At 65.1% G+C, this 111,515-nt stretch carries 112 protein-coding genes (1 of these 112 running past the window's edge); 56 read left to right on the top strand and 56 right to left on the bottom strand.

Translation table 11 applies throughout. From position 1 onward, the window contains the following. Positions 1-174: 174 nt before the first annotated feature. The 3 genes from VGR99_RS26235 to VGR99_RS26245 form a co-directional block, all read right to left on the bottom strand. Positions 175-1,803, bottom strand: a complete 1,629-nt coding sequence (locus VGR99_RS26235) for a DUF882 domain-containing protein (RefSeq protein ID WP_326902587.1) — start codon at positions 1,801-1,803, stop codon at positions 175-177. Between the two features lie 278 nt (positions 1,804-2,081). Continuing rightward, the gene (locus tag VGR99_RS26240; RefSeq protein ID WP_326902588.1) at positions 2,082-4,307 is read right to left on the bottom strand and encodes a L,D-transpeptidase family protein; all 2,226 of its coding nucleotides are present in this window, start codon (positions 4,305-4,307) and stop codon (positions 2,082-2,084) included. 344 nt (positions 4,308-4,651) lie between these two features. Further along, positions 4,652-6,148 (bottom strand): sigma-54 dependent transcriptional regulator, encoded by a 1,497-nt coding sequence (locus VGR99_RS26245; protein ID WP_326902590.1) that lies wholly within the window; start codon positions 6,146-6,148, stop codon positions 4,652-4,654. Positions 6,149-6,275: 127 nt separating this feature from the next. On the opposite strand from VGR99_RS26245, the gene VGR99_RS26250 reads away from it, so the two are divergent. From VGR99_RS26250 to VGR99_RS26300, 11 genes are all read left to right on the top strand, one after another. Then, on the top strand, positions 6,276-8,216 hold the full coding sequence (locus VGR99_RS26250; protein WP_326902591.1) for a M3 family oligoendopeptidase: 1,941 nt from the start codon (positions 6,276-6,278) through the stop codon (positions 8,214-8,216). Positions 8,217-8,444: 228 nt separating this feature from the next. Further along, positions 8,445-11,417, top strand: coding sequence for a cell division protein (locus VGR99_RS26255; protein WP_326902592.1), 2,973 nt, complete (start codon positions 8,445-8,447; stop codon positions 11,415-11,417). A 143-nt stretch (positions 11,418-11,560) separates the two neighbouring features. After that, a complete protein-coding gene (locus VGR99_RS26260) occupies positions 11,561-11,713 on the top strand; it encodes an aa3-type cytochrome c oxidase subunit IV (RefSeq protein WP_008136857.1) in 153 nt (50 codons plus the stop codon). Between the two features lie 141 nt (positions 11,714-11,854). Next, a complete protein-coding gene (locus VGR99_RS26265) occupies positions 11,855-12,985 on the top strand; it encodes a Re/Si-specific NAD(P)(+) transhydrogenase subunit alpha (protein ID WP_326902607.1) in 1,131 nt (376 codons plus the stop codon). A gap of 21 nt (positions 12,986-13,006) precedes the next feature. Then, positions 13,007-13,324, top strand: a complete 318-nt coding sequence (locus VGR99_RS26270) for a proton-translocating transhydrogenase family protein (RefSeq protein WP_212345079.1) — start codon at positions 13,007-13,009, stop codon at positions 13,322-13,324. Positions 13,325-13,363: 39 nt separating this feature from the next. After that, a complete protein-coding gene (locus tag VGR99_RS26275; RefSeq protein WP_326902608.1) occupies positions 13,364-14,764 on the top strand; it encodes an NAD(P)(+) transhydrogenase (Re/Si-specific) subunit beta in 1,401 nt (466 codons plus the stop codon). Positions 14,765-14,776: 12 nt separating this feature from the next. Then, the gene (locus VGR99_RS26280) at positions 14,777-14,947 is read left to right on the top strand and encodes a hypothetical protein (RefSeq protein WP_326902609.1); all 171 of its coding nucleotides are present in this window, start codon (positions 14,777-14,779) and stop codon (positions 14,945-14,947) included. A 22-nt stretch (positions 14,948-14,969) separates the two neighbouring features. Next, positions 14,970-15,770, top strand: a complete 801-nt coding sequence (locus VGR99_RS26285; RefSeq protein ID WP_326902610.1) for an alpha/beta hydrolase — start codon at positions 14,970-14,972, stop codon at positions 15,768-15,770. 60 nt (positions 15,771-15,830) lie between these two features. Continuing rightward, positions 15,831-16,928, top strand: a complete 1,098-nt coding sequence (locus tag VGR99_RS26290; RefSeq protein ID WP_326902611.1) for an ionic transporter y4hA — start codon at positions 15,831-15,833, stop codon at positions 16,926-16,928. 19 nt (positions 16,929-16,947) lie between these two features. Beyond that, positions 16,948-17,232, top strand: a complete 285-nt coding sequence (locus VGR99_RS26295) for a cupin domain-containing protein (protein WP_271529631.1) — start codon at positions 16,948-16,950, stop codon at positions 17,230-17,232. A gap of 109 nt (positions 17,233-17,341) precedes the next feature. After that, positions 17,342-18,277 carry a hypothetical protein gene (locus VGR99_RS26300; RefSeq protein WP_326902612.1) on the top strand — a complete coding sequence of 312 codons (936 nt, stop codon included), beginning with the start codon at positions 17,342-17,344 and terminating at the stop codon, positions 18,275-18,277. A 27-nt stretch (positions 18,278-18,304) separates the two neighbouring features. Here VGR99_RS26300 and VGR99_RS26305 read toward each other — a convergent pair whose 3' ends face one another. Together VGR99_RS26305 and rpsU are read right to left on the bottom strand one after the other, a co-directional pair. Next, positions 18,305-18,958, bottom strand: coding sequence for a tetratricopeptide repeat protein (locus VGR99_RS26305; RefSeq protein ID WP_326902613.1), 654 nt, complete (start codon positions 18,956-18,958; stop codon positions 18,305-18,307). Positions 18,959-19,099: 141 nt separating this feature from the next. Beyond that, on the bottom strand, positions 19,100-19,402 hold the full coding sequence (gene rpsU / locus VGR99_RS26310) for a 30S ribosomal protein S21 (RefSeq protein WP_092227201.1): 303 nt from the start codon (positions 19,400-19,402) through the stop codon (positions 19,100-19,102). Positions 19,403-19,666: 264 nt separating this feature from the next. On the opposite strand from rpsU, the gene aqpZ reads away from it, so the two are divergent. Beyond that, a complete protein-coding gene (aqpZ, locus tag VGR99_RS26315) occupies positions 19,667-20,389 on the top strand; it encodes an aquaporin Z (protein ID WP_326902614.1) in 723 nt (240 codons plus the stop codon). Between the two features lie 51 nt (positions 20,390-20,440). Here the strand turns inward: aqpZ and VGR99_RS26320 are convergent, their stop codons facing one another. Beyond that, entirely contained in the window at positions 20,441-21,547 is a 1,107-nt protein-coding gene (locus tag VGR99_RS26320) for a 5-(carboxyamino)imidazole ribonucleotide synthase (protein ID WP_326902615.1), read from the bottom strand. Beyond that, positions 21,544-22,032 (bottom strand): 5-(carboxyamino)imidazole ribonucleotide mutase, encoded by a 489-nt coding sequence (gene purE, locus VGR99_RS26325; RefSeq protein ID WP_326902616.1) that lies wholly within the window; start codon positions 22,030-22,032, stop codon positions 21,544-21,546. The genes VGR99_RS26320 and purE overlap by 4 nt, the downstream gene beginning before the upstream one ends. 87 nt (positions 22,033-22,119) lie before the next feature. Between purE and VGR99_RS26330 the strand changes: the two genes are divergently transcribed. Then, the gene (locus VGR99_RS26330) at positions 22,120-22,257 is read left to right on the top strand and encodes a hypothetical protein (RefSeq protein WP_326902617.1); all 138 of its coding nucleotides are present in this window, start codon (positions 22,120-22,122) and stop codon (positions 22,255-22,257) included. 4 nt (positions 22,258-22,261) lie between these two features. Beyond that, on the top strand, positions 22,262-22,888 hold the full coding sequence (locus tag VGR99_RS26335; protein WP_326902618.1) for a GGDEF domain-containing protein: 627 nt from the start codon (positions 22,262-22,264) through the stop codon (positions 22,886-22,888). A gap of 2 nt (positions 22,889-22,890) precedes the next feature. Here VGR99_RS26335 and VGR99_RS26340 read toward each other — a convergent pair whose 3' ends face one another. The 3 genes from VGR99_RS26340 to VGR99_RS26350 form a co-directional block, all read right to left on the bottom strand. Next, complete coding sequence (locus VGR99_RS26340; RefSeq protein ID WP_326902619.1) at positions 22,891-23,142, bottom strand: hypothetical protein; 252 nt, start codon at positions 23,140-23,142, stop codon at positions 22,891-22,893. A 22-nt stretch (positions 23,143-23,164) separates the two neighbouring features. Further along, positions 23,165-23,383, bottom strand: coding sequence for a hypothetical protein (locus VGR99_RS26345; protein ID WP_326902620.1), 219 nt, complete (start codon positions 23,381-23,383; stop codon positions 23,165-23,167). 214 nt (positions 23,384-23,597) lie between these two features. Further along, complete coding sequence (locus tag VGR99_RS26350) at positions 23,598-23,804, bottom strand: YdcH family protein (protein ID WP_008131174.1); 207 nt, start codon at positions 23,802-23,804, stop codon at positions 23,598-23,600. A gap of 330 nt (positions 23,805-24,134) precedes the next feature. Between VGR99_RS26350 and VGR99_RS26355 the strand changes: the two genes are divergently transcribed. After that, on the top strand, positions 24,135-24,314 hold the full coding sequence (locus tag VGR99_RS26355) for a YdcH family protein (protein ID WP_025034152.1): 180 nt from the start codon (positions 24,135-24,137) through the stop codon (positions 24,312-24,314). Positions 24,315-24,427: 113 nt separating this feature from the next. Here the strand turns inward: VGR99_RS26355 and VGR99_RS26360 are convergent, their stop codons facing one another. Beyond that, positions 24,428-25,531 carry an NAD(P)/FAD-dependent oxidoreductase gene (locus tag VGR99_RS26360; protein ID WP_326902621.1) on the bottom strand — a complete coding sequence of 368 codons (1,104 nt, stop codon included), beginning with the start codon at positions 25,529-25,531 and terminating at the stop codon, positions 24,428-24,430. A gap of 202 nt (positions 25,532-25,733) precedes the next feature. Here VGR99_RS26360 and VGR99_RS26365 point away from each other — a divergent pair, with 202 nt between their 5' ends. Both VGR99_RS26365 and VGR99_RS26370 read left to right on the top strand, forming a co-directional pair. Further along, positions 25,734-28,421: a sensor domain-containing protein gene (locus VGR99_RS26365; protein WP_326902622.1), complete on the top strand. Its 2,688-nt coding sequence runs from the start codon at positions 25,734-25,736 to the stop codon at positions 28,419-28,421. A gap of 39 nt (positions 28,422-28,460) precedes the next feature. After that, positions 28,461-29,921: a glycerol-3-phosphate dehydrogenase gene (locus tag VGR99_RS26370; RefSeq protein WP_326902623.1), complete on the top strand. Its 1,461-nt coding sequence runs from the start codon at positions 28,461-28,463 to the stop codon at positions 29,919-29,921. On the opposite strand, the gene VGR99_RS26375 is transcribed toward VGR99_RS26370, so the two are convergent. Together VGR99_RS26375 and VGR99_RS26380 are read right to left on the bottom strand one after the other, a co-directional pair. Further along, on the bottom strand, positions 29,918-30,109 hold the full coding sequence (locus tag VGR99_RS26375; protein ID WP_326902624.1) for a type II toxin-antitoxin system RelE/ParE family toxin: 192 nt from the start codon (positions 30,107-30,109) through the stop codon (positions 29,918-29,920). The two genes, VGR99_RS26370 and VGR99_RS26375, sit on opposite strands and share 4 nt — an antisense overlap. 108 nt (positions 30,110-30,217) lie before the next feature. Further along, positions 30,218-30,460: a hypothetical protein gene (locus VGR99_RS26380; RefSeq protein ID WP_326902625.1), complete on the bottom strand. Its 243-nt coding sequence runs from the start codon at positions 30,458-30,460 to the stop codon at positions 30,218-30,220. Between the two features lie 111 nt (positions 30,461-30,571). On the opposite strand from VGR99_RS26380, the gene VGR99_RS26385 reads away from it, so the two are divergent. From VGR99_RS26385 to VGR99_RS26395, 3 genes are read left to right on the top strand one after another with little or no spacing between them, the layout of a single operon-like run. Next, positions 30,572-31,744: an ABC transporter ATP-binding protein gene (locus VGR99_RS26385; protein WP_326902626.1), complete on the top strand. Its 1,173-nt coding sequence runs from the start codon at positions 30,572-30,574 to the stop codon at positions 31,742-31,744. Further along, the gene (locus VGR99_RS26390; protein WP_326902627.1) at positions 31,741-32,655 is read left to right on the top strand and encodes an ABC transporter permease; all 915 of its coding nucleotides are present in this window, start codon (positions 31,741-31,743) and stop codon (positions 32,653-32,655) included. Before VGR99_RS26385 ends, VGR99_RS26390 begins: the two co-directional genes overlap by 4 nt. Positions 32,656-32,659: 4 nt before the next feature. Further along, positions 32,660-33,472 (top strand): ABC transporter permease, encoded by an 813-nt coding sequence (locus tag VGR99_RS26395; RefSeq protein ID WP_326902628.1) that lies wholly within the window; start codon positions 32,660-32,662, stop codon positions 33,470-33,472. Here VGR99_RS26395 and VGR99_RS26400 read toward each other — a convergent pair. The 5 genes from VGR99_RS26400 to VGR99_RS26420 all read right to left on the bottom strand — a co-directional run bounded on the left by VGR99_RS26400 (position 33,405) and on the right by VGR99_RS26420 (position 39,857). Next, positions 33,405-34,397: a hypothetical protein gene (locus tag VGR99_RS26400; protein WP_326902629.1), complete on the bottom strand. Its 993-nt coding sequence runs from the start codon at positions 34,395-34,397 to the stop codon at positions 33,405-33,407. The genes VGR99_RS26395 and VGR99_RS26400 overlap by 68 nt on opposite strands. Before the next feature lie 115 nt (positions 34,398-34,512). Then, a complete protein-coding gene (locus tag VGR99_RS26405) occupies positions 34,513-35,364 on the bottom strand; it encodes a carbohydrate ABC transporter permease (protein ID WP_212026835.1) in 852 nt (283 codons plus the stop codon). After that, positions 35,361-36,233, bottom strand: a complete 873-nt coding sequence (locus tag VGR99_RS26410) for a sugar ABC transporter permease (protein ID WP_326902630.1) — start codon at positions 36,231-36,233, stop codon at positions 35,361-35,363. Before VGR99_RS26410 ends, VGR99_RS26405 begins: the two co-directional genes overlap by 4 nt. A 98-nt stretch (positions 36,234-36,331) precedes the next feature. Beyond that, entirely contained in the window at positions 36,332-37,717 is a 1,386-nt protein-coding gene (locus tag VGR99_RS26415; protein WP_326902631.1) for an ABC transporter substrate-binding protein, read from the bottom strand. A 208-nt stretch (positions 37,718-37,925) separates the two neighbouring features. Further along, positions 37,926-39,857 (bottom strand): AsmA family protein, encoded by a 1,932-nt coding sequence (locus tag VGR99_RS26420; protein ID WP_326902985.1) that lies wholly within the window; start codon positions 39,855-39,857, stop codon positions 37,926-37,928. A gap of 278 nt (positions 39,858-40,135) precedes the next feature. Between VGR99_RS26420 and VGR99_RS26425 the strand changes: the two genes are divergently transcribed. From VGR99_RS26425 to VGR99_RS26440, 4 genes are all read left to right on the top strand, one after another. Next, on the top strand, positions 40,136-40,843 hold the full coding sequence (locus VGR99_RS26425; RefSeq protein ID WP_232953878.1) for a CoA transferase subunit A: 708 nt from the start codon (positions 40,136-40,138) through the stop codon (positions 40,841-40,843). An 18-nt stretch (positions 40,844-40,861) separates the two neighbouring features. Continuing rightward, positions 40,862-41,512, top strand: coding sequence for a CoA transferase subunit B (locus VGR99_RS26430; RefSeq protein WP_097660102.1), 651 nt, complete (start codon positions 40,862-40,864; stop codon positions 41,510-41,512). 22 nt (positions 41,513-41,534) lie between these two features. Next, a complete protein-coding gene (locus VGR99_RS26435; RefSeq protein WP_326902632.1) occupies positions 41,535-42,170 on the top strand; it encodes a GNAT family N-acetyltransferase in 636 nt (211 codons plus the stop codon). A gap of 129 nt (positions 42,171-42,299) precedes the next feature. Beyond that, positions 42,300-43,946 carry a hypothetical protein gene (locus VGR99_RS26440; RefSeq protein ID WP_326902633.1) on the top strand — a complete coding sequence of 549 codons (1,647 nt, stop codon included), beginning with the start codon at positions 42,300-42,302 and terminating at the stop codon, positions 43,944-43,946. Between the two features lie 5 nt (positions 43,947-43,951). Here VGR99_RS26440 and VGR99_RS26445 read toward each other — a convergent pair whose 3' ends face one another. The 3 genes from VGR99_RS26445 to VGR99_RS26455 form a co-directional block, all read right to left on the bottom strand. Then, the gene (locus tag VGR99_RS26445) at positions 43,952-44,833 is read right to left on the bottom strand and encodes an SUMF1/EgtB/PvdO family nonheme iron enzyme (RefSeq protein WP_326902634.1); all 882 of its coding nucleotides are present in this window, start codon (positions 44,831-44,833) and stop codon (positions 43,952-43,954) included. Positions 44,834-44,885: 52 nt separating this feature from the next. Continuing rightward, the gene (gene nirK / locus VGR99_RS26450) at positions 44,886-45,983 is read right to left on the bottom strand and encodes a copper-containing nitrite reductase (protein ID WP_326902635.1); all 1,098 of its coding nucleotides are present in this window, start codon (positions 45,981-45,983) and stop codon (positions 44,886-44,888) included. A gap of 242 nt (positions 45,984-46,225) precedes the next feature. After that, complete coding sequence (locus VGR99_RS26455) at positions 46,226-46,432, bottom strand: hypothetical protein (protein ID WP_326902636.1); 207 nt, start codon at positions 46,430-46,432, stop codon at positions 46,226-46,228. A 160-nt stretch (positions 46,433-46,592) separates the two neighbouring features. Here VGR99_RS26455 and hemN point away from each other — a divergent pair, with 160 nt between their 5' ends. Further along, entirely contained in the window at positions 46,593-47,945 is a 1,353-nt protein-coding gene (gene hemN / locus VGR99_RS26460; protein WP_326902986.1) for an oxygen-independent coproporphyrinogen III oxidase, read from the top strand. Between the two features lie 109 nt (positions 47,946-48,054). After that, complete coding sequence (locus VGR99_RS26465) at positions 48,055-48,252, top strand: DUF1858 domain-containing protein (RefSeq protein WP_027561005.1); 198 nt, start codon at positions 48,055-48,057, stop codon at positions 48,250-48,252. A gap of 87 nt (positions 48,253-48,339) precedes the next feature. Here VGR99_RS26465 and VGR99_RS26470 read toward each other — a convergent pair whose 3' ends face one another. Then, complete coding sequence (locus tag VGR99_RS26470; RefSeq protein WP_326902637.1) at positions 48,340-49,050, bottom strand: Crp/Fnr family transcriptional regulator; 711 nt, start codon at positions 49,048-49,050, stop codon at positions 48,340-48,342. Between the two features lie 128 nt (positions 49,051-49,178). Between VGR99_RS26470 and VGR99_RS26475 the strand changes: the two genes are divergently transcribed. After that, on the top strand, positions 49,179-50,390 hold the full coding sequence (locus tag VGR99_RS26475; protein WP_326902638.1) for an NnrS family protein: 1,212 nt from the start codon (positions 49,179-49,181) through the stop codon (positions 50,388-50,390). 1 nt (position 50,391) lies between these two features. On the opposite strand, the gene VGR99_RS26480 is transcribed toward VGR99_RS26475, so the two are convergent. Further along, a complete protein-coding gene (locus VGR99_RS26480) occupies positions 50,392-51,408 on the bottom strand; it encodes an AraC family transcriptional regulator (protein WP_326902639.1) in 1,017 nt (338 codons plus the stop codon). 202 nt (positions 51,409-51,610) lie between these two features. Between VGR99_RS26480 and VGR99_RS26485 the strand changes: the two genes are divergently transcribed. Together VGR99_RS26485 and VGR99_RS26490 are read left to right on the top strand one after the other, a co-directional pair. Then, complete coding sequence (locus VGR99_RS26485) at positions 51,611-52,231, top strand: response regulator transcription factor (RefSeq protein WP_326902640.1); 621 nt, start codon at positions 51,611-51,613, stop codon at positions 52,229-52,231. Between the two features lie 169 nt (positions 52,232-52,400). Then, positions 52,401-54,074 (top strand): mucoidy inhibitor MuiA family protein, encoded by a 1,674-nt coding sequence (locus tag VGR99_RS26490; RefSeq protein ID WP_326902641.1) that lies wholly within the window; start codon positions 52,401-52,403, stop codon positions 54,072-54,074. On the opposite strand, the gene VGR99_RS26495 is transcribed toward VGR99_RS26490, so the two are convergent. The 4 genes from VGR99_RS26495 to VGR99_RS26510 are packed head-to-tail and all read right to left on the bottom strand — an operon-like array spanning position 54,071 to position 57,131. Continuing rightward, on the bottom strand, positions 54,071-54,880 hold the full coding sequence (locus VGR99_RS26495; protein ID WP_326902642.1) for a heme ABC transporter ATP-binding protein: 810 nt from the start codon (positions 54,878-54,880) through the stop codon (positions 54,071-54,073). The genes VGR99_RS26490 and VGR99_RS26495 overlap by 4 nt on opposite strands. Beyond that, on the bottom strand, positions 54,877-55,971 hold the full coding sequence (locus VGR99_RS26500) for an iron ABC transporter permease (protein WP_326902643.1): 1,095 nt from the start codon (positions 55,969-55,971) through the stop codon (positions 54,877-54,879). Before VGR99_RS26500 ends, VGR99_RS26495 begins: the two co-directional genes overlap by 4 nt. Then, the gene (locus VGR99_RS26505) at positions 55,968-56,918 is read right to left on the bottom strand and encodes a hemin ABC transporter substrate-binding protein (RefSeq protein ID WP_326902644.1); all 951 of its coding nucleotides are present in this window, start codon (positions 56,916-56,918) and stop codon (positions 55,968-55,970) included. Before VGR99_RS26505 ends, VGR99_RS26500 begins: the two co-directional genes overlap by 4 nt. A 6-nt stretch (positions 56,919-56,924) precedes the next feature. After that, a complete protein-coding gene (locus tag VGR99_RS26510) occupies positions 56,925-57,131 on the bottom strand; it encodes a hemin uptake protein HemP (RefSeq protein ID WP_326902987.1) in 207 nt (68 codons plus the stop codon). A 261-nt stretch (positions 57,132-57,392) separates the two neighbouring features. Between VGR99_RS26510 and VGR99_RS26515 the strand changes: the two genes are divergently transcribed. The 6 genes from VGR99_RS26515 (at position 57,393) to VGR99_RS26540 (ending at position 62,805) form a co-directional block, all read left to right on the top strand. Continuing rightward, complete coding sequence (locus tag VGR99_RS26515) at positions 57,393-59,741, top strand: TonB-dependent hemoglobin/transferrin/lactoferrin family receptor (RefSeq protein WP_326902645.1); 2,349 nt, start codon at positions 57,393-57,395, stop codon at positions 59,739-59,741. Between the two features lie 95 nt (positions 59,742-59,836). Further along, a complete protein-coding gene (locus VGR99_RS26520) occupies positions 59,837-60,172 on the top strand; it encodes an antibiotic biosynthesis monooxygenase (RefSeq protein WP_326902646.1) in 336 nt (111 codons plus the stop codon). Between the two features lie 30 nt (positions 60,173-60,202). Further along, positions 60,203-60,718, top strand: coding sequence for a heme utilization cystosolic carrier protein HutX (gene hutX / locus VGR99_RS26525; protein WP_326902647.1), 516 nt, complete (start codon positions 60,203-60,205; stop codon positions 60,716-60,718). A 27-nt stretch (positions 60,719-60,745) separates the two neighbouring features. Further along, on the top strand, positions 60,746-61,522 hold the full coding sequence (gene exbB, locus VGR99_RS26530; protein WP_326902648.1) for a tonB-system energizer ExbB: 777 nt from the start codon (positions 60,746-60,748) through the stop codon (positions 61,520-61,522). Positions 61,523-61,525: 3 nt separating this feature from the next. Then, complete coding sequence (gene exbD / locus VGR99_RS26535) at positions 61,526-61,975, top strand: TonB system transport protein ExbD (RefSeq protein ID WP_326902649.1); 450 nt, start codon at positions 61,526-61,528, stop codon at positions 61,973-61,975. After that, positions 61,975-62,805 carry an energy transducer TonB gene (locus VGR99_RS26540; RefSeq protein ID WP_326902650.1) on the top strand — a complete coding sequence of 277 codons (831 nt, stop codon included), beginning with the start codon at positions 61,975-61,977 and terminating at the stop codon, positions 62,803-62,805. Before exbD ends, VGR99_RS26540 begins: the two co-directional genes overlap by 1 nt. Positions 62,806-62,983: 178 nt before the next feature. Here the strand turns inward: VGR99_RS26540 and VGR99_RS26545 are convergent, their stop codons facing one another. The 6 genes from VGR99_RS26545 to VGR99_RS26570 form a co-directional block, all read right to left on the bottom strand. Further along, positions 62,984-64,339: an esterase-like activity of phytase family protein gene (locus VGR99_RS26545; protein ID WP_326902651.1), complete on the bottom strand. Its 1,356-nt coding sequence runs from the start codon at positions 64,337-64,339 to the stop codon at positions 62,984-62,986. A 139-nt stretch (positions 64,340-64,478) separates the two neighbouring features. Further along, positions 64,479-65,447, bottom strand: coding sequence for an MBL fold metallo-hydrolase (locus VGR99_RS26550; protein ID WP_326902652.1), 969 nt, complete (start codon positions 65,445-65,447; stop codon positions 64,479-64,481). A gap of 131 nt (positions 65,448-65,578) precedes the next feature. After that, positions 65,579-66,478, bottom strand: a complete 900-nt coding sequence (locus VGR99_RS26555; RefSeq protein WP_414645177.1) for a carbohydrate ABC transporter permease — start codon at positions 66,476-66,478, stop codon at positions 65,579-65,581. Then, the gene (locus VGR99_RS26560) at positions 66,471-67,427 is read right to left on the bottom strand and encodes a sugar ABC transporter permease (protein ID WP_326902653.1); all 957 of its coding nucleotides are present in this window, start codon (positions 67,425-67,427) and stop codon (positions 66,471-66,473) included. The genes VGR99_RS26555 and VGR99_RS26560 overlap by 8 nt, the downstream gene beginning before the upstream one ends. A 136-nt stretch (positions 67,428-67,563) precedes the next feature. Then, positions 67,564-68,910: an ABC transporter substrate-binding protein gene (locus VGR99_RS26565; RefSeq protein ID WP_326902654.1), complete on the bottom strand. Its 1,347-nt coding sequence runs from the start codon at positions 68,908-68,910 to the stop codon at positions 67,564-67,566. A 99-nt stretch (positions 68,911-69,009) separates the two neighbouring features. Next, positions 69,010-70,053, bottom strand: coding sequence for a C-terminal binding protein (locus VGR99_RS26570; RefSeq protein WP_326902655.1), 1,044 nt, complete (start codon positions 70,051-70,053; stop codon positions 69,010-69,012). 261 nt (positions 70,054-70,314) lie between these two features. Here VGR99_RS26570 and VGR99_RS26575 point away from each other — a divergent pair, with 261 nt between their 5' ends. Beyond that, positions 70,315-72,000 carry a methyl-accepting chemotaxis protein gene (locus VGR99_RS26575; RefSeq protein WP_326902656.1) on the top strand — a complete coding sequence of 562 codons (1,686 nt, stop codon included), beginning with the start codon at positions 70,315-70,317 and terminating at the stop codon, positions 71,998-72,000. A 244-nt stretch (positions 72,001-72,244) separates the two neighbouring features. On the opposite strand, the gene VGR99_RS26580 is transcribed toward VGR99_RS26575, so the two are convergent. Together VGR99_RS26580 and VGR99_RS26585 are read right to left on the bottom strand one after the other, a co-directional pair. Further along, positions 72,245-73,222 (bottom strand): tripartite tricarboxylate transporter substrate binding protein, encoded by a 978-nt coding sequence (locus tag VGR99_RS26580; protein ID WP_326902657.1) that lies wholly within the window; start codon positions 73,220-73,222, stop codon positions 72,245-72,247. A 232-nt stretch (positions 73,223-73,454) separates the two neighbouring features. Next, complete coding sequence (locus VGR99_RS26585; protein WP_326902658.1) at positions 73,455-74,390, bottom strand: DMT family transporter; 936 nt, start codon at positions 74,388-74,390, stop codon at positions 73,455-73,457. Between the two features lie 105 nt (positions 74,391-74,495). Between VGR99_RS26585 and VGR99_RS26590 the strand changes: the two genes are divergently transcribed. Next, complete coding sequence (locus VGR99_RS26590) at positions 74,496-74,885, top strand: DUF1330 domain-containing protein (RefSeq protein ID WP_414645187.1); 390 nt, start codon at positions 74,496-74,498, stop codon at positions 74,883-74,885. 30 nt (positions 74,886-74,915) lie between these two features. On the opposite strand, the gene VGR99_RS26595 is transcribed toward VGR99_RS26590, so the two are convergent. The 3 genes from VGR99_RS26595 to mgtA all read right to left on the bottom strand — a co-directional run bounded on the left by VGR99_RS26595 (position 74,916) and on the right by mgtA (position 80,223). Continuing rightward, positions 74,916-75,848: a DMT family transporter gene (locus VGR99_RS26595; protein WP_326902660.1), complete on the bottom strand. Its 933-nt coding sequence runs from the start codon at positions 75,846-75,848 to the stop codon at positions 74,916-74,918. A 154-nt stretch (positions 75,849-76,002) separates the two neighbouring features. Next, positions 76,003-77,547 carry an NAD(P)/FAD-dependent oxidoreductase gene (locus VGR99_RS26600; protein ID WP_326902661.1) on the bottom strand — a complete coding sequence of 515 codons (1,545 nt, stop codon included), beginning with the start codon at positions 77,545-77,547 and terminating at the stop codon, positions 76,003-76,005. A gap of 177 nt (positions 77,548-77,724) precedes the next feature. Beyond that, positions 77,725-80,223, bottom strand: a complete 2,499-nt coding sequence (gene mgtA, locus VGR99_RS26605) for a magnesium-translocating P-type ATPase (RefSeq protein ID WP_326902662.1) — start codon at positions 80,221-80,223, stop codon at positions 77,725-77,727. A gap of 361 nt (positions 80,224-80,584) precedes the next feature. Here mgtA and VGR99_RS26610 point away from each other — a divergent pair, with 361 nt between their 5' ends. Both VGR99_RS26610 and VGR99_RS26615 read left to right on the top strand, forming a co-directional pair. Further along, a complete protein-coding gene (locus tag VGR99_RS26610; protein WP_326902663.1) occupies positions 80,585-81,877 on the top strand; it encodes an adenylosuccinate synthase in 1,293 nt (430 codons plus the stop codon). Between the two features lie 37 nt (positions 81,878-81,914). Beyond that, positions 81,915-83,585 carry a hypothetical protein gene (locus tag VGR99_RS26615; RefSeq protein ID WP_326902664.1) on the top strand — a complete coding sequence of 557 codons (1,671 nt, stop codon included), beginning with the start codon at positions 81,915-81,917 and terminating at the stop codon, positions 83,583-83,585. A 113-nt stretch (positions 83,586-83,698) separates the two neighbouring features. Here VGR99_RS26615 and VGR99_RS26620 read toward each other — a convergent pair whose 3' ends face one another. Both VGR99_RS26620 and VGR99_RS26625 read right to left on the bottom strand, forming a co-directional pair. Further along, positions 83,699-84,064: a hypothetical protein gene (locus tag VGR99_RS26620; protein WP_414645178.1), complete on the bottom strand. Its 366-nt coding sequence runs from the start codon at positions 84,062-84,064 to the stop codon at positions 83,699-83,701. Positions 84,065-84,216: 152 nt separating this feature from the next. Further along, the gene (locus tag VGR99_RS26625; protein WP_326902666.1) at positions 84,217-84,459 is read right to left on the bottom strand and encodes a hypothetical protein; all 243 of its coding nucleotides are present in this window, start codon (positions 84,457-84,459) and stop codon (positions 84,217-84,219) included. Between the two features lie 143 nt (positions 84,460-84,602). Between VGR99_RS26625 and VGR99_RS26630 the strand changes: the two genes are divergently transcribed. Further along, positions 84,603-85,028 (top strand): DUF5413 family protein, encoded by a 426-nt coding sequence (locus VGR99_RS26630; RefSeq protein ID WP_326902667.1) that lies wholly within the window; start codon positions 84,603-84,605, stop codon positions 85,026-85,028. A gap of 61 nt (positions 85,029-85,089) precedes the next feature. Beyond that, the gene (locus tag VGR99_RS26635; protein ID WP_326902668.1) at positions 85,090-85,647 is read left to right on the top strand and encodes a DUF4112 domain-containing protein; all 558 of its coding nucleotides are present in this window, start codon (positions 85,090-85,092) and stop codon (positions 85,645-85,647) included. A gap of 121 nt (positions 85,648-85,768) precedes the next feature. Here VGR99_RS26635 and VGR99_RS26640 read toward each other — a convergent pair whose 3' ends face one another. The 4 genes from VGR99_RS26640 to msrA all read right to left on the bottom strand — a co-directional run bounded on the left by VGR99_RS26640 (position 85,769) and on the right by msrA (position 87,726). Next, positions 85,769-86,062, bottom strand: coding sequence for a hypothetical protein (locus VGR99_RS26640; RefSeq protein ID WP_027532521.1), 294 nt, complete (start codon positions 86,060-86,062; stop codon positions 85,769-85,771). Between the two features lie 212 nt (positions 86,063-86,274). Further along, the gene (locus tag VGR99_RS26645) at positions 86,275-86,439 is read right to left on the bottom strand and encodes a DUF3309 family protein (protein WP_326902669.1); all 165 of its coding nucleotides are present in this window, start codon (positions 86,437-86,439) and stop codon (positions 86,275-86,277) included. Between the two features lie 132 nt (positions 86,440-86,571). Further along, positions 86,572-86,991, bottom strand: coding sequence for a peptide-methionine (R)-S-oxide reductase MsrB (msrB, locus tag VGR99_RS26650; RefSeq protein ID WP_254136529.1), 420 nt, complete (start codon positions 86,989-86,991; stop codon positions 86,572-86,574). A 30-nt stretch (positions 86,992-87,021) separates the two neighbouring features. After that, entirely contained in the window at positions 87,022-87,726 is a 705-nt protein-coding gene (msrA, locus tag VGR99_RS26655; protein WP_326902670.1) for a peptide-methionine (S)-S-oxide reductase MsrA, read from the bottom strand. Positions 87,727-87,975: 249 nt separating this feature from the next. Between msrA and VGR99_RS26660 the strand changes: the two genes are divergently transcribed. Continuing rightward, complete coding sequence (locus VGR99_RS26660; protein WP_326902671.1) at positions 87,976-89,664, top strand: tetratricopeptide repeat protein; 1,689 nt, start codon at positions 87,976-87,978, stop codon at positions 89,662-89,664. A gap of 117 nt (positions 89,665-89,781) precedes the next feature. Here VGR99_RS26660 and VGR99_RS26665 read toward each other — a convergent pair whose 3' ends face one another. From VGR99_RS26665 to napE, 6 genes are all read right to left on the bottom strand, one after another. After that, the gene (locus VGR99_RS26665) at positions 89,782-90,897 is read right to left on the bottom strand and encodes an ATP-dependent RecD-like DNA helicase (protein ID WP_326902672.1); all 1,116 of its coding nucleotides are present in this window, start codon (positions 90,895-90,897) and stop codon (positions 89,782-89,784) included. 270 nt (positions 90,898-91,167) lie between these two features. Continuing rightward, positions 91,168-91,809: a NapC/NirT family cytochrome c gene (locus tag VGR99_RS26670; RefSeq protein ID WP_326902673.1), complete on the bottom strand. Its 642-nt coding sequence runs from the start codon at positions 91,807-91,809 to the stop codon at positions 91,168-91,170. Then, positions 91,806-92,276 carry a nitrate reductase cytochrome c-type subunit gene (locus VGR99_RS26675; protein WP_326902674.1) on the bottom strand — a complete coding sequence of 157 codons (471 nt, stop codon included), beginning with the start codon at positions 92,274-92,276 and terminating at the stop codon, positions 91,806-91,808. Before VGR99_RS26675 ends, VGR99_RS26670 begins: the two co-directional genes overlap by 4 nt. Then, the gene (gene napA / locus VGR99_RS26680; RefSeq protein WP_326902675.1) at positions 92,273-94,786 is read right to left on the bottom strand and encodes a nitrate reductase catalytic subunit NapA; all 2,514 of its coding nucleotides are present in this window, start codon (positions 94,784-94,786) and stop codon (positions 92,273-92,275) included. The genes VGR99_RS26675 and napA overlap by 4 nt, the downstream gene beginning before the upstream one ends. 16 nt (positions 94,787-94,802) lie before the next feature. Continuing rightward, positions 94,803-95,117, bottom strand: a complete 315-nt coding sequence (locus VGR99_RS26685; RefSeq protein ID WP_326902676.1) for a chaperone NapD — start codon at positions 95,115-95,117, stop codon at positions 94,803-94,805. A gap of 25 nt (positions 95,118-95,142) precedes the next feature. After that, on the bottom strand, positions 95,143-95,328 hold the full coding sequence (napE, locus tag VGR99_RS26690) for a periplasmic nitrate reductase, NapE protein (RefSeq protein WP_326902677.1): 186 nt from the start codon (positions 95,326-95,328) through the stop codon (positions 95,143-95,145). Positions 95,329-95,594: 266 nt separating this feature from the next. Here napE and VGR99_RS26695 point away from each other — a divergent pair, with 266 nt between their 5' ends. From VGR99_RS26695 to VGR99_RS26720, 6 genes are all read left to right on the top strand, one after another. After that, positions 95,595-96,800, top strand: a complete 1,206-nt coding sequence (locus VGR99_RS26695; protein WP_326902678.1) for an LLM class flavin-dependent oxidoreductase — start codon at positions 95,595-95,597, stop codon at positions 96,798-96,800. 245 nt (positions 96,801-97,045) lie between these two features. Further along, entirely contained in the window at positions 97,046-97,828 is a 783-nt protein-coding gene (locus VGR99_RS26700; protein WP_326902679.1) for a helix-turn-helix transcriptional regulator, read from the top strand. A gap of 199 nt (positions 97,829-98,027) precedes the next feature. Continuing rightward, positions 98,028-98,261 (top strand): DUF3551 domain-containing protein, encoded by a 234-nt coding sequence (locus tag VGR99_RS26705; protein WP_326902680.1) that lies wholly within the window; start codon positions 98,028-98,030, stop codon positions 98,259-98,261. A gap of 175 nt (positions 98,262-98,436) precedes the next feature. After that, complete coding sequence (locus tag VGR99_RS26710) at positions 98,437-98,964, top strand: hypothetical protein (RefSeq protein ID WP_326902681.1); 528 nt, start codon at positions 98,437-98,439, stop codon at positions 98,962-98,964. A 181-nt stretch (positions 98,965-99,145) separates the two neighbouring features. Next, positions 99,146-99,433 (top strand): hypothetical protein, encoded by a 288-nt coding sequence (locus VGR99_RS26715; protein WP_326902682.1) that lies wholly within the window; start codon positions 99,146-99,148, stop codon positions 99,431-99,433. Positions 99,434-99,681: 248 nt separating this feature from the next. After that, positions 99,682-100,554, top strand: a complete 873-nt coding sequence (locus tag VGR99_RS26720) for a L,D-transpeptidase (protein WP_326902683.1) — start codon at positions 99,682-99,684, stop codon at positions 100,552-100,554. Positions 100,555-101,069: 515 nt separating this feature from the next. Here VGR99_RS26720 and VGR99_RS26725 read toward each other — a convergent pair. The 3 genes from VGR99_RS26725 to VGR99_RS26735 all read right to left on the bottom strand — a co-directional run bounded on the left by VGR99_RS26725 (position 101,070) and on the right by VGR99_RS26735 (position 103,482). Then, a complete protein-coding gene (locus VGR99_RS26725; protein WP_326902684.1) occupies positions 101,070-102,068 on the bottom strand; it encodes a tetratricopeptide repeat protein in 999 nt (332 codons plus the stop codon). 33 nt (positions 102,069-102,101) lie between these two features. Then, complete coding sequence (locus tag VGR99_RS26730) at positions 102,102-102,419, bottom strand: hypothetical protein (RefSeq protein ID WP_326902685.1); 318 nt, start codon at positions 102,417-102,419, stop codon at positions 102,102-102,104. 289 nt (positions 102,420-102,708) lie between these two features. Then, complete coding sequence (locus VGR99_RS26735; RefSeq protein WP_326902686.1) at positions 102,709-103,482, bottom strand: NAD-dependent dehydratase; 774 nt, start codon at positions 103,480-103,482, stop codon at positions 102,709-102,711. A gap of 101 nt (positions 103,483-103,583) precedes the next feature. Here VGR99_RS26735 and VGR99_RS26740 point away from each other — a divergent pair, with 101 nt between their 5' ends. Beyond that, on the top strand, positions 103,584-104,747 hold the full coding sequence (locus VGR99_RS26740; protein WP_326902687.1) for a cytochrome P450: 1,164 nt from the start codon (positions 103,584-103,586) through the stop codon (positions 104,745-104,747). Positions 104,748-105,037: 290 nt separating this feature from the next. Here the strand turns inward: VGR99_RS26740 and VGR99_RS26745 are convergent, their stop codons facing one another. Then, positions 105,038-105,298 carry a hypothetical protein gene (locus VGR99_RS26745; protein WP_326902688.1) on the bottom strand — a complete coding sequence of 87 codons (261 nt, stop codon included), beginning with the start codon at positions 105,296-105,298 and terminating at the stop codon, positions 105,038-105,040. A 19-nt stretch (positions 105,299-105,317) separates the two neighbouring features. Between VGR99_RS26745 and VGR99_RS26750 the strand changes: the two genes are divergently transcribed. The 7 genes from VGR99_RS26750 (at position 105,318) to VGR99_RS26780 (ending at position 110,100) form a co-directional block, all read left to right on the top strand. Then, complete coding sequence (locus tag VGR99_RS26750) at positions 105,318-106,268, top strand: sulfonate ABC transporter substrate-binding protein (protein ID WP_326902689.1); 951 nt, start codon at positions 105,318-105,320, stop codon at positions 106,266-106,268. A gap of 2 nt (positions 106,269-106,270) precedes the next feature. Continuing rightward, on the top strand, positions 106,271-106,393 hold the full coding sequence (locus VGR99_RS26755) for a hypothetical protein (protein WP_326902690.1): 123 nt from the start codon (positions 106,271-106,273) through the stop codon (positions 106,391-106,393). A 10-nt stretch (positions 106,394-106,403) separates the two neighbouring features. Further along, on the top strand, positions 106,404-107,561 hold the full coding sequence (gene ssuD, locus VGR99_RS26760; RefSeq protein ID WP_326902691.1) for an FMNH2-dependent alkanesulfonate monooxygenase: 1,158 nt from the start codon (positions 106,404-106,406) through the stop codon (positions 107,559-107,561). After that, complete coding sequence (locus VGR99_RS26765; RefSeq protein WP_326902692.1) at positions 107,558-108,364, top strand: ABC transporter permease subunit; 807 nt, start codon at positions 107,558-107,560, stop codon at positions 108,362-108,364. The genes ssuD and VGR99_RS26765 overlap by 4 nt, the downstream gene beginning before the upstream one ends. 20 nt (positions 108,365-108,384) lie before the next feature. Next, a complete protein-coding gene (locus VGR99_RS26770) occupies positions 108,385-109,245 on the top strand; it encodes an ATP-binding cassette domain-containing protein (RefSeq protein ID WP_326902693.1) in 861 nt (286 codons plus the stop codon). 32 nt (positions 109,246-109,277) lie between these two features. Continuing rightward, entirely contained in the window at positions 109,278-109,859 is a 582-nt protein-coding gene (locus VGR99_RS26775) for a flavin reductase family protein (protein ID WP_326902694.1), read from the top strand. 85 nt (positions 109,860-109,944) lie between these two features. Beyond that, on the top strand, positions 109,945-110,100 hold the full coding sequence (locus VGR99_RS26780) for a hypothetical protein (RefSeq protein ID WP_326902695.1): 156 nt from the start codon (positions 109,945-109,947) through the stop codon (positions 110,098-110,100). Between the two features lie 60 nt (positions 110,101-110,160). Here the strand turns inward: VGR99_RS26780 and VGR99_RS26785 are convergent, their stop codons facing one another. Further along, positions 110,161-111,309, bottom strand: a complete 1,149-nt coding sequence (locus VGR99_RS26785) for a M20 family metallopeptidase (RefSeq protein ID WP_326902696.1) — start codon at positions 111,307-111,309, stop codon at positions 110,161-110,163. 203 nt (positions 111,310-111,512) lie between these two features. Beyond that, on the bottom strand, positions 111,513-111,515 hold the end of the coding sequence (locus tag VGR99_RS26790; protein WP_326902697.1) for a vanadium-dependent haloperoxidase. 1,296 nt of this gene lie beyond the right edge of the window; 3 of the gene's 1,299 nt are visible here — the last part of the coding sequence; its start codon lies off the right edge, out of view; its stop codon occupies positions 111,513-111,515.

Raw genomic sequence — 111,515 nt, forward strand, 5'->3', positions numbered from 1 at the left:
TCGACTCCGTTACACCATCAATGTGAGGGACGACCGCCAACCTTCCAGTCAAGCCGCGCGACGCGCGCCACCAAACAGCGCCGTAGCTAGCGCGGCTTCGCTGGAAGGCCCCGGGGGGGGCCCGTTACCCCATCTACGAGACTGAATGCTTTGAAACGGTAAGGGCCGCCCGCCTCAGCGCAGCGCCGCCGTGCGCACGACGAACGACGTCGTCTCGAGCTTCGCGGTCGCGCTGCCCGAGAAACTGTCGCAGGACAGGCCCTGCATCGGATCGTCGGTGAAGCCCATGGCGACCACGGCCTGCGGCTTGACGAAATAGCCGCGCAGCGCCGCCATATCGAGCTCGCCCATCAGCGTGACCGACATCGAATTGCTGGCGCTCGGCGACAGCATCACGATCTTGAGCCAGATGTTGTCGCCCTTGGCCGCGGACAGCCGGGTCGCGGTCGCGATCATGCCGTCGGCGGTCTTGCCGACCACCGTGTTGATCTCGGTCGCGGGCGCGCCGCCGCGCGCGGCGGGACGGGCGGAGCGCGGGATCGGCGCGGAGGCGGCGACGACGTTGGCGCGGTCGACCGGGGAGGCGGCCGGCGCGTAAGCCAGCGCCTGGAGGGTTGCGTTGGAGACGCTCGCGGTCGGCTGCGGATCGGTGGCGGCGGCGAGCGCCTGGCGTGCCTTCAGCGCGGCGATCTGCGCGGGCGTCGCCTGCTGCGGCGTGGCCGGGGCATCCCAGAAGCCGCGGGCATTGATGATGTCGGCGGGGGTCTCAAGCTTGCCGGCCGCCGGCTTGTCAGCCACGGGCGCGGGCTTTGGCTTGGGCGGCGCCACGAGCTGCGCGTCGGCGGAGGCGAGCTGGATCGCGGCGGCGACGGACGGCTTGGCGCGCGGCGTCGGCACGGGATCGGCGGGTTTGACTTCAGAGGACTTGGCTTCGGCAGGCTTGGCTGCTGCGGCGGCGACCAGGGTCGGCTTGGCGGACGGGGCGGGCGCGCCCTCGTCATCCTCGTCGTTGCTGGCGGCCGGAGCCGACTTGCTCTTGAACAAGGCGGCGAAGAAGCCGGGCTTGCTGGCGCCGTCGTCACTGCCGCGCCGCTCGATCTCGGCCCTGGCGAGCTCATAGCCCTTCAGCGGCACGCCGTCGGTCGGCAGGTGCACTGTCTTGCCGTCCGGGAACACGCGGGCAAGCTGGTCATGCGTCATGCGCGGCCAGTGCCGGATGCTGCCGGTGTCCAGATGCACGAAGGGCGAGCCGGAGGTCGGGTAGAAGCCGACGCCACCGCGCTGCAGGCGCAGGCCCGCGAAGCGGATCTGCTCCAGCGGGATGCCGGGAATGTAGAAGTCCATCGCATGCCCCAGCATGTGCTGGCTGAAGCGCGCCACGCCCGAGGAGCGGCGGCGGAGCATCGCGTTGGTGGCGGGGGAGCGATAGGAGGAGATGATCTGGATCGGCTGCCTGCCGTCGACGTCGCGATAGACTTCCCAGAGGATATCGAACAGGCGGCGGTCCATCACCGTCTCGTCCTGGGTGCGCCAGTCGCGCAGGAAGTGGTTGAGCTGCTTCAGCGCGGCTTCGTCGTAGCGGCCATCGCGCTTGAAGGTGATGGTGAGGTCTTCACCGGAATGAGTGTGGTGGAAGGAGAGGGTCTTGGTCTCGTTCAGGGCGGCGGCGTTATGGACGGAACCTGCGGCAGCAAGCAGCAGTACGGAAGCGAGGCCGATCCGGGATCCGGCCTTCACTCCCGCATGGGACAACGACAGCACAGCAAATTGGCGTGCGATACCAGTCAGCACGTTTGAGCCCACCCAGTCGACGAGCGTTCAAAATGGACTCTCCCGCCAACCCCGTTAGCGCGCGAAAGAGGATGAACGCTTTCTTAAAGCGAGAAGGTTAATTCGAGGTTGACCTTCCCGACCCCAAACCAAGTCAGACTACGATCCTAAACGCTTGAGTGTGGCAAAAAAACGCCCTCTGCCCGGGCCCGGGTGGAGAATGGTTAACTTTAAGCGACCCCATCCAGAGGATGAGGTCGCTGATTTTATTGCAGAATTTCAGGAAATGAGGTGTCGATGCCGGGCTGGGCTCAGCGGGTGAATACCCGCTGCTGCTGCGGCCGGCGGCCGACCGGAGCCGGCGGCGGGGTCGGGGTCGAGGCCCCGAACAGGCGCTCGAAGAAGCTCGGACCCGACGAGCCGAAGCCGCCGCCATTGTTGGCCACCGCCACGCCCGCGGGCAGGGTGGTTGCCGGGCGCGAATAGCTCGGCTGGGAGTGGGCGACGACGTTCTCGAGATCCTTGCCGCGGCCGTTCTTCAGGATGTTGAGCATGGTCGCGTCGCGGCCATAAACGTCCTTGCGGAATTGCAGCTTGCCACCGTCATCCACGAACGCAGTCTGATAGGTGATGTTGACCGGGATCGGCGTCGGGAATTTCAGGTCGATCTCGCTCTTGCCGTACATGCTGCGCACGCGCTCGGGCGTGTACTTCTCGTTCGGCATGGCGATGTTGAGCAGCACGGAGGCGTACTGATCCGGGTTCTGCACGCGCATGCAGCCATGGCTGAAGGCGCGATCTTCCCGGGCGAACAGGTTCTTGTCCGGCGTGTCGTGCTGATAGACCAGGAACTTGTTCGGGAAGTTGAAGCGGATGCGGCCGAGCGCGTTGGCTTCGCCGGGCGGCTGCGAGATGTGCACCGAACCGTCGCGATTTTGCTCGAGCTTGAGGCCCATGCGCTGGAGCACGGTCGGGTCCTGCTGCAGCGCCGGCAGATATTCGTTGTAGACGATCGACGGCGGCACGTTCCAGGTCGGGTTGACCGTGATGTACTTCATCGTCTCGGTCAGCAGCGGGGTGGCGTGCTGGCCGGGCTTGCCGGTGACGACGCGGGTGGTCCAGACCTGCTGGCCGCGCTGCATCACCTTCAGCGTGTAGTCGGGAATGTTGAGGATGACATAGGCATCGCCCAGCGTGGGCGCGCCGAGGTCGCGCGGCAGCCAGCGCCAGCGCTCCATGTTCACCAGCACGGTGTCGATCTGCTTGTCGCGCTTCGGTGTGTTGATCGCCTTGACGGTCTTGTCGTCGAGGATACCGGTGACCTTCATCTCGGCGCCGGCCTGGAATTTGCGCACGGCTTCGGAAACCGTCGCGTCATAGCGGGTGTCGCTGGCGTTCTCGGCGAGGCCGAGCTTGGCGCGGAGCTGCGGCACGCGCGGATCGTCGACGACGACCTCAGCCTGCTTCTTGCCGGCCGGGGTGTATTTCAGCGCCGGACCGTCGGCGATCTCGATGACCGGGCCGCTGCCCAGGCCGCGCAGTTCGGCGAGCTTGGCCTTCAGCTCCTTGTAGAGCTTCTGCGGCGGGTTGTAGCTGTCGAGCGCCGCGGAGGCGTCAGTCGCGGTCGTGACCTTGGTCAGCACCTCGTTCGGGTCGACCGGGTGCTCGGGATAGAGGATGTCGCCACTGACCTGCGACCAGTGCATGCGGCCGCTCTGCGCCTGGCGCGCATAGTCGAACATGCTGGCGGTGAGCTTGAGCTCGGCGTCGGCGAGCGCATCGGGGTTCGTCGCCGCAGCGAAATCCGGCACCGGATAGTCGGCGGGGTTGAGGCCGTCGGAGGCGGCGTCCTTCAGCCGCGCGATCACGCCCTTGGCCGCCGCCGTCAGGCTGCCGGCCAGGGTCCAGACCGGCGCGAAGTCGCGGGCGCCGTAAAACTTCTCGATCGCCGCACGCTCGTTCTTGCGGTCGAAATGACGCGAGGTCTTGGCTCCGATGATGTCCTTGAGCTTGTCGGCGACCGGCTGGTCGGCGGCGGGCACATTGCTCGCGGCCTTCACGGGCTCGGCGGCGGGAGCTGCCGCAGCGGCGGGGGCCGCAGGCGCTGCCGGCGTTGCCGTCGCGGTGTCGGCCTTGGCGGGCTCGGTGTTCGCGGGTTCGGTCTTGGCGGGTTCGGTCTTGGCCGTCTCGCTCTTCGGCGCCTCGGTGGCGGGCGTCGTGGCGACGTCGGACGGCTTGGTCTCGACCTTGTCGGGCGCAGGTGCGGCCTCGGCCTTCACCGGAGCAGCTTCCTTGGCCGGCTCCTTCGCGGAGTCCTGCACCGTGGCGGTGGTGTCGAGCTTGATGTCGGATGCGGTCGGGGGCGGGACGTTTGCGGGCTCGGGGCGCGGGATCGCGGCTTCGATCGCGAGTTCGGCGGCGCTGCTGCGCGCCTGATCCTGCGCCAGCGCCGAGCCGGCCGATACCGTGAGGAAGGTCGCCGCGACCGTCATCAGGACACGGTCAAAGCCTGCACGGCGGTTCAAACAGTCACGCATTGTGTCGCACCCCTCGGGTGAACTGTCCCTCGTGGAACAGGTTCGTTATCGTCTAATGAGTTCGGCTAAACCGCCGCGGCCTCTCGAAAGTTGCACGCCTGCACGCAACGATTCTTACGCAGACGATATACAGGCCCCGATTCTGCAGCCAGCGCTACCCGGGACAACTCACGACAAACTGACTTCAAGGGAGCCTCTTGGCAACGGATTGTGCGCCTGCAACACGCGCTTTTCCGTCTGTCTGTCACTTCCAAGTCACGGTTCAAGTCACCGCCGAATTTTGCCGCAATTCAACGGGTTGCGACCGCATCGTCAGACCACGCGAACCTCCGTTCGCATGAGGCTCAATGCGTCTCCTCACCGCTTTTGCCGCCATGGCCGGGAACCCCGGCTTCGTCGAGTTTTCGGTAGAGCGTGGACCGGCCGATTTTGAGACGGCGGGCGACCTCGGACATCTGTCCGCGATAATGCGAGATGGCGAAGCGGATGATCTCGTTCTCCATGTCCTCGAGCGGACGGACGTCGCCGGTCGGGGTCAGCATGGAGAGGCTTCCTGCCAGGGGAAGCGGTGCAATGGGTATTTCATTACCCGATACCAGCGAAGGCGCCGCGATCGGCTCCAGCATCAGCGGCGCGGTCGGAATCTCCGTCGCGGCATGCGGCTGCGAGGTGAGCTGGGGGAAGTCGCCGAGCCCGAGCTGGTCACCCTCGCTCATCACCACGGCGCGATAGACCGCGTTTTCGAGCTGGCGGATGTTGCCGGGCCAGTCGAGCTGGGCGAGGTACGCTACAGCCTCGCCGCTGATGCCGGTGATGGAGCGGTTCTCCTCGGCGGCGAAGCGCGCCAGGAAATGCCGCAGCAGATGCGGGATGTCCTCGCGGCGGGCACGCAGCGAGGGGACAGTCAGCGGCAGCACGTGCAGGCGGTAGAACAGGTCTTCGCGGAAATGGCCCTGCTTCACCCGCTCCAGCAGCTTGCGGTTGGTCGCCGAGACGATGCGGACGTCGACCTTCAACGGCTTGCGGCCGCCGACCGCCTCGACCGCGCCTTCCTGCAGTGCACGGAGCAGCTTGACCTGCGCGGCCAGCGGCAGCTCGCTGACCTCGTCCAGGAACAGCGTGCCGCCATGGGCCTCGACGAACTTGCCGGTGTGCCGTTCGGTGGCGCCGGTGAAGGCGCCCTTCTCGTGGCCGAACAGGATGGACTCGACGAGATTGTCGGGGATCGCACCGCAATTGACCGCGACGAACGGCTTTGCCTTGCGCTCGCCGCTGCCGTGGATGGCGCGCGCGAACATTTCCTTGCCGACGCCGGACTCGCCCTCGATCAGCACGGGAATCGACGAGTTCGCCGCCTTCTGCGCGGCGCGCATGACCGGCGCCATCGCCTCGGCGCGCGTGATGATGTCGGAGAAGGTCAGCCGGCCCTCGCGGCTGTGACGGATGCGCTGCAATTCGCCCTTGAGTGCGGACGCGTTGAGCGCGTTGCGAAGCGAGACCTGGAGCCGCTCCACGCCGACCGGCTTGACGACGAAGTCGGCTGCGCCCGCGCGCATCGCCGAGATGACGTTGTCGATGCCGCCATGGGCGGTCTGCACGATGACGGGAATGCTGAGGCCGGCGTCGCGGATCCGCTCCAGCACGCCCATGCCGTCGAGGCCGGGCATCACGAGATCGAGGATGACGGCGTCGATCGAAGGTGCATCGGAGGCGGTGAGGGCGGCGATCGCGGCGTCGCCGGACTCCACGACGACCGTCTCATAGCCGCATTTCTGCACCATGTTCTCGACCAGCCGGCGGGCTACAGCGTCGTCATCGGCGATCAAAATACAGGCAGCCATGGTGTTCCCCGCACGCTACTACTATCTGTCTCGAATCGGGGCACTCTGGCCGAAGCCGATTAACGCACTCTTAAACCTTGATGCCCCCGCCCGCCGTCGCGCTTGTTGAACACAGGTTTCCCACACAATGAATTCGCGCTCCAAGCCTGCCCTGAAGAAGTCCGCTCTCCGCAAGTCGACCACCGCCAAGAAATCCAGCGCCAAGAAATCCACCGCCAAGGCAAAGCCCTCCAAGCCTTCACTGGCCAAGCCTTCACTGGCCAAGTCGTCGTCGACAAAGCCTGTGAGCAAGACGGGCAAGCTTCCGGAATGGAACCTTGCCGATCTCTATTCCGGGATCGATGCGCCGGAAGTGGCGCGCGACCTCGAAAAGATGGATGCCGATTGCGTCGCGTTCGAGACGGACTACAAGGGCAAGCTCGCCACAGGGACAGCAAACGAAGATGGCGGAAAATGGCTCGCCGAGGCGGTGCGACGCTATGAGGCGATCGACGATCTCGCCGGCCGTCTCGGCTCCTATGCCGGCCTCGTCCACGCCGGCGACAGCGTTGATCCCAAGATTTCAAAGTTTTACGGCGACGTCTCGGAGCGGCTGACGGATGCGTCAACGCATCTGCTGTTCTTCGCGCTCGAGCTCAACCGCGTCGATGACGATATTTTGAACCGCGCGATGCAAGCCGCCGAGCTCGCGCATTATCGTCCGTGGATCGAGGATCTGCGCAAGGAGAAGCCGTATCAGCTCGACGACAAGCTCGAGCAGCTTTTCCTGGAGAAGGCGCAGACCGGCTATTCCGCCTTCAACCGGCTGTTCGACCAGACCATCTCCGGCCTGCGCTTCAGGGTCGGTGCGAAAGAGCTCGCGATCGAGCCGACGCTCAATCTGCTGCAGGACCGCGACGGCGCCAAGCGCAAGAGTGCGGCCGAAGCGCTGGCGAAGACCTTCAAGGCCAATGAGCGCACCTTTGCGCTGATCACCAACACGCTCGCCAAGGACAAGGATATTTCCGACCGCTGGCGCGGCTTCCAGGACGTCGCGGATTCCCGCCATCTCAACAACCGCGTCGAGCGCGAGGTGGTGGATGCGCTGGTCGCCTCCGTGCGCGCGGCCTATCCAAAGCTGTCGCATCGCTATTACGCGCTGAAGGCGAAGTGGTTCGGCAGGAAGCGGCTGGCCTATTGGGACCGCAACGCGCCGCTGCCGTTTGCCGCGACCGACGTGATCGGCTGGCCCGATGCGCGCAACATGGTGCTGACGGCCTATCGCGGCTTCTCGCCCAAGATGGCCGACATCGCCGAGCGCTTCTTCACCGATCGATGGATCGACGCGCCGGTGCGTCCGGGCAAGGCGCCGGGCGCGTTCTCGCATCCGACCACGCCGTCGGCGCATCCCTATGTTCTCATGAACTACCAGGGCAAGCCGCGCGACGTGATGACGCTCGCGCATGAGCTCGGTCATGGCGTGCACCAGGTGCTGGCCGCGAAGAACGGCGCGCTGATGGCGCCGACGCCGCTGACGCTGGCCGAAACGGCAAGCGTGTTCGGCGAGATGCTGACGTTCCGGCGGCTGCTCGCGCAGACCAAGAGCCCGAAGCAGCGCCAGGCGCTGCTCGCCGGCAAGGTCGAGGACATGATCAACACCGTGGTGCGGCAGATCGCGTTCTATTCGTTCGAGCGCGCGGTCCACACCGAGCGCAAGAACGGCGAGCTCACCGCGACGCGGCTCGGCGAGATCTGGCTGTCGGTGCAGGGCGAGAGCCTGGGGCCGGCAATCGAGATCAAGGCGGGTTACGAGAACTACTGGATGTACATCCCGCACTTCATCCACTCGCCGTTCTACGTCTATGCCTACGCGTTCGGCGATTGTCTCGTGAACTCGCTCTACGCCGTTTACGAGCACGCGGCCGAAGGCTTTGCCGAGCGCTATCTCGACATGCTCGCCGCCGGCGGCACCAAGCATTATTCCGAGCTGCTGCGGCCGTTCGGGCTCGATGCCAAGGATCCCAAATTCTGGGACGGCGGCCTCTCGGTCATCGCCGGCATGATCGATGAGCTGGAGGCGATGGGCTGAGGCGGCGCTGCGGGTTCCCGCAGCGCGCCTCGACATATTTTCGCAAGATGCGGCGCCCGGTGCGAGTTCCAGCCGGCGCACTGCCGTGCGCCTCTCGCGACGGTCGCACGCGCCTGCGATGTGGCATTGAACGTTTGCATCCCCGGCGAGACTAATCCTCATAGGGCTATTTTTTATTGATTTTGCAGCCGTTGATTGCCGGTGCTCCGCCGTTGTGGGGAGGCACGCATGCTCGATCAGGTCCAGCTGACGAAGCCCGTGGAGGCGCGAACGCCGCGGTCCACTGAGGACATGCCGTGGTGCGAAAAGCATCACCAGATCGTGCGCGATGAAATCGAGGCGATCAACACACGGCGCGAAGAGACCCGGCAGATCCCCACGGATGGTCTGCAATCCTGTCAGATGCTGGACGTCACGGGGCTCGCTCTGTCCGGTGGCGGCATTCGCTCCTCGGCGCTTTGCCTCGGCGTGCTCCAGGCGCTGAACCACCATAATCTGTTCCGGCGGATCGACTACCTCTCGACCGTCTCCGGCGGCGGCTATATCGGCACCTCCCTCAGTGCAACCATGACGGTGGCGCGGCGTTTCGTGTTCGGCGAGCGGCCGTCGGGCGGCACCGCGACTGCGAACGAGATCAGCGATACCGCCTCCGTCGGGCACATCAGGAACTACTCCAACTATCTGATCCCCGCCGGCGTGCGCGATCTCCTCACCGGAATTGCCATCGTGGTGCGCGGGCTGATCGCCAATATCGGGATCATTCTTCCGATCATCCTGATGCTGGCCGCGGTCACCATCTGGTCGACGCCGACCCGGACCTGCCTGACGGTCGCCAATCTGTTCGGTGTCAGCTTCGTCGATTCCAAGACATGCGAGCTGCACGATTTCAGCTTCGTCAATCTCCACGGATTCTGGTTGGTCGGCGTCATTTGCGCTGCCGTCCTGCTCGCTTTCAGCGTGCTGGCTTATTTCGGGGCGCGCTCCGAAAGGGGAAGCGGTCCCGCCATCGTATGGATCTATGCGGCCGTGGTCGTCCTTGTCGTCGGCGTGGCGTGCGACCTCGCGCGCGTGCTCCAGGTGAAGAATTTCGCGCTGACTTTGGCAACGTCGATCATCGTGCTTGCGCTGTTTTTCGTGTGGGCGATCGTGCGGTCCTTCGCCGGTCCGAGCAAGCGCCAGGAATTCCGCTCGCACCTGCCGACCGTGGGGGCCACCTTCCTGGTCCTGCTGGCGGGCATCGCCTTCTTCGAATTTCAGCCCTTCATGTTGCGTCAGATGTTCGATGTCGCCGACAGCAGCGTGATCGGCGGGCCGGTTGGCGGCGTCGCGGTGACCTGGCTGCAATCGCTCGCCGCCGTCGCGGCGCCCGTCGGGGTCTTCGTGACCGCGTTCCGGCAGCAGTTCCTCGAACTGCTGAAGGGGAACAGCGTGTCCTCGCAATGGGGCTCGGTGCTTCTTGCGATCGCTGCCAAGGCCGCACTCTGGATTGCCGGCCTCGCTTTGCCGCTGATCATCTGGGTCGCTTATCTCAATCTGTCGTATTGGGGGATCTCCAACGATATCTTCAAGAATTGCTCCGCCCAGACCGAGCAGAGGGACTGCATTGCCAAGGCCAAGTTGACTGCAACGCTCCCGGGGGCGCTGGCAGGCAAGGTGCAACTGGACCGGAACGCGGCGATCGAATTCGCCGAGGCAAAGCCTGCGCCGCCGCCGGAGTCGCTTGTCAGCATGGATTCCGATCGGCTCGCGACCTGGCACGCGCCGGCATGGCTTCAGCCCGCTGCACAATGGCTGAAGCCCAAGGTTCAGCCGTACTTTCCGGACCTGTTCACGGGAACGGGATCCGACGCGGCCTATTCCTACACCCTGCCGGTGATCGTCCTGTATGCGCTGACGGGTCTGTTGCTGTTCCTGGTCTCCTGGCTTTTGACACCGAATGCCAACTCGCTGCACCGGCTGTACCGCGACAGGTTGAGCAAGGCCTTCCTGTTCGACCCGACCCGGACGGCGGAGAGCGATCTCGCGCGTGCCGAGGCCAGCCTCGACCAGGGCCGCGACTTCAAGCCACTCGACCGCATGAAGCTCAGCGACCTCTACAGCGTCTCCTATGGTGTCCCGGCCGCTGCGGCCGACGGCCGACAGATCCGGGCGAGGTTGCTGGCGCCTTATCACCTCATCAACACGGCGCTGAACATCCAGGGCTCGGACTTCGCCAACCGGCGCGGCCGCAACGCCGACTTCTTCGTGTTTTCACCGCGCAATGTCGGCAGCGAGGCAACCGGCTACGCGGCGACACTGGCCGTCGAGAAGGCCGAGCAAAGCCTCGACCTCGCCACGGCCATGGCGATATCAGGCGCTGCGGCGTCGGCGAACATGGGCTCGAACTCGATCCGCGCATTGACGCCGACGCTCGCGCTTCTCAACGTCAGGCTCGGCTACTGGCTGAGGAATCCGCGCTACGTGAACGGGCAATGGTTCCGTCGCTTCTCGCCGCGCTATTTCTGGTCGGAAATCTCCGGCCGGCTCTACGAGAACAGCGAGGGCGTCTATCTCACCGACGGCGGCCATATCGAGAATCTCGGCATCTACGAGCTGCTGCGCCGGCGCTGCCGCGTCATCATGGCCGTGGATGCGGAAGCGGATACGCCGATGAACTTCGCCGCGCTAATGACGCTGCAGCGCTATGCCCGCATCGATCTCGGCGTCCGGATCGACCTGCCCTGGGCGCCGATCCGCGAGCGCACCCGGGCCGTGATGGCGTGCAATGCGAACCCGGCCACGGCCAAGAGCCAGCGCGATGACAAGCCGGTCGATCACGTCCATGTCGCCATCGGCACCATCGACTACGGTGCCGGCGACACCGGCTATCTCGTCTATCTCAAATCGTCCCTGACCGGCGACGAGAACGACTACATCCGCGATTACGGGCGGCGGCACGCCACGTTCCCGCACGAGACCACGGGCGACCAGTTCTTCTCGGAAGAGCAGTTCGAGGTCTATCGCGCGCTGGGTTTCCACATGGCCCACGGCTTCCTGTCCGGGACCAATCCGGTGGCCATCGGCTGCGGCGTCGAGCCGCGGACGGCCCGATTCAACGCGGCGGGCGAGCCGGCGATCGACGCGGTTCGCGAGGCGCTCGGTCTTCCGATACCCCAATTGCGGGCCGCGGCCGTCACGGCCACGATGATCGATCAGGGCTGAGCCGCGCTCGCCCCTGATATGTCCCGCCAATCGGAATTCCAAATCGGCCGATTTGCGGGAAAACCGCGCTTTCGTGCCGTTGCCCTGCCCGAAGGATTAAGGTATCCCAGCCCAAGAATTCGACTTTCGACTGGGGACAATCCATGGCTGACCATAGCGAAGTGGCGTACACCACTGCCGACGGCAACGACTACGTTGCTCACGAGCAGACCTATGAGGGCTTCATCAAGCTGGTGAAATACGGCACGGCCTCGGTCGCGCTCATCGTGATCCTGATGGCGATCTTCCTCACCTGATCGATCGATCGACTGCCGCACCGACAGCGTCGTCGGTGCCCATAAAATTTGCATACAAGCCGGTTCCAAAACCGGTATCCAACGTTGCGGGAGTGACGCTAAGTTCGCGTGCGCGTTTTTGTCCGCGTCGCCGGAGGGCCTATGAAGATCGCCGTTGCCAAGGAAATCGATCCGTCGGAGCCGCGTGTTGCCGCTTCGCCTGATACGGTGAAGAAGTTCAAGGCGCTGGGCGCCGAGATCGCCATCGAGCCGGGCGCCGGCCTCAAATCGGGCCTGCCCGATTCCGAGTTCACCGCGGTGGGTGCCACCGTCAGCGCCGATGCGCTGAAAGACGCCGACATCATCATCAAGGTGAAGCGCCCCGAGGCGTCCGAGCTGTCGCAGTACAAGCGCGGCGCGCTCGTCATCGCCATCATGGACCCTTACGGCAACGAGGCCGCGCTGAAGACGATGGCCGATGCCGGCGTTTCCGCCTTCGCGATGGAATTGATGCCGCGCATCACCCGCGCGCAGGTGATGGACGTGCTGTCCTCGCAGGCGAACCTTGCCGGCTACCGCGCCGTGATCGAGGGCGCCGAGGCGTTCGGCCGCGCCTTCCCGATGATGATGACTGCGGCCGGCACCGTGCCCGCCGCAAAGGTGTTCGTGATGGGCGTCGGTGTCGCCGGCCTGCAGGCGATCGCGACCGCGCGCCGTCTCGGCGCCATCGTCACCGCGACCGACGTGCGGCCCGCGACCAAGGAGCAGGTCGAATCGCTCGGTGCGAAGTTCCTCGCCGTCGAGGACGAGGAGTTCAAGAACGCGCAGACCGCCGGCGGCTACGCCAAGGAAATGTCCAAGGAGTACCAGGCCAAGCAGGCCGCGCTCACCGCCGAGCACATCAAGAAGCAGGATATCGTCATCACCACCGCGCTGATTCCGGGCCGGCCCGCGCCGAAGCTGGTCTCGGGCGAGATGGTCAAGTCGATGAAGCCGGGCTCCGTGCTGGTCGATCTCGCCGTCGAGCGCGGAGGCAATGTCGAGGGCGCCAAGCCGGGCGAGGTCGTCGACCTCGATGGCATCAAGATCGTCGGCTACACCAACGTCGCCGGCCGCGTCGCGGCCTCGGCCTCCAGCCTCTATGCCCGCAATCTGTTCTCCTTCATCGAGACCATGGTCGACAAGAAGGAGAAGAAGCTCGCCGTGAACTGGGACGACGAGCTCGTCAAGGCCACCGCCCTGACCAAGGACGGCGCCGTGATCCACCCGAACTTCCAGCCCAAGTCAGCTTAATCGGGCGTAAGGAGATCCGTCATGGAGCATGCTGCACAGGTCGTCGACCCCTTCATCTTCCGGCTGTCGATCTTCGTCCTCGCCGTCTTCGTCGGCTATTTCGTGGTGTGGTCGGTGACGCCCGCGCTGCATACGCCGCTGATGAGCGTGACCAACGCGATCTCCTCGGTGATCGTGGTTGGCGCGCTGCTGGCCGGCGGTGTCGCGAATGTCTCGAGCGGTTCGGGCTGGGCCCGTGCGTTCGGCTTCATCGCGCTGATCTTCGCCTGCATCAACATCTTCGGCGGCTTCCTTGTCACCCAGCGCATGCTGGCGATGTACAAGAAGAAGTCGAAGTAAGCGGCCACCTCGGGCTGATGGGATCAATGGGGACCTGAGATGAGCGCCAATCTCTCTGCATTCTTGTATCTCGTGGCGGGGGTGCTGTTCATCCTGTCGCTGCGCGGGCTGTCGAGCCCCGCTTCGTCGCGCCAGGGCAATCTGTTCGGCATGATCGGCATGGCGATCGCGGTCGCCACCACGCTTGCCAACCATCCGCCGGCCGACGGTCTCGCCTGGGTGCTCGTCATCGTCGGCATCGCGATCGGCGCCGCGATCGGTGCGGTGATCGCCCGCCGCGTTCCGATGACCTCGATGCCGGAGCTGGTCGCCGCCTTCCACTCGCTGGTCGGCATGGCCGCGGTGCTGGTCGCCGCGGGTGCGTTCTACGCGCCTGAAGCCTTCGACATCGGCACCCCCGGCAACATCCATCCGCAGAGCCTGGTCGAAATGTCGCTCGGCGTCGCCATCGGCGCGCTGACCTTCACCGGCTCGGTGATCGCGTTCCTGAAACTGTCCGCGCGCATGAGCGGCGCGCCGATCATCCTGCCGTTCCGCCACGTCATCAACATCGTCCTCGCCGTCCTGCTCGTCGTCTTCATCGTCGGGCTGGTGATGTCCGGCAGTGCGTTCGACTTCTGGATGATCGTCATCCTGGCGCTGGCGCTCGGCGTGCTCATGATCATCCCGATCGGCGGCGCCGACATGCCGGTCGTGATCTCGATGCTGAACTCCTACTCGGGCTGGGCCGCGGCGGGCATCGGCTTCACGCTCGGCAATTCCGCGCTGATCATCACCGGCGCGCTGGTCGGCTCGTCGGGCGCGATCCTGTCCTACATCATGTGCCACGCGATGAACCGGTCCTTCATCTCGGTCATCCTCGGCGGCTTCGGCGGTGAGACGGCCGCTGCCGGCGGCGGAGCAGGCGGCGAGCAGAAGCCCGCCAAGCTCGGCTCGGCCGACGATGCGGCCTTCATCATGAAGAACGCCTCCAAGGTCATCATCGTGCCCGGCTACGGCATGGCGGTGGCGCAGGCCCAGCACGCGCTGCGCGAAATGGCGGACATCCTGAAGAAGGAAGGCGTCGAGGTGAAATACGCCATTCACCCGGTCGCGGGCCGCATGCCCGGTCACATGAACGTGCTGCTCGCCGAAGCCAACGTGCCCTACGACGAGGTGTTCGAGCTCGAGGACATCAACTCCGAATTCGCGCAGGCCGACATCGCCTTCGTGATCGGCGCCAACGACGTCACCAACCCGGCGGCCGAAGAGGACAAGACCTCGCCGATCTACGGCATGCCCGTGCTCCAGGTCTGGAAGGCCGGCACCGTGATGTTCATCAAGCGCTCGCTGGCGTCCGGTTATGCCGGCATCGACAACCCGCTGTTCTACCGCGACAACACCATGATGCTGCTCGGCGACGCCAAGAAGGTCACCGAGAACATCGTCAAGGCAATGTAATACGAGGGGACCGTGGCCCTGAACAAGGAGTGGCACCGGTCCCATCGCATGCCGACGAAAGCGACGCGCGAGCAGCGCGTCGCATGGCACGCCGCCCATGCCACGGCGTGCGGCTGCCGCGAGATCCCCTTGAGTATCCGGCCCGACGTCCTCAAATTGCTCAAGGGCCGCCGCAAGCCCTGAACTTTGCAATGACAGGGCCGCGATGACATTCCTGAAATGGGCCGCCATCATCATTGTGGCCGGCTATGCCGCCGGTCTCGTCCTGCTCTTCGTAAAGCAGCGGGAGATGCTGTTTCCGATCCCGACCAAGGAGCGCACCGCGCCTGCCGCCGCAGGATTTCCGCAAGCCGAGGAGCACATCCTCACCACGTCGGATGGCGAGAAGGTGATCGTCTGGCACGTGCCGCCGAAACCCGGCCGTCCCGTGGTGCTGTTCTTCCACGGCAATGGCGATTTTCTCGCCGGTCTTGCCGGGCGCTTCAAGGCCATCACGGCCGACGGTACCGGCCTCGTGGCGCTGTCCTATCGCGGCTATGCGGGATCGAGCGGCGCGCCGAGCGAACAGGGACTGCTGCATGACGCCGCGGTCGCCTATTCGTTCGCAACGGAGCGTTATGAGGCCCAGCGCATCGTCGCCTGGGGCTTCTCGCTCGGGACCGGCGTTGCCGTCGCCATCGCGTCAGAACACCCGGTTGGAAAGCTGATCCTCGAAGCGCCCTACACGTCGATCGCCGACGTCGCCGCGGCGCATTTCAGCTTCGTTCCGATTCGCCTGCTGGTGCGTGACCCGTTCCACTCGGATCAGCGTATCGCACGCGTCACGGCGCCACTCTTGATCGTGCATGGCGCGCAGGACCCGACCATTCCGGTCGCCTTCGGGGAGAAGCTGTTTGCGCTGGCGCACGAGCCGAAGCAGTTCGTTCGCATTCCCGACGGCGGGCATGACGATCTCGGTAACTTTGGCATGACCGATATCGCGCGAAGCTTCATCAACGGCTCGTGAGGGCTGACGGGCGCGGTCTTCTCGCGCATAATCGGCCGCCCATTGGAAGGAATCGCCTGCATGAGCGCACACGGACCGATGCCGCGGTCGTCCTGGATCTTCCCCGCTCTGGCGGTGCTGCTGTTCCTGATCGTCACCGCGACCGGCTACGGCTTCACGCTGACGGCTGGCGGCGGCCTGTTCGCGATCGTGCTCCTGGTGATCCTGTTCGGGACAGTGTTCGCGGCCGTTCATCACTCCGAGGTGATCGCGGAGCGGATCGGCGAGCCCTACGGCACGCTGCTGCTTACGCTCGCGGTCACCATCATCGAGGTCGCGCTGATCACCACGATCATGCTCGGCGACAAGCCGGCCCCGGAGCTCGCACGCGACACCGTGTTCGCGGTGGTGATGATCGTCTGCAACGGCCTGGTCGGCCTCTGCGTGTTCATCGGCGGCATGCGTTACCGCGAGCAGGGGTTTCAGGTCGCCGGCGCCAACGTCTATCTCAGCGTGCTGACCGCGATGGCGACCCTGACGCTGATCATGCCCAATTACACGCTGACGACGCCGGGCCCGAGCTACTCGACGCTCCAGCTTGGCTTCGTTGATCTCGTCACCATCGTCCTCTATGGCGTCTTCCTCTACACCCAGATGGTGCTCCACAAGGACTATTTCGTCCACGAGCGGGCCGACGGTGAGGGCGGCGAGGCCCATCTGTCGGGCCGGATGCTGGCGCTCAGCATCGCATTGCTGCTGATCTCGCTGCTGGCCGTCGTCCTGCTCGCCAAGAAGTTCTCGCTGGTGGTCGATGCCGTCGCCGTCAGGATCGGCGCCCCGCCGGCCTTTGCGGGCCTGCTGGTCGCGCTCCTGATCCTGATGCCGGAAGGCGTCTCGGCGATCGCGGCCGCTCGCAAGAACGACCTGCAGAAGAGCATCAATCTGGCGCTGGGCTCGTCGCTGGCGACCATCGGGCTGACGATTCCGGCGGTCGGGCTCGCCACCTACGCGATCGACCAGCCGCTGGTGCTGGGCCTCAACCCCCAGAATACGGCGCTGCTGTTCCTGACATTCTTGCTGAGCATGCTGACCTTCGGCACCGGCAGGACCAACGTCCTGTTCGGGCTGGTCCATATGGTGGTATTTGCCGTTTACGTGTTCATGGTTTTCGTGCCCTGATTCCCCAAAAGAGGTTCCGATGCTTGCCGCCAAATCCGAGGTCCAGATCGACAATGAACAGGTCCGGGTGACCGAATGGCGGCTCGCCCCGGGCAGCGCGACCGGGCACCACACCCACGGGATGGACTACGTCATCGTTCCCGTCGTCGCCGGCGAAATGACCATCGTGGCGCCCAGCGGCGAGCGGTCCAAGGCGCAGCTCGCCGCCGGCAAATCCTACTTCCGCAAGGCCGGCGTCCAACACGACGTACTTAACGAAACCTCAACCGAGATCGTGTTCCTTGAAATCGAGCTGAAGCCGTAAGACTTGGCGTTACAGACTTGGCGTTACCGTTTGCCATCGATCCGTCGCAGTTGATCCCTTACAATGCCCCAAAGTTCCCGCATCTGATCGCGCGGGGAGTGGCCGAGAAATGCTGAAATACCTCGCTAAAATCTCGATGGATATTTTCCCCTCGGTGCTCGCGACGATCATCGGGGCGTACATCGTTAACCACTACATCAACGCCAAGCCGGCGGCTGATGCCCCTGCCGCCGTGGTGGCCCCCTCCCAGGCCGGCAGCGACGGCAAGCCGACCGACACCGCCAACCTTCCCGCGCCCGGGGTCAAGGCCAAGGGCGTCTCCGAGAAGAACGTGACCGAGAAGGCGGCGGTCGAGAAGCCTGCCGACAAGTCCGAGACCAAGGCTTCGGAAACCAAGGCTTCCGAGACCAAGTCTGCCGACGTTGCTCCCGCCGAGGCCGCTTCGCACGGCCGCCCGACGGCGCGTGAGAAGGCGGCGGCCAAGTCGGCCCCGGCAACTCCCGCTCCGGTGGTTGAGGCCAATTCGGCGCCGGCTGCTGCATCCCCGGCTGCGACGCCCGACGCCAACGATCTGGCGCGCGCGGCCATCGAGCGTTTGCGCAAGTCGCCTGAGGGCAGGGCTGCTGAGGCCAAATCCGCCGCCGAGGCCAAAGCTGCCGAGACCAAGCCGGTTGAGCGGGCGCCCGAGCCTGCGCGCGAAGCCGCCCGTACCCCTGCCCCGGAGGCTCCCCGCGTCGTGACGACGGAGTCGTCCGCGGTCCGTCCGCTGCCGCCGCCGATCACGGTGTCCACGCCGTCAACCGATGCGTATGGCAATGGCGCTTCGTCGCCGTCCTACACGGCCTCGGTCGGCAATGACGATCCGAATCGAATCACGCCGCCGGCCGACATTCCGGTACCGGTGATCGCGCCGCCGCTCGATCTGCGTGCCGATGCCGGCGCGCCGATGCCGCGGCCGAAGAAGACCAACGTGGCGGACGAAATGTTCTCGGGCATGAAGTCGATGTTCCACTCCGTCCTGCCGAAGAGCTCCACCCCCGATTAAGGCGGCGCCCGCGCTGCTGCAGAAGCCTCAGCCGCCGACGCGGGCGAGACCGCTGCGGGCGGTATCGTCGCGTGGACGAAGCGCGACGGCCCTGTTGTAGGACATCGCCGCCTTGGCCCTGTCGCCCAGCCGCTCATAGACCTGGCCCCGCGCGGTCCAGACCTGGGCATTGTGCGGATCGGCCTCGGAGGCTTCGTCGAGATCGGCCGCCGCCTCCTTGACCTTGCCGAGGGCGAGATAGCTGTTGGCCCGGCCGAGCAGCGGCTCGGCCTTCTGCGGATTGAGCCCGCTGGCGGCGCTGAAATCGGCGACCGCAAAATCGTGCTGGTTATTGCCCTGGTAGATCAGCGCGCGGCCATAGAGCGCCTGCGCATTGTAGGGGTCGAGCGCGACGGCACGATTGAACTCGTCCAGCGCGGCCGCAGCATCGCCCGACTTGGCGAGGGCCTGGGCCTTTGCGGTGTGGGTCTGGGCTTCGGTGACGATGCCGGGGCTGACCGCGCTCTCCGTGGCGGCGGCCGCCTTGGGCGCCTCCTGCGGCTTGTCCTTCTCCGGCATCAACGAGCCCAGGTCGAAGGAGCAGCCGGACAGTGCAATCCCCATCAAGGCCAATGCGAACGGCCGCTGCCAGATCTGACAGCGCCGCGCCAGGCCGCGCGGGGGAAAGGGGGAGGAGGCCATCTACGGTTCGCTCGCGCTGGTGCCGCATCGGTAGTGCCCCGTCCCAGAAAGGCACCGCTCATAAACAATAACGCGGGCCAAGGGCCCGCGTCATCGAAAACTAAAGACTTGGAAAACTGAGGTCTTACAAGTTCGGCAAGATCAGCGCGGTCCGCGCGGGCCTGCACCTGCGCCGGGACCACCACGACCGCCGCGATCACCACCGGGGCCAGCGCCGAACACCGGCTTCGGCTTCATCGGCAGCAGGCCTTCGCGCTGCAGCTTCTTGCGGGCCAGCTTGCGCGCGCGGCGCACGGCTTCGGCCTTTTCGCGGGCCTTCTTCTCGGAGGGCTTCTCGTAGTGACCGCGGAGCTTCATCTCGCGGAAAATACCCTCGCGCTGCATCTTCTTCTTCAGCGCCTTGAGGGCTTGGTCGACATTGTTATCGCGAACGAGAACCTGCACGCGGCATCCTCTTCAGTGGATCGGATTTGAATTCTGGTAAGTCAAAGGGGATGGCAAAACGCACAAGCCCTTAACCTTGAGGGCGCGGATGTATCAGACAAAACCTGGGATGTCCACCTGCCAACCGGGTTTTCGGGCCAAGTTCAGCCATTAAATGCGGCGAAAGTACCTCTCCGCGGTCCTAATTTGGGTGGTTTGGCGCCAAAAGACGGGCCGTTTTCCGGAGATTGGATCCGGAGGTCTTGAAATCAGGGGAGACGCCACATGGACATGAAGAAATATGCTGCCGAGGCCATCGGCACATTCTGGCTCACATTCGCAGGCTGCGGCAGCGCCGTGATCGCGGCCGGCTTTCCCCAGGTCGGGATCGGCCTCGTCGGCGTGTCCCTGGCCTTCGGATTGAGCGTGGTCACCATGGCCTATGCGATCGGCCACATCTCGGGCTGCCATCTCAATCCGGCCGTCACGGTCGGCCTTGCCGTTGGCGGGCGCTTTCCGGCCGGCCAGATCCTGCCCTACGTGATCGCGCAGGTCTGCGGTGCGATCGTGGCCGCCCAACTGCTCTTCATCATCGCCAGTGGCGCCCCCGGCTTCGACGTCACCAAGGGATTTGCGTCGAACGGGTACGACGCGCATTCGCCGGGTCAGTACAGCATGGTCGCCTGCTTCATCACCGAGGTCGTGATGACCATGATGTTCCTGTTCGTCATCATGGGCGCCACCCACGGCCGCGCGCCGGCGGGCTTCGCCCCGCTCGCGATCGGGCTCGCTCTGGTGATGATCCATCTCGTCAGCATCCCCGTGACCAACACGTCGGTGAACCCGGCGCGCAGCACGGGGCCCGCACTGTTCGTCGGCGGCTGGGCGACGGCGCAGCTCTGGATGTTCTGGGTTGCCCCGCTGATCGGCGGTGCGCTCGGTGGGGTGATCTATCGCTGGCTCAGCGAGGAGCCCACGGGCGTGGTCGCAGGCGCGAAGACGGCGTGATCGCCAAGCGGGATCGCAGCCCGTGCTGCGGTCCCCTCACTTGCTCCTGGCTCACGTGCTCTTGGGCGGCCTGACTTCGACGACATGGCCCATCTTGCGGCCGGGGCGCGGCGTGCCCTTGCCGTAGATGTGCACGGTCGCACCCGGCACGCTCAGCCACTTCCCGTAATCGTGGATCTCGTCGCCGATCAGGTTGGTCATGGTGACGACCTCGCCGTGGCGCACCGGCTTGCCGAGCGGCCAGCCGGCGATGGCGCGGATGTGCTGCTCGAACTGCGAGACGGAGGCGCCGTCGAGCGTCCAGTGTCCGGAATTGTGCACGCGCGGAGCGATCTCGTTGACCAGCACCTTCGGACCGGTGCCGTTGGCGAGCACGAACATCTCGACGGCGAGCACGCCGACGTAATCGAGGGCGCTGGCGATCTTCCCGGCGATGCTGCGGGCTTCTTCGGCGAGCGCGTCCGGGATCTGGGCGGGCGCGCGCGAGATCTTCAGGATGTGGTCGCGGTGCTCGTTCTCGGTGACGTCGAAGCATTCGACCTGACCGGTGGCCGAGCGTGCGGCGATCACCGAGATCTCACGCTCGTACGGCACGAAGGCTTCCAGGATCGCCGATTTGGTGGCGAGGCTGGTCCACACCTTGGCGATGTCGTCGCCCTCGCGGATGATGGCCTGACCCTTGCCGTCATAGCCGAAGCGGCGGGTTTTGAGCACCGCCGGAAGGCCGATCCTGAGGATCGCCTCGCGCAGCGAGGAGACGGAGGTGACGTCGGCATAGGCCGCAGTGCCGATGCCGAGCTTCGTCACGAAGTCCTTCTCGGCGAGGCGGTCCTGCGTGGTCTCGAGGATCTTGCGGTTGGGCAGCACCGGGCGGCGCGCATCCAGCACCATCGCGGCCGCCGACGGCACGTTCTCGAATTCGTAGGTGATGACATCGACGTCGTGGGCGAACATCTCCAGCGCTTCGACATCGGCATATTCCGCGCAGGTCGCGTTCAGCACGACGTCGAAGGCCGGCGAGTCCGGATCGGGCGAGAACACCTGGCAGCGCAGCCCGAGCCGCGCCGCCGCCATGGCCAGCATCCGCCCGAGTTGTCCGCCGCCGAGAATTCCGATGGTGTCGCCGGGCTTCAGCGTCACCTGCTTTGCGTCAGTCACGCCTTGTCCTCCGGGCGCTCGGCAACGGCCTCGGTCTGCGCCTTGCGCCAGGCGGCGAGGCGGTCGGCCAGGGCCGGGTCGGACAGCGCCAATACGGCGGCCGCAAGCAGCGCCGAATTGATCGCGCCGGCCTTGCCGATGGCGAGTGTGCCGACCGGGATGCCCGCGGGCATCTGCACGATCGAATAGAGCGAATCGATGCCCTTGAGCGTCCTCGATTCGACCGGAACGCCGAACACCGGCAGTTCCGTCAGCGCCGCGGCCATGCCGGGCAGATGCGCAGCGCCGCCTGCGCCGGCGATGATGACCTTGTAACCTGCCGCCTTGGCCCCCTTGGCGAACGCGAACAGCCGGTCGGGGGTGCGGTGGGCCGAAACGATGCGGGTGTCGGCGGCGACATCGAGCGCGGCAAGCGTCTCGGCGGCATGCCGCATCGTTTCCCAGTCCGACTGGCTTCCCATGATGATGGCGATCGGCGCGGTCATGACGTCAATTGTGCTCGGAAAACAGGAAGATAGGCCAGATTAATGGTTCCGGCCGGCGGCTCGCAAGGCGGTGGCAAGGAGAAGGGAATGCACTATCCTGTCTTGGTGAATCCCCGCAAGCCTTCAATTGAGCAGGATGCCCATGAAGAAACCAAAAAGGGCGCGCGCTGCGAAGGCCAAAAAGGGCCCGAAAATCAGCGCCAGCCGGTCCAAACCTGCCGCTAGCCGGGTGGCGAAGCGTCCGGCCACGCCGTCGCGGCGCGGAGCCTCCGTCGTCGACGCCAGCAAGGCCATCATCCGAGGTCTGCGCAGCAAGCTCAAGGCGGCGGAGCGGCGGGTCGCGGAACTGGAGGCTGCCGCCGACACCGATTTCCTGCTCGAGATCCCGAACCGGCGCGGCTTCGAGCGCGAGCTTGCGCGCGCCATCGCGTATATGAAGCGTTACCGCGCCAGCGGCGCGCTGATCGTGCTCGACGTCGATCGGCTCAAGCCGATCAACGATTCCTTCGGCCATGCTGCCGGCGACGAGGTGCTCAAGGCGATCGCGGCCGCGCTGACGCGGCAGGTCCGCGCCTCCGATGTGGTCGGCCGGCTCGGCGGCGACGAGTTCGCGCTGCTGCTGTGGAATCTCAGCGAGACCGATGCCAAGGCGAAGGCGGCGGCCTTTGAGCAGGCGATCGACGAATTGTCTTTCGTCTTTCGCGGCCAGCACGTGGCCGCGGGCGCGTCCGCCGGCGTCGCGCTGCTCGGCGCGCAGTCTGATTCAAGCCGCGCGCTGGAGGAGGCCGATGCCGCCATGTATGTGCGCAAGGCATGCCGGCGGCATGAGCCACGGATCAGGCTCGTCGGCTGCTAGAGTTAGAGGGTGGCGAGATCTTCCGGCACGTTGCCGAACTTGCGCAGCAGCGTGGCATCACCGAATTCGCCGGTCATGGGATCGCCGCTACGGCTGAACGCGACCGCGCCGATGTGGCCGGCGCCGCGCGACAAGGCCTCGGCGCGTCGCAGCGCGGCCGTCGAGCTCTGGCATTCCTCGGCGGTGCCCGCGACAGGCGATCCGTCGGCATCGATCAGAAAAGGCATTGCAACGTAATAGGTCACATCCGACATGGCGTTGCTCCGGTGATCAAGACTAGGCGGTGTTGCTCTTGCCCCGCGTCCAGCTGCGCGAGGTCTCGGGAATGCAGCCGGCGGAAATCGCCGCCTGCAGCTCTTCCAGTTCGGCCTCCAGATATTCGTTGGCCATGATCAGCGCCTTGATGGTGCTGCGCAGATTGCCGTCGCACATCGCGATCGCCTGATCGCAGGCTTGTTCGTAATAGCTGTTGTCCAAAAGGGCGGTTGCCGGCATCTGCGTTGTCCTTGCGGGTTTTTCTCGGAGTTTTTCTCGGAGTTTTCCTTGGAGTGTTCCTTGGAGTGTTCCTTGGGCTCGTTTCTTGGGGCGCGTTCCCAAAGGGCGTGCCTTGGGCGTTTCCTGGGCCGTTGGGGCGCCTGAATGTTCTTCTTTTGTTCTTTTCGAGTCAAGCAGATTCACGCGCGGCGAGGTGCCGCAAAAAACGGCGTGCTCAGGCGATGATGTCGGGCGTGATCTGGTCTTCGATGAAGGCGATACGGTCGCGCAACAACAGCTTGCGTTTCTTCAACCGCTGTAACCGCAATAGGTCGGGGGCGGGCGATTGATGCAGTGCATCGATCGCCGCATCGAGATCTCGGTGTTCCTGCTGCAACCGGGTGAGCTCGGATTCGAGTTCACGCTCGTCTTCATTGGTCATGTCTGCGGTGGCCGAAAAACCGATAGGCGTGAAACTAAGGCTGTGGATGTTCTGTGGAAATTATCGTCCTTGCGCGGCGTGATCGCAAGCGATCTGCGACCCTCGCGCGCCGATCTCCCGCAACATATTTCTGCGGGCCGCCGCGGGCGGTTAGCAAGCGCCTTGATATCATGGATTTTTCAGTCGCGGTTCCCTAGTCACGCTTAATTACATATGAATTTTCAAAAATGACGCTGCGACGACGGTTACGTATCGACAGAACGAATCGGTGATGTAGACTTCGTCGTCCGGATCGAATCCTAAGGCTCAATCCTACCGAGGAGGTTTCGAATGACAATTCAGGCACATCTGGTTGAATTGGAGCGGAAGCACAAACTTCTCGAAAACGAATTGCACGAAGCTCTCGTGCACCTTTCAACAGACGACCTGCAAATTGTTGAGTTGAAGCGCCGGAAGTTGATGGTCAAGGACCAGATCGAGCGTTTGAAGCAAGGCGACACGCTCCACTAACAACCCCCATGACAGCGTAGAGTTTGGCCGCACCCTTTCACGCAGGGATGAGAGCTATTGCGCTCATTCCTGCTGGAAGGTGCGAACGCCGCACGACTATAGCTCTGCGGCGTTCAGATCTCTGCGAGCTCGGCGACGTGATCGGCGATCGCGAGCGACGACGTCAGTCCCGGCGATTCGATGCCGAACAGGTTGATCAGGCCTTCGACGCCGTGATCGCGCGGGCCCTGCATCAGGAAGTCCTGCGTGGCCACTGCCGGCGGCACGATCTTCGGGCGGATGCCTGAATAGCTCGGCATCAGCGCGCCGTCGGGCAGCGTCGGCCAGTATTTGCGGATCGCAGGATAGAAGCGCTCCGAGCGTGACGGGTCGACCTCGTAGTTGATCGTCTCGATCCATTCGACGTCAGGGCCGAAGCGCGCCTGGCCCGCCATGTCCAGCGTCAGATGCACGCCCAGGCCGCCCGGCTCGGGCACCGGATAGATCAGGCGCGAGAACGGCGCCTTGGCGTTGCAGCTGAAATAGTTGCCTTTGGCGAGATAGGCCGGCGGGATCCGGTCCAGCGGCATGCCTTCGATGTTGCGCGCCACCGTCGTCGCCGCGAGTCCCGCGGCGTTGACGAGGAGGCTGCATTGCAGCGTCATCGGCGCCTCGCCGCCGGCCTCGACCTCGATGACGCCGCCGGCTGCCTTGGCGCGGATCAGCGGGGTGTGAAACGCAAAGGCCGCGCCGGATTCCTCGGCCTCGCCGCGCAGCGAGAGCATGTAGGCGTGGCTGTCGATGATGCCGGTCGACGGCGAGAGCAGCGCGGCGTCGCAGGCCAGCGCCGGCTCCAGCGCGCGTGCGGCCTCGCCTGACAATAGCTGCATGTCGAGCACGCCATTGGCCTCGGCATGCGCCTTGATCGACTGCAGCTTCTCGGTCTCTTTCGGCGAGGTCGCGACGATCAGCTTGCCGCAATTCTTGTGCGGGATGCCTCGCTCGCCGCAGTAACGGTAGAGCGCGTGCTTGCCGCTGACGCACATGCGCGCCATCCAGCTTCCGGCCCGATAGTAGATGCCGGCATGGATCACCTCGCTGTTGCGCGAGGAGGTGATGGTGCCGATCGCCTCGGCTTCCTCGAGCACGATCACCTCGCGCCCGGCCTGTGCGAGCTTTCGAGCCACCGCGAGCCCGACCACGCCGGCTCCGATGACGATGCAATCGACCTTATCCATGGTTGTGCAGGACGTCCGTGAGAAGCGCCGGTGGCATCAAATCCGGGAAGGCGGGCGCGGGGCCGTTTTCCGTTAAGGAAGCATTTATCATGTCAGGGCAATTGCCGTATTTGGCGTCACATTTTTCTGTTGCGCGTACAGGCGTTTACCCGATCCAAACCGGCGAGGCCAGACAATCCGACGTTGAAATCGCGGGTGGCTGATGGCTGAAAAGAACTGGCACGCGGGCAGCATGCTTCCGATTGCTGTGCAGGCCGTCATGTGCCTGGCCGGCGCGGTCGCGCCTGCGCGTGCCTTCGCGCTGTCGGACGGCCTGGAGGCGCCGAGCGCGTTCGGCAAGCTCGATCCCAACCTGATCTGGGAAGCCCTGATCGGGGGCATTGTCGTGTGCGCGTTCCTGGCGGCGGTCGCGTTGTGGGTCCATTCGGCCCTGCGCCGGACCAGGCGGTCGCAACTGCGGCGCAACGCCTTCATCTCCTCCGCCATGAACAATCTCAACCAGGGCGTGGTGATGACGGATGCGCAGCGCCGCATCATCTTCTGCAACGACCGCTATCTCGACATCTACGGCCTGGCACGCTCGGACCTCTGGTCCGGCATGAGCGGCTACGACATCCTCGAGATCAGGCGCAAGCGCGGCGTCCTCGGCGGCGTCTCCGACGACGAGTTCTACGACAAGGCGGCAAGCCCCAACGGCCTGATCACCGAGCTGCCGGACGGCCGCGCCATCCTGGTTAAATATTTCATACTGCCGAACGGCGGATCGGTGGCGACGCATCTCGACGTCAGCGAACAGCGCAGGTTGTCGCGACAGCTCGCCTCCACCAAGCAGTTCCTGGAAACGGTGCTGGACAACGTGCCGGCCTGCGTCGCCGCCAAGAACATCGAGGACGGCCGTTACATCTTCGCCAACAGCGCCTATGAGCGGTTCTGGGGGTTCTCGCGCGACCACGTGGTCGGCAAGAACGCGCGCGAGCTGTTTGCGCCGGCCTCGGCGGCCGCCATCGAGGCGACCGACCGCACCGCGCTGCTGGCGCCGGACGGACAGTACCGCAACGAGTTCGAGGTCGAGCGCGGCGGGGCGCGCAGCATGGTGGCCTCGATCCGCATCGTGGTCCGCAACGAGAGCAACAAGCCGGAATTCCTGCTGCTGGTGTTCGAGGACATCACCGACCGCCGCTCGCTGTCGCAGGAGCTGGAGAGCACCAAGAAATTCCTGGAACTGGTGGTCGACAACATCCCGGTGGCGCTGATCGTGGAGCAGGTCAAGGACGGCCGCTACCTGCTCGCCAACCGCAGCGCGGAGACGATCCTCAACCGCCGGCGCGAGGAGGCCACGGGCCTCACCGCGTCCGACATCTTCAATCCCAAGGAAGCCAAGCTGATCATCGCGCGCGACGAGGCCGCGATCAAGAAGCGGGGGATGATCACCGAGGAGCATCCGATCTCCACCAAGGACGGCCTGCGGCTGTTCCTGACCCGGCGCGCCACCGTGCTGAACGATGCCGGCGAGCCGCAATATCTGATCAAGACCCACGAAGACGTCACCGACCGCCGACAGACTGAGTCGCGCATGGCGCACATGGCCTATCACGACGGCCTGACCGACCTGCCGAACCGCGCCGCCTTCCTGCAGGCGCTGACCCAGATGATCGAGGCCTGCGAAGGCACCGGCGAGGAATTCGCCGTGCTCTGCGTCGATCTCGACGGCCTCAAGGAGGTCAACGACGTCTTCGGCCATGCGCTCGGCGACAAGCTGCTGATCGAGGTGGCCCAGCGGCTGCAGGATTCCGCGCGTGGCGGCGTGGTGGCGCGCCTGTCCGGCGACGAGTTCGGCCTGATCATCGACGGCAAGCAGCCCGAGGCCGGCCTTGCGCTGGCCCAGCAGATCGGCGAGGCCATCGCGCAGGAATTCCAGATCGACGGCCGGCCGGTCCGTGCCGGCGCCACCACCGGCATGTCGATCTTCCCGCACAATGGCGCCGACGGCGCCTCGCTGCTTGCCAATGCCGGTGCGGCGCTGTTCCGCGCCAAGCAGAAATCGCGCGGCACGATCAGCCTCTACCAGCCCGAGATGGACCAGCAGATCCGCGATCGCCGCGTGCTGCACCAGGACCTTTCGATGGCGATCAAGAACGGCGAGCTGTCGCTGGCTTTCCAGCCGCAGGGCATCGCGCGCCTCAGCGTCGCCGAGAGCGACATTATCGGCTTCGAGGCTTTGGCGCGCTGGCAGCATCCGGTCCGCGGCCAGGTCTCGCCGGCCGAATTCATCCCGATCGCCGAGGAGAGCGGCCTGATCGTCGAGATGGGCGAGTGGATTTTGCGCGAGGCCTGCCGCGAGGCGGCGTCCTGGCCGAAGCCGCTGCAAGTGGCGGTCAATCTGTCGCCGGCGCAGTTCATGCACGGCGATGTGGTCGGGCTGGTCCATTCCATCCTGATCGAGACGGGCCTTGCGCCCGGCCGGCTCGAGCTCGAAATCACCGAGGGCGTGCTGATCGAGGACTTCGATCGCGGCCTGGCGTTGCTGCGCCGCCTGAAGGCGCTCGGCGTGCGCATTTCGATGGACGATTTCGGCAGCGGCTATTCCTCGCTGAGCTATCTCCAGGCGTTCCCCTTCGACAAGATCAAGATCGACCGCGCCTTCATCATCAATCTCGGCCGCAACCCGCAATCGGCGGCGATCGTGCGCGCCGTGATCGATCTCGGCCACGGCCTCGAAATGTCGATCATCGCCGAGGGCGTCGAGACGGTCGATCAGCTCGCCTTCCTCGCCAAGGAGGGCTGCGACGGCGTGCAGGGCTATCTGCTCGGCAAGCCGCTGCCGATCGGCAAATATGCCGGCCTCGTCGGTCGCGCCGAGGCCATGGAGCTTGCGCTCAAGACCGGCTAGTGGTGGTGGGCGCTTCCTTCGCTCCCTCTCGACGGCTTCATGGCGGATTACGACCTTGCGATCATCGGCGGCGGCCTGAACGGTGTCAGCCTTGCGCGCGATGCGGCCGGTCGCGGCCTGCGCGTCATTCTGTTCGAGCAGGGCGATCTCGGCGGCGCGGCCTCGTCGGCGACACCGCGGCTGATCCATGGCGATCTGTCGGTGTTGGAGCGCCGCGGCTTCTGGCGGGTGCGGCGGGCGCTGGCCGAGCGCCGGATCTGGCTCGCCATCGCACCGCATCTGGTGCGGCCGATGCGCTTCGTGATTCCCGCGCATTCCGACCAGCGGCCGCCATGGCTGCTGCGCGCCGGTCTATATGTTTATGACGGCCTGACGAAGCGCGGCGGCCTGCCGCCGTCGGTGACCCTCGACATCACCCATCACCCCATCGGCAACGCGCTGAAGCGCCCGTTCGGCATGGCGTTCGAATATTCGGATTGCGTTGTCGACGATTCCCGTCTGGTGGTGCTCACGGCGCTGGATGCAGCCGAACGTGGCGCCGCGATCCGCACCGGAGCACGCTGCGTCCGGGCCGACAGGACCGACACCTGGCGGCTTGCCGTGGTCGATCGCGGCCACCGCCGCACGGTCACGTCGCGCGCGCTCGCCAATGCCACCGGCGCCTGGACGCCGATGGTCGCGGAGACCGTGCTGCGGCAGCCGCAGCCCGCGATGGCGGCCATGCAGATGAGCCAGATCATCGTGCCAAAACTGTTCGATTCCGACAACGTTTACGTCTTCCAGCACGATGATGGGCGGCTGATCTTCGCGCGGCCCTTCGAGCGCGACTTCACGCTGATCGGCACGGTCACGCGCGCCTTCACCGGCGATCCCGCGATCGTGGCGATGCCGGGGGCCGATGTCAGCTATCTCTGCGAGGCGGCCAGCCGCTATTTCCGCGCGCGCGTTGCTCCGACCGACGTGGTCCGGACGGTCTCTGGCGTCAACCTGACGCTGGCGTCCGCGCGCGGACGTGACGGCACGACACTGTTCCACGCGCGCCGGCGCAAGGCGCCGCTGATCACGATGTTCGGCGGCGACGTCACCACCTCGCGTCTGCGCGCGGAGCGGGCCGTGACACGGCTGACACCGTTCTATCCGATGTCGCCGCCCTGGACGGCCGGCGCGGCGCTGCCCGGCGGAAATTTTGCCTGGAATCGTTTCGACCACGAAGTTGACCTCGCGCGCGATCGCTGGCGCTTTCTCTCGGAGCCGGAGGCCCAGCGTCTCGTCGCCGCCTATGGCTCGCGGCTGTCGGCGGTGCTCGGCGAGGCGAAGACGCGCGAAGAGCTCAGCCCAGCCTTCGGTCCCGAACTCACCGCCGCCGAAGTGCGCTATCTCATGACCCACGAATGGGCACGCTTCCCCGAGGACATCCTGTGGCGGCGCTCCAAGCTCGGCCTGACCATGCCGGCCGCGGACCGTGACGCACTTGCGGCGTTCATGGCAGGCATGAACTAGACCGAGCCCCGCTTTCCCGGCATTCCGCCGGGATCACGAGCGCCATGACGGATAGCGTGGATAATGATCTCCTGGTTCCCGACCTCGTAGAAGACGAGAAATGGGTAGGGTGTTGTAGTCAGTCTTCGGATGTCCGGATCATCGGTCCGTAGACCGATTTCGGGATGCGTCAGCAACAGGCTGATCACGTCCTGAATGCGCTTTTGGACGCGCGCCGCGCCCTGCGGAGACGCTTCCGCAATTGTAGGTCAGTATGGAATCGAGGTCCGCGAGCGCCGGAAGCGTGTAGCGGAGCTTCACAGGCCGTGCTTGGCCCAAGTCGCGCGGACTTGAGCCTCGGTTGCGAACTCGCCCCGTTTGGCCGCCTCCTTGGATGCGGCAATTGCCGACCTCTCATCATCCGAGAGGATGACGGGAGAAGCTGCTTCGGTGCCGGCGAGCTGGAGCACGATCCGCGCAATGTCATCCTGCGCGTCTGCAGGCAGACTGCGCGCGATCTCCAGGGCCTGATCCAGCAACTTGGTCATGTCGGTGATCATACGCCTTTTGACGTTCGGCATGAAGGCCAATTTGGGACGATCTGCCCCGAACCGGTTGAGCAAAAGCTGATCGGCCGCTAGCGTGCGGCGGAATCGGGGTTGGCAGGGACCATGACGGACGAGTTGCCCAGAATAGACACCGCGAAGGATGCGGCCGGTGGAGATGCGCTGCCGCTGGCGGGGCAGCCGCTGCTGCGCATCGAGAAGGTCGCCAAGACGTTTGGGACGTTCCGGGCCGTGGATGGCGTGTCGCTCGACATCAAGGCCGGCGAATTCTTCGCGCTGCTGGGCCCGAGCGGCTGCGGCAAGACCACGCTGCTGCGGATGCTTGCCGGATTCGAGGCGCCGGACGAGGGACGCATCCTGCTCGGTGGCAAGGATATCGCGCAGGCACTGCCGCACGAGCGCCCCATCAACATGATGTTCCAGAATTACGCGCTGTTTCCGCATCTCTCCGTACGCGACAACATCGCCTTCGGCCTGAAGCGCGCCGGCATGGCGCGTGCCGAGATCGCGACGCGCGTCGCGGAGATGGTCGCGCTGGTGAAGCTCGAGGGGCTCGAGAAACGCAAGCCCGACCAGCTCTCCGGAGGCCAGCGGCAGCGTGTGGCATTGGCGCGTGCGCTGGCGCGCCGGCCGCAATTGCTGCTGCTCGACGAGCCGCTCGCCGCGCTCGACAAGAAGCTGCGCGAGAGCACGCAAGGCGAGCTGATGGAGCTGCAGCGCCGCCTCGGCATGACCTTCATCATCGTCACCCACGACCAGGAAGAGGCCATGACGATGGCGAGCCGGATCGGCGTGATGAAATCAGGCAAGCTCGCCCAGGTCGCGTCTCCGCGCGAGCTCTACGAGGCGCCGCGGTCGCGCTGGATCGCGGAGTTCGTCGGCGACATCAACCTGTTCGACGGCGAGTCCAAACTGCGCGACGGTCATCGCCTGGTCATCGGCACGCGGGATGCCGGTGCGCTGGTCGTGGCCGAGCCGCGCGAGCCGGTCGGCGCGGGAAAATTCTCGGTCGCGATCCGCCCCGAAAAGGTCAAGCTGTCGCGCCGCGGTCCCGTGAGCGAGGCCGGTCGTGAGACGGCGATCAACCGGCTCGACGGTGTGATCGCCGACATCTGCTATCTCGGCGGGACCACCAGCTACAAGGTGAAGCTCGACACCGGCGGGATGATTGAGGCCTCCGTCGCCAACAGCGCGCGCCTCGACGTCGACGCCTACAGCCTGAACCAGAATGTCGTCGCCTGGTTCTCGCCTGACGATTGCGTGGTGCTGCCGTCATGAGCGGGCGCCGCATTTTTGGGCGGCCGGCGCGCTTTGCGGCGATCGCGCCCTACGTCTGGATGGTGCTCTTCTTCCTGGTGCCGTTCGCCTTCGTGCTGAAGATCAGCTTGTCGCAGACTGCGATCGCGCAGCCGCCTTACGAGCCGGTGTTCGACCTGACCGCGGGATGGGAGGCGCTGAAAGCCGCCTTTGCCGCGCTGTCGATCGACACTTTCAAGCTGCTCGGCTCCGACGACATCTACGTGTTCGCCTATGTGCGCAGTCTCACCGTTGCCATCACCGCGACCGCGCTGCTGCTGCTGATCGGCTATCCCATCGCCTATGGCATGGCGCGGCTGCCAAAGCGCTGGCAGGCGCTGGCGATGGTGCTGGTGATCGTGCCGTTCTGGACCTCGTTCCTGATCCGCATCTATGCCTGGATCAACATCCTGCAGCATGACGGCCTGCTCAACCAGATCCTGCTGGCGCTGCATCTGGTCAGCCAGCCGGTGGTGTGGCTCTCCACCGATACCGCGATGTATATCGGCATCGTCTATTCCTACCTGCCGTTCATGATCCTGCCGCTCTACGCCACGCTGGCGAAGATGGAGCCGGCTTTGGAAGAGGCGGCCTCTGATCTCGGCGCGCCGCCCTGGCAGGTGTTCTGGCTCGTCACCTTTCCGTTGTCGCTGCCGGGTGTCGGGGCCGGCGTGCTGCTCTGCTTCATCCCGATCGTCGGCGAGTTCGTCATCCCGGACCTCCTGGCCGGCTCCAATTCGCTGATGATAGGCCAGACCCTGTGGCTCGAGTTCTTCACCAACAAGGATTGGCCGGTCGCTTCTGCCGCGGCCATCGTGCTGCTGGTGGTGCTGCTGGTGCCGCTGCTGCTGTACGAACGGCTGCAGAAGCGGCAGCTGGAACAGGGACGGTGAGCCGATGCGCAAGGTCTCCCGCCTGTCCCGCTTCAACATCGCCTCGCTCGCGCTGGGGCTGGCGTTCCTTTATTTGCCGATCCTGATCCTGGTCATCTATTCCTTCAACGCCTCGCGGCTGGTGACGGTGTGGGGCGGCTGGTCGCTGCGCTGGTACCGCGAGTTCTTCAATGACCGCGCCATGATCGAGGCGGCCTGGATGAGCCTGCGGGTCGCGGTCTCCTCCGCGACCATCGCCACGCTGCTCGGCACGCTGGCGGCCGTGGCGCTGTCGCGCGGCGAGCGTTTTCGCGGCCGTACGCTGTTCTCCGGCATGCTCTATGCGCCGCTGGTGATGCCGGAGGTGATCACCGGATTGTCGCTGCTGCTGCTGTTCGTGGCGCTGAGCGCCGAGCGCGGCTTCTGGACGGTGACGATCGCCCACACCACGCTGACGATGTGTTTTGTCGCCGTGGTCGTGCAGTCCCGCCTCGGTTCGCTGGACCGTTCGCTGGAGGAGGCGGCGATGGACCTCGGTTGCAACCCGGTCCGCGCGTTCGTCGCCGTGACGCTGCCGCTGATCGCGCCCGCGATCATCGCAGGCTGGATGCTCGCCTTTACCCTGTCGCTCGACGATCTCGTGATCGCGAGCTTCACCACGGGCCCCGGCTCGGCGACGCTGCCAATCCGGATCTATTCGGAGGTGCGGCTGGGGGTGAAGCCCGAGATCAACGCGATCTGTACGCTGGTGATTGCTTTGATCGCGGTGGTCATCGTGATCGCTTCGCTCGCTTCAAAACTGTCGAGCTCCCAGGGCGAGAGCGCGGCGCCGCTGTAGCCGTTCGTTCGGCGACCCACGCGCGGGCCCCGCTCTGGACCGCCGCGCCGAGCTGGCGCAGTGCGAGGCTGTTGAGCGGAAATTCGAGCAGGACGTGGATCAGGCTCAGCGCCAGCAGGAAGGTGAAGCCGAACGCGTAATCGTAGAAATAGAGCGCGGTGGATGCGGCGCTGGCAGCGATCATGGCGGCGAGCCGCGCCTTCGGCACCTCGGCCCAACGGATCACGTCGGCTTTGATGAACCAGTTGAGGTAATGGTAGGTGTAGACGAAGGCGAGCAGGCTCGTCAGCCTCGTGTCGAGCACGAGGCCGGGCACGCCGAACAGCCGGCTGAGGGCCGGGCCGACATTGCCGAAATAGTCCTGTGCGACGCGGGCGAAGCTCGCGATCCGGATCTCGGCGGTCGGCGGCAGCAGCAGGATCGTGGCGACCGCGACGAGGTAGACGACCACCAGCGCAGCCTGCATCCGGCTGCCGGACCGGTACGCACCGAGCACCATGAAGATCAGCGTGAACAGCGAGACGTGGACCAGGGTCGGAAGCAGGATGCCGACCACGGCAAGCGAGGAGCCGCTCCAATACATGATCGCCGACAGGGCGATCGCCGCCATGAACAGCAGCATGCTCTCGACCGCCGACGTGGTCGCCGCCAGCATGGCGCAGACGACCAGCGCCCCCCACATCGCGAAGCCGAACCAGTAGGCGTTGTCGATCAGTGCGGCGCCGGCGGCGACGATGGCCAGGGCCACGGCAATTCCGCGGTGGGGAAGGTAGTAGCTGCGATCGTGCAGCCAGGAGATCTCGGTGAAGTAATGCGCCGGGCCCAGTACGACATAGGCCAGCAGCAACAGCTCGAACGGCACCAGATAGGCTGCCGCGAACGCCAGCAGCATCAAGCCGAGATGGATTGCGTCGTTGTTGCGCATGATGCCGGGCCCCCGCCTTTGGGACACGGAGGTTAGAGCAGCCGTGGACAATCTTCAATTGTCCACGGCGTTGCTCAAAAGCCTAGCCTGCAGCGCCGCGAGGCGTCCTGTCGCGTCAGGACTTCACCGCGCCCGCCGTGAGCCCGCCCACCATGTAGCGGCGGAAGGCGTAATAGACCGCAGCCGGCGGCAGCGCGTAGATGAAGCCGGTGGTCATCAGCAACTCCCACGGCGAATCGTCGGCGGCGAGGAAGTTGCCGAGCGCGACGGGCAGGGTGATCTCGCGGTCGTTCGAGAGCAGCAGGAACGCGTAGAGATATTCGTTCCAGGCGAGGAGCACCGCATAGGTGCCGATCGCGACCAGCGACGGCATCATCAGCGGCAGGTACACTAGGCGGAAGATCTGCAGCGTGGTCGCGCCGTCCATCACCGCGGCTTCGTCGAGCTCGACGGGGAGCTTGTCGGAGGCCTGCTTGAGCACCCAGATCGCATAGGGGCTGGCGATCGTCACCATCGCCAGGATCAGCGACCAGTGATTGTTGAGCAGACCGTAATTGCCCATGGTGCGGTACATCGGCACCGCGAGGAACGCTGCGGGGATGAAATAGGTGAACAGCGCGAGGTTCAGCACCATGCGCCCGCCCGGCACCTTCAGCCGCGAGATCGAGAACGCGGCAGCCGTGGCGATGAACAGCGTCAGCGCGCCGACGGCGGCTGCGATCAACGTCGAATTCCAGAACTGCACGTAGAAATCGCGCAGGAAGTAGTGCTGCTGCTTGAACACGATTTCGAAGTTGTGCAGCGTCGGGTGATCCGGCCACAGCTTGCCCGAGAACGCGTCCTCCTTGGGGGAGATCGCGAACAGGAACATGTGGTAGATCGGGATCATCGTCCACAGGAAGACGGGGATACCGATCAGGAGCAGCCGCGCTTCCGTCGCGACGTCACGGAGAGAGGGAAGCTTCATCGCGACAACCGTTTCATCATGAAATACACGAGCGGCAGGACGAACGGCATCGCGCAGACGATGGAGGCCATCGCGAGCGAGAGCTGGTCGAGCCGGAGATAGCGGATACCGAGCGTCGCCAGCACATGCGTGAGGTCGGCCGGACCACCGCCGGTGAGCAGATAGACGCTGTTGAAGTCGCCGAGCGTCCAGATCATCGAGAGCAGCGTGCAGGTGACGTAGAGCGTCTGCATCGACGGCCAGGTGATGAAGCGGAATTTCTGCCACCAGCTCGCGCCGTCGACCTCGGCGGCCTCGAACAGATCGTGCGCGATCGCAAGGCGGCCGGTGATCAGGATCAATGTCCAGAACGGCAGCGACTTCCAGATGTGGACGCCGATCGCCATGCTCAGCGCCACGGTCGGGTCGTTCAGCCAGTTCGGGCCGTCATCGCCGGTGAAGGAGAAGATGAGGTGGTTGATCACGCCCCATTCGGGATTGAACATGAAGCGCACCGACAGGATGGTCGGGATCGACGGCACCGCCCAGGGCAGGATGAAGATCACCGAAAGCCATTTGATCCAGGTGCGCTGCTGCGCGAAGAAGCCGGACAGGAACAGCGCGATCAGCATCTTGATGTTGATGCCGATGACCAGGAAGATCAGCGTGTTGACCGCGGCGCGCGCGAAGATCGGATCGTGATACAGCGCGACGTAATTCGACGGGGCCCGCGCCAGCCACAGCCCGTAACAGACGGGATAGACCACGAAGGCAAGGAAAACCAGCAGATAGGGCGCGAGCAGAACAATGCCCCAGACCTGCGTCGGGGTTAGCCGCGACGACAAGGGCGGGCCGGGCATTGCCTGATCGCCAGAGAGCGTGATCGCCATTCTTTTCGGACTCTTTGAAAGGACTTCCGGCCGCACGAGGCGGCCGGTGTTAGCTGTTAGCCTCTCCCCGCGCCAGCGAGGAGAGGGAGAAAGACAAGTCAGCCTGCAACCTGCTTGATGCGGACGATCATCTCGTCCACGGCCTTGTCGACCGGGACCTTCTCGCTGACGACCCGGTTCATCGCCTTGGCCCAGATGTTCTCGTTGTTGAGGATCGTGAACTTCCAGTTCTTGGTGAAGTCGAACGCCGCCGTGCCGCCGGTGAACTGATTATAGACGGCCTTGCGGTGCTTGTCGGCCTGCCAGAACGGGCTGGCCTGGCTTTCCTTGGTCACCGGGAACCAGCGGCCGAGCGCGCCTTCGATGTAGGGACGAACGTTGTCTTCCTGGAGCAGGAAGCTGATGAACTGCTTGGCCTCGGCCTTGTTCTTGGCCGCGGTGAAGACCAGTCCGGTCTTGACGTCCGAGCGATAGCGGATGGTCGAACCATCCGGCGCCTTCGGGAAGGACGCGGTGACGATGTCCTGCTCATAGGCCTTCTTGCCGGCGGCACGCTGTTCCTCGGTGAGAGCCTGGTTCTGCGAATCCTCGTACCACTTCGCCGCGATCGAGATCGTGAAGTTGTGGGTCATCACGATGGTCTTGTTGTGGAAGGCGACGTTGTTGTCCGGGTCCTTCCAGGTGGTCGAGGACGGCGGGGTGCAACCCTTGATGTAGGTGTCGGTGTAGTCCTTCAGCGCGCTGATCAGGTTCTCGCGCACCTTGGGATCGTCGACCAGCAGCTTGCCGTCGTCGTCGACCAGCTTGACGTGATAGGCGTCCATGAAGGTGTAGAACGACTGGAAGGCGTCGGTCGATTCCACGCCCATCGGCTGGCCGACACCGTAGATGCGCTGGCTGGTCGCCTTGCGGATCGCCGGCTGCACCTTGTCGCACCAGAACGTCCAGTAGCCGGCCCAGTCGGTCGGGATGTCGGCGAGCTTGAAGCCTGCCTTCTCCAGCATGTCGTTCCAGATCTCGACATGCATGCTCTGCTGCTTCAGCGGGAAGCCGTAATAGGCCTTCTTCTTGGTGACGTCGTTATAGAGGATCGAGGCGTCCAGCGTGTTCTGCACGAACCGGTCCTTGATCGGCTCCATGACGTCCGTGAGGTCCTCGAGCTTGCCCTCATAGGCCCACTTGCCCTGCGCCTGGACGTCGTAGGAATCAGAATAGGCGACATCGGGCACGGTGCCGGCGTCGAGCGCGGCGACCGTCTTCGGAATCATGTCCTGGATCGCGTACTGCGACAATTCGACCTTGATGCCGGTCTTGGCTTCGAACTTCTTGATCGTCTCGAGCAGCGCGTCGTCTTCGGAGCGGTAGAAGCCCTTGCCCCACCAGACAGTAATCGTCTTCTGCTGCGCAAAAGCGGGTGCAGTGGCCGCGAACAGCCCAGCCGCAGCGACCGCAAATGACACTGCGCCAATAACCTTGGATCTCACGTTTTTCTCCCTCAAACGGCCGGTGTTTTTAACCGGTCGCATAAAACACTAGCGCATGGCGTTGAGCCGATCTAGCGGCATCTTGTCAGACCTAGGTCGTGGGGGATCGGCTGGAGGAGATGCTTAATGCGCGCATCGATCCAATCGCCGCATCAATTCGCCCTGATCAATTCGCACATGATCGAGCTGCGCCGGACGAGCGTCGTCCTCAGTTGGACTTCGCGTTGTCCTTGGCGCTTTCCTTGGCGTTCTCGGCTGTCGGCTGGTCGGCCGGCGCGGGGCGCTTGACGCCGGTGATCTTCTCGATGACCGAGCGCACGGTGTCGCCGGTCTGGCCGTCCTTCTTGAGCAACTGCGCGCCGAAGGGCGAGCGGCGGATCAGGACGTCCGAATCCGGGAGGATCAGGGGATCGTCCCAGGGGCCCTGCACCACGAAGGGCAATTCGAAACCCGACGTCGTGTTGAGGCTCGCCACACCCTTCATGTCGTATTCGCGCGCCGGCACGGAAGCGGTGCCGGTCATCGTGATCTTCGCCGCCGGGCCTTCGATGCGGATGTCCTCGGCCGTGGCGACGCCGTCGGAGAATTTCAGCGCGATGATGAGGTTGCTGTAAGGGGTCGAGCCGCTGCGGAAATTGCCGCCGCCGGACAGCGGCCGCCGCTCCAGCCGCTTCAGGAGCTGCTCGGCGTTGAAGCCCGCGATGGCGCCGTCGTGCCCGGTCACGGTGGCGCTGCCGTCGAGCGACTGCACGAGGCCGAACGGGCTCGAGCCGGAGGCCAGCAGCGAGACGTTGATGTTGCCGCGGCCGGACAGCTTGTTGAGGCCGAACAGCTCGGTGGCGCAGGCCTGCAGGTCGACGTCGGTGAACTGGAATTGCGCCTTGATGTCGGCGACGGTATCGGAGCGGGCGATGCCGAACGAGCCCTTGGCGATGCCGCCATAGACCTGGGCCTCGCCGACCGAGAGCGCGAGCGTGCCGTTACGCAAATTGGCGCCGATCGCGGTGCGGCCGAGCTTGGTCGGGCCGACCGTCAGCCTGGCGGCCGACAGGCGCATGTCGAGATCGGTGGTCGACAATCCGTTGAGATCGAACAGCTGCCTGTTCCAGTCGCGCGCGCCGCTCGCGACCAGGCGGAAGGTCGAGATATAAGGTGTGAAGTCGAGCGTGTCGGCGGCAAGCGTCGCCTGCAGCGTCTGCCGGCCGTTATTGGCGTAGGTCATGACGCCTTCGGCGGCGTTGCCGTCGAGCTCGACATTGACGTTGGTGAGCGCGATCGAGGCGCCCACGACATTGGCGCGCGCCTTCAGCGCGAAGCGGCCGAAGCCGCCGCTGCCGGGCTGCGGCTGGCCGGTCCAGCGCAGTGCGTTGCGCAGCGACGGGCTGTCGATGGTGAGCGTGCCCTCCATCATCGGGCTGGTGCGGTTGGCGACGCTGCCGTCGAAGGCGAGCTTGAGCGGTGGGCTGGCGATCCGCGCCTTCAGGCCGGAACGATCGCCGGAGAGCGCGGCGACGAAATCGGAAAAGCTGATCGAGCCGTCGACGCGCTCGCCGCGCCAGTCGAACTGCCCGGTCGCGGCAAAGGAGCGCGAGATCGAGGGCCAGGCCAGCGACAGGTCGATATCCTCGAACTTCTCGGTGGCGTGGGTGGCGGCATCCTCGTAGTTGAGCACGCCGTCCTGGATCCTGATCTCGGAGAACGACACCTGGTTCTCGGCGCCGGGCTTCATGGTGCGCGCGATGGTCTGGATGAAGGGCGTCCAGTTGCTCTCGCCGTCCGGCTTCAGGCTGACGTGGATGTGCGGCCGCAGCAGCGTCAGGTCGGCGATCTCGAAGCGCTGCAGCAGCAGGGGCAGCAGACGCAGATTGGCGGTGAGCACGTCGACATGGAGCGCGGGATCGCTGGTGCCGCCGCCCTTGAGGCCGACGTCATGGAACGAGACGTAGCTCGCCGGCAGCACCGAAATGTCGATGTTGCCTGCCACGTTGAGCTCGAGCCCGGTGACGTCGCGGATCTGGGCTTCGACCGCCTTGCGCAACGCGTCGCGGTTGATGAGCCATGAGGTCGCGATCAGGGCGATCAGCGCGACGCCGAGCAGCGCCGCGATCGGCGTCCCGAGGCGCTTCATTCCTTGGGCCATGGTCAATGGCATGTCCTGATCGGTTTGGTCGTTGGAGCCGGAAGGGCGGGCCGAGAAACCTGCGCGCCCCCGCGCCCAAGCCCTGTCATGTTAAGTGCCGCAACTTGATGGGTTTTCTTGTCGCTTTCAAGGCCGTGGACGGTTCTGCCCACGGGCTGGGCAGCTTCTACCACCGGCGCGCCCGGCGGAGAACCCCGTATCATTGACGGCTTCGGACGATTTCGCCTAATAATCGCCGCCAATAGAGGCGCGACGCCTGCAAGCCGAAGGTTTCCTGTATGAACAAGGTCTATCCCGACGCCAAGTCGGCCCTCGACGGCATTCTCAAAGACAACATGATGATCATGTCGGGCGGCTTCGGCCTCTGCGGCATCGCCGAGGAGCTGTCGGACGCGATCCGCGAGTCCGGCGTCAAGGGCCTGACGGTCGTCTCCAACAATGCCGGCGTCGACGGCATCGGCCTCAGCCGCCTGCTCGAAACCCGCCAGATCAAGAAGATGATCTCGTCCTATGTCGGCGAGAACAAGCTGTTCGCCCAGCAATTCCTCGCCGGCGAGCTGGAACTCGAATTCAACCCGCAGGGCACGCTGGCCGAGCGCATCCGCGCCGGCGGCGCGGGCATCCCGGCCTTCTACACCAAGACCGGCGTCGGCACGCTGATCGCCGAAGGCAAGGAAGTGAAGGAGTTCGACGGCGAGAAGTACCTGATGGAGCGCGGCCTGTTCGCCGATCTCGCCATCGTCCACGCCTGGAAGGGCGACACCGCCGGCAACCTCATTTACCGCAAGACCGCGCGCAACTTTAACCCGATGATGGCGACCGCCGCCAGGATCACGGTGGCCGAGGTCGAGCATCTGGTTCCGGCCGGTGAACTCAATCCCGACCACATCCACACGCCCGGCATTTTCGTGAAGCGCATCGTCGAGGTCGGTACGGCCAAGAAGCGCATCGAATTCCGCAACACCCGCCCGCGTACCGCCGCTTAAGCGCATCAGGAGACTCACATGGCCTGGACCCGTGAACAGATGGCTGCGCGCGCCGCGAAGGAACTGCGTGACGGCTACTACGTCAATCTCGGCATCGGCATCCCGACGCTGGTCTCGAACTTCATCCCCGACGGCGTCGACGTCAGCCTGCAGAGCGAGAACGGCATGCTCGGCATGGGCCCGTTCCCCTATGAGGGCGAGGAAGATGCCGACCTCATCAACGCCGGCAAGCAGACCGTGAGCGAGCTGCCCTCGACCTCGTATTTCTCGAGCGCGGATTCGTTCGGCATGATCCGCGGCGGCCACATGGACCTGTCGATCCTCGGCGCCATGCAGGTGGCCCAGAACGGCGATCTCGCCAACTGGATGATCCCCGGCAAGATGGTCAAGGGCATGGGCGGCGCGATGGACCTCGTCGCCGGCGTCAAGCGCGTCGTGGTGGTGATGGAGCATTCGGCCAAGGACGGCTCGAAGCTCCTGAAGAAGTGCAATCTGCCGCTGACCGGCGAGCGCGTGGTCGACATGGTCGTCACCGATCTCGCCGTCTTCACCATCGACAAGCACGGCGACGGCGGCATGGCCCTGATCGAGCTCGCCGACGGCGTCACGCTCGACGAGGTCAAGGCCAAGACCGAGGCGGAATTCCGCGTCGCGCTGAAGAACACGTAACGCGGCCGCAAAGGGGGCGCGCATGACGATACGGTCTGCGCGTCCCGAAGACGCCGATTTCATCGCAGGAATTATTCTGTCATCGATGCGCGGCTATCGGTCGCGCGGCTGGTTCGACGTTGCGCTCGGCTGGCCCGATGCGCAGTGCCGCGATTTCATCGCGCGCATCGCGCTCGCACGCGCGGTGTCGATGTGGCATGTCTCGCAATTCCTGGTCGCCGAGGTCGATGGCAAGCCCGTTGCCGCGCTGTGCGCCGTGCCTGCAGCGGACACCGGACCCGCGGCCTGGCGCGCGATCGAGGAGGTCGGTGCCGCGATGGGGCTCGCTCCGGCGGAGCTGAACGCCATCCGCCAGCGCGGCGCCTACACGCGCGCCTGCTGGGTTCAGGGCGGCGAGGGCGATTGGATGATCGAGCATGTCGCGACCGATCCCGCCTATCGCGGCCGTGGTCTGATGCAGGCGTTGATTGCCCACGCGCTGGACAAGGGGCGGGCGGCCGGCTTTGGCCGCGCGACGATCTCCTTCCTGATCGGCAACGAGCCCGCCGAGCGTGCCTACGCCAAGGCCGGCTTCGTCCTTGCCGAGGAGAAGCGCGATCCGGCTTTCGAGACGATCATCGGCGCGCCCGGCTTTCGCATGTTTGCCCGCGCCCTTTGATGCGCAATCCCGGCTGCCGTGCCTGCAGCCGACGTCGCTGCATCCGCAAAAACAACTACAACTTGTTGCGGTTGTTGATTTCGCCTAAACTTCAGCGCGGCGCGGCTTGGGACGGGGGGAGACGGGGGCATGGCATTCTTCAACGCCTACAAGGCGACGGTGACCGAGGTGCCCACATATTTCATCGAGAGCACGGCGCCTAACAATGTCGACGACCGGGTGCCGAGCAAGCCGCAGAAATTGGACAATCTGACGCTCATCCCGGACTCCAACGATGCGATCAAGATGATTGCGCGCGATCTGGCGGGGCCAGGACGCCCGAATCTGGTCGTGATGGTCCATGGGTTCAACAATCCGCTGCCGGACGTTCTGAGCACCTATACGAGCGCCGCGATTGCGGTGAACGGGGACGAAGAGATCCGCAAGGCGGGCGGCGTGGTTTGCGTCGGCTACCGATGGCCGTCGGAGCGTATGGGGCAGCCATTGCATGGGACCTGGGATGCACTGCCGCAATTGCCGACCCGCATTCTCTATCTGGGTCTGCTGCTGGCGGCAGTGCCGTTCTTGGTGTTCTACCTCGTCCCCGATGGCGGCCACCGGATCGTGGATGTGCTCCGAAGCATCTGTGCGCTGGCCTTCGATCATCTCTTCACGATGACCGGCTTGACGCTCGTCGGCCTGATCCTGACGAGCGCTTTGTTGCGGGCCATCGTCTATTTTCGCGACAACTATCGTGCGTCGAACTACGGCATCCCCGATCTCGTCCAGATCATCCGGGCGATCGACGAAGAGCTTCTGCAGCAGCACTATCAGGGAAAGAAGGAGGACGCCGACCAGAGCCGCGCCCAACTGTCCTTCATCGGCCATAGCATGGGGGCATTCGTCGTCACCAATACGATCCGTACGTTGTCGGATGTCTTTGCGACGCCGGTGAGATCCCTCAACGCGTTCGGAGCCGCCGCTCCGGTCCCCTCGGAAGAGCTGCAAAAGCTTGGCAAGACCTTCATCCTGAAGCGCTTCGTGCTGGCTTCGCCGGATATTCCTGCCGAGGCGCTATTGGCAAATCGCGGCAACTTCCTGGCCTCGGTGCTGTCGCGCTTCGAGGAGGCCTATCTGTTCAGCAACGAAGGTGACGAGGTGCTGCGACAGATATCGACATTGGCGAACTATTTCGTGTTTCCGACGAAGAACAGCAATCACGGGTTCCGGCTCGGCAACGTCGAAATCCTCTCCAAGGGATACGGGTCGATCCCTTCAAACAAAGACAATTTCCTTCGCCAATTGCGTGTCGGAAATCTGACGCTCCAGCAATTGAACAAGAAGCTCGTCGAAGCCGAGGTTGATCGTCAAGGTTCGGCCGCCGCTGCGGAGCATCTGCGCCCATCGCCGCTTCCCGAGGTCTTCACCTATTTCGACTGCACTGACTATGTCGATCTGGACAACGACGACAAGGAGCGGCCGCTCCTGACCTTCGCGAAACGGTTCAAGCGCGACGACGCCAACGCAAAGATGCCGTTCCATTCGCATCTGCGCCTACTGTTCGCCTATCTGTTTTGGCGCAGGCCGAACGTGCACGGTGGCTATTTCGAGGGAGCCTTGTCACAGCGCCTGATCTATCGGCTTGCCTGTCTTGGCTTCCACGGCACGATGGCGGCATTCGGATCCGAAGCCAGGTTTGGAGAGGACTGCAAGGACAGGCAGATCCGTGTGATGATATCGCCATCGCTGCGGGATCAGCGGCCGGGGCCGGCGGCTGCCAAAATTCGCGTTGGCTGACGGGCTCAGGTTCTCCGCACCGCCCACACCTTGCCCCAGCGCGCCGACACGCTTGCGACCCACGACGTTTCCTCGCGCACCAGGCGGAAGCCGAGATTGGCGGGCGGCACGCCTTGCGCGCAGCCGCCGGCGCGGGCGTCGCGGATGAAGTCGGTGACATAGGCGCGGTGCGCGCCCTCGGCGACGCGGACGCCGCAATTCACGGTCGGACGGCCAGCCTTGCCGGTCTCGTCGATCCGCGAGCGCACGAAGCAGGTCGAGGTCCATTCCCAGACATTGCCGGCGATGTCGGCGATGCCGTGCTCGTTCGCGCCGAACTTGCCGAACGGATAGGCCGTGGTGTCGGAGAGGTCACGCTCGGATTCACGTTCATAGCGGCTGAGCCAGCGCTTGGAGGGATCCTCGGCGTCCACTGGCGCACCGTCGTCCTTGAAGCGTGAGCCCGCCGCAAAGGCCCATTCCGCATCGCTCGGCAGGCGATAGGTATGACCGGTCTTGCGCGACAGCCAGGTGGCATAGGCTTCGGCATCGTGCCAGTTCACCTGTACGACGGGACGATCGAACGCGATCGCGACGCCGCGATCGAGCGCGCGGCAGCCGCCGTCCTGCACGCAGAGCTGATAGTCGGCGGAGGACACCTGCTCGCGCATGATGTGAAGCGGCTTGGTGAAGCGCATCGCGCGCAGCGGCACTTCCGCCTGCTGCCCGCCGCGCGTGAAATCGCCGGCCTCGCGGTAGGAGATGTCGCCCGGCGCGACGCTGACGATGGCGGGCTCGGTCGCAGTCCCCTGCACGGTGATGTTCGAGACCAGCGGTGCGACGGCGAGCGGCCCTGCCAGGCCGGCGGCGCAAGCCAGCGCCAGTTTCAGTTTGAATGCGATCAACATGGTCGTCCCCCGAAGAAAGAAGGGGCCGGTGATGACCGGCCCCTTGTCGCGTCTAGTTGGTGTTGGGAGCCGGTATCTCCGCAGGCGCCTTCACCTGGGTCATCAGATCGTCGTTCCACTTGCCTTCGACCTTGAAGTGCGCGGTGGCGCCGAGGTCAGCGGCCTCGATCAGATTATGCGTGACGTATGCATAGATGCCGGGCTGCAGGAACTTGTAGAGCGCAGCTCCCGCCGAGCCGCCGCGGATGAACCAGGTCTCGAGACCCGTCTCGGGCGCGTTGGAGAACTTGCCGGTCTCCCAGACATAGTCGCCATGGCCGCCGATCAGATGCGGGCGGCTGTCGCGATTGGCCTGCGAATGCACGATCAGCACGTTCTCGCCGACCTTGGCCGTCAGCGCATTCTTGCCGGTGAGCGCGCCGACCTTGCCGTTGAACACGACATGGGACGGGATCAGCTTCTTCATCACCTCCTCGGTCTCGGTGAAGGCTTCACCCGGCGAGTCGTAGGACTTGAACTTGCCCTTCTCGTCGCGCGGCACATACATGTCCTGCTCGCCGATGTAGTAGACCTTGTCGTATTTCAGCGCGTGGCCCTTGCCGTCGTTCAGCCCGTCGCGCGGCAGCACCATCACGGCGCCGTTCATGCCGGAGACGACGTGCCAGGGGATCATCGGGCCGCCCGGGGCGCAGTGATAGACGAACACGCCGGTCCGCGTGGCCTTCCAGCGCAGCACGACCTGCTCGCCGGGATTGACCAGCGTGAGCTCGGCGCCGCCGAGCGCGCCGGTCGCGGAGTGGAAGTCGATGTTGTGCGGCATGGTGTTGGTCGCGGGATTGACCAGCGTCAGCTCGACATAGTCGCCTTCATGCACGACCATCAGCGGGCCGGGCATCGAGCCGTTGAAGGTCATGGCCTGGAAGGTCGTGCCCTTGTCGTCGATGACCACCTTCTTCTCCTCGATGGTCATCTTGAATTCCATGATCTTCGGACCCTGCGTCGTGGCCTGCTCGTGCGCGTGCACGAAGGGCGGGGCGACCAGCTCGACCTTCTGCCGCGGCAGCTTGAGATCGCTGGCAGCGAAGGTGGGGGTCGCGAGCATCAGAGCGGTCGCGGCGGCGCTGATCAATGCGGCTCTGCGGGTGAACATCGGAAGCATCCTTCATGTGAAAGGGTTTTGATGACGGATGCAGTGTGCGCCTATCCTGGCAAGTGTGTTTGCGCTGCGACAAGCTTTTGCCGGATTCGCCTCCGGTAAATTCCTTAAGAGCTGTGACGAAAGTCGCATCGGCGATGCGACAAATGCGATGACGCATCACGCGACGTCGGCCGCACGCGCGGCAAATCACTCGCATGTTCAAATGCGCTTGGTTGTAAATGAATGGTTGTCGATCAGAAGAGCTGGATCGCAATCCAGACCGTGCCCCAGAGCGCGAGCGAGAGCGCGGCAAAAACGACAGCCGTAATCGCCAGCACGCGCACGATATGGCTGATGCCAACGGTGGGCGCGGCGGGGGCGGGACGGAAATCGTCGAAGCGAGGGATATGACCGCGAACGCCGATGAGCCAGAGAACGAGATCGAGCGCGAGCGGCGCCATGGCTTATCTCCAGGAAGCGATGATTGAACGTCATTATCGGCCAAATCCGGCGCTCAGACTTTGAGCAAGCGCAAGGTCGCCTGTCCGAAAACGGGTAATCCAATGCCATCCGGGTTCTGCCGCCCCATCGCGCGGTATCGATTTACGAATGGGTAAAGATATGAGGACCGATCTCGCAGCGAGCTACGGCGAAGAACGCCTGCCGCGCTACACGAGCTATCCGACCGCGCCGCACTTCTCTCCGGCGATCGGCGCGGACACCTACGCCCAGTGGCTGTCCGAGCTGCCCGCGGGCGCCAGCGCATCGCTCTATCTGCATGTGCCGTTCTGCCGCGAGATGTGCTGGTATTGCGGTTGCCATACCCAGATCGTCCGGCGCGACGGCTTGATCGCGGCCTATCAGCGGACGCTGCGCAGCGAGATCGCGCAGGTCGCCGAGACCATCGGCCGCCGCATCAAGGTCGAGCACATCCATTTCGGCGGCGGCACGCCGACGACCATGGCGCCGGAGGCTTTTGCCGAGTTGATGGCGGCGATGCGTCACGCCTTCTTCGTGCTGCCGTCGGCCGAGATCGCGGTCGAGATCGACCCGCGCACGCTGACCGCCGAGATGGTGGAGGCGATGCGCCTCTCCGGCGTCAACCGCGCCAGCCTCGGCGTGCAGAGTTTCGATCCGGTCGTGCAGCGTGCGATCAACCGGGTGCAGAGCTATGAGCAGACGGCGTCCGTCGTCGGCATGCTCCAGCGCGCCGGCATCAGGGGAATCAATTTCGATCTCATCTACGGGCTGCCGCACCAGACCGTCGGATCCTGCCTCGACACCGTACGGCGCTCGCTCGAGCTCGGGCCCGACCGCTTTTCGGTGTTCGGCTATGCGCATGTGCCCGCTTTCAAGAAGCATCAGCGGATGATCAACGAGGCGGCCCTGCCGGACGGTCTCGCGCGTCACGATCAGGCCTGCGCGATCGCCAATGCCTTGAAGGAGGCAGGCTATGTGCAGATCGGGCTCGATCATTTCGCCCGCCCTGACGACGCCATGGCCGTCGCCTTTGAAGATCGGACGTTGCGGCGCAATTTCCAGGGCTACACCACCGACCGTGGCGAGGTCCTGCTCGGCTTCGGCGCCAGCGCGATCGGCCATCTGCCGCAGGGCTATGTCCAGAACGAGGTGCAGATCGGCGCCTATGCGCAAAGCATCGCGAGCGGTCGCCTTGCCACCGCGAAGGGCTATGGGCTCACCGACGACGACAGGCTGCGCGCCGACATCATCGAACGCATCATGTGCGAGTTCAGCGCCGATCTCGGCGACATCTGCGCGCGCCATGGTGCAGAGCCCGAAGCGATGCTGCAATCGGCCTCGCGGCTGAAGCCGCTGATCTCGGACGGCGTGGTCAGGCTCGACGGCGATCGTCTCGCGGTCGCGAACGATTCGCGCTTTCTGGTGCGCAGTGTTGCCGCCGCGTTCGATGCGCATCTGGATCCGGGCAAGCAGTTGCACAGCCGGGCGGTGTAGTTCACCTCTCCCCGTAAGAACGGGGAGAGGGAGAAGCAACGGCCAGCTTGCGCTTCAACAAAGAAACCCAACCCCGCTCCGCTATCGTCATCTCGGAACGGAGTTGTCCATGCCCTTTCGATCCGACGATCTGGTCGATGACATCATGCGAACGGCGCCGCACACGATCCGCGTGTTCCTCGCCTTCAGGATGGCCTGCGTCGGCTGTCCGATCGCAACCTTCCACACGGTGGAAGACGCCTGCCGCGAGCATGGCATCGACCAGGACAAATTCCTCGCCGCGCTGTGCGAATGCGTGCCGGCGTGAGGCGGGTTGGAGTTCGCGCGGGTGGCGCGCGGATTCCCGGGTGAGGGCGGGCTTTCGCCGTAAGCGAAAGCGCCCTCGCCCCTAATTCTAGGCCGGGCCGCTATCCGCGGTTCGCTCCGACAGCAGCACGATCTTGTGTGGGTCGCGCAGGATGATGCGCTGACGCCCGCTCTCGACGAGGCCCTGGCTCTCCCAGCCGCTGAGGATGCGGCTCACCGTGTGCAGCGTGGTGCCGGTCATCTGCGCGATGTCCTGGCGGCTGATCGGGAAGTCGATCTCGATGCCGTGGTCGAGTTTCTTGCCGGACTGTTTTGCGAGCCGCAGCAGCGCGTGCGCGACGCGCTGCTCGACCTGCTGGGTCGACATTTCCAGGATGCGGGTGTGGCTCTCCTGGAGCCGTGCGCCGACCGTCTGGAGCGTGTTGGCGGCAATCGCCGGAAACCGCTCGACCAGCCGCGGCCAGGCCGAGGTCGGCCATATCAGTACCACGCTGTCGTCGACCGCCATCGCGGTCGCCGGATAATGCGCAGTGCCGATCGCCATCGCGAGCCCGAACGTCTCGCCGGGCGCGACATAGCGCACCACGATCTGCTCGCCGGTCGGCGTGGTCTTGGCGGCGCGGACATGGCCGTGCAGCAGCAGGAAGAACGATTGCGCGTCCGCGCCCTGCTCGAAAATGGCGGTGTTCTTCGGATAGCGCGCCGAACGGGCCTCGCGCAGGATCTCCTCGAGGTCCTCGGGCTTGACGCCGGCAAACAGCGGCAAATGCGCAACCAGCGATGTGTCGACCTTGGCCATTCTGCCTCCTTGGCATCAGGGAGTGTGATGGCACCTGCAATCGTCAGGCAGTTTGCGATAGCGCAAAACGGGCCGGCCGGGCGGCAGTATTTTTCCAGATAATAGTCCGAATTCACAGGAGTTGCCCCATGGCTGGCGCCCGATCCCGTAATTTTCAGGGCTGGCCGCTGTTCGCGAACAGCTTTCGGCCGTTTTTCCTGCTGGCTGCGATCCAGGCCGGCCTGTCGATCCTGGCCTGGCTTCCGATGTTCTATGGTGAGCTGTCCGTGAGTTCCGCCTTCGCGCCGCGCGATTGGCACGTCCACGAGATGCTCTATGGCTTCCTGCCGGCCGTCATTACAGGTTTCCTGTTTACGGCGATCCCGAACTGGACCGGGCGGCTGCCGATCCAGGGGACGTCGCTCGGCGCGCTGCTGATGGTATGGCTTGCCGGGCGCGCCGCCGTGACTCTGTCCGCCGATATCGGCTGGGCCTTCGCGCTCGTCGTCGATGCCGCCTTCCTGGCGCTGGTGGTCGCGGCGGCAACGCGCGAGATCATCGCGGGCGGCAACTGGCGCAATTTGCCGGTGGTGGTCCTGGTTCTCGCGCTGCTCGCCGGCAATGTCGGCTTTCATCTCGAAGCGCATTATGAGGGCGCAGCCGATGTCAGCATTCGTGTCGGCATCGGCGTGGTCGTGCTGCTGATCTCGCTGATCGGCGGCCGCATCATCCCGAGCTTTACCCGCAACTGGCTGGTCAAGTTCAATCCCGGCCGCGTGCCGGTGCCGTTCGGTCGTTTCGACGGAGCCGTGATCGGATTGAGCGCGCTGGCGCTGATCGCGTGGATCGTGGCGCCGCTGAACATGATCACCGGTGTGGTGATGGGCCTTGTCGGCGTGCTGCATCTGGTGCGGCTCGCACGTTGGGCCGGCGACCGCACCACACGCGAACGGCTGCTGCTGATCCTGCATGTCGGTTATGTCTTCGTGCCGCTCGGCTTCATCCTGCACGCTTTGGCCGCCTTCGGCGAACTGCCGCCGAGCGCCGGCATTCATGCCTGGATGGCAGGTGCGGCCGGGACCATGACGCTCGCGGTGATGACGCGTGCGAGCCTTGGTCATACCGGACAGGCGCTGACGGCCTCGCCCGCGACGCAGGGAATCTATGTCGCGATCATCGTCGCGGCGCTGGCGCGGGTCGCTGCCGTGGTGCTGCCGGGCCACAGCGATGTGCTGCTGCACATCGCCGCCTGCGGCTGGATCGTCGCGTTCCTCGGCTTTGCGGTCGCGTTCGGCCCGCTGCTCGCCGGCAGCCCGCGGCGCGCCCTCGCCATCATGGGCGTGCCGGCCCCGGCACACTGAGTTAGGCTGCGTTCGCCGCCTGCGGCCGCACGCCCTTGCGCCACTCGGTGATGCTGCAGCCGAAGCGGCTGCGGAACCAGCGCGCCATCGCGCTCTGCGCGGAGAAGCCGAGCTGGGTGGCGATATCGGCCAGCGGCCGGCCGGGATCGTCGATCAGCTGGATCACGAGATCGGCGCGACGCGCGTCGAGGATCGCCGAAAAGCTGGTGCCTGATGCGGCGAGGTGACGGTGAATGGTGCGGCGGGTGCAGGCGAGGTGCTGGGCCACACGCTCGACCGTGCAGTCGCCGCCGGCCAGCAGGATGCGCACGACCTCGTCGACCTTTGCTTCCCAGCTTGCCGGCCGCGTCTCGATCGCCTCGATCCGCTTGCGCAAGTAACTCGCGATCAGCGGATGCGCGCTCGGGATCCGCCGCTCCATGTCGTGCGCCGACAGCAGGATCGCATCGTCATCGGCATTGAACACCACGCGGCAGCCGAAGAAATCGCGATAGCGCTTGCGGTCATGCGGCGGCGCGTAATGCAGATGCACCTCCAGCGGCCGCCAGTCGGCGCCGAACAGCGACTGGATGATGCGATGGATGCTGCCGAGCGCCATGTCGATCGACTGCCGCGGTGCGATCGGTTGCCGGCCGCGCAGATGCAGCGCGACGGCCACCGTCTGCTTGTCCCTGACGACGTCGAGCTTCATGCCGTCGTGATGGACATGGATGAAGCGCGAGAACGCTTCGATGGCTTCACCGACGGTCGCCTGTTCGCGCACGATCAGGCCGACCGCGCCGAAATTGGTGAGCCCGCCGCGCTCGGCGAGTCGCAAGCCGAAATCTTCGGCACCGGAAGCTTCTGCCGACAATTCGAGCAGGCGGCGCAGGCTGGTCACGGCAATGGGCGTATCGGGCTTGTCGAGCACGGCCAGCGGCAGCCTGACCTTGCGCATCATCTGCTTGGGATCGAGCCCGACCGACCGGGCCACTTCCGGGTAATAGCTCAAGCCTGCGCTGCGAATGAGGTCGGTCATGCGACCCGTTCCTGCCAGCCATTCCCGCAGATGTCCCGAAATGTAAAGTTTCTGTCCCGATCCGTCAAATCCCGGAACAGCACGGAACATACATAAGGGAAAGCCAAGCACCGGCGCGAATGCCCGTGTTCAAGACGGCGGGGCGCGATGGGGCCCCCGGCCGTCTCGTCTCATTTGACCAAGACATTGCTGGATCGGGATTATGCCGGGAAACATGCTTTCCAAGGGTGAGGTATTCGTCATTGAAACTGACGCCGCCTCCCGCGAACAACTTTTCTCCGCGCTCCAACAGAGCGCCTATGACGTGATCTGTTTCGCCGATGGCGCCTCGCTGCTCTCGGAAGCCAAGGCGCGGATGCCGGCTTGCGTGCTGCTCGAGATGCCGCCGGATCGCTCCGCGCTCGACGTGCTCAAGCGGCTGCGCGAGGAGAACTGCATGGCGCCGGTCCTGGTGACCTCGGCGAACGGCAGCATCGCCATGGCGGTCGACGCGATCAAGAGCGGCGCCACCGACTTCATCGAGAAGCCGTTCCGCACCCACGACATCGTTGGGCGGATCGATGCCGCCATCGACGAGTTCGGTCAGCCGAACGCGAGCCGGCAGCGCTGGCTGGCCGGCTGCGAGCCCCTGACGGGGCGCGAGGGCGACGTGCTCGAGCACCTTGCCGCCGGCCTCACCAACAAGGAGATCGCCCGGCGCATTCATCTGAGCGCCCGGACAGTCGAGGGCTACCGTGCCAGCATCCTGAAGAAGGCCGGGGCCAAGAACGTGACCGATCTGCTCCGCCGCATCTTCGGCCAGGGTTCGCCCACTCAGGCCTGACGGCCTCCGCCGCGGGGCGACACGTTCCGCGGCCATGCTGCCGCCGCAGCAGCGCCCCACGGAAACCCCAATCGAACCAGTTCCTTCCCTGCCGCGTCCAACCATGTTGGCGAGGCATTTGATCGCGCGCGTCCGGCTGGCGGCGCGGCGATACGGCAGGAGGGACTTTATGCGCATCACCGCAAGATGTTTGGCAACCACGAGCCTGGTCCTGGTGACCATGGCAACGGCGGCGCCGTCATGGGCCGCTGATCTCGACGCCACATCGGCCATCGATACCGTCACCGTCTATCCGGACGGCGCCACCGTCACGCGCCTCATCACGGTCGACCTGCCGTCCGGGGACTCGACGCTGGTCGCCAAGGACTTTCCGCTCGGGCTCGATACGTCCTCCCTCCGGGTCGAGGGCGAAGGCGGCGCCAGGCTCACCATCGGCACCATCGATGCGCGGCCGCCGCGCGCGGCGCCGGTCAACCTGCCCGAGCTTGACAAGCGTATCGAGACCCTGAACGACCAGCGCGCCGATCTGCAGGGCGCGATCGACTCGGCCAATGCGCGGCGCAAATTTGCGGAGCATTTTGCGGAGGCCTCTCCCGTCGGCATCGGCGAGAAGGGCGAGGCGCGGCCGATCGCCGAATGGCGCACGGCCTTTGCCGCGGTCGGCGAGGAAATCGCGAGCGCCGATACCGCCGTCCGCGACGCCTCGCGCAAGCTGCGCGAGATCGACCGGCAGATCGCCCAGCTCGAGGTCGAGCGCAAGGCCAAGCCGCCGAGCAAGCTCGAGGTCCGCATGGACGTTGCCGCGACAGCCGCGACCAAGGCGGCGCTGCGGGTCACGTATAATGTGCGCAACGCGCGCTGGCTGCCGCTCTACGACGCCCGGCTCGACACCGGCGCCAAGGACCGCAAGCCGCAGCTGGAGCTGGTTCGTCGGGCCGAGATCACGCAATCGACCGGCGAGGACTGGTCGAACGTGACGCTCGGCGTTTCCACCGTCCGCATCGCCCGTGGCGGCAGCGCGCCGGAGCTGGGCTCGCTGGTGGCGCAATATCCGCAGGTGCCGAAGCCGATGGCGTCGGGCTTGATGCAGGACAGGATGCCTTCGGCAGCACCGATGTTGCGAAAGATGCAATCAGCCGCCGTGCCCCCTGAACAGGCCGATATCGCCGTGCGTGCCGACGAACAGCAAGCCGTTGCGGAGATCGGCGACTTCCAGGCGACTTTCAAAATCCCAGGCCGCGTCAGTCTCGGTGCCGCAGAGGGTGCCAAGAGCCTGCGCATCGCTTCCATGAACGTGCCGGCCGATCTCGCCGTGCGCGCGGCACCGGTGGTGGATCCGACTGCCTTCCTCGAAGCCAGCTTCAAGCAGACCGACGACACGGCGCTGCTGCCGGGCAAGGTCGCGATCTATCGCGACGGCGTCTTCGTCGGCCGCGGCAAGCTGTCGGCCTCGGTCAAGGACGACATCGTGCGGCTCGGCTTCGGCGCCGACGACAAGATCAAGATCGAACGCGCCGTGCTCAAGCGCAACGAAGGTTCGGCCGGCCTGATCGTGACGACGTCGAAGACCGACGAGCGTTCGTTCAAGACGACGATCCGCAACGGTCACGACTTCCCGATCAAGGTCGCGATCGAGGATCAGCTCCCGGTCAGCGAGAGCGAGGACATCGTCGTCGAGATGCTGCCTTCGAGCACTCAGCCGACCGCGAGCAACATCCGCGACAAGCGCGGCGTGCTGGAATGGTCGTTCGACGCCAAGCCCGGCGAGGTCCGCGACATCAATTTCGCCTGGCGGATCCGCTGGCCGAAGGACAAGAGCATGGTGATTGTGCCGGCGGGTTAGTCTCTCGCCGCCGGCGGCGCGGTCCGCATCGACTGCGGCAGCACGTAGGGAACGCCGTCGTCGGCCTGATGGACGACGGCGTCGATCTCAAAAATGTCGCGGATGATCTCGCGCGTGACGATGTCCGCGCGCGGGCCGTCGGCGGCAAGCCGGCCACCGTTCAGCACGACGAGACGATCCGCAAAGCGGATCGCAAGGTTGAGGTCGTGCAGGATCGCGATAACGGCGGTGCCGCCGGCCGCGCGGCGGCGCACGGCTTCGACCAGGTCGATCTGGTGGCGCAGGTCGAGGCTCGAAGTCGGCTCATCCAGCAGCAGAAGTCCCGGCCCGTGCTCGGCCTCGCCGCAGGCGAGCTGCACCAGCACGCGGGCGAAATGGGCGCGCTGCTGCTCGCCGCCCGACAGCGTCGGCAATTGCCGTTCGCGGAAATGCGAAAGGCCGACCTCGTCCAGCGCGGCATCGACCAGCGGGCCGGCCTCGCGCGCGCTGCGATCGCCGGCACCCATCAGCACGATCTCCTCGACAGTGAAGGGGAAGGTGACGTTGATGTGCTGGGACAGCATGGCGCGGCGCGCGGCGAGCTCACGCGGCGTGTAGCCGCCGATATCGCGCCCCTTCAGCCGCACCTCGCCCTGGTTTGGGCGGAGATCGCCGGAGAGTAGCCGCAGCAGCGTCGATTTGCCGGCGCCGTTCGGGCCGATGATGGCGACCATCTCGCCGGCTGTAACCGTCAGGCCGACGCCGTCGAGCAGCGTCGCCCGGCCGGCACGCTTGCTGAGGGCTCGCGCCTCGATCACGGCGCTCATAGCGAGGCAAGCCCGCGCTGCCGCAGCAGGATGCCGAGGAAGACCGGTGCGCCGACCGCCGCGGTCAGGATGCCGATCGGCATCTCCGCGGGCGCCACGATGGTGCGCGCCAGCGTATCGGCGCCGACCATCAGGATCGCGCCGAGCAGCACCGAGGCCGGCAGCAACAGGCGATGCGCCGGCCCGATGACGAGGCGCAAGAGATGCGGCACGACGATGCCGACGAAACCGATGACGCCGCTGATCGACACCGCGAGCCCGGTCATGGCGGAGACCGTCACGATCGAGATCCGCTTGAGACGTTCGACATCGACCCCGCCGTGAAAGGCATCGGCCTCGCCAAGCACCAAGAGATCGAGGCCGCGCGCGATGTAGGCGCAGGCGGCGAGCCCGACGACGAGGACCGGCGCGAGCACGGCAGCCTTGGTCCAGGTCGCGCCGCTCATCGAGCCCAGCATCCAGAACGTGATGTCGCGAAGCTGGCGGTCGTCGGCGATGAACACCAGAAGCCCGATGCCGGCATTGGTGATGGCGGTGATGGCGACGCCGGCGAGCAGGAAGATCGCGATCGAGGTGCGCCCGGCGCGGCTGGAGATGCCGTAAAGGATCGCGGTCGTGGCCAGCGATCCCGCGAAGGCCGCGAGCGGCAACAGTTCGGTCTGGAGAAAGCGCAGCGTCTCGCCGAAGCGCGAATCCGTGAACACGATCGCGCTGGCGGCCGCGAGCGCCCCGCCGCTGGAGACGCCGACCAGCGCAGGATCGGCGAGCGGATTGCGAAACAGGCCCTGCATGATCGCGCCGGCCGCAGCCAGCAGGCCGCCGACCATCGCGGTCGCCGCGATCCGGGGAATGCGGATCGACCACAGCACGAGCTGGTCGCGCGCCGTCATGGGATCGGCAGTGGTATTGCCGGCAAAGCCGAGTGCGGCGGGCAAGCGAGAGAAGGGAATTCCAGCCGCGCCGACGGTCAGCGCTATGATCGCGGTGACTGCGAGCACAAGGAGGAGCAGGGGGATCGCGACCGACGTAAACCGGCGTCCCGCACCGGCGCGTCGTGGACTCCGCGCGTCCGTCCCGACTGCCACGCTCATTGCCGGCAGTTCGCCGCCGACAGAGCCGACGTGAACGCGCCGCCATCGGCCAGCGCCGGATAGAGCTTGACCGAGAGATCGCGCGCCGCGGCCGCCGTGCGCGGTCCGAAGCCGAGCAGATAGAGCCCGTCCATGGTGATGAAGCCCTTGTTGGCGGCGACCGGCGTCAAGGCAAAGCCGGGATGGGCATAGACCGCGTCGGCCTGCAAGGAGTCCTTGCCGCGCTCGATCGACAGCACCACGTCGGGTTTCGCCGCCACGATCGCCTCGTCGCCGATGACCTTGTAGCCGTCGTAATCGTCAATGGCGTTGGCCGCGCCCGCGAGCTGAATGATCTCGTCGGCCGCGGTCTTGTGGCCGGCGACCGTCGCCCGTCCGTTCTGCAGCGACATCACGAACATCACGCGCACCGGCTTCGTCACCTTGGCGCGCAGCGCGCGGAGTTGCGCAAGGTCGGCGCCGACCGCGCTGCTCAGGCATTCGGCGCGGGCATCGACGCCCATGGCGTGGCCGACCAGCTTGATCTTCTCGAGCAGGCCGTCCTCGGAGAAGGTCTCGGGCACCAGCACCAGCGGCACTTTCGCGGTTTCCAGCAGGTCCATGGTCTCGCGCGGGCCCGAGCCCTGGATCGCCAGGATCAGCGTCGGGTTGAGGCCGAGCACGCCTTCGGCCGAGATCTGGCGCATGTAGCCGACATTGGGTTTGTCGTGCAGCGCTGCGGCCGGATAAAGGCTCGTTGTGTCGACGCCGACCAGCCGGCTCTCGAGGCCGAGCGCATAGAGGATCTCGGTGATGGCGCCGCCGATCGAGACCGTCCGGGCAAAGTCGGCAACGGTGACGTCGCGATTGCGGGCATCATGCACCGTGATGCCGGCGGCGTGCGCCGAGGTCGCAAGCGCGACCGTGCCTGTTAGCAGGAGGTTTGCGAGGGTGCGACAAAATGTCATTGCAGGTTACTTCGTCAGGATCAGCTTGTTCTGCGAGGTCAGGCGGAGCCGATAGCTGTCCTCGCCATGCGCGATGATGATCTCGCGCTCGGCCGCAAACAGTTCGCGGCTGTCGATCCGGCTTCCCCGCATGGTGAGCGTTCTCGTTGTTGCAGCAGGGCTTTGTGTCGGCCCTGCCGCATCGCCGCCGTTCTCTCCTGATGTTGCAGACATAGTCGGTGTGATGCGCTTTCGAAATTTCAGATGCTGCCTGTTTGTATAGGCGGCATCAGGCGCAATCCAACGGTGGCAATTTACAATTGATATAAACTGCAACCCCACGACATTGACCGTCAGAGTGTTGCCACGTAACCAATTATGGCAGCGGGCAATATGTCCGCGACCTGAGACAATCAGCCAGCCAGTCGCCGCTTCGTGCGGCGCACGCCAGCCAGAAGACACCAAAACAAAAGTGAAGTGCAGGCTGGGGCTGATATGGCTGACGGGGCTAGGTATTCGCGCGCCCTGATTTTGGGCGCGTCGGTGGTTTCAATTGCGACGGTGATGACGGAGAGCAGTCTCGCGCAGACCGCTTCGCCGCGCGCCGAAAATGCGTCCTCGGATCAGCCGAAGCAGGCCAAGCGCAAGCCCGCCAAGCCGCAAGTCGCGCAGCAGGCAACGCCCGCGGCCTTGAATGCCAATGCCCAGGCCGGCAGCACCGCGCCCGTTCAGGTGCTCGATACCATTACTGTTGCGGCAACGAAGACCAAGGAGCGCGCGATCGACTCGCTCGCGCCGGTCAGCTCGATTTCGCTCGACCAGATCCAGGGGCTTCAGCCCAACCGGCTCTCGGACATCTTCTATGCCGTGCCCGGCGTGTCGTTCCAGGAGCGCGGCGACGATCCCGCGACCGTCATCAACATCCGCGGCCTGCAGGATTTCGGCCGCGTCGCAGTCGTCGTCGACGGCGCGCGGCAGAACTACCAGCGCACGGGTCACAACGCCAACGGCTCCTTCTTCCTCGATCCTGAATTGATCGGCGGCGTCGACGTCGTGCGCGGCCCGACCGCCAACATCTACGGCTCCGGCGCGATCGGCGGCCTCGTCTCGTTCCGGACCAAGGACATCAATGACGTGCTGCGTCCCGGCGAGCGCTGGGGCGTCGATCTCTCCGGCTCCTACGGGACCAACAACAGCCGCGGCCTCGGCTCGGTGTTCGGCGGCGTCCGTGCCACGCCCGACGTCGATATCTTCGGCGGCGCGGTCTACCGCACCCAAGGCAATTACAAGGACGGCAACGGCACCGAGATCGGCAACACCAACAACCAGGTCGAAGCCGGCCTGTTGAAGCTGACGGTGCGCCCGGCGCTCGGTCACGAGGTCAAGTTCGGCGGCACCTTCCAGGATTATCAATACACCATCGGCCAGATGAACACCGGCCCGGTGGCGACGGCAGCCCAGCGCGCGCTCTATCAGGGCTCGTCGGTCTACGCTTCCGATGTGAAGAACTACACCGGCACGGTGACCTGGAACTATTCGCTGCCGAGCGACAATCTGTTCGACACGCATGTGTCGGTCTACGGCAACCGCACCGACCAGGACCAGACCAAGACCTACCACTATTCGACCTCGGGCGCGGCCTATTGCGGCGCCGGCAATGTCGGCAACAACATCTCGGGCTGCGTCGGCGACAAGCGCGGCTATGTGCTCAACACGGTCGGCTTCGACGCCAACAACACCACGCGCTTCAATGTCGGTGACTGGCGCAACGCCGTGACCTACGGCGTCGATGCGTTCCAGGACGACGTGATCACGACCGACAGCCGCGGCAATTCCAACATCACGACGCCGAGCGGCATCCGCACGGTCTCGGGCGGCTTCATGCAGCTGAAGCAGAACTACGGCACGTGGTTCGAGGCCATCAGCGCGATCCGCTACGATCGCTATCACCTGGAATCCGGCAAGACCTATACGGGCGGCGACCGCTTCTCGCCGAAGATCACCCTCGGCGTGACGCCGGTGGCGGGCTTCCAGCCCTATGTCAGCTACGCCGAAGGCTATCGTGCGCCCTCGATCACCGAGACCGTGATCTCCGGTGCGCATGCGACCGGTGGCGGGCCGGCTTTCTTCGTCTGCCCGGACGGTACCAGCGGCCTGTTCTGCTTCCTGCCCAATCCGAACCTTCGTCCCGAGGTCGGCAAGAACAAGGAAGTCGGCTTCAACCTGAAATACGACAACATCTTCACCGCGTCCGACTCCTTCCGCGGCAAGATCAACCTGTTCCGCAACGACGTCTCCGACTACATCGACCTCGTGGCGTCGATGCCGGTCCCGACCGGGTTCGGCTCGTTCAGCCAGTTCTACCAGTACCAGAACATCGCCAATGCCCGCATCGAGGGTTTTGAGGCGGAGACGATGTACGACGCCGGCAACTGGTTCGTCGGTCTCGCCGGTCACTACATCAAGGGCAAGAACACCCAGACCAATATCGGCCTTGCGACCATCACCCCGACCAAGGTGGTCACGACCGGCGGCGTTCGCCTGCTCGATCGCACCCTGATCCTGTCGGCGCAGTGGGCTTCGTACGGTCCCAACAACGACGTGCCCGCCGGCTATGTGCCGTCGACCGGCTACGACCTGATCAACATGTACCTGACCTGGAACGCGACCAAGGACATCGTGTTCTCGGCCTCGATCGACAACCTCTTGAACCAGTACTACCGGCCTTACGCCGTTCCTGGCAGCTCGACCGACGGCACCACGCAGAACGACGTGCTGTGGACCAGCCCGGGACCGGGCCGGGTCTACAAGGCCGGCTTGAAGATTCACTTTGGAGGTGCGTAGCCGAGGGCGTCGCAACACCAGCAATTCCGCCGGGCCGCGCTGATGCTCCAGCGCGGCTTCGGCGCGTTTTCGTCTTGATAACAAGGAGAGACTTTATGTTCATCGCTATGAATCGCTTCCAGGTGAAGCTCGGCTCGGAAGCCGCGTTCGAGACCGTCTGGCGCACCCGCGAATCCTATCTCGGCAGCATGGCCGGCTTCGTTGAATTCCACCTGCTCAAGGGGCCGGTCGCCGACGATCACACGCTGTACTCGTCGCACACGGTCTGGGTCGACAAGGCGGCCTTCGAAGCCTGGACGCGCTCGGACGAATTCCGCCGCGCCCATGCGCGCGCCGACAACAAGACCGGCGAGAGCCTCTATCTCGGCCACCCCAAGTTCGAGGGGTTCGAGGTCATCATGACCGAGCGCAAGACCAACGCGGCCGCTTGAGTTTACGGCCAGCTTGAAGAGGAGCCGGACATGCTGAGCACCGATCTTGCCGATCTCAAGGCGTATATGGCCGACAATCCCGGCGCGGTGATCGAGGACGTTGCGCGCGAGCGCAGCGTCACCCCGCGCGCGGTGATCGAGGCGCTGCCGCCGTCGATGGTGCGCATGGGAGGCGGCGAGCACTTCGCCGTCGCCATGCAGGACATCGCACAATGGGGCGAGGTCACGCTGATCGTTCACACCGATGACGCGATCTTCGAGTTCACCGGCAGCATTCCCGCGGGCGAGATCGGCCGCGGCTATTTCAACCTGATGCAGCCCAAGGGCCTGCACGGCCATCTCCGCCATGAACGCTGCGCCGGCGTGGCCTTCGTCGAGCGTCCCTTCATGGGCAAGAGCTCGGCCTTCATCGCCTTCGTCAATTCCGACGGCGGCATCATGTTCAAGGTCTTCGTCGGGCGCGACGAGACCCGGGCGCTGCGGACGGACCAGCTCGCACGGTTCCGGCAGCTTGCGGACCGGCTCGCGGCGAAAGCGGCGGCATAACCTCCTTCTGTCTGTCGGGAGATCAGGATGCAGGGCAATTCCAGGCTTCGGCACGTGATCCTAACCATCGCGCTGGCGCTCGCGCCGGCGCCGGCCTTCGCGATCGACGAGGCGCTGTTGCCGCGCAATCTGTCGCCCTGGGGCATGTTTCTCGGTGCCGACATCATCGTGAAGACGGTGATGGTCGGGCTCGCAATCGCCTCGCTGGTGACGTGGACCGTGTGGCTCGCCAAAACCATCGAGCTGCGCCGCAAGAGTGCGCTCGCCGTCGCGCGGACGCGCGCGCTCGAGGGCAGGATGAAGCTGGCGGAGGCGGCCGAGCGGATCGGCGAGGCGCATGATGCGGTCGCCCAGCTCATCCAGTCCTGCGCGAAAGAGGCGGAGCTCTCCGGCGGCGTCGTCGATGACGGTCTTCAGGAGCGCATCGCGCTGCGGCTCGAACGGGTCGAGGCGGCGATGTCCCGGCAGATCGCGCGCGGCACCGGCGTGCTCGCGACGATCGGCGCCACCGCGCCGTTCGTCGGCCTGTTCGGCACCGTCTGGGGCATCATGAATTCCTTCATCGGCATCTCCGAGAGCCACACCACCAGCCTTGCCGTCGTCGCGCCCGGCATCGCGGAGGCGCTGCTCGCGACCGCGCTCGGCCTCGTCGCGGCGATTCCGGCGGTGGTGATCTACAACCATCTCGTCCGCGGCATCGCCAATTACCGCGCGCTGCTTGGCGACGCCTCGGCGCAGCTCATGCTGCTGGTCAGCCGCCAGCGCGACAACAGGGACTTCCGCCTGGCACGGGCGGCGGAGTAGGGCATGGGCGCCAAGCTCGGTGCACGCGGGGGATCGAAGCTCGGGTCGCGCGGCGGCCCGGATGATCTCGACGTCACCCATGAGATCAACGTCACGCCGTTCATCGACGTGATGCTGGTGCTGCTGATCATCTTCATGGTGGCAGCTCCGCTCGCCACCGTCGACATCGGCGTCGAGCTGCCCGCCACCGCCGCCGAGCCGGCGCCGCGCCCGGACAAGCCGACCTTTGTGACGGTGAAGCCCGATCTCACCGTGGCCGTCGGCGAGGACACGATGGCGCGCGATGGCCTCGCCGCCGCGCTCGCAGCGGCCACCAATGGCCGCAAGGATGAGCGCATCTATCTGCGCGCCGACAAGGCGGTGAGCTACGGCGACCTGATGGAGGTGATGAACACCTTGCGCAATGCCGGCTACCTCAAGGTCGCCCTGGTCGGCCTCGACGGACGCAGTTGATGGCCGCGAACGCCTTTGCCCTGCACGAGCCGCTTGGCGAACGCGAGACCGCGCGCTGGGGCGTATCGGGCGCGGTGATGGTGGCGCTGCATATTGGCGCTGCGGTGCTGGCGATGAGCTGGCTCCGCTCGCAACCGGAGCAGGGCGTGAGCCTGCCGGCGATCATGGTCGACATGTCGCCGGTGACCTCCGCGCCGCAGCCGACGATGGACAACGTCGCGCCGGGACCGCTGATGCAGGAGGCCGATGCCTCGCCGCCGGAGCCGGTGCAGCAGCAGGCGGTCGAGGAAACCATCGCGCCGACCCCGCCGCAGGAGAAGCCTGATGTGGTCGCGCCGCGGGAGCAGAAGCTCGAGCCGACGCCTGCCAGGCCCGAGCCGGCTAAGATCGTGCCGGTCGAAAAGCCTGCGCCGGAGAAGCCCAAGGTGGTTCGGCGGGAAGCGAAGAAGCCGTCGGATGCAACGCCAGCGCCGCGGACCAGCGCGCCGCCGCGCGCCGAGCGCGAGGCCCCGATGACCTCCGCTGTCAGCGCCGGCGCCGTGGCGTCAGCGATCGCGTCCTACAATCAGCGGGTTCGCGCACATCTGATGCGCTTCCACTCATATCCATCCGGTGGCAACGGTCAGCGTGGCGTCGCAAGGCTCAGCTTCACCGTCAGCCGCAGCGGGCAGGTGACGTCGAGCCGTCTCGGCGGCTCGTCCGGTGTGGCCGCCTTCGACGCCCAGGCCATGTCGATGGTCCGCCAGGCCTCGCCGTTTCCGCCGATCCCGGACGAGATCAAGAACGGCGCGATGAGTTTTTCGATTCCGGTGGAGTTTACGGTGAGGTAGCTCTTCACCTCTCCGCGCATCACTCTCTCTGTCATGCCCCGCGAAAGCGGGGCATCCAGTACTCCGCGGCTTATCCGTATCGCACGACCGCCGCGGCGTTCTGGATCGCCCGGCCTTTTCTGCGAAGACGCGCTTCGCGCTTAAGCCGGGCGATGACCGTGTTGAGAGAGCGTCGGTCTTACTTCGCCTTCAGGAAGTCGGCGACTTCGAGCAGCATGAACTCGTCGTCGTCGGCCTTGTTGGGATCGCGGCTGGACGAGAACGGCAGGTTGTTGTCGTTGCCGACGATGATGTGGGTGTCGTCGACGCGATCGACGTTCTCGATGGTGAAGAACGGGAAGGTGTAGACGCCGTCGTTCAGCGGCTTGCGCGCCTTCTTGTCCGGATCCTGGATCTTCATCAGGTCGATATAGCCGATCTTGCGCACCGGCTTGCCGACATTGGCGTCGGTCAGCTCGATCTTGTAGATGCGCTTGAACTTGGCGAGATCCGGGAAGCAGTTCTCGCCGCGGGTGCCTTGCGGGCAGGCCTTGTCGGCGGTGCCTTCGCCATTGTCGCGCTCGATGATGAGGCCGGCGCTCGGGTCGATCATGTTGAAGTCGCCGATGGCATTGCCGTTCTGCTCGAACACATACTGCCAGTAGCGGCCGGTGAACTTCTCCGCGGCGACGTCGAATTCGAGGATGCGGGAGGCTTCCTTGCCGTCGACCTTCTCCCAGTCCTTCTTGTCGGCATCCCACAGCGGTCCTTCGAGCAGGCCGTAGAGGAACTTGCCGTCCTTCGAGGACGCGAAGCCCTCAAAGCCCTTGGAGCGGCGCAAATTGACGTTGGTGTAGGTCGCGCCCGGCGCGCCCGGCGTCGCCACCGCCCAATGGTCGGGCGAGCGGACCGGCTTGCCGTCGGCAACAGTCTCGAACACGCCGAGGATCTTGCCGGTCTTGTCGGCCTTCAGGATGTAGGGGCCGAACTCGTCGCCGATCCAGAAGGTGTCGCCGATGATCTGGAAACCCTCGGTGTCGAAATCGGAGCCGGTCAGGTAACGCTTCTGCGTGTCCTCATGGACGATGCGGAACGGCACCTTCTTGTCGGGATCGTGCAGGAAGATGGTTTCCTGGCGCTCGATCTTGCCGCTCGCCCAATCCATCTTGTAGCGGTTCAGGTACAGCATCGAGTCCGGCGAGTTGGCGCGCGCGCCCATGCCGTTGTCGGTGATCACCCAATAGCTGCCGTCGGCCATGTGCTTGATGCCGGAATGGCCCTGCAGCGGCTGGCCCTTGAACGGCAGCGACACGCCGGTCGCGCGCTCATAGGACTTGCCCATCACGGTGCCGAGCGCGTCGACGCGCTTGCCGGTGGTGTATTTCCCCGAGGTCTTGAGATCGGCGGGCGCATCGGCCGGCGCGTCGATGAAGGTGGCGGCCGGCATCACCACGTGGCCGGCGAGCTTGGCGGGGAATTCGCCTTCGCCCTGCGCGAGCGCGGTGCTCGCGGTGAGAATGATCGTTGCGACGGTGCTGAGAAAAGTCGCGCGCATGTGCGTCTCCTGTTAGCGGACGACGCCTTATGCGGACGGCATATTGCAGTTTTGTGAAACCGGGCGAAAGGCCGCAGGGCCCGGTTACTCCCTTACCGCGCGGGTGAGCAGCAGCGCATCGCAAGCGCTGCGGCTGGCTTCACACGCCTTCATAGACCAGCCTGGTGAAGAAGCCGGGGTCGATGACGAACTGGCCGAATTTCGCGTCGAACGCAGCGGTAGGCTTGGCGGCGACGGCCTCGTCGCGCGACTTTCCCTGCTTCTTGAGATTGCCGACATTGTCCCTGATCGCGACCAGCATGTCGCGGAATTCCTGCAGCTCGGCCTTGTTGCTGACCGGCTTGCCGTGACCGGGGATGATGATGGTGTCATCCTTAGCTACCGCCAGATTGGCGTCGGACGCCGCGATCATGCCGTTGATGCTGCCGCCGGTCGAATAGTCGATGAACGGATAGATGCCGTTCCAGAAGGTGTCGCCGACATGCAGGACGTTGGCTTCGGTGAACATCACCGAAATGTCGCTGTCGGTATGTGCCGGCCCGTAATATTTCAGCGCGATCGATGCGCCGTTGACCTTGAGATGATGGTCCTTGGCAAAAACCTCTGCCGGGACGGCGCTGGCGGGCAGAGCGAGGAAATTGTAGTCCCAGTCCTCGACCCGCTGAACGACGGACAGGTGCTTGCGGGTGTTTTCGTGGGCGAGGATTTTTGCGCCGGCCGCGTGCAGCCATTCATTGCCGTCGGCATGGTCGAAGTGCCAATGCGTATTGATCAGATGCGCGACCGGCTCCTTGCCGAGCTCGGCCAGCGCCTTGCTGAGCTGCGGGCGCGAGACGCCGATGCCGGCATCGACCAGAAGCTTGCCGTCAGGTCCCGTGAGCACGGCAATGTTGCCGCCGGATCCTTCCAGCACGCTGATATTGTTGCGCAGCTTGTAGGTTGTGATGGCTGATGCCGCCGCACTGTCCTTGATCAGGCTGACGAGGCCGCGCGCTTCTGCGAAGGCCTGTCGCGGCGTCAGCCAACCCGTTGTGGCTGCAAAGGCGCCGCCGACGCAGCACAGGCAAAAGCCCCGTCGGGACAATGAGGGGAGTTTTTGCGATCCCATGCAATGCTCGCTTTCTTTGGTGCTTATTGGCGGCGCCAATCATCGAACCAGCCGCAGGCGGGGCTGGTAGCACCAAAGAAGGCAAGCGATCTATCACGATAGCACGATAAGCCGTGATCGCGCGGACGCCGCTACTCCTTCACTGCGCCGGTCAGCGAGGACACGTAATAGTCTACGAACAGCGAGTAGAAGATCGCAACCGGCAGCGAGCCGAGCAGCGATCCCGCCATCAGCGCGCCCCATTGGTAGACGTCGCCGGTGACGAGCTCGGTCAGGATCGCGACCGGCACGGTCTTGTTGGCGCCGCTCTGGATGAAGGCGAGCGCGTAGATGAACTCGTTCCAGGACAGCGTGAAGGAGAAGATGCCGGCCGAGATCAGGCCGGGCACCGCCAGCGGCAGCGTGATCCGGCGCAGGATCTGCAGCCGCGTCGCGCCGTCCACCAGCGCGCATTCCTCGAGCTCGTAGGGGATCGACTTGAAATAGCCGATCAGGAGCCAGGTGCAGAACGGCACCAGGAAGGTCGGGTAGACCAGGATCAGCGCCATCGGCGAATCGAACAGGCCGAACTGCACCACCACGGTCGCGAGCGGGATGAACAGGATCGACGGTGGCACGAGATAGGCGAGGTAGATGCCGAGGCCCACATAAGGGCTGCCGCGGAAGCGCAGGCGCTCGATCGCGTAGGCCGCAAGCGTGCTCGCGATCAGCGACAGCGTGGTCGAGCCGATCGCGACCAGCATCGTGGTCCACAGCCAGCGCGGATAGGCGGTGTTGAACAGCAGGTGCTTGATGTGCGCCAGCGTCGGCGAGGAGATCCAGAACGGATTGTGCTCCTTGTAGTTCATCAGCTCCGCGTTCGGCTTGAACGAGGTGATCGCCATCCAGTAGAACGGGAACAGGAGGATCAGCACGAAGCAGCCGAGCGGCAGGTAGATCATCATCAGCCGCCGCAGCCCGGAATCCCAGGCCATGGTGTCGGGTGCGGCTTTTGCGTCCGCGACGGCGGATTGCGCGACGGTATCAGTCATTGCTTTCTCCCTGCTGCCATTTGCGGCGCGCCAGGCCGAAATAGGAAAACAGCGTCGCGAACACCAGGAACGGGATCATCGACACCGCGATCGCCGCACCTTCGCCGAGCTCGCCGCCGGCGATGCCGCGCTGGAAGGCGAGCGTCGCCAGCAGATGCGTCGAGTTGCCGGGGCCGCCGCGGGTGATGGCGTAGACGAGCTGGAAGTCGGTGAAGGTGAAGATGATCGAGAACGTCATGACGATGGCGAGGATCGGCATCATCATCGGGAAGGTGATGTAGCGAAAGCGCTGCCAGGCGCTGGCGCCGTCGAGCATGGCGGCTTCGTAGAGCGAGGGCGAGATGGTCTGCAGGCCCGCCAGCAGCGAGATCGCGACGAAGGGAATGCCGCGCCAGATGTTGGCGGCGATCAGCGAGAACCGCGCCGGCCAGGGCGAGCCGAGGAAGTCGACATTGCTCGTGCGCCAGTGCAGCACGTCGACCAGGAGATAGGAGATGATCGAGAACTGCGGATCGTAGATCCACCAGAACGCCAGCGCCGACAGCACCGTCGGCACGATCCAGGGCAGCAGGATGATCGCCCGCAGCAGGCTCTTGAACGGAAAATGGTTGTTGAGCAGCAGCGCCAGCCAGAAGCCGAGCGCGAATTTCCCGAACGTCGCGATGCCGGTGTAGACCACGCTGTAGAACACCGCGTTCCACCACAGCGAATCCGTGAGCAGGTACTGGAAGTTCTCGAGGCCGACATAGTCGCCCTTGCGGCCGATCGTGGTGTCGGTGAAGGCGAGCCAGACGCCGAGGCCGAGCGGATAGGTCAGGAACACCGCGAGCAGCCCGAGCGCGGGCGCAAGGCACATCGCGATCAGGAACGGCTTGTAGTCGAACAGCCGCACCAGCCAGTTCGGCTGCCGGTTGGCCATCAGAGGAGAGGAGAGGGTGGTCACGGACATCAGGGCGTTGTCCTGTCTATGAGAGTCACCACTCCGTCATTGCGAGGAGCGAAGCGACGAAGCAATCCAGGCTGTTGCCGCGGAGGTAGACTGGATTGTTTCGCTTCGCTCGCAATGACGGCCGTTCTTTCCGCCGCTACTTCTGCCGCCGGAAGTATCGCTTGCAGCGCTGCTCGGCTTCCGCGGCCGCGGCTTCCGGCGTGGCGGCGCCGGTGGCAACGGATGCGAACATCTGGATCAGCACGTAGTCGGCGCTGACGGCGCCGGTCGCCGTCGAGATCGGCCCCGCATAGCCGTCGTAATAGGTGCTGTTCATGGTGTCCTTGAACAGCTTCACCTTCGGATCCTGCGACCACACGGCCGCCTCGGCATAGGCGGCCAGCGGCTGCGACCAATAGCCGGAGTTGGCGTTGAGCCACGGCTCGTACTGGTCCTTCTCCAGCATGTATTGCAGGAAGGCCTTTGCGGCGTTGGGATACTGGCTGTGCTTGAACACCATGGCGTTCAGCGTCAGGCCCGCCATCGGCGAGACCTTGGCGACGCCCTTGGGCAGCAGCTGATGCTCGCTGTCCTCGGCGATCGCCTTGGTGGCGGGATCGTTCTTCAGCGAGAAGTACAGCGAGACGCCGTTGGCGGTCAGCGCGATCTCCTGCGAGGAGTAGGCGCGGTTGTTGCTGACGTCGTTCCACGACGTCGTGCCGGCGATGAAGGTCGGGTAGAGCTGCTTCACCCAGTTCAGCGCGGCGATCGTCTCCTTGCTGTTGATGGTGACGTTGCCCTCTTCGTCGAGCAGCGCCGCGTTGTGCGACCACAGCGCCCAGCTGGCAAAGCCGTTGCCGTCGCCCTTGGCGTTACCGAGCGCGAAGCCGGCCGGCTTGCCGGCCTTCTGAAGCTTCTGGCAGAGGTCGAGGATGCCGGCATGATCTTCCGGCACCTTGTCGAAGCCGACCGATTGCAGGATCGATTTGCGGTAGATCAGGGGGCCCGCGGTGGCGCCGAACGGCAGTCCGATCCAGGCGTCGCGCTTGTTCTTCTTGCCGTAGCGTTGCGCCAGCGGCAGCCAGCCGCCATAGCGCTTGCCGACATAGTCGGCGACGTCGGTCAGCTCGATCAGCTTGTCGATGTAGATGTGCGGTGCATCAGAGAAGCCGATGATGATGTCGGGGCCGGCGCCGGAATTGGCGGTCACCGCGGTCTGCTGGTTGATGTCTTCCCAGCCGACGAAGTCGACCTTGATCTCGACCCCGGTCTCCTTGGTGAATTTCGCCGCATTGGCGCGGAACACGTCCTCGTCGGCCTGGACGAAGCGCACCGGGCGCAGCATGCGCAGGGACGCGCCCTTCTCGATCTCGCGCTTGGGCGCCGGCACATCGGCGGCCTTGATGTTGGATGTCGTTGTTTGCGCCGCAGCACCGGTGGCCGCGAACGTTGCGGCGGACAGGCCCAGCGCCAAGGCATCACGACGTGTGATGTCGTTCCTCATCAGTTCCTCCCTATGATGTCTCCCTTCCCGGCGTTGATCGCCGGTGAAGGGCCGTTTCAGTCACTTGCCGCTCTTTCGGCGCGCTTTGCGCCGGCCGCCTTAGCTGTTCGGGCCGCGGTCCATGCCGACGGGCTGCCAGCGGCGGAGCGCGGTGTCCTGCAGCACCGACGGATTGACGCAGCTTACCGGCCACATGCCCTGAAGCACCAGTGACAATTCGTAGCCCACGCGGCGCTTGCGCGCTTCGTCGAACCGTGCCGAGGCCGAGGCGACATGGGCGGTCAGGGTCACGTTCTCCATGCTGAGGATGGGATTGTTGTGGGAGGGCGGTTCCTTCTCCAGCACGTCGAGGGCGGCATGCGCGATCCAGCCCTCTTGCAGCGCCTTGATCAGGCTCTCCTCGTCCACCGTCGCGCCGCGGCCGGTGTTGATGAAGACCGAGCCCTTCTTCATCTGCCGAAAGTGCTTCTCGGTCAGCATGTGATGCACCTCGGGCCGGGCAGGGGCGTGCATCGAGACGAAGTCGGACTGCGACAGCACCTCGTTCAGTGTCGCCGGGATGACGCCGTGGTCCCACATCAGCGTTTCCTGGATGAAGGGATCGTAGGCCATCATGCGCAGGCCGAACGGCGCGGCGCGCTTGGCAACCGCACGCGCGACGCGGCCGAACGAGATGAAGCCGAGCGTCTGGCCCATCAGCCGCGGTATCTTGAGCAGCGCCGGCCGGCCTTCGGCCCAGCGGCCGTCGCGCACCATGCGGTCCTGCTCGACCAGGCGGCGGAAGCCGGCGAGCAGCAGCATCATGGCGTGGTCGGCGACCTCCTCGATGAAGGTGTCAGGGATGTTGGTCACCGGGATTCCACGGGCCGTTGCGGCCTTCACGTCGACGCTGTCGACACCGACCGAGCCGAGCGTGATGACCTTGCAGCTCTCCAGCGCGTCGATGATGGTCTTGGTGATCGGGATGCCCTTGGCGTAGATGGCGTCGGCATTCTTGGCGGCGGCGATGAACTCCGCCTCGTTGGCCGGCGCTTCGACGATCTCGGCATCGATCGGATCGAGCGCCTCGCGCTCGTAGGAATAATCGCTGCCCGCGACCGTGAAGCTCGCGCCCTTCGGCGTCACCACCCTGTATTTCGGCATTTCCTGCTCCCGATTTGGTTTGTCGGTTCTTGTTGCGGGCCCGGCCTTCTTGGCGGGCCTTTGCGTCTTTTACGCGAAATCGACGGGCGCGCGTACAATTCCCGGTTGTCGGCTCCAAGATAAATTGCCGGATTTGGCGCCATCGTCCGGGCTTCTACGGAGGCACGTAAGTAACTTGCTAAGGTGTCACACACTAAAAGTTGATTCAATTTCGATCGATTCACTCGCGTGCCCGTATTCCATTTTTGCCGGAGCCATCCCGTGAAGTTGAGCAATCTGAAGATCGCGCCCAAGCTGGGCATCCTTGTCGGCGTCACCCTGTTCGGCCTGTGCATTTCCGGCGTTCTCGCCGGCTACCTGATGAAGCGGGAGATGGTGAATGCACGCATCGACCAGACCAAGTCGATCGTCGACCTCGGCCGCAACTACGCCGCCGCGCTGAAGAAGCGCGTCGATGCCGGCGAGCTGACGAAGGACGCCGCGATGGCCGATCTTCGCCGCTACGGCAATGCGATGACCTACGACAACGGCTCGGGCTATCTGTTCGGCACGTCCTATGACGGCATCACCCAGCTCGCACCCGATCCGAAGCAGATCGGCAGCAACCGCATGGACGTCGTGACCAACGGCCGCAAGCTGTCCGTCGAGCTGATGGAGGGCGTCAAGGCCAACGGCTCGATCCTGCTCTATTATGATTATGTGAAGCCCGGCCAGGACAGGCCGATCAGCAAGATCGGCTATGCCGTCGCGGTTCCCGGTTTCGACATGTATCTCGGCACCGGCGCCTATCTCTCCGACATCGACGCCAAGATGGGCCCGGTCTACTGGCTGCTCGGCCTTGCCATGCTTGGCATCGTCATCGTCGCAGGCAGCGTCGCCTGGATGATCGGCCGCAGCATCAGCCGTCCGCTGGCCCTGCTCGGCGCCCGCATGAAGGATCTCGCCGACGGCAAGCTCGAGGGTGAGATTCCCGGCGTCGGCCGCGGTGACGAGGTCGGTGCGATGGCCTCGACCGTCCAGATCTTCAAGGACAACGCGATCCGCATCCGCGATCTCGAAAAGACCGAGGCGGCTGCGAAGGAGCGCGCCGCGGCGGAACGCCGCAGCGCGATGGAGGACATCGCCAACGACTTCGAACGCAGCGTCAACGGCATCGTGCGCTCGGTCTCCTCGGCCGCGGCCGGCATGCAGTCGACGGCGCAGTCGATGACCGCGACCGCCAGCGACGCCTCGTCGCGTGCGGCTACCGTCGGCGCGGCCTCCTCGAAGGCCTCCGGCAATGTCGGCACGGTGGCCGCCGCCGCCGAAGAGCTGTCGAGCTCGGTTGCGGAAATCTCCCGCCAAGTGACGCGCTCGACCGAAGTTGCGAGCCGCGCCGTCAGCGATGCCGAGCGCACCAACGCCACGGTGCAGGAGCTCTCGACCGGCGCCGAGAAGATCGGCGAGGTGGTCAAGCTTATTCATTCGATCGCGGCGCAGACCAATCTGCTCGCGCTCAACGCCACCATCGAGGCGGCGCGCGCCGGTGAATCCGGCCGCGGCTTCGCCGTCGTCGCCTCCGAGGTCAAGGCGCTGGCCAACCAGACCGCCAAGGCCACCGAGGAAATCTCCGCGCAAGTGGCGGCGATGCAGACCTCGACCAGTGATGCGGTCGCGGCGATCGGCGGCATCACGCAGACGATCGCCGAGATGAGCGAGATCACCGCGGGCATTTCCGCCTCGATCGAGCAGCAGGGCGAGGCGACGCGCGAGATCGCCCGCAACATCCAGTCGGTCGCGGCCGGCTCGAGCGAGATCAACGCCAATATCGGCAGCGTCACCTCGGCCGCGGAAGCGACCGGCACCGCGGCCGGCGACGTGCTGACCAACGCCCGCGAGCTGGACAGCCAGTCCGGCGCGCTGCGCAACGCGGTGGACGGCTTCCTCGCCAAGGTCCGCGCGGCCTAAATTCTAGCGCTGAATTCGTTGGGTGGGCAAAGACGCGCAAGCGTCGTGCCCACCTTTTCTTTTTGAGCTTGTCGAGATGTTGGTGGGCACGCTTCCGCTTTGCCCGCCCTACGAGTTCCGTGCCCCGGGCGCAGCGCAGCACGCAGTGATGCGCTGCTGAACCGGGGCCCATGCCGCGGCATTCTGGATCCCGGCTCTGCGCAGCAGCGTTTCACGCTGCAGCGCGTCCGGGACACGAGACCGCCTACTGCTTCTCGATCCCCGCGTCCTTGATCAGCCGCTCCCACAGCACGAGCTGCTCGTTGACGAATTTGCCGAGTTCTTCCGGCGTGCCCGAAAACGCGTCCATGCCGAGCGTGGCGAGCTGGGCCTTGATCTCCGGCTTCTCGACGATCTTGCGGATCTCGGCGTTGAGCCGCGTCACGATCTCCTTCGGCATGCCGGCGGGGCCGAAATAGCCCTGCCACGAGGAGATATCGAAATCCGGCACGCCGGCCTCCTGCATCGAGGGCAGGTTCGGCACCAGCGGCGTGCGGTCCTTGGTGGTGACGGCGAGCGCGCGCAGCGCGTTGCCCTGGACGTGCGGCAGGCCGGTCAGGATGTCCACGAACATCATCGAGACGCGGCCGCCCATGACGTCGTTGAGCGCCGGCGGCGAGCTCTTGTAGGGCACGTGCAAGAGGTCGAGCCCGGCATTGTGCGCAAAGGTCGCACCCGACACGATCGCCGAGGACGAGCCCGAGGCGTAGCTCAGCTTGCCCGGATTGGCCTTGCCGTAGGCGACGAGCTCCGCGACGGATTTCGCGGGCACGTCCGGGTGAATCACCAGCATGAAGGGCAGATCTCCGGTCCGCGCGATCGGGGTGAAGTCCTTGACCGGATCGTAAGTGAGGCTCTTGAGCAGATAGGGATTGGCCGAATGCGTGGTGTTTGTCGTCACCAGCAGCGTGTAGCCGTCGGGGGCGGCGCGCGCGACATAGGTCGCCGCGATCATGCCGTTGGCGCCGGCCTTGTTCTCGATCACGATGCCGACGCCGAGCGCCTGCGACAAATGCTGCGAGATCAGCCGCGTCGTGGTGTCGGTACCGCTGCCGGCCGCGAATGGCAGCACCAGCGTGATGTTGCGGCTCGGCCAGGTGTCGGCCTGCGCGGTGGATGCGGCGGCGAGGCACAGCGCGGCGGTGCCGATCGTGCGCAGGTTTCGAAGCAGCCTTGAAAGCATGTGTGGTCGTTCCCTCTTTTTCGTTGGCGGGGAACCTAGCCGGTCCATATCAAAATCGGAAGACGGGAGTTTGACTCGAGGTCTCGTGCCCCGGGCGCAGCGCAGCACGTTAGTGATGCGCTGCTGAACCGGGGCCCACGCTTGTGGCAGACTGGGTCCCGGCTCTGCGCAGCGTCACTGCGTGCCGCAGCGCGTCCGGGACACGAGAGCGCGTAACGTCCGCGGCGCGGAATTACTTCACCGCCGAGCCCTGGCGCGAGGCGATCACGACGCCGGCGAGCACCAGCGCGTAGCCGACCAGATGAAACGGCTGGAGCTTCTCGCCGAGCAGCAGGATCGCCATCGCCGAACCGAACACCGGCACCAGATGGAAGAACGGCGCGGCCCGGTTCGGCCCGATCAGCGCGACGCCGCGGTTGAAGAACAGATAGGCGAGCGTCGAGGGGAAGATCAGGATGTAGCCGAGCGTCAGCAGCGTCACGGTGTCGAATTGCATGACATTGCCGCTCCAGGCCTCCCAGACCGCGGTCGGCAGCAGCATCATCGCGCCGCAGCAGGTGGTGAAGGACAGGAAGGAGAGCTGATGAACCTTCGGCCGGCGCGGGATGAAGGCGGAGTAGATCCCGAACGCAATCAGCGAGGAGGCGAACATGAGGTCGCCTCTGTTGAACGAGATGCTCGCCAGCGCCGCGAGATCGCCGCGCAGGATGATGATGAGCACGCCGAGCAGCGAGATCGCGATGCCGGCGAGCTGTCCGCGCGTCAGCCGCACGCCGAACAGCACCAGCGACCACAGCGCCACGAACAGCGGCCCGGCCGACTGGATCAGCAGCGCGTTCAGCGCCTCGGTGTATTGCAGGGCCCAGTAGGAGATCGCGTTGTTGAAGGCGAAGCCGACCAGCGACAGGAACAGCATCAGCGGCAGGCTCCGGCGCAAGGCCGGCCAGTCGCGTTTCAGATGCGGCCAGGAGAACGGCAGCAGGATCAGGAACACGCCGAACCAGCGGATCGTGGTCACCGTCAACGGCGGCACATGCGCGCCGACATGGCGCGCGAGCACGATGTTGCCGGCCCAGAACAGCGAGCTCAGGCTGAGCAGCAGATATGGCTGGTTGTTGAGCCAACTGGCCGGATTCGAGGCCGGTGGCGCGGGTGAAGCGATCGTCATTGGCGTCGGATACGACCTTGCGCCCGATTGCCGCCGTGACACAAGTCACGCCTCCGCAATGCTACAATGCAGGCATGACCTGAGGAGGTGCCATTGGCGGTCAATATGTTGAACATCGAAGGCCTGGAGCGGCTCGATCGCCAGGCGCCCGTGGTGATGCTGAACCTGATGCGCTTCCACGATCGCTCGCGCGACGGCGATGGCTCGGGCTGGGACGCTTATCTCCGTTACAGCGCCATCACCGTGCCGATGATCAAGGCGCGCGGCGGCACGCTGCTCTGGACCGGCGAGGCCAAGGCGGTCGCGCTCGGTCCGCACGCGGGCAACGAATGGGATTTCGTCGCGCTGGTCTATTACCCGTCGGTCGCGGCTTTCCTCGACATGATGACGTCGGAGTCCTACGAGCGGCAGGCCGACCCGCATCGCCGCAACGCCTGTGCCGAACATGTGATCATCGCGACCGAGCAGGCCTACAGCAAGTTCAAGACGACGTAGGGGCTCGGCGTGCTTGGATCGAAGTGGAGGCTACGCCGTCTGCTTCCGCGATGCCGCGAACACGCCCGACAGCACCAGTGCGAAGCCGATGAAATGGAAGGCTTGCGGGTGTTCGCCGAGGAAGACCATCGCCATGATCGAGCCGAACACCGGCACGACGTGGAAGAACGGTGCGGCGCGGTTGGCGCCGATCAGGCGCACGCCGCGATTGAAGCAGAGATAGGCGAGCGTGGACGGAAACACGGCGACATAAAACAGGGTGAGCAGGTTCGGCGCGTCGAGCTTCATGACGGGGCGCGCCGACAATTCCCAGATCTCGAGCGGAATGAGACAGGCGGCGCCGGCGCCGAAGGTGAAGGCGAGGAACGACAGGCCGTGGATCGGGGGCCGCTTCAGGCTCAGCACCGAATAGAGCGCGAAGATCAGCAGCGCGACGATGAAGATGAGGTCGCCCTTGTTGAACTCGATGTTCGACAGGGTGGTGAAGTCGCCATGCAGCAGGATGGTCAGCACGCCGCACATCGACAGCAGCACGCCGAAGGCCTGCGCCGCGGTGAGGCGGATGCCGAGGATGACCAGCGACCACAGCGCCACCAGCAGCGGCGCGGCCGACTGCAGCAGCAGCGTGTTGAGCGCCTGAGTGTGCTCCAGCGCCCAATATTGCAGCGTGTTGAAGGCGCCGATGCCGGTGATCGAGAGCGTCACCATCAGGCCGAGCTTGCCGCGGATCGCGGGCCAGTCCTGCACCAGGTGTTTCCAGGCGAACGGCAGCACCAGCAGAAAGGCGAACGACCAGCGCAGGAACGACAGCGTGACCGGCGGAATATGGCCGGCGGCGAGCCGCCCGACGATGGCGTTGCCGGCCCAGCACAGCGCAGTGATGCTGAGCAGCAGATAAGGCTGGTTGGCGATCCAGTTGTGACCGGATGTCTCGGTGCTGGTGGTCTGGCCGGTGGCGGACATTGTGATTGTTATGGCCCCGCGTATACGCCGAGGCCCCGGCCCGGAACTGTCCGGGCCGGCTGATCGCCCGGCGTCATTCAAAGACACGGAAATGTGCCTGATATCAATGGGGCGAGGCGCATCGCCTCCATGCGCCGCGGGAAGCGGAGGAACTTCAGGAGGATCTGGCGTCCGGGCGCATGGCAGCGCGCGCGGCCCATCCACCGCCGAGAATGGCGCCGGTGAAGCCTCCGCTGCCCGTAAACGCCGATGCGAGATAGAGGCCATCGATCGCGGTCGCCGGCGCAGGCGCGAAACCGCGTGTCTGTGGTGCGAAGCCGTAGACGGCGCCGCCCGGCGTGTTGAGGTAATGCGCAAAAGTTTCCGAGGTCGACATCTCCCGCTGCACGATCGCGCCGGCAATGCCCGGATACTGCCGGTCGAGATCGGCAATGAGGAGGTCCATCCAGCGCTCCTTGCGCGAGCGCTTGGCCTCGGCGGAGAGACCGGTCCAGTTCGCGAGCCGGTCGACCCCGACGAGTGCGCCGAGATAAGGCCCTTGCTCGTTCAGGCCCGAATCGATCTGGTCGTAGGCGACGAAGCCGTAAGGAGGCAGACGTGCCGGCGAATCCTCGCCCGGCATCGCGCCGGCCTCGCGCAATCCGGACAGGTGCGTCAGCCAGCCCGGCAGCACGCTGGTCGAATAGTGCCTGACGCCGAATTCGCGCGACGGGCGGCTGAGGCCGATCGCGACGCTCCACAGCGAGATCGACGGTCGCCGACCTTCGTAGCGTGACAGGAACGCAGCACGCTTGTCCTGCGGCAACATCGATGCCAGCACGGAGGGAGCCGCGTTGCCGAGCACGATCGGTGCCAGCTCCTCGCGCACATCGTCGGTCCCCGCCGCGCGATGGCGCACGCCGCGGGTGCTGTTGCCGTCGACGAGGATAGCTTCGACCTCGCGCCCCGCCTCCACGGCGCCGCCGGCGTCGCGGATGATCGCGACCAGCCGGTCGCTGAGCGCCTGCGATCCGCCGCGGACATAGTGGCCCCCGCCAACGAGATAGGAGGCCTGCGGAATTGCGAACGGGATGAAAGGCATCGTGTCGGGATCGTCGGTGTAGTAGCTGAGGTTGGAGGCGAGCGCGAGCTTGATCGCCTCGCTGTCGCCGAACAGGCGCGCGAGCACGTCGCCCAAGGTCGCGTGCCGGTCGCGGATCAGCGGCCACAGCCGCCACGGCAATGTTGGCGCATTCCAGAGCCACCAGTCGCGGTCGTCCTGATGCTCGCTCATCAACGCGACCGCCTGCCGGACGGCATCGATGCGCTCGAAATATTGTGCAATGCCTTTCGCCTGCCCCGGAAACTGCGCCGTCGCGGCGGCGGCCGCGGCGTCGAGACCGTGCGGCATCACGAAGGGCTGCTCGAACAGCGGGCTTCGCACCTCGTGCAGCACACCGACATCGACGAACGGCAAATCGCGATCAAGGCCGAGCGCGCGCAGAATCGGCAGCTTGGGATCGGATGCATCCAGGCCGTCGATCTCGTGCAGCGAAGCCTCGATTGCAAGCGGGCCGTGACGATAGACCGTGGCCGCTCCGCCGAAACTGTGGTTGCGCTCGAGCACCAGAACCTTGTGGCCGGCGCGGGCGAGCAATGCCGCCGCCGTCAGGCCGCCGAGCCCGGATCCGATGGCAATGGCATCAAAGCTGCGTGACATCTCTCGTGGCCTCGCTGCGCCGTCGGGGCGGAAGCATGGCCCGCCGCGACGGCTCCGGGGTGATCGCGGCCGATATTATGAGTTGTGCAGCGGTGAGCGTGGTTGACGTGCGTCAATCACGGCCGTCTGAAATTTGTGCGGGTCCGGAGCTGCCTGAAATATTGCGGTCACAAACTTTCATCGCCTGCGTCCGCTGCGGATCGCGAACGGTTTCAACAGTTCGGCGCAGGCGAGATAGACGACGACGAGAAACGCGATGCCGGCCATGACGATCGGCGGCGGCGCGACGAAGCCGAACCAGGCTCCGAGCGGCGTGAACGGCAGCACCATCGCGACGAGCAGCGCGATCAGGGAGGATGCCGCGAGCGCGGGATCGGGCCAGTTGCGCCAGGGCCGTCCGTTGGTTCGGATGATGAAGATGACCAGGATCTGCGTCGCCATGGATTCGATGAACCAGGCGGTGCGGAATTCGTCCGGCGAGGCCTTGAACAGGAACAGCAGCGCAAGGAAGGTCAGGGCGTCGAACACCGACGACAGCGGTCCCATGATCGCGGCGAAACGCACCAGGCGTGACATGCTCCAGACCTGCGGCTGCGCGGTCGCCTGCGCGGAGACGCGGTCGAAGGGAATGCCGAGCTCGGAGAGATCGTAGAGCAAATTGTTGAGCAGGATCTGGGTCGGCAGCATCGGCAGGAACGGCAGCGCCAGCGAGGCCGCCGCCATCGACAGCATGTTGCCGAAGTTCGAGCTCGCGCCCATGCGGACATATTTGAGGATGTTGGCGAAGGTGCGCCGCCCTTCCTCGACGCCGTCGGCGACGACTTCGAGGTCGGAGGCGAGCAGGATCATGTCGGCGGCGGCCTGGGCGACGCCGGTCGCGCCGTCGACCGACAATCCGACGTCGGCGACCTTCAGGGCCGGCGCGTCGTTGATGCCGTCGCCGAGGAAGCCGACCACCTCGCCGCCCGCCTGCAGCGCCTTCACGATGCGCGACTTCTGGTCCGGCGCGAGCCGTCCGAACGCATCGACGGAGCGCACCTGCACGGCGAGCGCCTCGTCGCTGAGCGCGGCGATGTCGGCGCCCGACAGTACGCGCTCGGGATTCAGCCCGACCAGGCCGGCGAGCCGCTTCACCACGACGGGGTCGTCGCCCGACAGGATCTTCAGCCCCACGCCGCTTGCGGCGAGCCGCGCAATGGCCGCTGCGGCCGTCGGCTTCGGCGGATCGGCGAAGGCGCAAAAACCTTCGAAGACGAGACCGGTCTCGTCGTCCGTCTCGACCTCGCGCAGCGCGCCGCTCCAGACCCGCGAGGCGATGGCGACGGTGCGCAGGCCCTCGCTTGCGAGCCCGTGCACGCCTGCCAGCGCCGCAATGCGCGCGCTCTCGTCCATCGTGCACAGTTCGAGCACGGCTTCCGGCGCGCCCTTCACGATCAGCAGCGGGCCTTCGGGGCCGGTCGCGAGCACAGATCCGAGCCGGCGCGAAAAGTCGAACGCCTGCCGCCCGGCCAGGGTCCAGCCTTGCGCGGCATCCGGCCGGCCGGCGACGAGCGCAGCATCGAGCGCGCCGCGGTCGCCGCCGAGCGAGGCCGCGATGGCACCGAGCTGCGCGGCGCGGGCATCGTCCTTGCCGGCGGCATCGATGCTCCTCGCCAGCGTGATCTCGGCCGAGGTCAGCGTGCCCGTCTTGTCCGTGCACAGCACCGTCATGGCGCCGAGATCGTGGATCGCGGCAAGACGCTTCACGATCACTTTGCGCCCGGCCATGCGCAGCGCGCCGCGCGACAGCGTCACCGTGGTGATCATCGGCAGCAGCTCCGGCGTCAGCCCGACCGCGAGCGCGACCGCGAACAGCAGTGAATCCAGCACCTCGCGGCCGAAGATGACGCGGACGGCGAGCACGACCAGCACCAGCGCGAGCGTTGCGCGCGCGACCACCAGGCCGAATTCGCGCAGGTCCCGCTCGAACGGGGAGGGCGCCTGCGTCTCGGCCAGGGCCGAGGCCGCCGCGCCGAACACGGTGTCGCGGCCGGTCCTGACGACCAGCGCGATGGCCTCGCCCGTCTGCGCCACGGCGCCGCGGAACAGCGCATTCGAGGTGTCGTCGGGATCGGTGGCGGCGCCGGCGTGCTTCGGCACCGGATAGGGCTCGCCGGTGAGCGCGGCCTCGCCCGAGGTGAAGGCGGTGCTCTCCAGGACCAGCGCGTCGGCGGGGATGATGTCGCCGGCGCGGACCCGCAGCAGGTCGCCGGGAACGACGTGGTCGACCTCGATCTCGCGGAAGGCGCCGTCGCGCCGGACCTCGGCCTTGAGCGCCACCGAGCGGCGGAGGATCTCGGCGGCGCGGACTGCGTGGCCCTCCTGGACGGTGTCGAGCCCGATCGAGAGCGTGAGAATCAGCACGATGATGAGGCCGCCGATGTCGTCGCCGGTCAGCATCGAGACGATGCCGGCCACCAGCAGGATCAGCGACAGCGGCTCCAGCAGCCGGCGCAGGATCGCGCGTGCCGCCCCTTCGATCCGCGGCGGGGCATCGCTGTTCGGCCCGAAACGGCGGAGGCGCTCAGTGGCCTCAGTGCTGCGCAGGCCCTGCAGGGAGCAGCCGAGCCGGGTGCAGAGTGCGTCAGCGGAGAGGAGCCAGAATTGGCCCGTTTGGCTGTTCGGTGGCTTGGTCACGGCATGTCCGAAAATGGAGGCCTTGGGGCCTGAGAAGGGTAAGCTGCTGAGGTGACGGTCATCCCTTGCCGCAATTGCGGGCCGGAACGCTTGATGCGCGTCAACCGGACTGCCCGGCAGCCCCGAAAGTTTCCAAATTTTAAGGGGATATCAAAGGCTTGGGATGCCTTGCAGACCTCGAAAAAGCCCCGATCTTGCTTGCCTAGAGGGGCTGCTTCCTTTATCCGGTTGGCTGCCTTGCATGCGAGCGGCCCTGGGCCGCGGATTGGGCTGGGCGCAGGCATGATCCCGGAAAAGTGGGCACCGGTTTTCCGCGAGGATCATGTCTCCTAGAGACAGATTGAATAGGGATTACCCGCGAATGGCCAACGTTGTCGTCGTCGGCGCCCAGTGGGGCGACGAAGGGAAGGGCAAGATCGTCGACTGGTTGTCGGAGCAGGCGGACATCGTCGTCCGCTTCCAGGGCGGCCATAACGCCGGCCACACGCTGGTGATCAACGGCGCGACCTACAAGCTGGCGCTGCTGCCCTCCGGCGTGCTGCGCGACCAGAAGCTGTCGGTGATCGGCAACGGTGTCGTGTTCGATCCCGCCGCCTTCCTCGACGAGGTCACCAAGCTGCGCTCGCAGGGCGTCGCGGTCTCGCCGGAGAATCTGCGCGTTGCCGAGAATGTCACCCTGATCCTGCCGCTGCACCGCGAGCTCGACGCCCTGCGCGAGTCCTCCAACGCGGCGACCGCGATCGGCACCACCCGCCGCGGCATTGGACCGGCGTATGAGGACAAGGTCGGCCGCCGCGCCATCCGCCTGATGGACCTCGCCGATCTCAACACCCTACCGCACAAGATCGACCGGCTGCTGGCGCACCACAATGCGCTCCGCCGCGGCCTCAATCTGCCGGAGTTCGACGGCAAGGAGATCCTGAACGAGCTGAGCGCGCTGGCGCCGCAGCTGCTGCCTTACGCCGAGACGGTGTGGCGGCTGCTCGACATCGAGCGTCGCGCCGGCAAGCGCATGCTGTTCGAGGGCGCGCAAGGAGCGCTGCTCGACGTCGACCACGGCACCTATCCTTACGTCACCTCGTCCAACACGGTGGCGGCGCAGGCCGCGACCGGCGCCGGCCTCGGGCCGGGTGCGGTCGGCTACGTGCTCGGCCTGTGCAAGGCCTACACGACCCGCGTCGGCCAGGGCCCGTTCCCGACCGAGCAGGACAACGAGATCGGCCGCAAGATCGGCGAGCGCGGCCGCGAGTTCGGCACCAACACCGGCCGTCCGCGCCGCTGCGGCTGGTTCGACGCCGTGCTGGTCCGCCAGGCGGTCCGCACCTGCGGCATCAATGGCCTCGCGCTGACCAAGCTCGACATCCTCGACGGCTTCGACACGATCGAGGTCTGCACCGGCTACAAGCTGGACGGCAAGGAGATCGACCATTTCCCGGCCGGCGAGGGTGCCCAGGCCCGGGTCGAGCCGATCTACGAGACCATCGAGGGCTGGAAGGAGCCGACCGCCAACGCCCGGTCATGGGCGCAGCTGCCGGCCCAGGCCATCAAATATGTCCGCCGGATCGAGGAATTGGTGGGGTGCCCGGTGGCGCTGCTTTCCACCAGCCCCGAACGCGAAGATACTATCCTCGTTCAAAATCCGTTTGAGGCTTAACGATCTCTTACCAGGACGTGCGTATAGTTGAGTAGAAATGGCTGATTACTATCCGCTGATCGCCCGCGCTATTGCCGCCCTGGACCCCAATGCTCCCGGCGAAAGCCGTCGCGCGCTCTATGAGCGGGCGCGCACGGCCCTGATCGCGCAGCTCCGCAGCGTTCAGCCGCCGCTCTCCGAATCCGAGATCACCCGCGAACGGCTGTCGCTGGAAGAGGCCGTCCGCAAGGTGGAATCGGAGGCCGCCCAGCGCGCCCGCGAAGCCTCCCGCCCTGGTGGTGGTGGTGGCGGCGGTGGGCGCGGTGGCAGCGGCGATGCGTTCCGCAGGGCCAGCACCCGTGCCGCCGAGGGTGGCCCAGCGGCGGCTCCGCCTGCAGGTCCCCCGCGGACCCGTCCGGCGCCGATGCCGCCACGCGCCGACCGCCCGTCCATCAATGTCGACGACCAGGGCGGCGATGCCCAGCGTTCGCCGCGCGCCCCGCGTTTCGATGCGCCGCGCCAGCCGGGTCCGGCCGCGCCCCCGCCGCCGATGCCGGAGCCCCCGGCTCCCCCGGCGGCCGGACGCGATCGCGCCGGTCCGCGCCGTCCGCCGGATGCCGGCGCTCCGCCGGCGCCGGGCGTCCGCGGCTTCCGCGACATCACGGCCGACGCCAACGATCTCGGCGGCGCCGCCGCGCAGGCCAACCGCGCCGCGCGCCGCACCTATGCCAACGTGCCCTCGCCCTCGCCGGAATTCGACCGGCTGGAGCCGAGCCTGGAAAACCGAGTCGGCGAGCAGGACGCGCCCTATTCCTACGACGAATCGATCGAGGAGGCCGAGCGCTATGCGCCGCGGCCGCCGTCGGGGCGCCCGCACATTCCCGTCCTCGAGCGCGACGGCAAGAAGCCCAAGCGGCGCGGCTCCGCCTTCCCGTTCAAGAGCGCAATCGCCGTCGGCATCGTGCTGATCCTGGTCGGCGCCGGCATCCTCTGGGGCAAGCCGCTGGTGCAGACCGTGAGCGGCCTGTTCAAGTCCTCGCCGACCCAGGTGGTGGAGGCGCCGAAGGATACGTCGCAGCCGCAGACCAAGCCGAAGATTCCCGATCGCGTCGGCCAGCCCTCGGCGAGCGACCAGCCGGTCGCGCCGGTGGCGCAGAAGGTCGTGCTCTATGACGAGGATCCGTCCGATCCGAAGGGCAAGCAATATGTCGGCTCGGTGGTGTGGCGGCTCGAGCCGATCAAGGCCTCGGGCAACCAGAAGGCCGACGTCGCCGTGCGCGCCGACATCGAGATTCCCGACCGCAAGTTCAAGATGACGATGTCGTTCGTGCGCAACACCGACGCATCGCTGCCGGCGAGCCACACGGTCGAACTGAACTTCAACGTTCCCGCGGATTTCGCCGGCGGCGGCATCACCAACGTGCCGGGCATCCTGATGAAGTCGAACGAGCAGGCGCGCGGCACGCCGCTGGCGGGCTATGCGGTGAAGGTCACGGATTCGAAGGTGACGGATCCGCTGAAGGGCCCGACCGGCATCACGGCCCTGTTCCTGGTCGGCCTCTCCAATGTCGATGCGGATCGCGCCCGCAACATCCAGCTCCTGAAGGAGCGGTCATGGTTCGACATGCCGATGGTCTACACCAACCAGCGCCGCGCCATCATCGCGATCGAGAAGGGCGCTCCCGGCGAGCGCGCCTTCAACGAAGCGTTCGCGCAGTGGGGCGATTGAGCTAGGCGACCACCACTTCCGTCATTCCGGGGCGCGCGACTTGTCCGCCGAAGCTCGAAGAGCGAAGGCGGAAGCGCGAGCCCGGAATCACACCTTCAATGAGCGAATGATCGCTACTGCGCCGCGGCTTCCCGCTTGCGCGCCGCTGCTGCGGCCGCGTGCTCGCGGTCCATCACGGCGCGGCAGCCGGGGCTGACCTGCGACTTGTTCCGCACCATGCAGGCGGTGATCCGGTGGATATCAGGGATTTCACTCGAGCAGAGCCGCATCGCATCGCCCGAGCACATCTGCTGCGCTTCCGACGAGAAGGCGAGGCCGGGCGATGTCTGGACTGCGATGGCGGTGGTGGAAAGGGCGAAGAGAGCTGCGATGGTCCGGTAGCGTGTCATGGAAAATGCGTCCCCGAGTTCCGTGGGCTTGAGCCACTTGATTTTGGGGCGCCGCACGCGGCTTGATCTGCCGCATGTCACAGCCTTCACGCCGGGATATCAATCCCGCATGTGGTCGCTCGATTTCCTGATGTCCGAATCGAAAAGTGCTGCGCCGCCCGAGCGAAGTATGCGCCATTGTCGAGCGGCTGCAATGGTCATCGCGAAGGAATTCGCAATTGTTGCGCGCGAGTCACGCCGCATCACATGCCGTGACTCTGAAACACCTTGCTGCACGCTTTCGACAGCTTGGCCCGGTTGGCCTGCAGGCAGCTCTGCACCGCACCGTCATTGCCGAGGTCCTTGCGGCAGAAGCGCGACGCATCGCGCGAGCAGGCGTTCTGCTCCTGCTGCGTGCCCATGTGGCCTTGCGCGAGAGCGGGCGGGCTCGACAAGCCGCTCAGGGCTGTCAGCGTGATCGTCGCCAGAAGAAATTTACGGGACATCGGCGGCTCCAATCCGACAGGGAGAATTTGAGGTCCTGTCTGAACTCGTCGCATTGCCACTTGTTCCCCGCCGGGAGGGCCCGTGCCCGGCTGTTCAAGGTTCCCGGGGCGCTGCTATAACGGGGCGAGTGTGAGGGTATCTGATGAAACGCTATCTGGTGTTTGCGCTGGTCGGCCCCTTCGTCGGCGGGTTCCTGTTGCTGCTGACGACGACCTACCAGTCCGGCTATTGGGCCCAGACCAGCCTCGGCGAGGTCGGCAAGCTGTTCGTCGTGTTCTTCAAGACCCTGCAATACAGCTATCTGTTCGGCTTCCTGCCGTCGCTGATGATCGGCGCGGTCGACGACATCCTGATCCACATCCGCCGGATCGGTCCAGCCTTGCGCATGCTGCTGGTCGGTCTGTTCGCCTTCGTGCTGGCCTCGCTGACCTACAGTTCGCGCGGGCCGGATTCCGGCGCGGTGCAATTCATTCTCTACGGCCTCGTCGGCTTCGTGCCGGCCGTGATTTCCTCCTGGCTCGTACATAGATACATCGAGGAGCCGGACGCGGCGCCGGCCTCGACCTGACGGCGCGACGTTCGGGCGCGGCACAGCAACTTCTGCCACTTCCGGGCGTTCCCCAGAGACCATGACCATGTCCGACGACGATATTATTGCTCCGCGCAAACCCCGTTCCGGGGGCCGCACGCACGCGACCTTCTCGGGCACCGAGGCGCGCGGGCCGATCATCGACCAGGACGGCCACGAGATCCGCCCCGAGACGCTGGAGCAGGGCTTTCGCGAGTTTCGCTTCGAGTTCGGCAAGGACGGCCAGTTCGCGGGCAACCCGTTCGGCAATCTGACGCGCGAGCAGCGGATCGCGCGGATCGAGGCGATCGCAAAGCTGCTCGACGTCGCCTTCGTCCTGCCCGGCACCAATATCCGCTACGGCATCGACGGGCTGATCGGCCTGATCCCCGTCGTCGGCGACATCATCACCACGGCGATCTCGCTCTGGCTGGTGCGCGAGGCCCGCGCGCTCGGCGCGCCCTGGTACATCACCGCGCGCATGCTCGGCAATGTCGCGGTCGACGGCGTGGTCGGCATCGTGCCGTTCGCGGGCGACGCCTTCGACGTCATGTTCCGCGCCAACATGCGCAACGTGCGCCTGCTCCGCCGCTGGCTCGACAAGCAGCCGCGAATTTGAGAGCGAGCGTCAATCTCGGTGCACCTCTCCCGCAAGCGGGAGAGGGAGAACTTAAAACGCAAAAAGCGCGACAGCCTTTCGGCCATCGCGCTTTCCGCGCACATCGGAGATTTGCGAAAACTTACGCCGCGTCGGCGTCGGTCTCGGCGACCGGTTCCGGCTTGCGGTGGCGCGGCAGCGGGAAGGCCTCGCTCTCATAGAGCGAGCGGATGCCGTTCTGATCGAAACGCGCTTCCTCGACCTGGAGATAGGCGCCGTTCAGCGAATCCGTCGGCAACTGCTCCATCGCGAACTGCACGGCTTCGGCCGCAGTGCCGAACCGGCGATAGGTGAAGCCAGCACGCTTCTTCTTGCGGATCGCGGCAGGGAAGAGCTCGGCAGAAGTGTTGAAGTTGAACGGACGCAGTGGACGCATGGTCAAAGACCTCGTGATCTTATCTGGGGCTTTAAGCGCGTGGGGTTTGGGAGGGCGGATGCCGCAATCGAGCGGGCCCGCCGCATGTCATTTTCGCCCCCTAATATAGGCCGTTTTGACAGAAATGCGACCCCTGCGATGGGAGATGATGAATCCACGCATGGCAGCCCCGCAGAGGCTGTAAATCTAGTAATTTCAATGACTTGTATGGTTTACAATTTGCCAAGAAGCAGCAGGACGATCAGCACCACGAGCACGACGCCGCCGATCCCCATGCCGGAATGGCCCATGCCATAGCCGTAACCGCCGATCCGGCCGGACATGCCGCCCAGCAGATAGATGATCACCAGAATGATCAGGATGGTCCCGAGGGTCATGACATCCTCCCTGGCGGCCGCCGGACTGTGCGCATCGGCCGCACCGCCAAAGAAAGAAAAGCACAACGGGCCGCCGGGTTCCATGAGGGAACCGGGCGGCCCGCAACCTTATTTGGGCATTTTGTGCTGGCGCTATTTCGGCTCGAGCTTCAGCGCCGCCGAATTGATGCAGTAGCGCAGGCCGGTCGGCCCAGGACCATCCGGGAAAACGTGGCCGAGGTGGCCGCTGCACTTGGAGCAGAGCACCTCGGTGCGGATCATGCCGTGGCTCGCATCGTGCTCCTCGTCGATATGGCTTTCGACGGCGGGCTGGGTGAAGCTCGGCCAGCCGCAGCCGGAATCGAACTTGGCGTCGGACTCGAACAGCACGTTGCCGCAGCCGGCGCAGACGTAAGTGCCGGCACGGTGGTCGTGCTCATATTCGCCGGAGAAGGGACGCTCGGTCGCCTTCTCGCGCAGCACCGCGTACTGCATCGGCGACAGCTCGCGCCGCCACTGCTCTTCGCTCTTGATGACCTTGTCGTCGGTGGTTTTCGTCTTGGTGTCGGGCATGGGTCTCCCGTTTCTTTTGCGATCTTCCGATCAGTTGGTGGCCTTGCTGGCGTTCACCAGCGTCGGCTTCTCAATGTAGTTATCCGCGAACAGCTTTTTCAGGTTCTCGACCTTGGGAAGGTCGTTATAGGCGATGTAGGGCTGGTTCGGATGCAGCGTCAGGTAATCCTGGTGATAGGCCTCAGCCGGATAGAACGCCTCCAGCGCGCCGACCTTGGTCACGATCGGCTTGCCGAACACCTTGGCGCCGTTGAGCTGGGCGATATAGGCCTCCGCCACCTTCTTCTGCTCGTCGGAGGTGGTGAAGATCGCCGAGCGATATTGCGTGCCGATGTCGGGGCCCTGGCGGTTGAGCTGGGTCGGATCGTGCACCACCGAGAAGTAGATCTGGAGAATCTTGCCATAGGAGATCTTCTTCGGGTCGTACTTGATCTCGACCGATTCCGCATGGCCGGTCCGGCCGCCCGAGACGGTCTGGTAGTCGGCCGTCGCCTTGGTGCCGCCGGCATAACCGGAGACCGCGTTGACGACGCCCGCGGTGTGCTGGAAGACGCCCTGCACACCCCAGAAGCAGCCGCCGGCGACCACGGCAGTCTGGATGTCGCTCGCCGCCGGCGCGTCCATGGTCGGGGCGGGGATCACCACCGCGTCCTCGGCGGCCCGGGACGGTACGGCAAAGGCCAGCGTCAGGGCGGTGGTCGCGGCAAGCAGGGTCAGGAGGGCAGGACGGCGCATGGCGGGCCTCTTTCCGGAAGTTTGCGACACTCTAGGTCGGTTGGCGCCGGGCGAACAGACTGCCCGGCCGCATTTTCGCGTCACCTGAGATACGGGCGCAGCCGGGGTTTGTTACGCCGGGACGGACACTAATCTGTGAAAAATGCCGCATGCGGGGCCGGCTTGGCGGGATGCGGAACTCCGCGCTAGATGAACCCGCGCGATCGACGATCGACTTAAAAAAGTGGTGGCTGGAGCTGACCTGACAACATGCTGCGCGTGGTTTCCCTGACCCTCGTCACGCTGGTCTCCGGCGTCGCATTCGCCGCCGCGGCCGAGCCGCAAGCCGGCGACGATCTCGCCATTTGCCGCGACCGCCAGGCCGAGCTGGCGGCCCGCGCCACGGCCTGCGACACCCTGCTCAACGCCGACCGCCTCACCGGCAAGGACAAAGGGATCGCGCTCTCGGTGCGCGGCAACACCCTGCTCAACAAGCGTGACTACGTCCACGCCATCGAGACCCTGTCCATGGCGGTCGACCTCGATCCTGATAACGTCGTGACGCTCAATTTGCGCGGCCTCGCCTATGAGCGCTCCGGCAAGGACGACCTTGCGATGGCCGACTACAATCTCGCGCTCCAGAAGCGGCCGACCTACGGCGTGCCCTACAACAATCGCGGCGTCATCCAGCTTCGCCGCGGCGCGCTGCAAAGCGCGCTCGACGATTTCAACCTGTCGATCAAGTACACGCCCAAATTCCTGCTCGGCTGGACCAATCGCGCCCGCGTGCGCACGCTGATGAGGGATTACAACGGCGCGATCGCCGATTTCGCCGAGGCCGCGAAGATCGATCCGACCGCGCAGCAGATCGCCGGCCACCGCTGCATCACCTACGGCATGATGGGCAAGTACGACCTGGCCCTGGCCGACTGCAACGGCCTGATCGAGAAGCAACCGAAGAACGTCTACGCGATCAACAATCGCGCCGACGTCTACATGATGAAGGGCGATCTCGACGCCGCGCTGAAGGACTACAACCTATCCATCCAGATCAATCCGAACAACGTCCGCGCCCATGCGGGCCGCGGCCAGATCTACGAGCGCAAGAAGGATCTCGCCCAGGCCCGCGCCGACTATCGCGCTGCGGCCTATTCGCTGACGAGGTTCGACGAGTACGACGTCGCGCGCGCCCGCACCGTCGCGCAGCAGCGGCTCGCCGCGCTGACGCCGCAGGAGCAGGCTGCGCCCACCGGGCGCCGCGTCGCGCTCGTGGTCGGCAACGGCGCCTACAAGAACGTCCACGCCCTGCCCAATCCGCCGCGCGATGCGAAGCTGATCGCAGGCGTGCTGCGCGATGTCGGCTTCCAGACCGTGATCTCGGTCAGCGATCTGACCCGCGACAAGTTCTTCGAAGCGCTCGCGACCTTCGCCGCCGAGGCGGAGAAGGCCGACTGGGCTGTGGTCTATTACGCCGGTCACGGCTTCGAGATCGGCGGCGTGAATTATCTCGTTCCCGTCGACGCCAAGCTCGCTGCCGACAAGGATGCCGAGGCCCAGGCGGTCGCGCTGGAGCAGGTCATCGCCGCGGTCGGTGCGGCGCGAAAGGTGCGGCTGGTGATGTTGGATGCGTGCCGCGACAATCCGTTCGCGCCGACCATGGAGCGGACGCTGTCGCTCAAGCTGGTGGACAAGGGCTTTTCCAACATCGAGCCGGGCGCCGGGTTCATGGTGGTCTACGCCGCCAAGCACGGCGAGACCGCGATGGACGGCGATGGCGGCGCCGACAGCCCGTTCGCCACCGCGCTCGCCCGCGAGATCAAGGTGCCGAAGATCGAGATCCGGAAGCTGTTCGACATCGTCCGCGACGACGTCTGGTCTGCCACCAAGCGCGAGCAGCAGCCGTTCACCTACGGCTCGCCGCCCGGACGGGAAGATTTTTATTTCGTCGCGGGGAAGTGACGAATTGGGTTGCGGAGGGATCGTAGCCCGGATGGAGCGCAGCGAAATCCGGGAATCACGCACGCGGATCTGACCCCGGATTACGCTTCGCTCCATCCGGGCTACGACAGCGGCGTCTTAAACCACGATGCTCAACCGCTTCGCCGCCCGCGTGATGCCCGTGTAGAGCCACCTTGCCCTTGAGTCCTGAAACGCAAAGCTCTCGTCGAACAGCACGACGTCGTCCCATTGCGAGCCCTGCGACTTGTGCACGGTCAGCACATAGCCGTAGTCGAACTCGTCATAGGGCTTGCGCTGCTCCCAGGCGATCTGCTCGACGCCGCCCTCGAAGCAATCGGCGCGCACCGAGACCTTCGTCACCTTGTGCCCAAAGTCCTCGTCGGGCGACAGCCGCATCGAGAGGATGCGCGATTTCGAGCGCGAGGCGTTGCGCGACTTCACGCGCCACAGGCCGCCGTTGAACAGGCCCTTCTTGCGGTTGTTGCGCAGGCAGACCAGCTTGTCGCCGGCGACCGGAAAGACATCCTCGATGTTCTGGCGCTGACGCACCCGCATGTTGTAGGCGCGGCGGGTGTTGTTGCGGCCGACCAGGACCTGGTCGGCGCCCATGACGCGATCAGGGTCGAGTTCTTTCCGCGACACCACCTCGCTCTCGCCGTAACGGCCGATGTCGAGCTCGCGGCCCTCGCGGACGTCCATCGACATCCGCACGATCGGATCGTCCTGGGCCTGGCGGTGGACCTCGGTCAGCATCGCGTCGGGCTCGGTGTTGGTGAAGAAGCCGCCGCCCTGGATCGGCGGGAGCTGCGCGGGATCGCCAAGCACCAGCAGCGGGCAGTCGAACGACATCAGGTCGCGGCCGAGCTCGGCGTCGACCATCGAGCATTCGTCGATCACGATCAGCTTGGCCTTGGAGGCCGGCGCGTCGTCCCACAGCTCAAAACTCGGCTGCTCCTCGCCGGATTCGCGGGCGCGGTAGATCAGCGAGTGGATGGTGGAGGCCTCGTCGCAGCCCTTGTTGCGCATGACGAGGGCCGCCTTGCCGGTGAAGGCGGCGAACTTCACCTCGCCGTCGACGCCCTCGGCGATGTGCCGCGCCAGCGTGGTCTTGCCGGTGCCGGCAAAGCCGAACAGCCGGAAGATCGGCGGCGTGCCGTTGCGGCCGGGTTTTGCCTTGAGCCAGTCGCCAACGGCTTTGAGCGCGGCGTCCTGATGCGGGGTGAAAGTGGCCATATCTGTCTTGAGAAGGGGCGAAACGAGGCGATTCGCCGTCCCCCAAAACTAACCATTCGCCCCGCCGGTTCAAGCGCAGGGCCATCGCATTCCAAGGCCGTTTCCGCGGCCCATCCTTCGAGACGCCCGCCTTTGGCGGGCCCTCAGGATGAGGACGGAGTGCGCGGCGGCAGTTTTCACAGGCAAAGATGCCGCTCAGCCTCATCCTGAGGAGACCGCTGAAAGCGGTCGTCTCGAAGGACGAGGCGCTTGCTCGGGCCCCGCCAAGCCCTACTGCCAGCCGGGAACGCCGCGCATGTCGGGCAGATGGTGAGCGATGCCCTTGTGGCAGTCGATGCAGGTCTTTTCCTTGGTGAACAGGAAGCGCTGATGCGCCACCGAGGCCCGCGGCGACTGCTTGGTGATATCCATGGAATCGGCGCTGTGGCAGTTGCGGCATTCCAGGGAATCGTTGGCCTTGAAGCGCGCCCATTCATGCGCGGCGAGCTCGAGGCGATGATCCTGGAACTTCTCGCGGGTGTCGATCGTGCCGAAGATCTTGCCCCAGACCTCCTTGGAGGCTTGCATCTTGCGCGCGATCTTGTCGGTCCAGTTGTGCGGCACGTGGCAGTCCGGGCAGGTCGCGCGCACGCCGGAGCGGTTGGTGAAGTGGATGGTCGACTTCAGCTCGGCGTAGACGTTGTCCTTCATCTCATGGCAGCCGGTGCAGAACTTCTCGGTGTTGGTGAGTTCCAGCGCGGTGTTGAAGCCGCCCCAGAAGATCACGCCGGCCATGAAGCCGGCCAGCACCAGCACGCCGAGCCCGAACACCGAGCTCGGCCGGATCAGCACCTGCCAGAGTTCGAGCGCGAAATCCCAGCAGCGCGCGATGAAGCCGCGCTTGGCTTTTGGCTCGTCAGCAGTCGTCGTCATCGGTGGCCACCGGGGCTTGAGCGCGACAGCAACGTGTCGATGTCGGTGAAGTCGTTGCTGACGGGCGGATTGGCGGTGTTCTGCGGCACGTGGCATTCGGTGCAGAAGAAGCGCCGGGGCGAGATCGAGGCCAGGAACTGGCCGTCGCGGTCCATGAAGTGCGTGATCGAGACCATCGGCGCCTGCGATTCCGCGGTGCGCGCCCGCGCGTGGCAGGACAGGCACTTGTTGCCGTTGAGATCGATCTGGTAGCCGTCGATCGTGTGCGGGATCACCGGCGGCTGCTCCGGATAGTTGCGCACCTCCCGCTCGGACGTGTTGCGGTTCGGCAGCATCGGCGGCGCCGGGCCTTCGTCATTGAGCGGGGTCGGGCCGCGCAGGCCCGAATTGACGGTCTGCGCGGTCAGGGAGCTCGCGCCCGCGGCGATCGCGACCGCGAGCAAAGCAATGCCAAATCGTTTCATCATGACAGGTTCACCCGCTCGATGCGCACGGCGCATTTCTTGTAGTCGGTTTGAAGCGAGATCGGATCGGTGGCGTCCAGCGTCACCTTGTTGATCATCTTGGATTCGTCGAACCACGGCACGAAGACGAGGCCACGGGGCGGCCGGTCGCGGCCGCGTGTCTCGACGCGGGCGCGGATGAAGCCGCGGCGCGAGACGACCTTCACTTCGTCGCCGCGCCGGAGCTTGGCTTCGGCCGCGTCGTCGGGATGCATGAAGCAGACGGCCTCGGGGAACGCCTTGTAAAGCTCGGGCACGCGGCGCGTCATGGTGCCGGAATGCCAGTGCTCCAGCACGCGGCCGGTCGAGAGCCAGAACGGATATTCGTTGTCGGGCGATTCCGCCGCCGGCTCGAAAGGCAGGGCGAAGATGCGGGCCTTGCCGTCGGGGTAGCCGTAGAACTGCACGTCGGTGCCCTGCTTGACGTAGGGGTCGCTGCCTTCGCGGAAGCGCCATTTCGTTTCCTGGCCGTTGACGACAGGCCAGCGCAGGCCGCGCTCCTTGTGATAGGTGTCGAACGGCGCGAGGTCGTGGCCGTGGCCACGGCCGAACGAGGCGTATTCTTCAAACAGCCCCTTCTGCACGTAGAAGCCGAACGCCTTGGACTCCTCGTTGGAATAGCCGTCCTCGATGTCCGAGGTCGGGAATTTGTCGACCTGGCCGTTCTTGTAGAGCACGTCGAACAGCGTCTTGCCGCGCACCTCCGGCTTCTTGGCGATCAGCTCCTCCGTCCACACTTCCTCGATCTTGAAGCGCTTGGAGAACTCCATGAGCTGCCAGAGATCGGACTTGGCGTCGCCGGGCGCCTTGACGAGCTGGTGCCAGAACTGCGTGCGCCGCTCGGCATTGCCGTAGGCGCCTTCCTTCTCCACCCACATCGCGGTCGGCAGGATCAGGTCGGCGGCGAGCGCCGTCACCGACGGATAGGCGTCCGAGACCACGATGAAATTGTCGGGGTTGCGGAAGCCCGGATAGGTCTCCTCGTTGGCGTTGGGACCGGCCTGGAGGTTGTTGTTGACCTGCACCCAATAGGCGTTGATCAGGCCGTCCTTCAGCATCCGGCTTTGCAGCACGGCGTGGGCGCCGTTCTTGTCGGGAATGGTGCCTTCGGGCAGCAGCCAGAGATGCTCGGCGTGGTCGCGATGCGCCTTGTTGGTCACGACCATGTCGGCCGGCAGGCGGTGCGAGAAGGTGCCGACCTCGCGTGCGGTGCCGCAGGCCGAGGGCTGGCCGGTCAGCGAGAACGGGCTGTTGCCGGGCGAGGAGATCTTTCCGGTCAACAGATGGATGTTGTAGACGAGGTTGTTGCACCAGACGCCGCGGGTGTGCTGGTTGAAACCCATGGTCCAGAACGAGACCACCTTGGTCTTGGGATCGGCATAGAGCTCGGCGAGCGCCTCGAGACGGTTCAGCGGCACGCCGGACATCTCGGCCGCCTTCTCCAGCGTGTAGTCCGAGACGAACTTGACGTACTCGTCATAGCTCATGTCGGTGGAGTCGTTTGCCTTCGCCGCGCCGGTGGCCTTCTTCTGCAGCGGATGCTCGGGCCGCAGGCCGTAACCGATGTCGGTCTGGCCGCGCCGGAAGATGGTATGGGCGGCAACGAAGTCCTTGTTGACCCGCCCGGTCTTGATGATGTGGTTGGCGATGGCGTTGAGGATGTAGAGATCGGTCTGCGGCTTGAACACCATGCCGATGTCGGCGAGGTCGAACGAGCGGTGCTCGAAGGTGGAGAGCACGGCGACGCGGACATGCGGCGCGGACAGCCGGCGGTCGGCAAGGCGCGTCCACAGGATGGGATGCATCTCCGCCATGTTGGAGCCCCACAACACGAAGGCGTCGGTCGCCTCGATGTCGTCATAGCAGCCGGCCGGCTCGTCGATGCCGAAGGTGCGCATCATGCCGGCGACGGCCGAGGCCATGCAGTGGCGTGCATTGGGGTCGATGTTGTTGGTGCGGAAACCGGCCTTGAACAGTTTCGAGGCCGCATAGCCTTCCCAGATCGTCCACTGGCCGGAGCCGAACATGGCGACGCCGTTGGGCCCGCGCTTCTTGAAGGCCTCCTTCCACTTCACCTCCATGATGTCGAAGGCTTCGTTCCAGGACACCGGCGTGAAGTCGCCGTTCTTGTCGTACTTGCCGTTGGTCTTGCGCAGCATCGGCTGCGTCAGCCGGTCATGGCCGTACATGATCTTGGAGAGGAAGTAACCCTTGACGCAGTTGAGGCCGCGATTGACCTCGGCCTTGATGTCGCCATGGGTGGCGACGACGCGGTTGTCCTTGGTCGCGACCATCACGGAGCAGCCGGTGCCGCAGAACCGGCAGGCGGCCTTGTCCCATTTCAGTTCGCTGTTATCGCGCTCGGCGACGAGGTTGGCGGCGAGCGCCGGAGCCGGCATGCCTGCTGCGGCAGCCGCAATCGCGGCGGCCTCGAGCTTCAGCATCTGGCGGCGGTCGAGCTTTGGCGATGTCATGATGGCTCTTCCTGACTCAGGCGGTTTCGATGGCGTGGAAGACCAGCGCCGCGGAATAGACGTCCGGCAGCGACTGGATGGTGTTGAGCATGGTGCCGAGGCTGCCGGCATCCGGCGCCTCGGTCACGACGACGAGTTTTCCGCGCGGGTCTCGTCCGTGAATTTCGCAGCCGGGAAGCGCGGTGATCGCGGCTTCCAGCGCGTCGAGGCGCTCGGGGCGGGCCTGCACGATGATGCTGGCGATCTCGCAGCCGGGCGGAGAGATGACGCGCTCGGCGCTGAGCACCCGGCCGGTGATCAATGCGCGGCGGTTGAGTGTGGTGTGGGCCATGATGGCTGTCTTTCGCTGTGAGAGATCAATGCGGGGAAGAGGGGGGGCCGGGAGGGCCGGCGAACATCTGGTAGATCCAGACGCCGAGCCCGTAAGAGCCGACCGTTCCGACCGCGAGGACGGGCATCACGACCGCGGTCAGGAACAGGAACGCAAAAATCTCCATGCGCTTACGGCGCACGCGCGACGTCGTGTCGTCAGGGGCCGACATATTCGGTCTCTCTGAAATGGTATGGGGAATCGGGACGGCATCCGGGCCGTTGCCTTGCCGCACGTTAGATACGTTCGAGCCGCTAACGCGTTGATCTGGATCAACCTGTCGAGTTCGCCGCACCCTGTAGTACGCCCCGGAATCGGGCTGTCATTGCTACGTGCGCGCGAGGGATCCGTCTCCCGCGCGGCGGAATTGCGTTTGCGTAGACAGCCGCGCCTCACGCATTAAGATGACGTTAACAACAATAATGCGGGAGAGGCGTCATGAAGTTCGGCATCTTCTACGAGCTGCAACTGCCAAGGCCCTGGGTCGCCGGCGACGAGCTCAGGCTCTACCAGAATGCACTCTCGCAGATGGAACTCGCCGATAAGCTCAACTACGACCACGCCTGGGTCGTCGAGCACCACTTCCTCGAAGAATATTCGCACTCGCCCTCGCCGGAATCCTTCCTCGCCGCCGCCAGCCAGCGGACGAAGAACATCCGGCTCGGCCACGGCATCCTGCAGCTCACCACCAACCACCCGGCCCGCGTTGCCGAGCGTGTCGCGGTGCTCGACCTGCTCTCCAACGGCCGCTGCGAATTCGGCATGGGCGAGAGCGCGTCGATCACCGAGCTGACGCCGTTCGGCCGTGACATGGAGACCAAGAAGGAGGTGTTCGAGGAGGCCGTCGCCGCGATCTTCCCGATGTTCAAGGACGCAGGGTCCGAACATCACGGCAAGTACTTCGACATCCCCCTGCGCAATGTCGTGCCGAAGCCGGTGCAGAAGCCGCATCCGCCGCTCTGGATGGCCTGCTCGCAACTGCCGACGATCGAGCGCGCCGGCCGCCACGGCTTTGGCGCGCTGGGCTTCCAGTTCGTCAGCGCCGACGCCGCACATGCCTGGGTGCACGCCTACTACAACGCGATGACGAAGCGGCTGCACAAGCTTGCCGACTACCAGATCAACCCGAATATGGCGCTGGTGTCGTTCTTCATGTGCGCCAAGACCGACGAGGAGGCGCGTGCCCGCGCCGACGGCGCCACCTTCTTCCAGTTCGCGCTCCGCTTCTACGGTGCCTCGCAGAACCGCCAGCGTCCCGCGCCCTACACCGTCAACATGTGGGACGAGTACAACAAGTGGAAGCGCGACAATCCCGAGGCCCAGGAGGCGGCGCTCCGCGGCGGCCTGATCGGCTCGCCCGAGACGATCCGCCGGAAGCTGAAGCGCTTCCAGTCCTCGCACATCGACCAGGTCATCCTGCTGAACCAGGCGGGCAAGAACAGCCACGAGCACATCTGCGAATCGCTCGAGCTGTTCGGCCGCGAGGTGATGCCGGAGTTCCAGAACGATCCCGCACAGGTCGCCTGGAAGCAGGGCGTGATGAGCGGCGAGATCAAGCTCGAAGAGATCGACACCGAGGCCTTCACGGACCGCTACGGCAAGCTCGCGATCAACGTGGCGCCGGTGAAGGCTGCGGTGAGATAGCGCTTCGTATCCGGCATGGGCCCCGGCTCAGCAGCGCACCGCTGAAGAAGCGCTGCGCCGCGTCCGGGGCACGAGACCGTCTTCTGCATCGGCCAGCAAAACTCTCGTGTCCCGGACGCGCTGCAGCGTGCAACGCTGCTGCGCAGAGCCGGGACCCATGCGACGGCATACGCAGGCGTCGCCGTCTTCCAGTAAAATCCTCTTGCTGATATCGTCCGCCAAAAGAACTTTGGCGGAGGAAACACATGCGGCCCCACGCGATGGCCCCAAACCCAGCGGCGGGTGACGTCACGCCCGCCGTGCTCGCCATCGGCCGTCCCGACTTCCCGAACATCCTGATCGACACGCTGCGCCGCCAGGCCGGCGTAGGCCATTGCATGGTGTTCGCGCTGACGCGCGCCGGTGCGGCGCGTTGCCTGCTCGATGCCGGCAACATCCCGACCGGCAGCGATCTCGGCGCCGCCTATGCCGGCCAGTTCCACGAATCCGATCCCAATCGCGATGCACTGTTCGAAGCCGAGAGCAGCACGCCGATCATGCTGCCGTCGTTCTCGCCGCGGATGTATGGCGCGCGCTACCGAAAGATCTTCTTCAACGATTCCGACATCGTCGACAAATGCGCCACCGCGATCTGGACCGGTGACACCTGCTTCTACGTCAATTTCTACCGCATCACGTCCCAGGGCCGCTTCGACGATGCCCAGCGTACGCGGCTTCAAGCAATCGCGCCCGCGATCGGCGCCAGCGTCGCACGTCATTTCCAGCAGGCCACAACGCCCGACCAGAACCTCGCCGCATTGTTCGCAATGCGCGCGCCGCTCTCCGCGCTGACGCCGCGCGAGCAGGAGGTCTGCCGCCGCATCTTGCTCGGCTTCAGCTCCGAGGCGATCTCGAAAGGACTCGGCATCAGCCTGCATTCGACCCTGACCTACCGCAAGCGCGCCTATGAACGGCTCGGCATCTCCTCGCAGAACGAATTGTTTGCGATCGTGCTACGCCTGCTCTCGGGGTCTGGTCGCCTGAACTGATCAAGTCCGAGATATCTGCTGCCGAGAGCAAAGCCGGCATTTTCCCTGTTCCCGGCACGACAATCCCGCACGACGCAGGATCTCGGGAAATTCCCTGCGAACTCCTCAGGGTATGCTCGGATGATCATTCGGAAGGCCGAGATTATGGTCGATCTGGTGCCTTTCCAGCGCAAGCGGAGCACAGTACAGGAGGACTCAGATGTGCCGTATTCTGTTCGCTGCGGTCTCCGCCATCTTGATCCTGGTCACGGTCGGATCACTCTCGCCCGCGTTCGCAGATCGCTACTGCCTGCAAGGCCGCCGCTGGGGCAATCCCGGCAACTGCCAGTTCGCGACTCTCGAGCAGTGCAGGGTGGCTGCCTCCGGCACCCATGCGTCCTGCGGGCTCAATCCGCGCTATGCATTCGGACGCTCGCGGCAGGGCAGACAGTAATTGAGCGCCGCGGGTGCACCGGGCGAAGCTTCGCTTGAGTTCGGCTCCCGGCCCTTGATGGACCAGCGTCAGTTTCGGCTGAGCTACGTCTCCTGACTCCAAGCCCGCGGAAGCCGCGGGGAGCCTGGACGAGTCCGCCCGCCTGAACATCAAGGAATCAAATGGAGGGATGAGAATGTCGGTCCCCTGCAAGTTCGAACGCAGCCTCCTCAGCCACGAAGAATATGAGACGATCCGCCTCACGCACCATCCCGCCATCTATGACGTCGAAATCGCCGAGCTCGAGGACATGCGATCCCGCTTGCGCAAGATGCGCGACAAGGAGCGAACGTTCGGCCGGCAAAGGCAGCGGGAGGGGCGTGGAAAGGCCGAGGCTCGCGGAGCCAGCTTTCCCGGAACCGCCGAGCATGCATCGGAACGCAAGCAAGTCTTCGCCGCGGCGCTGAAGCGGTTGAACAACGAGCTCAGGCGTCTCCACAACCTGGCAGCTCGGACCGCGCATGTGGAGGCGGCTCGAAAGGCTCTGGCGCTGCATCGCGCCGCGAACTTCACGACTTATCCCCCGGCCGGAGCTACCGCAGGGGAAGGCATGGTGCCGAAGGCCAGCACACGCCGGAGAAAGATCATTGCAGGCGCAAAGATCGGACGAGTGTCGCAGGCGACGAAAGTCGCGCAGGCGGTGCGCGACGCGCGAGGTGGATGAGCCTAAAGCATAATCCGTTGAACCCTTGATCTGCATCAAGCCTGCTCCACTGGACGCCGTCGCAAATGGCGAATGGATGCCAGTTACGGCTTCATTGCGAGACGCCGGGCGCACGTCACGTGATCCGGCGGCTTTCCCCCGAATCTCGTTTCACCCATCGCCATTCATTGAGGAGATCGACATGGAGCAGATTCTGATCAATCTCATTGCGGGCGCCGTTGGCGGCATCGGCGTTGGCAAATCGTCCCCCACATTTGATCTGGGCACGGCTGGAAACATCATCTCAGGTCTGGTCGGAGGTGGGCTCCTCGGGCAGATCGCGACCCTGTTGTTGCCTTCTGTCCTGGCAGCAGCACAATCAGGAAATTTCAGTGTGAGCGGTATTATTTCTCAGGCGGTTGCAGGCGGGGCAGGCGGCGCCATACTGACCGCGATCGTCGGCGCCATAAAGAACAAGGCGGCAGCCTGACTTTCGGCGCAACAACTGTTCCAGATGGCGCCCACTTCGAACGTTGACGCTGCTTCGCGACCACGATGAGACGTGCGTTGTCCCCGTCGCTAGCTGAATATCGCGCGATGCGCGCAATTCTTCGCATCGCCGGACAACAGTCCGGCGTTAACCATAGCTGACTGTTCCAGCCTGATCGGCGTCGCTTCGAAGTTTCTTAAATTTTGCTGGGTTACCTCTTCCAGGCAGAGTGACCTGGGGAAAGAGTAATGGGTAAGCGGACCAAGCGTGGAAAGGCGGAGACGCTCGCACTGCCAATGGCCGCGCGCGTTGCCGTTGGCGTCGTGGCTGTCGCCGCAGCGGGGTACGGTTTGCTGTATCACCCGGCGAGCGAGCAACCGGCACGGAAGCCGTCCGCACCCGAGGCCCATGCGTCGTCAACGCCGGTTTACGTGGCAACTCCAGTTCGAGCAGCAGCGGCAGCACCGGCTCCTGCTCCGGTTCCGATCCCGGCCCCGGCGCCTCTGGTCGAACCGCCAAAAGCCGCTGACGGTCCCGGAGCGCTTGTCCGGCAGGTGGTCGACTACGCCAGCCACCAGGCGCCGGGCACCGTGATCATCGATACCAAGAACACGTTCCTCTATTTCGTTCTGAACGACACGCAAGCGATGCGCTACGGCATCGGTGTCGGCCGCGAAGGTTTCACATGGTCCGGTGAACAGACCGTGGCCCGCAAGACGGAATGGCCGGACTGGCGTCCGCCCGCAGAGATGGTCGTGCGTCAGCCTTATCTGCCGCGGTTCATGGCGGGCGGTCCGACCAATCCGCTCGGCGCCCGGGCGATGTATCTGGGCGAGACCGAATATAGAATTCACGGCACCAACAAGCCCGATACGATCGGGAAGCGGGTGTCGTCCGGCTGTATCCGGCTGACCAATGACGACGTCGTGGACCTCTACGACCGGGTGAAGGTCGGAGCGAAGGTGATCGTGCTTCCAGGAACCGTTGCTCGTCGTCCGTCCCAGGGCGCGCCGTCCGACGCCGCTTTCCGGTTGCCGGACCCGGCATCGCCGATGAGCCGGCCCTTGGCAGCCCACGCGCAGATGCCGTCATCCGGACCGAGGATCGCCGAGGCCCAGTAGCTCAGTCCTTCCGTCCTCGGTCTATTGCGTGCTCGCTTCTGACTGATTGTAGACCTTGTTGCTCGACCCAATTTTAGCATTGGGCTGGATCCATGGTTGACGCATTTGGAGTATCATTCGCCGCGATGACGGCGAGCAGAGCCGATCCGAGGACTCGGACATGCCAGACTGGATTCTTGTACCCATCTGCCTGGTCGCCCTGCTGGGGTTCATTGGCTATGCCTGCTACCAGGGGACGAGGGTCTCGCCGGATCGAAGCAACACGAATTTTGGACCCAGCCAGAATGACGGCTGGGGCGGGTCTGACGGTCATTCCGGAAGTTAGAGCATGATCCGGAAGGCGGCGAAGCGGCTTTCCGGAAAGATCATGCGCAAACAACAATCTAAAGCGCGATGACGATTCATCCAAATCTCATGGCGCTTCAGAACACTCCGGCGCGACGAGAGGCTCGCCAAGTTCAATCAAGCGAATCTTGGCTGGCGGCTCTGCGCCACATCAGGCGCATTCCATCGCACTAACCCGACGAACGCCTCTCCAAGGCCGCCGCGATCTTCTCCAGCGCGGCGTTCCTGTGATGCATTTCGGCAAGCTCCTGCTCGCAAATCTCGATCATCGTCTGCCCGGACTCTCGTGCGCGCCAAGGCGTGGCTGTTCGACAAAAATACCAGACCAGCACGACCACAAAGATGATGCCGGCGAGCCAAGACAGCACCTCCCGTAGACTGAAATCAGCGATGGCGCCGCGGACGTCGCCCTTGGACAGGTGCGCCATGATGCGATCGCCATAGGCCTGCCAATCGTTTGGATTGAGCGCGATCATCTGACCGTAGTCGGCGATGGCGCGGTCGATGTCGCCCTTAGCCTGATAGGCGTAGGCACGGTTGAAGTAGGCGTCCCTGTAGTTCGGGCGGAGCACGATCGCCTGGCTGCAGTCGGCGATGGCACGATCAAGGTCGCCTTTGGCGAGGTAGGCGTTGCCTCGGGCAGTGAGGGCGACATAGTTGTTCGGATTGAGCTGGATGCCGGCAGTATAATCCGCGATGGCGCGGTCGTTGTCGCCTTTCGCTTGATAGGCGTAGCCGCGCTCGCCAAATCCGACCTGCTTTCCATAGTCCGCCAGACCGGCTTCGAACGCCTGGTTGACGTCCGATATCGCCCGGTCGTAGTCGTGCCATTGGTTGTAGATGTGCGCCCGGTTGAGCAGTGAACCGCCGGATTTCGGATTAGCCCGGACCGCCTCGCTAAAGTCTTTCAAGGCGCGGTCGCTGCGATCGGCGAAGCTGGTCGAGGACCAGGAATAGCCGCGGGCATGATACAAGCCGGCGAGCTCCTGGCCGTTGTAGTTTCCGCTTTGGATCGCGCGCGTACAGGCATCGATGGTCGCGGCTGTGGTTTCCCTCGATCCTTCCAAACACGCCTGTCGATCGTCGGCTGCCGCTGGACGGCTGACGGCAGCGGCTGCCGCGAATGCCAAAGCAACCAGCCAGACGTGCCCGGAAAATCCTGAGCGCATACCTCTGCTCCCTGCGATGCGCCGGTGTTCGAGTTAGCCCGGTGACGGCTTTTCCAGGGCCGCCGCGATCCTCTCCAGCAAGGCGTTGGTTCGCCGCGATTCGGCGACCTGCTGCTCGTAGAGATCGACCAGGTTCATCCCGGATGAACCGCGCAGACGCCTGCGTGAAAACCATATCCAGACGCCGACCAGCACTACGAACGGCAGCCAGGACACGATCAGACTAACCACCCAGGGTGGCGAACCACCGCTTCCGCTTAATGGGTTGATGAACGTAAAGCAGACGAGGAGAGCACCTACGAGAATGATCCACGAGACAACCAACGAAAGCCGAAAGCGAGGCTTGGTCATTCCAGTCACAGAAGTTCCCTTTGGTTGGTCTTTGAAGTCTCATGCTATCATTGGTTGATCGATCTTCCATGCTCCCGCGTATGTGGCCGTCGCAACGTGGTTAGCCGTTCCTTTGCGGGATGCCCCCTTCTTGTGAAGACACGCGCAGATGCCGTCATCCGGACCGAGGATCGTCGAGGCCCAGTAGCTCCAAGGGTCTTAGCTCCAAGGGTCTTAGCTCCAGGCGTCAGCAGAGCGCCGCGCTGCATCGTCCAGCACGCGCCGCTGTGCAGAGCCGGGGCCGGCGGTGTCAGCTGCCGCCCTCTGCCAGTTGCCCAGCTCCAACGACGTGCGTTCCCGGTTCGCCGGCAACCGCCGCCTCGATGAGCTGCCGAGCCACGTTGGTCACCGAGCTTACACGCGCAACTTGCGGCAACAGGGGAGATGCGAAGGTCAAGACGTTCCGCACTGCGCGCTGTACCGGCCTGCTTTCGGCACGCTCGCCGTCCAGGAAGCCTGGCCGCAGGATCGTCAGGGACGGGAAAGCGAGCGCTCCGATCGCCTCCTCCACCTCGCCCTTCGTCCGTGTGTAGAGAAACAGGGATCGCGGGTCGGCGCCCAGGGACGACACCAGCGCGAACCGACCAACGCCAGCGTCGCGCAGCCGCCGGGCGATCAGCAGCACCAGTTCGTAATCGACCGCTCGAAATGCTGCTGCCGACCCTGCCGCCGCTCGCGTCGTCCCGAGCGCGCAGATTGCGCCGTCGGCTCGCCATTCCTCACCGCCGGCACCAGCAATCAGATCATCGAGCCGAGGATTGGATACCCGCTCCGCGGGCGGCATCGCACGCCGCGTCGGCGCGATGATGCGCGTGATGCGAGGGTCGGCAAGAGCGAGCGTCATCGCGCGGCCGCCAACAAGCCCCGTCGCGCCTACGATGAGCAATGTGGTCATGATCATCCCGTCTTGGATTTGCGGGCCGAGTGTACAGGAACCGGTTGCCACGGCAAATTCGACGCCTGCGTCGCGACGATGAGCCACGGGGAATTCCTTGCCGTCTTGTCCCGTCACCCCGGCTTGCAAGTAAATGCTCCTCTTCCGTCCGTCCCTATCGCTAGGGACAGACGCCGGCAGCGGAGTTCGCTAGTCTGGCCTGAAGCACACAAGCATCAGGGGAGGCTGTCTTGAGCACGGCGCCGCGCATCGACATCGACCCCGCCGCGTTCTGGGCCGATCCCTATCCGATGCTCGCCAGGATGCGGAAGGAGGCGCCGATCGCCTTCGTGCCGCAGCTCGGCTCGACATTGCTCAGCTGCCGCGACGACATCTCGATCTCCGAGAAGCAGATCGACGTGTTCTCCTCGCACCAGCCCGCCGGCCTGATGAACCGGCTGATGGGCCACAACATGATGCGCAAGGACGGCGAGGCGCATCAAATCGAGCGGCGCGCGATGTTTCCGACGGTGTCGCCGAGGACGGTGAAGGCGCACTGGACCGCGCTGTTCCAGGCCCATGCCGACCGCATCATCGACGCGATCACGCCCGGGCGGATCGACTTCATGCGCGACTTCGCGCTGCCGTTCTCCGGCGAGTGCCTGAAGTCGATCACCGGCCTCACCAATATCGGCTTTGGGGATATGGACGCTTGGTCGCAAGGCATGATCGAGGGCATCGCCAATTACGGCGGCGATCCCGCGGTCGAGGCGCGCTGCCGCGCGGCGACGTCAGGCATCGACGCCGCGATCGACGACATCCTGCCGGTGATGCGCAAGCATCCCGACCAGAGCATCCTGGGCGTGCTCCTCGCCTCCGGCATGGCGATGGAGAGCGTGCGCGCCAACGTCAAGCTTGCGATCTCGGGCGGCCAGAACGAGCCGCGCAAGGCGATCGCCGGCACGGTGTGGGCGCTGCTGACCCATCCCGAGCAACTCGATCTCGTGCGCAAGGGCGAGGTGAGCTGGCTGCAGGCGTTCGAGGAATATGCCCGCTGGATCTCGCCGATCGGCATGTCGCCGCGGCGGATCGCAAAGCCGTGGAGCATCCGAGATGTCTCCTTCGAACTGGATGAACGCGTGTTCCTGATGTTCGGCTCCGCCAACCGGGACGAGAAACATTTTGAGCGCGCCGACCAGTTCGACGTGAGACGAGACACGTCCAAGAGCGTCGCCTTCGGCGCCGGCCCGCATTTCTGCGCCGGCGCCTTCGCCTCGCGCGCCATGATCGCCGACGTCGCGCTGCCGACCCTGTTCGCGCGCGCCGGCCGGATCGAGATCGCCAATGACGAGCCGGTGCGGATCGGCGGCTGGGCGTTCCGCGGGCTACAGAATTTGCCGGTGCGGTGGCATTAGCTCGTTAGGTGTCCGTGCTTCGCCCCATCGGGATCGAGGCACACGCCCGCCACACTAACGGTGTCATCGCCCGCCTAGTGCGCAATTGCGCACAGGGGCGGGCGATCCAGTACTCCGAGACAGAAGTGATTGAATCGAGAAGCCGCGGCGTACTGGATGCCCCGCCTTCGCGGGGCATGACAGCGGAGGTCGTGGAGGCGGCTTCGCGCCTCAGCAGTCCCACTCCGCCATGATGCCAGTATGCCCCTGTTTTGCCCGACGGGTCAAAAGAATTTCGGATAATACGTAAGTCATTGTTTTCGCACGCCCCGGCTACTGTGCATGGGGTTGTTTTCGACATTTTGTGTTCGGGCCCCGAGCGCATTGCTCAAAATCCGAGCGGCCCTCACATTCGCGTGCAGAAAAATTCCATCCTCATTCGCTTCGCCGCTTGAAAGATTAATCATGCGCTCCGCCATGCGCGCAGTGCTCGCATCGCTATTTTCCCGAACGTCTCGACAGCTTTCATCACCCGCACCATCATTTGCCGAAACGTGAATGATGACGGCCACGTGTGGCCGGGAGCTTGGAATGCAGCGTCGCGACTTCTTGAAACTGTCTGTTGGAACTGCAGCCGCCGCTGCGTTCGCCTCACGTGCGAATGCGCAGGGCGCGGTGAAGGAAATTCGTATCGGCTATCAGAAGAACGGCGTGCTGGTCATCACGCGCCAGCAGGCCGCCTTGGAAAAACATTTCACGCCGCAGGGCATCGAGGTGAAATGGGTCGAGTTCTCCTCGGGCCCGCCGATGATGGAGGCGATGAATGTCGGCAGCGTCGATTACGGCGCGGTCGGCGATTCGCCGCCGGTGTTCGCGCAGGCCGCGGGCGCTGCGATCGTCTATGCCGCGGGACAGCCGATCACCAACGGCCAGGGCATCCTGGTGCCGAAGGATTCGCCGATCCGCTCCATCGTCGAGCTGAAGGGCAAGCGCGTCGGCTTCACCAAGGGCTCCAGCGCCCACAACATCGTGGTGCAGACGCTGGAGAAGGCCGGGCTCACCTATGCCGACATCACCCCGGTCTATCTGACCCCGCCGGACGCCGGCCCCGCCTTTGCCAATGGCAGCATCGAGGCCTGGGCGATCTGGGATCCGTACTTCGCGATCGGCGAGACCAAGCAGAATGGGCGCATCCTGATCAATGCGCGCGAGGTCACCAAGACCAACTCCTTCTACATCGCCAACCGCGACTTCGCGAAGAACCACGGCGCCATCCTGCAGCAGATCGTCGCCGTCACCACGGCGACCGCCAGATGGGCCGAGCAGCACCGCGACGAGGTCGCCAAATCGCTTGCAGCGGTCACCGGCATTCCGCTTGATATCCAGACCATCGCGGCGAACCGCTCGTCCTTCGTGGTCGGTCCCGTCACCGACGACATCGTCACGACCCAGCAGGGCGTCGCCGACCGCTTCTACAAGCTCGGCCTGATCCCCAAGCCGATCGTCATCCGCGACATCGTCTGGCGCAACCCGGCAGCCTGATCGTGCCGACCAGCCTTCCCACCCACAGGGGTTTGAACATGAGGCGTATCATCCAGCGTCTGATCGCGGCCGTCGTGCTGTCGATCGGCATCGTCGCCGCCGCGGTCGGCACGTCCTACGGCTAGGAGCACAGCCATGAGCAAGAGCAACATCCTCTGGTTCCTGCCGACCCACGGTGACGGTCGCTATCTCGGCACCGGCATCGGCGGGCGCGAGGTCAACTTCAACTATCTGCGCCAGGTCGCCCAGGCCGCCGATCAGCTCGGCTATTACGGCGTGCTGCTGCCGACGGGACGGTCCTGCGAGGATTCCTGGATCGTCGCCTCCAGCGTCGCCCCGGTCACGGAGCGGCTGCGTTATCTCGTCGCCGTCCGTCCCGGCCTGCAATCGCCGACCGTAGCCGCGCGCATGACCGCGACGCTCGATCGCGTCACCAACGGCCGGCTGCTCGTCAACGTTGTCACCGGCGGCGATCCCGTCGAGAACAAGGGCGATGGCATCTTCCTCGGCCACGACGAGCGCTACGAGGTCACCCGCGAGTTCCTCAACGTCTATAGCGATCTGCTCGCCGGCAAGACCGTGACGGTCGAGGGCAAGCACATCCACATCGAGGACGGAAAGCTGCTGTTCCCGCCGGTGCAGTCGCCGCGACCGCCGCTCTATTTCGGCGGCTCGTCGGATGCCGGCATCGACGTCGCCGTCGACGCCGTCGACAAATATCTCACCTGGGGCGAGCCGCCGGCCCTGGTTGCCGAGAAGGTCGCCAAGGTGAAGGCGATCGCGGAAGCGCGGGGCCGCAAGCTCTCCTTCGGCATCCGTCTTCACGTCATCGTCCGCGAGACCAATGAAGAGGCCTGGCGCGCCGCGGGCGAGCTGATCAAGCATGTCAGCGACGAGACCATCGCCACCGCGCAGAGGAACTTTTCGCGGATGGATTCGGTCGGCCAGCAGCGCATGGCGCAGCTCCATGGTGGCAAGCGCGACAAGCTCGAGATCGCGCCCAACCTGTGGGCCGGTGTCGGCCTCGTGCGCGGCGGCGCCGGCACGGCACTGGTCGGCGACGCCGAGACCGTCGCGGCGCGGATCAAGGAGTACCAGGACATCGGCATCGATACCTTCATCATGTCGGGCTATCCGCATCTGGAGGAAGCCTATCGCTTCGCCGAGCTGGTGTTCCCGCGACTCTCGCTCGACCTGCCGAGCAACGTGACCAAGCTCCACTTCAACGGCGGGCCCTTCGGCGAGACCGTCGGCAGCGATTACCGTCCGCAGCACCGGGTGTCGCAATCATGAGCCTGATCGATAGCGTTTCGCTTCCCCGCAGCTTCCGTCTGCCGCGCATCGACGGCCTGGTCCAGTGGATCGTGCCGCTCGCCATCATCGCGATCTGGCAGGTGGCGAGCGTCACCGGCTTCGTGCCGGTGCGTGTCCTGCCGGCGCCGAGCGATGTTGCGCTCGCCGGGTGGAAGCTGCTGCTCTCCGGCGAGCTCATCCGCAATATCTGGGTCTCGTTCTGGCGCGCCTCGATCGGCTTCCTGATCGGCGGCAGCATCGGCTTCGCCTTCGGGCTCGCCAACGGCCTGTCGCAGCTTTCGGCCAAGCTCACCGACACCACGCTGCAGATGGTGCGCAACGTGCCGCATCTGGCGCTGATCCCGCTGGTCATCCTCTGGTTCGGCATCGACGAGAGCGCAAAGCTGTTTCTTGTCGCGCTCGGGGTTTTCTTCCCGATCTACCTCAACACGCTGCACGGGATACGCACCGTCGATCCGCAACTGATCGAGATGGGCCGCATCTACGGCATGACCGACAGCGAGCTGTTTCGCCGCGTGATCTTCCCGGGCGCGCTGCCCTCGATCTTCGTCGGCATCCGCTTCGCGCTCGGCATCATGTGGCTGACCCTGATCGTCGCCGAGACCATCGCGGCGTCCTCGGGTCTCGGTTACATGGCGATGCAGGCGCGCGAGTTCATGCTGATCGACGTCGTCGTGCTCTCGATCCTGATCTACGCGTTGCTCGGCAAGCTCGCCGACAGCGCCTCCCGCGTGCTGGAGCGGGCGACGCTCTCCTGGCACCCCGCCTTCCAGAAACGCTGAGCAGACATACTGGGAATCACATGCAGACAGCTCTTCGTACCTCCCTTCCCGAGACCGAGCTCGCCGGCCGCGCCAATTTCGCCCCTCACGCCCGCGTCGCGCGCGAGGAGCGGCAAGACGAACGCCAAGAAAAACGCCAAGCGCAGACCAGCGGCCTGCCGCTCAGCATCCGCGGCCTGCGCAAATCCTTCGGCAGCAACGAGGTGCTGCGCGGCATCGACCTGCACATCCCCGCCGGCCAGTTCGTCGCCATCGTGGGCAAGAGCGGTTGCGGCAAGAGCACGCTGCTGCGCCTCATCGCCGGTCTCGAAAAGATCGACTCCGGCAGCATCAGTTTTGGTCAGGACGTCCAGCCTGAGGACATCCGCGTGATGTTCCAGGAGCCGCGGCTGCTGCCCTGGGCGCGGGTGCTGTCGAATGTCGAGGTCGGTCTCGGCCGCGATCGCGCATCCGATGATGCGCATGCGCGCGCGGAGAATGCGCTGGGCGAGGTCGGCCTCGCCGACAAGCGCGACCAGTGGCCCTCGGTGTTGTCGGGCGGCCAGAAGCAGCGCGTCGCGCTCGCCCGCGCACTGGTCTCCCGTCCCCGCGTGCTCGCCTTCGACGAGCCGCTGGGCGCGCTGGACGCGCTGACCCGCATCTCGATGCAGCGGCTTTTGGAGCGCGTCTGGCGCGACCAGGGCTTTACCGCGATCCTGGTGACCCACGACGTCGCCGAGGCGGTTGCGCTGGCCGATCGCGTGCTCGTGATCGACGAGGGCCGGATCGCCCATGACGTCACGGTTAACGCGGCCCGGCCGCGCGAGCGCGGCTCCGCCGAGCTGGCCGCGCTGGAAGGCTCGATCCTGAGCCACCTTTTGTCGGCGGACGATCGTACCTAAATACAAGGGAACCCCGGTTAGGGGACCACGCCATGAATGTAGTGCCTCGCGATCTCATGACTGAAATCCCCGTCCCGGCCGCCGATTTCCGCGGCGCCATGCGCCATCTCACCGGCGGCGTCAGCGTCATCACCGCCGGGCGGGGCAAGGACATCACCGGCATGACGGTGACGTCCGTCAGCTCGCTGTCGGTCGACCCGCCGACGCTGATCGTCAGCATCAACCGCGATGCCTCGTCCTTCCCGCTGATCAAGCGCTACGGCGCCTTCGGGGTGAACATGCTGGCGGCCGATCAGCTCGACGTCGCCGAACGTTTTGCCGGCAAGGGCGGCCTCAAGGGCGCCGATCGCTTCGCCGGCAGCCAATGGGTGACGGAGGTCTCGGGCGTTCCGCTGCTGGTCGGCGCCTTGTCCGCGGTCGATTGCGAGGTCGAGGAGATCGTCGAGCGTCACTCGCACGGCATCGTCATCGGCCGGGTCAGGGCTGTCCGAAATTCGACCCGGAACGCGGCGCTGGCCTATTGGCACGGCCAGTATGTGGCGGTGGACCAGGACGAGGATGCGGCCAGGCTCGCCGACGTCAGCGTTCCCGCCCGCGGCCGGCGCGGCGTTTGACCGCCGCCCTCAGGCTGGCCTTTTCCGCCTCATGGCTCTAGAAGCGCCGAGAGCCGTCCCGCCGGGACGGCAACGGAGCGGACCAATGAAGCGCGCTGCGACCTGGGCCTTCTACGCCGTCGGCGCGCTTGCGATCGCCTATCTCGCGCTCTATGCCTATGCGATGTTCTCGGGCCAGCCGATCGTGCCCGGCGATCCCATCCATATCTTCCGCAAGCCGGATGCGCCGAGTTATTCGTGACGGCTTGTGACCGTCATTCCGGGTTCGATGCTTCGCATCACCCCGGAATGACGGTTGATGTCACCCTCGCAAAATCGCCAGCGCCAGCGCCTGTGCGCGCGGCACGATACTGTCGATATCGAGGTATTCCTCCGGCGTGTGCGCGAGCCCGCCGACTGGGCCGAGACCGCAGATGGTCGGCGTGCCGACCGCAGCGGTGAAGCCGGAATCGGCGCAGCCGCCGGAGAATTCGCCCTGCAGGGTGGTCAGGCCGACCTGCCTTGCGGCGGCCTGATAGCCTTCGAAAAGCGCTTTCGAATCCGCGCTCTGCACCACCGGCACGAACTCGCCCTTGATCGTCAGCGTCGCGCTGGTGCCCGGCACGTAAGAGGTTGCGACGATCCTCTCGATCGCGGCCATGATCCGCGCGCGATCGGCGGGATCAACGTAGCGCAGGTCGATCTGGCCTTCTGCGTAAGGTGCCGTCGTGTTGACGGACTGGCCGCCCGAGACGAGGCCGACATTGAGCGTGATGCCCTTGTCGAGATCGGTCAGCGCGTGGATCTTGACGATCTTCTGCGCGAGCTCGCCGATCGCGCTGACGCCGGCGGCGAAGTTGGCGCCGGAATGCGCGGCCTTGCCGGTGATGGCCATGTGCATGAAGATGCCGCCCTTGCGCCCCGTCACGACATTCCCGGTCGGCCGTCCCGGCTCGGAATTGAACACCGCGCGCGCGGCGCGTCCCTCGCGCTCGATTACGGGACGGGAGGAGGGCGAGCCGATCTCCTCGTCGGAGGTGATCAGCACCTTGATCGGATGCGGCGAGCCGCCGAACTTGTGGAAGGCGGTCGCCACGAACACGTTCATGACGAGGCCGGACTTCATGTCGGCGACGCCGGGACCGTAGGCGCGCCCGTCCTTGATGGTGAACGGACGCCGCCCGGCCTCGCCCTTGCCGAACACTGTGTCGCGATGTCCCATCAATAGCACCGGCTTCTCGTTGCTGCCGGGCTTTGCCACTTCGGCATGGATCGCATCGCCGAAGGTGGTATCGCTCTCGCGCCGGCAGGGAATGCCGTGCTCGGCAAAATGCCGCTCGAACCGCGCACCGACCGCATCGACGCCTTCCTTGTCATAGGACCCGGAATCGATGTTCACGACATCGCGCAGCAGATCGATCATCGCCTGCCGCTGCGACGCCAGCCAGTCCGTGATTTGAGCTTGAGACATGTTTATCCTCGCGTGGTTCTCACGCGGGGTTATAGGGCCTGGCGCGGGCGCGACCTAGTCGCCGGATGCGGTGCGGCCATGTGCTGGCCTCCGTAGCCCGGATGAGCGACTTGTCCGCCGTAGCTCGAAGAGCGAAGGCGGAAGCGATATCCGGGTGCCATAAGGCGGGGCTATCCCGCGTAGCCCCGTTCAAAGGCTGCAGCCTA

The sequence above is a fragment of the Bradyrhizobium sp. genome (assembly GCF_035935975.1).
Classification (GTDB): domain Bacteria; phylum Pseudomonadota; class Alphaproteobacteria; order Rhizobiales; family Xanthobacteraceae; genus Bradyrhizobium.

Excerpts from the sequence above, each read along its gene's own strand:
- VGR99_RS26240 (WP_326902588.1), bottom strand. The coding sequence starts at position 4,307 with ATGCGTGACTGTTTGAACCGCCGTGCAGGCTTTGACCGTGTCCTGATG.
- VGR99_RS26245 (WP_326902590.1), bottom strand. The coding sequence starts at position 6,148 with ATGGCTGCCTGTATTTTGATCGCCGATGACGACGCTGTAGCCCGCCGG.
- VGR99_RS26250 (WP_326902591.1), top strand. The coding sequence starts at position 6,276 with ATGAATTCGCGCTCCAAGCCTGCCCTGAAGAAGTCCGCTCTCCGCAAG.
- VGR99_RS26255 (WP_326902592.1), top strand. The coding sequence starts at position 8,445 with ATGCTCGATCAGGTCCAGCTGACGAAGCCCGTGGAGGCGCGAACGCCG.
- VGR99_RS26260 (WP_008136857.1), top strand. The coding sequence starts at position 11,561 with ATGGCTGACCATAGCGAAGTGGCGTACACCACTGCCGACGGCAACGAC.
- VGR99_RS26265 (WP_326902607.1), top strand. The coding sequence starts at position 11,855 with ATGAAGATCGCCGTTGCCAAGGAAATCGATCCGTCGGAGCCGCGTGTT.
- VGR99_RS26270 (WP_212345079.1), top strand. The coding sequence starts at position 13,007 with ATGGAGCATGCTGCACAGGTCGTCGACCCCTTCATCTTCCGGCTGTCG.
- VGR99_RS26275 (WP_326902608.1), top strand. The coding sequence starts at position 13,364 with ATGAGCGCCAATCTCTCTGCATTCTTGTATCTCGTGGCGGGGGTGCTG.
- VGR99_RS26285 (WP_326902610.1), top strand. The coding sequence starts at position 14,970 with ATGACATTCCTGAAATGGGCCGCCATCATCATTGTGGCCGGCTATGCC.
- VGR99_RS26290 (WP_326902611.1), top strand. The coding sequence starts at position 15,831 with ATGAGCGCACACGGACCGATGCCGCGGTCGTCCTGGATCTTCCCCGCT.
- VGR99_RS26295 (WP_271529631.1), top strand. The coding sequence starts at position 16,948 with ATGCTTGCCGCCAAATCCGAGGTCCAGATCGACAATGAACAGGTCCGG.
- VGR99_RS26300 (WP_326902612.1), top strand. The coding sequence starts at position 17,342 with ATGCTGAAATACCTCGCTAAAATCTCGATGGATATTTTCCCCTCGGTG.
- VGR99_RS26305 (WP_326902613.1), bottom strand. The coding sequence starts at position 18,958 with ATGGCCTCCTCCCCCTTTCCCCCGCGCGGCCTGGCGCGGCGCTGTCAG.
- aqpZ (WP_326902614.1), top strand. The coding sequence starts at position 19,667 with ATGGACATGAAGAAATATGCTGCCGAGGCCATCGGCACATTCTGGCTC.
- purE (WP_326902616.1), bottom strand. The coding sequence starts at position 22,032 with ATGACCGCGCCGATCGCCATCATCATGGGAAGCCAGTCGGACTGGGAA.
- VGR99_RS26330 (WP_326902617.1), top strand. The coding sequence starts at position 22,120 with ATGCACTATCCTGTCTTGGTGAATCCCCGCAAGCCTTCAATTGAGCAG.
- VGR99_RS26340 (WP_326902619.1), bottom strand. The coding sequence starts at position 23,142 with ATGTCGGATGTGACCTATTACGTTGCAATGCCTTTTCTGATCGATGCC.
- VGR99_RS26345 (WP_326902620.1), bottom strand. The coding sequence starts at position 23,383 with ATGCCGGCAACCGCCCTTTTGGACAACAGCTATTACGAACAAGCCTGC.
- VGR99_RS26350 (WP_008131174.1), bottom strand. The coding sequence starts at position 23,804 with ATGACCAATGAAGACGAGCGTGAACTCGAATCCGAGCTCACCCGGTTG.
- VGR99_RS26355 (WP_025034152.1), top strand. The coding sequence starts at position 24,135 with ATGACAATTCAGGCACATCTGGTTGAATTGGAGCGGAAGCACAAACTT.
- VGR99_RS26360 (WP_326902621.1), bottom strand. The coding sequence starts at position 25,531 with ATGGATAAGGTCGATTGCATCGTCATCGGAGCCGGCGTGGTCGGGCTC.
- VGR99_RS26365 (WP_326902622.1), top strand. The coding sequence starts at position 25,734 with ATGGCTGAAAAGAACTGGCACGCGGGCAGCATGCTTCCGATTGCTGTG.
- VGR99_RS26370 (WP_326902623.1), top strand. The coding sequence starts at position 28,461 with ATGGCGGATTACGACCTTGCGATCATCGGCGGCGGCCTGAACGGTGTC.
- VGR99_RS26380 (WP_326902625.1), bottom strand. The coding sequence starts at position 30,460 with ATGATCACCGACATGACCAAGTTGCTGGATCAGGCCCTGGAGATCGCG.
- VGR99_RS26385 (WP_326902626.1), top strand. The coding sequence starts at position 30,572 with ATGACGGACGAGTTGCCCAGAATAGACACCGCGAAGGATGCGGCCGGT.
- VGR99_RS26390 (WP_326902627.1), top strand. The coding sequence starts at position 31,741 with ATGAGCGGGCGCCGCATTTTTGGGCGGCCGGCGCGCTTTGCGGCGATC.
- VGR99_RS26395 (WP_326902628.1), top strand. The coding sequence starts at position 32,660 with ATGCGCAAGGTCTCCCGCCTGTCCCGCTTCAACATCGCCTCGCTCGCG.
- VGR99_RS26400 (WP_326902629.1), bottom strand. The coding sequence starts at position 34,397 with ATGCGCAACAACGACGCAATCCATCTCGGCTTGATGCTGCTGGCGTTC.
- VGR99_RS26405 (WP_212026835.1), bottom strand. The coding sequence starts at position 35,364 with ATGAAGCTTCCCTCTCTCCGTGACGTCGCGACGGAAGCGCGGCTGCTC.
- VGR99_RS26410 (WP_326902630.1), bottom strand. The coding sequence starts at position 36,233 with ATGGCGATCACGCTCTCTGGCGATCAGGCAATGCCCGGCCCGCCCTTG.
- VGR99_RS26420 (WP_326902985.1), bottom strand. The coding sequence starts at position 39,857 with ATGGCCCAAGGAATGAAGCGCCTCGGGACGCCGATCGCGGCGCTGCTC.
- VGR99_RS26425 (WP_232953878.1), top strand. The coding sequence starts at position 40,136 with ATGAACAAGGTCTATCCCGACGCCAAGTCGGCCCTCGACGGCATTCTC.
- VGR99_RS26430 (WP_097660102.1), top strand. The coding sequence starts at position 40,862 with ATGGCCTGGACCCGTGAACAGATGGCTGCGCGCGCCGCGAAGGAACTG.
- VGR99_RS26435 (WP_326902632.1), top strand. The coding sequence starts at position 41,535 with ATGACGATACGGTCTGCGCGTCCCGAAGACGCCGATTTCATCGCAGGA.
- VGR99_RS26440 (WP_326902633.1), top strand. The coding sequence starts at position 42,300 with ATGGCATTCTTCAACGCCTACAAGGCGACGGTGACCGAGGTGCCCACA.
- VGR99_RS26445 (WP_326902634.1), bottom strand. The coding sequence starts at position 44,833 with ATGTTGATCGCATTCAAACTGAAACTGGCGCTGGCTTGCGCCGCCGGC.
- nirK (WP_326902635.1), bottom strand. The coding sequence starts at position 45,983 with ATGTTCACCCGCAGAGCCGCATTGATCAGCGCCGCCGCGACCGCTCTG.
- VGR99_RS26455 (WP_326902636.1), bottom strand. The coding sequence starts at position 46,432 with ATGGCGCCGCTCGCGCTCGATCTCGTTCTCTGGCTCATCGGCGTTCGC.
- hemN (WP_326902986.1), top strand. The coding sequence starts at position 46,593 with ATGAGGACCGATCTCGCAGCGAGCTACGGCGAAGAACGCCTGCCGCGC.
- VGR99_RS26465 (WP_027561005.1), top strand. The coding sequence starts at position 48,055 with ATGCCCTTTCGATCCGACGATCTGGTCGATGACATCATGCGAACGGCG.
- VGR99_RS26470 (WP_326902637.1), bottom strand. The coding sequence starts at position 49,050 with ATGGCCAAGGTCGACACATCGCTGGTTGCGCATTTGCCGCTGTTTGCC.
- VGR99_RS26475 (WP_326902638.1), top strand. The coding sequence starts at position 49,179 with ATGGCTGGCGCCCGATCCCGTAATTTTCAGGGCTGGCCGCTGTTCGCG.
- VGR99_RS26480 (WP_326902639.1), bottom strand. The coding sequence starts at position 51,408 with ATGACCGACCTCATTCGCAGCGCAGGCTTGAGCTATTACCCGGAAGTG.
- VGR99_RS26485 (WP_326902640.1), top strand. The coding sequence starts at position 51,611 with ATGCCGGGAAACATGCTTTCCAAGGGTGAGGTATTCGTCATTGAAACT.
- VGR99_RS26490 (WP_326902641.1), top strand. The coding sequence starts at position 52,401 with ATGCGCATCACCGCAAGATGTTTGGCAACCACGAGCCTGGTCCTGGTG.
- VGR99_RS26495 (WP_326902642.1), bottom strand. The coding sequence starts at position 54,880 with ATGAGCGCCGTGATCGAGGCGCGAGCCCTCAGCAAGCGTGCCGGCCGG.
- VGR99_RS26500 (WP_326902643.1), bottom strand. The coding sequence starts at position 55,971 with ATGAGCGTGGCAGTCGGGACGGACGCGCGGAGTCCACGACGCGCCGGT.
- VGR99_RS26505 (WP_326902644.1), bottom strand. The coding sequence starts at position 56,918 with ATGACATTTTGTCGCACCCTCGCAAACCTCCTGCTAACAGGCACGGTC.
- VGR99_RS26510 (WP_326902987.1), bottom strand. The coding sequence starts at position 57,131 with ATGTCTGCAACATCAGGAGAGAACGGCGGCGATGCGGCAGGGCCGACA.
- VGR99_RS26515 (WP_326902645.1), top strand. The coding sequence starts at position 57,393 with ATGGCTGACGGGGCTAGGTATTCGCGCGCCCTGATTTTGGGCGCGTCG.
- VGR99_RS26520 (WP_326902646.1), top strand. The coding sequence starts at position 59,837 with ATGTTCATCGCTATGAATCGCTTCCAGGTGAAGCTCGGCTCGGAAGCC.
- hutX (WP_326902647.1), top strand. The coding sequence starts at position 60,203 with ATGCTGAGCACCGATCTTGCCGATCTCAAGGCGTATATGGCCGACAAT.
- exbB (WP_326902648.1), top strand. The coding sequence starts at position 60,746 with ATGCAGGGCAATTCCAGGCTTCGGCACGTGATCCTAACCATCGCGCTG.
- exbD (WP_326902649.1), top strand. The coding sequence starts at position 61,526 with ATGGGCGCCAAGCTCGGTGCACGCGGGGGATCGAAGCTCGGGTCGCGC.
- VGR99_RS26540 (WP_326902650.1), top strand. The coding sequence starts at position 61,975 with ATGGCCGCGAACGCCTTTGCCCTGCACGAGCCGCTTGGCGAACGCGAG.
- VGR99_RS26545 (WP_326902651.1), bottom strand. The coding sequence starts at position 64,339 with ATGCGCGCGACTTTTCTCAGCACCGTCGCAACGATCATTCTCACCGCG.
- VGR99_RS26550 (WP_326902652.1), bottom strand. The coding sequence starts at position 65,447 with ATGGGATCGCAAAAACTCCCCTCATTGTCCCGACGGGGCTTTTGCCTG.
- VGR99_RS26555 (WP_414645177.1), bottom strand. The coding sequence starts at position 66,478 with ATGACTGATACCGTCGCGCAATCCGCCGTCGCGGACGCAAAAGCCGCA.
- VGR99_RS26560 (WP_326902653.1), bottom strand. The coding sequence starts at position 67,427 with ATGTCCGTGACCACCCTCTCCTCTCCTCTGATGGCCAACCGGCAGCCG.
- VGR99_RS26565 (WP_326902654.1), bottom strand. The coding sequence starts at position 68,910 with ATGAGGAACGACATCACACGTCGTGATGCCTTGGCGCTGGGCCTGTCC.
- VGR99_RS26570 (WP_326902655.1), bottom strand. The coding sequence starts at position 70,053 with ATGCCGAAATACAGGGTGGTGACGCCGAAGGGCGCGAGCTTCACGGTC.
- VGR99_RS26580 (WP_326902657.1), bottom strand. The coding sequence starts at position 73,222 with ATGCTTTCAAGGCTGCTTCGAAACCTGCGCACGATCGGCACCGCCGCG.
- VGR99_RS26585 (WP_326902658.1), bottom strand. The coding sequence starts at position 74,390 with ATGACGATCGCTTCACCCGCGCCACCGGCCTCGAATCCGGCCAGTTGG.
- VGR99_RS26590 (WP_414645187.1), top strand. The coding sequence starts at position 74,496 with ATGTTGAACATCGAAGGCCTGGAGCGGCTCGATCGCCAGGCGCCCGTG.
- VGR99_RS26595 (WP_326902660.1), bottom strand. The coding sequence starts at position 75,848 with ATGTCCGCCACCGGCCAGACCACCAGCACCGAGACATCCGGTCACAAC.
- VGR99_RS26600 (WP_326902661.1), bottom strand. The coding sequence starts at position 77,547 with ATGTCACGCAGCTTTGATGCCATTGCCATCGGATCCGGGCTCGGCGGC.
- VGR99_RS26610 (WP_326902663.1), top strand. The coding sequence starts at position 80,585 with ATGGCCAACGTTGTCGTCGTCGGCGCCCAGTGGGGCGACGAAGGGAAG.
- VGR99_RS26615 (WP_326902664.1), top strand. The coding sequence starts at position 81,915 with ATGGCTGATTACTATCCGCTGATCGCCCGCGCTATTGCCGCCCTGGAC.
- VGR99_RS26625 (WP_326902666.1), bottom strand. The coding sequence starts at position 84,459 with ATGTCCCGTAAATTTCTTCTGGCGACGATCACGCTGACAGCCCTGAGC.
- VGR99_RS26630 (WP_326902667.1), top strand. The coding sequence starts at position 84,603 with ATGAAACGCTATCTGGTGTTTGCGCTGGTCGGCCCCTTCGTCGGCGGG.
- VGR99_RS26635 (WP_326902668.1), top strand. The coding sequence starts at position 85,090 with ATGACCATGTCCGACGACGATATTATTGCTCCGCGCAAACCCCGTTCC.
- VGR99_RS26640 (WP_027532521.1), bottom strand. The coding sequence starts at position 86,062 with ATGCGTCCACTGCGTCCGTTCAACTTCAACACTTCTGCCGAGCTCTTC.
- VGR99_RS26645 (WP_326902669.1), bottom strand. The coding sequence starts at position 86,439 with ATGACCCTCGGGACCATCCTGATCATTCTGGTGATCATCTATCTGCTG.
- msrB (WP_254136529.1), bottom strand. The coding sequence starts at position 86,991 with ATGCCCGACACCAAGACGAAAACCACCGACGACAAGGTCATCAAGAGC.
- msrA (WP_326902670.1), bottom strand. The coding sequence starts at position 87,726 with ATGCGCCGTCCTGCCCTCCTGACCCTGCTTGCCGCGACCACCGCCCTG.
- VGR99_RS26660 (WP_326902671.1), top strand. The coding sequence starts at position 87,976 with ATGCTGCGCGTGGTTTCCCTGACCCTCGTCACGCTGGTCTCCGGCGTC.
- VGR99_RS26665 (WP_326902672.1), bottom strand. The coding sequence starts at position 90,897 with ATGGCCACTTTCACCCCGCATCAGGACGCCGCGCTCAAAGCCGTTGGC.
- VGR99_RS26670 (WP_326902673.1), bottom strand. The coding sequence starts at position 91,809 with ATGACGACGACTGCTGACGAGCCAAAAGCCAAGCGCGGCTTCATCGCG.
- VGR99_RS26675 (WP_326902674.1), bottom strand. The coding sequence starts at position 92,276 with ATGATGAAACGATTTGGCATTGCTTTGCTCGCGGTCGCGATCGCCGCG.
- napA (WP_326902675.1), bottom strand. The coding sequence starts at position 94,786 with ATGACATCGCCAAAGCTCGACCGCCGCCAGATGCTGAAGCTCGAGGCC.
- VGR99_RS26685 (WP_326902676.1), bottom strand. The coding sequence starts at position 95,117 with ATGGCCCACACCACACTCAACCGCCGCGCATTGATCACCGGCCGGGTG.
- napE (WP_326902677.1), bottom strand. The coding sequence starts at position 95,328 with ATGTCGGCCCCTGACGACACGACGTCGCGCGTGCGCCGTAAGCGCATG.
- VGR99_RS26695 (WP_326902678.1), top strand. The coding sequence starts at position 95,595 with ATGAAGTTCGGCATCTTCTACGAGCTGCAACTGCCAAGGCCCTGGGTC.
- VGR99_RS26700 (WP_326902679.1), top strand. The coding sequence starts at position 97,046 with ATGCGGCCCCACGCGATGGCCCCAAACCCAGCGGCGGGTGACGTCACG.
- VGR99_RS26705 (WP_326902680.1), top strand. The coding sequence starts at position 98,028 with ATGTGCCGTATTCTGTTCGCTGCGGTCTCCGCCATCTTGATCCTGGTC.
- VGR99_RS26710 (WP_326902681.1), top strand. The coding sequence starts at position 98,437 with ATGTCGGTCCCCTGCAAGTTCGAACGCAGCCTCCTCAGCCACGAAGAA.
- VGR99_RS26715 (WP_326902682.1), top strand. The coding sequence starts at position 99,146 with ATGGAGCAGATTCTGATCAATCTCATTGCGGGCGCCGTTGGCGGCATC.
- VGR99_RS26720 (WP_326902683.1), top strand. The coding sequence starts at position 99,682 with ATGGGTAAGCGGACCAAGCGTGGAAAGGCGGAGACGCTCGCACTGCCA.
- VGR99_RS26725 (WP_326902684.1), bottom strand. The coding sequence starts at position 102,068 with ATGCGCTCAGGATTTTCCGGGCACGTCTGGCTGGTTGCTTTGGCATTC.
- VGR99_RS26730 (WP_326902685.1), bottom strand. The coding sequence starts at position 102,419 with ATGACCAAGCCTCGCTTTCGGCTTTCGTTGGTTGTCTCGTGGATCATT.
- VGR99_RS26750 (WP_326902689.1), top strand. The coding sequence starts at position 105,318 with ATGCAGCGTCGCGACTTCTTGAAACTGTCTGTTGGAACTGCAGCCGCC.
- ssuD (WP_326902691.1), top strand. The coding sequence starts at position 106,404 with ATGAGCAAGAGCAACATCCTCTGGTTCCTGCCGACCCACGGTGACGGT.
- VGR99_RS26765 (WP_326902692.1), top strand. The coding sequence starts at position 107,558 with ATGAGCCTGATCGATAGCGTTTCGCTTCCCCGCAGCTTCCGTCTGCCG.
- VGR99_RS26770 (WP_326902693.1), top strand. The coding sequence starts at position 108,385 with ATGCAGACAGCTCTTCGTACCTCCCTTCCCGAGACCGAGCTCGCCGGC.
- VGR99_RS26775 (WP_326902694.1), top strand. The coding sequence starts at position 109,278 with ATGAATGTAGTGCCTCGCGATCTCATGACTGAAATCCCCGTCCCGGCC.
- VGR99_RS26780 (WP_326902695.1), top strand. The coding sequence starts at position 109,945 with ATGAAGCGCGCTGCGACCTGGGCCTTCTACGCCGTCGGCGCGCTTGCG.
- VGR99_RS26785 (WP_326902696.1), bottom strand. The coding sequence starts at position 111,309 with ATGTCTCAAGCTCAAATCACGGACTGGCTGGCGTCGCAGCGGCAGGCG.